Here is a 113,517-nt window from a genome sequence, read left to right on the forward strand (position 1 = left end):
GATTTCCGGACGGAACCCAACATGATCATCGATTGCCACGGTCACTTCACGACCGTTCCCGCTTCGTTCCGCGACTGGCGCGCGAAGCAGATCGCCGCCGCCAACGACCCGGCCAACGCGCCGCCGCTTTCGGGCGCGCACGTGAGCGACGACGAAATCCGCGAAGGCGTCGGCAACGGCCAGTTGCGCCTGCAAAAAGAGCGCGGCGGCGACCTCACGCTGTTCTCGCCGATCGCCGGCCTGATGAGCCATCACCTCGGCAACGAGCGCACCAGCCTCGAATGGGCCGAAGTGTCGAACAACCTCGTGCGCCGCGTCTGCGATATCTATCCGGACAACTTCGTGCCGGTCTGCCAGCTGCCGCAATCGCCGCTCGCGCCGCCGAAGAACTCCGTCGCCGAACTGCGCCGCTGCGTCGAGGAAATGGGTTTTGTCGGCTGCAATCTGAATCCGGATCCGAGCGGCGGTTACTGGACCGGCAAGCCGATGACGGACCGCGAATGGTATCCGCTTTACGAAGCGCTCTGCGATCTCGACGTGCCCGCCATGATTCACGTGGCCGCGTCGTGCAACGCCTGCCATCACGGCACCGGCGCGCATTATCTGAACGCCGATACCTCGGTCTTCATGCAACTGCTGCAAGGCAACGTATTCAAGGATTTCCCGACGCTGCGTCTCGTGATTCCGCACGGCGGCGGCGCGGTGCCGTATCACTGGGGTCGTTATCGCGGCATGTCGCTGGAAATGATGGATCGCCCGCTCGAAGGTCTGCTGAACAACATCTTCTTCGACACCTGCGTGTATCACCATCCGGGCGTTGAATTGCTCACCAAGGTCGTGCCGACGAGCAACGTGCTGTTCGGTTCGGAAATGATCGGCGCCGTGCGCGGCCGCGATCCGGATACCGGCGAGTATTTCGACGACACCAAGCGCTACGTCGACGCCTGCGACGCGCTGAGCGATGCCGACCGTCACGCGATTTTCGAAGGCAACGCGCGCCGTGTGTATCCGCGCCTCGATGCGCTTCTCAAGTCCCGCGGCCTGTAATCGCGCCCGCTGTTCGACGTCTAGCACGCACATCACGCACACCATGAACTACATCGATATTCATCCGCACATCATCTCCGACGATGAAAAGCGTTATCCGCCCGCGCCGCTGTTTGGCAAGCGCTCGGACTGGTCGCAGGAGCGTCCCAACACGGTCGAAGCGCTGATTCAGGCGATGGACGAAGCCGGCGTGGCGAAAGCCGCCGTCGTCCACTCGTCGACGACTTATGGCTTCGACAACAGCTATGTGGTCGACGGCTGCAACCAGTACAAGGACCGGCTCGTGGCCGTGGGTTCCGTCGACATGCTGGCCGACGACGTGCCCGCCGTCATCAAGGGTTGGGCCGATAAAGGCCTCGCCGGTCTGCGCATTTTCACGGGCGGCTCGACCAAGGATTTCGATCCGAGCGAACTCGATAATCCCAAGTCGTTCAAGGCGTGGGAAATGCTCGCGGAACTGAATCTGCCGATGTGCATCCAGACGGGCCCGATTGGCTTGCCCCAGGTGCGCATGCTGGCCGAAAAGTTTCCGACCGCGAAGATCATTCTCGACCATCTGGGCCGCCCCGACGTGCTCGACGGCGCACCGTACGCGAAAGCGGCGAGCCTCTTCGCCATCGCCGATCTGCCCAATATCTACATGAAGCTCACGCCGCGTATTTTCGGCGACGTGAAGAAGGAAAAGGCCAGCGCGGAGACGTTCTTCCCGCGCGTGGTCGAAGCGTTCGGCGCGCAGCGCATGGCGTGGGGTTCGAATTTCCCGACCTCGCCGGGCAAGCTCTCGGAGATTCTGGCGGATGCACAAGCCGGTCTCGCCTGCCTGAGCGACGACGATCGCGCCTGGATTTTCGGCAAGACGGCGCAAACGCTGTATCCGTCGCTCGCCTGAGCGCGGATTGCTCTGCACCCGGTACGCCGGACCAGTACAAAAGATCAGTATGCCAAACTAATTAGCAGGTGCGTGCGCCGTGACAGAAAGCGGCGCACGCGCAGCGAGACAGAGAGATTCCCATGTCCACGATTCGCCTGAACAGCATCATTCGCGCGCTCGAGTCGGGCAAGGCCGCGCACGCCGCCTTTTCCAAGCTCGACAAGCAGACCGCCATCGAGATGAGCGACGCGCCCTATGACGGCCTCGTCTTCGAAATGGAGCACAACCCGTACGACGTGAGCGCGCTGGGCGATGCATTCCAGTACCTGCTCAACCGCAAGCAGATTGCCGAGTCGGGCTCGGTGGCCACCAAGGTCACGCCGATCGCGCGCATTCCGGCGAATGGCGTCGAAATGAACCAGAGCTTCGCCAAGCAGGTGCTCGATCGCGGCGCCTATGGCGTGATCTGGCCGCACGTCGCGACCGTCGAGCAAGCTTATAACGCGGTGGCGTCGTGCCGCTATGCGCGTCCGAAGCATGCGCCGCTGTACGAGCCGAAGGGCGTGCGCGGCGACGGTCCGGCCAACGCGGCGCGCTACTGGGGTCTGTCGATGCAGGAATACTACGAGAAGGCCGACGTCTGGCCGCTCGCGCCGCACGGTGAAATTCTCGTCGGTCTGATGTGCGAAAGCACGCAGGCGATCGAGAATCTCGACGACATCCTCGCCAACGTGCCGGGCATCGGTTTCATTCTGATCGGCGAGGGCGATCTGTCCCAGGAGCTGGGCCTGCCGCGTCAGTATGAGCATCCTGAAGTGCTCGACGCGATGCGCCAGATCGTCGAGACCTGCAAGAAGCGCAACGTGATCGTTGGCCATCCGCACGTGACGGCGAAGAACCATCGCCGCCTCGCTGAAGAAGGTTATCGTTTCCTGATGTCCGCGCCGCAACGCACGTATGGCGTGGTCGGTCTCGCACGCGAGATGGCGGGCTACTGATGAACGGCGCCGAAAGTCTCGTCGCGACCCTGGTCGAGCAGGACGTCGACATCTGCTTCGCGAATCCCGGCACCTCGGAGATGCACTTTCTCGCGGCGCTGGGCGGCAACCCCGGCATGCGCAGCGTGCTGTGCCTGTTTGAAGGCGTCGCCACGGGCGCCGCCGACGGCTGGTATCGCATGAAGGACAAGCCGGCGTCGACGCTGCTGCATCTCGGACCGGGCCTCGCGAACGGTCTCGCGAACATTCACAACGCGAAGCGCGCGTCGTCGGGCATGGTCAACGTGGTGGGCGAGCATTCGGCGTCGCATCTGAAATACGATCCGCCGCTGACCTCCGATATCGAAGGTCTCGCGCGCCCGTTGAGCCATTGGGTTCGGCGCGCGGAGTCGGCGGACAGCATCGCGTGGGATACGGCTCAGGCGGTGGCGAAGGCCAGCGAGCATCCGGGCCAGATCGCCACGCTGATTTTGCCCGGCGATACGTCGTGGCAGCGCACCGAAGCCGAACGCGTGTTGCCGACGCCCGTCGTGAGCCGCCGCAAGACGCCGAACGCTGCGCGCGTCGAACACGTGGCGCGCGTGCTGCGCTCGGGCGAGCCGACGCTCATCATCCTCGCGAACAAGGCCACGCGCGGCGTGGCGCTCGAACGCGCGGGCCAGGTGGCCGCCGCGACCGGCGCGCTGCTCGGCTCGCAGTTCTTCACCGCGCGCATCGAACGCGGCGCGGGCCGTGTGCCCATCGCGCGCATTCCGTATGCGGTGCCGCTCGCACAGGCGTTCCTGAAAGACTTCAAGCACATCGTGACGGTGGAGACGAGCGAGCCGGTGGCGTTCTTTGCTTACCCGGACAAGCCGAGTCTCTTGAAAGCCGAAGGCACGCTGGTGCATCCGCTCGTCGAAGAAGACGAGGACAGCGAACTCGCTTTCGACATGCTGTTGCAGGCACTGGGCGCAACAGATACGGCGCCGCGTCTGCAGGCGCGTATCGAAACGCCGGTGCCGACCGGCGCGCTCAATCCGGTCAGCATTGCGCACGCGATGGCGGCAGCGCTGCCCGAGCATTGCATCGTCGTCGACGAGTCGCTCACGACGGGCCGCGAATCGATGAACCTGACGATGGGCGCGCGTCCGCACGACCTCATCAACAACATGGGCGGCTCGATCGGCTACTCGACACCGGTCGCCACGGGCGCGGCGCTCGCGTGCCCGGACCGGCGCGTGTTCTGCATGGTCGGCGACGGCAGCGCGATGTACACGATCCAGTCGCTGTGGACGCAGGCGCGCGAAGGGCTGAACGTCACGACCATCATCTTCGCCAATAACAGCTACGCGATCCTCAAGGCCGAGTACGCGAACATGGGCGCGGGCACGCCGGGCGAGCGCGCGCTGTCGATGATCGACATCGACAATCCGCGCATCGACTGGCTGGCGATGGCAAAGAGCATGGGCGTGCCGGGCGTCGCCGTGGAAACGGCGGAAGACTTCTACAAAGCGATGACCGATTCGACGCGCGAGCCGGGTCCGCGCCTCATCGAAGTCCGGCTGTAAATCGAATCCGGATATCAAGCGATACCAACACCAGGAGAGACATTCATGACAACGACGTTCACGGGCGTGCCGACGCTGCGCACCAATCTGTCCGAATACGCGGTGACGAAAGCGATGCGCGACGGACGCGTGCGCTCCGATCTCGTGACGCTGGATTTTTGCGGCCCCACGCCCGCGCACAACGGCTTCAAGGCGATGGTGCGTGAAAGCAAGTTCGACGCGGGCGAACTCGCCATCGTGACCTTCCTGCAGGCGAAGTCGTACGGCAAGCCGTACGTGCTGCTGCCCGCGCCGATCTCGGGCCGTTTCCAGCATCATTGCGCGGGCTATAACCTCGATTTCGGCCACCTCGATCCGAAAGATATCGAAGGCAAGAAGGTAGGCGTGCGCACCTACACGCAAACCACGGCGCTGTGGATTCGCGGTATTCTGCGTCACGAATATGGCGTCGATCTCGACAAGGTCACGTGGATGACGCTGGGCGACGGCCATCTCGCCGAGTACAGCGATCCGTCGAATTGCGAGCGCCTGCCTGCGGGTTCGTCGATTCCGGAAATGATGCTCAAGGGCGAACTGGCGGCCGCGCTGCTCGGCGAAGACATGCCGAAGGACGAGCGCGTGCGTACGCTGGTGCCGGACGCGCACGCGGCGGCGAAGGACTGGTTCGCACGCACGGGCGTGGTGCCGATCAATCACATGTTCGCGGTGCACACGGATCTGACGAAGGCGCGCCCCGATATCGTGCGCGAGATCTATCGCATGATTGCGGAAAGCCGTTCGCTCGCCGAAGGCGTACCGGCGATCTTCCCGCCGATCGGGCTGGAGGAAAACCGCAAGGGCCTGCAGCTCGCCATCGACTGGGCGCTCGATCAGAAGATCATTCCGCGCCGCCTCTCCGTCGACGAACTGTTCGACGACGTGACGGGCAGCCTGGGCTGAACGCACGCCGCCATGGCGTGACATGGCAAGCCAATAAAAAGCCGGAGACAGAAGGTGGAGATCACACAACGACAGCCATCGCGCGACGCGAACCGCTGGGGCATTCTGGTGCTGCTTGCAATCGGGCTGATGATCTCCTTCGTCGACCGCACGAGCATGTCCGCCGCGCTCGCCGACCGCCACTTCGTGCACGAGTTCGCGCTCACGCACATCGAGCGCGGTTGGCTCGGCTCGGCGATGTTCTGGTCCTATGGGCTCATGCAGATGCCGATGGGCTGGATTGTCGACCGCTATGGCGTGAAGTGGCCGTACAGCGTGTGCTTTCTGCTCTGGTGTCTCGCGGCGGCGGCGACCGGCGTCGTGGGTACGCTCTCGGCGCTGATTCTGGTGCGTTTGCTGATTGGCGTGGCCGAAGCGGTGGTGGTGCCCGCCACTTACCGCTATCTCGCCGATAATTTCGACGAAGCGCACAAAGGCACGGCGCTCGGCATTTATTCGATTGGCGGCAAGATGGGTCCGGCGCTCGGCGCGCCGATCGCAGCGTGGTTGATCGCCGCGAGTTCGTGGAAGACGATGTTCGTCGTGACCGGACTCGCGGGTTTGCTGTGGCTGGTGCCGTGGCAATGGCTGCTCAAAAGCGATTTCCCTTCGCGTGCGGAACTCGCGGCCGCGCGCCAGCGTGCGGCTTCCGTGCCGTTGCGCAATCTGCTGGCGAGCCCGGTGGTGTGGGGCGGGCTCATCACCAACTTCTGCTACAGCTATTTCGTGTTTTATTGCATGACGTGGATGCCCGCTTATCTCGTCGAGCAGCGCGGGCTTTCACTTCGGCAATCGGGCGTTTATACGTTTTTCAGCTTCGCGGGCATTGCCTTCGTGGCCGCGTTGGCGGGCTGGGCCGCAGACCGTTTGATCGCGCGCGGTCACGACGCCGTGGTCGTGCGCAAGTCGTTTATCGTCACGGGATTTATCAGCGGGACAACGGTGTTGATGGGCGCGTATGCACACACGGCGCAAGAAGCGTTGTTCTGGAATATCGCGTCGCTGTCGCTGTTGGGTCTCGTCACCGCGAATAATCTCGCGCTGGTGAAACTCACGCTCATTCCGAAACAGGCCGTGGGTTTGAATACCGGATTGCAACAGGTGGCGACCAGTCTCGCGGGCGGCGTGTCGGCGAGTCTTTCCGGCTGGCTGCTGCACGTGGGGCGCAGCTATACGTTGCCGATGTCGGCGATCTTCGTGTTTCTGCTGCTCGGCGCGACCAGCACCGTGGTGTTGCTGCGCAGAAAGTGGGCGCCGAAAGTCAACGAGGGCGAACCTGTCGCCGCTGAACGCGATGCGCATTCGTATCGCGCGGGGTCGTAATTGCTGTAATCGCCGCAATTGCGCGGCGTGATTTGAATTTCATCCCAGCCAACATTTCCAACATTCGCATCGTTATTTTCACCACGCAAGGCTGGATGCCGTCATGAGTCGATTAAAAGAACCCGCCGTGGCGGCGCTCGAAACGCGCCCCGGTTTGGCGCCCTTGTTGCGCCACGCGCCGCTCACGCGTTTTCTGAGCGCGCGCGTCGGCTCCATTGCGGCACAGCAGATGCTCATGCTGGCGATCAGCTGGCATATGTACGAGCTGACGTCGAGCGCCTGGTATCTCGGTCTGGTTGGCCTGTTCCAGTTTATTCCCGGGCTCGCCACGACGCTGCCCGCGGGACATTGTGCGGACCGTCTGCATCGCGGCCGGATCGTCGCCGTGTGTCTCGGCGTTCAGGCCGCCATCGCGGCGCTGCTCGCGGCCGCCACCATGACGAACGCGGTTTCGCGGGAGCTGCTGCTGGGCCTTTCGCTGGTGCTCGGCGCGATTCGTCCGTTTCAGATGTCGGGTCAACAGGCGCTGCTGCCGATGCTGGTGCCGCAAAGTCTGCTGGCGCGCTCGATGGCGCTCAGCACGTCCGTTCAGCAGGTGTGCGTGATCGCGGGCCCGGCGCTCGGCGGCTTGCTGTTTGCGACCGGCATCAACGCGCTGTATCTCACGTGCACCGTGTTGTTCTGCGTGAGTGCTGTGTTGTATGCGCTGATTCGCTACGACCACGTGCCGCCGCCGCGCGAACCGGTGACGGCGGAAACGGTGCTGGCCGGTTTGCGCTTTGTCTGGAGCAACCCGCTGTTGCTCGGCGGGATTTCGCTCGATCTGTTCGGCGTGTTGTTTGGCGGCGCGACGGCACTATTGCCTGTTTACGCGAAAGAGATTCTGCACGTCGGTCCCGAAGGGCTGGGGCTGCTGCGTTCGGCGCCCGCCGTCGGCGCGCTGTGCGTGGGATTGTGGTTGTCGCGACACGCGATCCGCAGCGGCGTGGGCAAGAAGCTGCTGATCGCGGTGGCCGTGTATGGCGCGGCGATTGTCGCGTTCGGCGTTTCGCGATCGTTTTTGCTCTCGCTGATGCTATTGGCGATTTCGGGCGGCGCGGACACGATCAGCGTGATCGTGCGCCAGACGCTGGTGCAGATCGAAACGCCGGACCGCATGCGTGGTCGCGTCTCGGCGGTGAATACGCTGTTTATCGGCGCAAGCAATCAACTCGGCGAATTCGAATCGGGCGTGACGGCCGCCGCGATGGGCGCAGTGGGCGCGGTCGTGCTGGGCGGTTTCGCAACGATACTCGTGAGCGCTGCGTGGAGTCAGTTGTTCAAACCGCTGGCACGGCGCGAAACGCTGCATTGATCAGATTCAGGCTTAACGTTCCGGTTAAGGCTGCAGCGTTTAACTTCAATAGACAGCGCGCGCGCGTGGACCGAAGATAAGCGCACCGTTTGCGTTTCCCGATCGGGAATCGCCGGATCGGGGCGTGGGTGTTGGCGCACGAAAGCATGGGCAGTAGAGCTTCATAAAGACGCCAACACGTTCGCGAAGCAGGGAGACGCTTATGAGCGGAGAGCGAAAGTCACTTCGCGCGCTCGTCAACGACTGGCTCGGTCATAGCGGACATTTTCGCGTGACGCGGCCTGGCCGCACGAAAAGGATGCCGTGGCGCGCGGTCAAAGTGGAAGTGGCCCGCGCGGCGGGCACGTTGGAGATTGTCTTCTTTCGTCATGACGACGGCTCGTGGTGCGTGTATCCGCCGCCGCCGTTGTTCGTGCGCCCCGCAGTGAACTGGCTTTGCCATCAGCCATGAACAGGACGTTTCAGGAAACCAATATGACTCTCAGTGGCGACATGCTGATCGGTTTCGCGTCGGTGCGCGGCACCGAAGGCGAGCAGCGCGCATTCAATCCCGCGAGCAATACGGAAATCGCGGAGCCGGTATTCGGCATGGGCGGCGGCGCCGAAGTGGATCGCGCGGCTTCGCTCGCATCCGAAGCCTTCGATGTGTATCGCAACGTATCGCTCGAAAAGCGCGCGGCGTTTCTCGAAGCCATCGCCGAGAATATTCTCGAACTCGGCGATGCATTGATCGAACGCGCGCACGCGGAAACCGGCTTGCCGATTGCGCGTCTGCAAGGCGAGCGCGGGCGCACGGTCGGGCAATTGCGTCTCTTTGCGAAAGTCGTGCGCGACGGTCATTTTCTCGGCGCGACGATCGACCGTGCGCAACCGGAGCGTCAGCCCTTGCCGCGTTCGGATCTGCGTCTCGCGAAAGTCCCCTTGGGACCGGTGGCGGTATTCGGCGCGAGCAATTTCCCGCTCGCCTTTTCGGTTGCCGGCGGCGATACGGCTTCGGCGCTGGCCGCCGGTGCGCCCGTTATCGTGAAGGCACATAGCGCGCATCTGGGCACGTCGGAGCTTGTCGGTCGCGCGATTCAGCAGGCCGTGAAAACGCAGGGCTTGCCCGAGGGCACGTTCTCGCTGCTGTTCGGCGCGGGCCGCAAGCTGGGCGAAGCGCTCGTCTCGCATCCGGTGATCAAGGCCGTGGGCTTCACGGGTTCGCGCCAGAGTGGTCTCGCGCTGGTGCGTCTCGCCAATGCGCGCCCCGAGCCGATTCCCGTCTATGCGGAAATGAGCAGCATTAATCCGGTGTTTCTGTTTCCGGCCGCACTGGCGAGTCGCGCTGAAATCATCGGCAAGGCTTTCGCCGATTCGCTGACGCTCGGCGCCGGTCAATTCTGCACGAATCCGGGGCTTGTGCTCGCTGTCGATGGGCCGGACCTCGAACGCTTCATCGCATCGGCGAGCGAAGCGTTGGCCAGCAAACCCGCGCAAACGATGCTGACGCCCGGCATCTTCGATGCGTATTGCTCGGGCACGCAAAGCGCGGGCGCGGTTCAGGGCGTGCAGAAGGTCGCCGAAGGCGAAGCGGCAGGCGAGCGCGCCAACGCCGCGCAGGCTGCGCTTTACGTGACGGATGCGGCGCGCCTGCTCGACTCGCCGGAACTGGAATCGGAAATGTTCGGTCCCGCTTCGGTGGTCGTGCGCGCGAGAGATTTTAACGAGTTGCTGGAAATCGCCGAGCATGTGGAAGGTCAATTGACCGTCACCTTGCAGATCGACGCCGCTGATTACCCCGCTGCGAAGCGTCTGCTGCCGGTGCTCGAACGCAAGGCGGGCCGCATTCTCGCGAATGGCTTCCCGACCGGTGTCGAGGTCTGTCACGCGATGGTGCACGGCGGTCCGCATCCTTCCACGTCGAACGCGATGTACACCTCGGTGGGCGCGACCGCCATCGATCGCTTCCTGCGTCCGGTTTGTTATCAGGATCTGCCGGAACTGTTGTTGCCGGAGGCGTTGCATGACGCCAATCCGCTGGGCGTGTGGCGTATTGTCGATGGGGAACCGGGCGCTTCGCTTTAAGCGCTGGTGCGAGCAGTTCAGTAAAACGAGGCGAAATTCCTGCGGGATTTTGCCTTGTTCGCATGCGTTGAAATGTCGAGTGTGTCGGTAAACTAAAATAATAATTTAGGTGTTTACCCTGATGTTCTGGTTTGCTAGACTGTGTTTGTTCGGAATGCTGATTAAACGGCAATACTCATAACACACGTAAGGCGGACCAAAATGAACATGCTCAATCGAGTCGTTGTCGCTGCATTGATTCTCGCTGCGCCGGTCGCGTCGTTCGCGCAGCAAAGCCAGCAACCGCTCACGCGCGCAGAAGTCCGCGCCAGTCTCATTCAGGCGGAGAAGGGCGGTTATGGTCCGCTCGACTGGACCGATTATCCGAACGGTGAAATGCAGGCGGCGCAAACGCCTGCGGTCGATACATCGGGTTACGGTACGGTGGCGCGTGGCTCGTCGCAATCGGGCGACGCAAGCCAATAAAATCGCGGCAAGCGTACCGGCTGCGTGATGCAGGCCGATACGCTTCACAGGTTTAGAACTTGTGCGTCAGCCCGATAATGATGCCTCTGGCCGTTGCACCCGGCGTCACCTCGATCCCTGAGTATTCGGTGCCGTTGAGCGTATAGGCTGCCTGATTCCGGTTATCGATCAAACCGGCAGCCATATAGATGAGCGAGGACTTCGAGAGGAAGTACTCGTACGACAGGCCAACTTGCTGCGCGTTGTTGCCGTTGCCGGTGCGGTCGTGCAAATAGCCGTACATCACGGCGATCTCGTTGGCTGGGCTGAAGAGATACGAAGCCGAGACGGAATAAGTCGCTTCATTCTGGCTGTGATCCGACTGCGTTTCCGTGTGGTAGACGAAGTAGAAACGCGCCGCGTCCACCTTGAGTGAAGTCGCCGCCGTAAAGACTTTCTGAACCGACGTGCCGGCCGCATTGTCCTGCTGGTCATAGCCGGCCGCAATATGCCACGGCCCGTGGATGTACTTCACTACGGCGTTATACGACTGCAGGCCATTCGAGGGCTTGGTGGTGGAGTCGCGCATCGACACGAGAATCTGCGCGGTTAATCCGTGCCAGTTTGGCGTGAAGTAAGAGATGGCGTTGCTGGCGCGCACGGACACATCGTCGAAATCGTTGAGCGGCGAGGCAATCGATTTCGCTGCCAGCGGATCGAGTTCGCCGTCGAGATAGAGATATTGCGGCTTCTTCTGGCGTCCAAATCTGAATTCGCCAAAGTCGCCCGACAAGCCGACCCACGCGAGACGATTAAAGGCATCGGCCGAATTCTGCGCCTCGCCATTGACGGCCGAGAAACCCTGCTCCAGCTGGAAATTGACGTGCATGCCGCCGCCAATATCTTCGTGGCCGTAGAGTCCGTAGACCGTGGCGAATAAACCGCCTGACGAAGCGCGAATCACATGATTCGCGCCACCGTTCTGATACTCGATGCCGTTATCGACTATGCCGTAGAGTGTGATGGAAGATTGCGCCTGAGCGGTTTGAACGGCGCACGACGAGATAAGCGCGGACGCTGCGAGAAGGGTCCTTTTCATTTGTCTCCAGATTTTCTGTTAATCGATCCGGGGAACGCGGTATGTAGGTTTTGGAATCGCGTTACCGAATGTTTTGACTGCTATCTGGATAGTAAAAAAATAAAAAGGACGCGTCCTTGTAGTAAATGCGCTTTCTCTGGCATTTTTCGATGCGATTGATGCATCGAGGAAAGGTGCAGAAAGTCAGCGTGCCGCGCTATTTCACAAAAGTAATGCTGGTAGGCGCGGGAATCGGGATCGATTGCTCGCTATCGGCCAGCGTGCCGGTTGTGCGATCGATGTGAAACAGGCTCACGTTGCCACTACGCTGATTCGCCACAAACAGCCATTTGCCCGATGGGTCGATGGCGAATCCCCACGGTTTGTCGCCGCCCGACGGCACGCGTTGCAGTTCGCTCAGCTGGCCGCTGGTGTTATCCACGCGATACACAACGAGGGCATTCTCGCCGCGGTCTTCGACATAAATAAAACGTCCGTCGCGGCTCATGGCCATTTCCGCGCCGCTCTTCACGCCATTGAATCCTGCCTGACTGATGGGCAGCGTTTGCACCGGCGTGAGTTGCGCGGTGGCGGCGTCCCAGCGCAATACCAGCAACTCCGCGCTGAGTTCGGTGAGCACGTAGGCGTACTGTCCGGTCGCCCCGAACACGACGCGGCGCGGTCCGCTTCCCGGCGGCAAGGCGAAGGCGCGCGGCGTGGCGGCGTCGAGTTGTGTCAGCGTGTGCGTGGCTCGATCGAAGCCGTAGATGAAGACGCGGTCGGCGCCCAGATCGGGCACGAGCGCATAGTGCCCCGAAGGATCGATGGTCACGCCATGCGCGTGCGCATCGGTCTGGCGTGGGCTCGGGCCGGAACCTTTCTCCGCAATCGTCGATTCGAGCGTGCCCACGCTGCCGTCGCGATTCACCGCGAGGCTCGATACGGAGCCGCTGTTGTAGTTCGCGCCGAGCAGCGTGGACGACGGCGCGTCGAATTGCAGGAAGGTGGTGCCACGACCGCCGGTGAGTACGTCGTTGATGCGCGTGAGCGATCCGTTGTCCTGGTTCACTGCGTACGCCGTCACGCTGCCTTCCTTGTCGCGGTCGTCGTTCACCGCGTAGAGCACGGGCAATTGCGGATGAGACGCCACCCACGTCGACTTCAATCCTTGTGCGACGGTGCCGACGTCGTTGATGTTGCCGGTGGACGTGTTGAAGTGCAGAGCGTTGATCTGCTGATGCAGCGTGCCCACGTAGACGAATTCCGTATCGGACTCCGCCGCCGCGCTGGCTACGGCGCAGACAGAGAGTGCAGCGAATGCGGTTGCGACGAGTGCGGCCACGGCTGTGCGCCGCATCCGTGTGGCGGGCGTGACGAGTTGCGCCATATTCGGTTGACCTGGTTGAAAAGGGGAGAATTGTTGAAGCGTATTCGCTGAGCAAGGACGGGTCCCTGCACAAAATCCGGATTCGCCAGCACTTTTCAATCGAACCAGGGAAGATACCGGGACGAGCATCGAAACGCCGCGCGCGTAGTCGGTAATGCTTGCGCGCGCACCGTTTCGATCGGTCAGTGCGGGAATCCGCGTGGGCCTTTTGCGTGGCCTTATCGCCGCGCTTCGCTGCGGAACTGGCTCGGCGCCTGGCCGACTTCTCGGCGAAAGAAGCGCGTAAAGTATGCGGCGTCGGCGAAACCCAGCATGAAAGCAATCTGTTCCACCGACATATCGCCGAAGATGAGTTCGCGTTTCGCTTCGGTAATAATGCGCGCGTGAATCATTTTGGTGGGGCTTTTCTCGGCGGCGGATGCGCAGGCGGCACGCAATTGCACGAGCGAGACGGCGAGCATCGACGCATATTGCTGCAACGGAAGATTGTCGCGATAGTGCTCGTCGATCAGTTTGCGAAAGCGCTCCACGAGACGCACGTCATTGCGCGGCACGGCTTCGCTGACGGCTTGATCGAGACGCGCTTCGCGCACCAATGTGAGGAGCAGCATCGTCAGCAGGGCTTCGGTGCCGGCGACCTGTCCCACTGAATCCGATTCCACCTCCTGTTTCAGGCGCTGAATCAGGCTGTAGATTTCGCCGGCGGCTTCGGCGTGATAGGCGAATGGCACCATGCGCGGCGCGGACCACAACGCCACGAATTCGCGCAGCCGCGCATTCACCTGCGTGAGGTAGGACACTTCGATCGTGACGACCCAGCGGTCCACATCGATTTCGTAGTCGAGACCGTGAATGCACTCGGTGGGCACCAGCAGCGCACACGGGCCTTCGAACGGCACGCTGCGTCCTTCGAGATTCATCACGCCGCGGCCGTTGCGCACGAAAATCAGTTGCCCGTAGGCCGGATGCGCGTGCGGCGCGGTGCGCCAGCGTCCGCGCTCGGTCACGTGGCCAACGTGCACGAACCAGTTTTCTTCCTCGGCGGGTTCGACGTAAAGCCGAACTTTGGGAACCGCGCTCAGGCGGTTTGTGCCGACGGGTCGGTTCGTGGGCTTGATGAGGGTTGCGCCGTGGGCCATGAAGTCTCCTGGACGACCGTTCGTGCGGCCGCCATTTCAATGGTGATGCGCCGGAACGCTGTACCGTCTGGGCGGGGTCCGCGTGCGACTTGCTCGATTTGCTCCCTGCAAAAAGGGACCGTGAAACTCGTCCTATTCTTTCACAGGCCGTCCTTGTCGGCCACTTGCGATATACCCCGAGACCGGCGCCAGGAACTTTCCGGCGCCGGCTCGATTCGTTCGTCAGAACGTGTGGACCATGCCGAGAATGACGCCGCGCGTATTCGAACCCGGCGCCACGGTCGGGCCGGCGTAAGCCGTGCCATTGAGCGTGAAGGCCGCCTGATTGCGGTTATTGATAAACGCGGCCGATGCATAGAGCGTCGTGCGTTTCGACAGATAGTGCTCGTACGTCATGCCGATCTGCTGCGCATTATTGCCCTTGCCGGTGCGATCGTGCAGATAACCGTACATCAGCGCGAGTTGATCGGCGGGGCCGAAACTCCACGAACCCGACCCTTCATAGACGTCGCGCTTGATGCTGTTGTCAGTTTGTTTTTCGGTGTGATACGCGAGATAGAAGCGCGCCGGACCGACGCCCACCGATGCGCCCGCGTTGAACACTTTCAGCGCGGATGTGCCGGTGGCGTTGTCCGCCTGCTCGTAGCCCGCCGCCACGCGGAACGGCCCGTTCTCATAACGCGCAGCGGCGTTGTAAAACTGCAGGCCGTTGCTCGGCTTGGTGGTGGAATCACGCATCGCGACCATGAATTGCGCGCTCAGTCCATAGACCGTTGGCGTGAAGTAGGAGATCGCATTGTTGACGCGAATGGTCAGCGAATTGAAGTTGAGCATCGGCGAGCCCATGCTCATCACGGCGACCGGATCGAGTTCGCGATTCAGGAAAATGTATTGCGGCGTGTTTTGCAGGCCGAATCGCACTTCACCGAACGCGCCCGACAGACCGACCCACGCCTGACGATTGAAGGCTTCCGCAGCATTGGCCGCCGCGCCGGTCATGGCCGAGAAGCCTTGTTCGAGCTGGAAGTTGACGTGCAGTCCGCCGCCAATATCCTCGGTGCCTTTCAGGCCGTAGCGGCTCGCGAACAGACCGCCCGAGGTGGCGCGCACGACCGAACCGTTGCCGCCATTCTGATACTCGATGCCATTGTCGATCACGCCATAAAGCGTGACGGAAGATTGCGCATGGGCCGTCTGAAACAGACAGGCCGACGCCAGGCCGGATGCCACGACTAGCATTCGCTTCATTCTTGTCTCCACGTTGATTTTATTTATTGCGCTGCAGGGCCCGAATGGCCGCTGATGATCTTCTCGATGAATTCCTGTTTCAGTAATTTGGATGACTAATTAATGGCGTTATGAAGGTCGCGCTGAATAGTGCGGCCCTCGACGGAGAACGAGTGGGAAAGGTGCTTCAGTAGCCGGCCATTTCGCGCGCGGCGCCCACGACGCCGTAGGTGCGCGAGGGCGCCGACATCAGGAAGCGATATCCTTCCTGAATGAGTCGCTGATGATTCTTCGCCGTAACGTGCGGGTGCCCGACCACGACGTTGTGCTTTTTGCAGGTCTCGACGATCTGGCGCATTGCGTCGAGCACTTCCGGATGTTCGTATTGACGCGGAAAACCCAGTTCCTGGCTCAAGTCGCCTTCGCCAATCAGAATCAGGCCGATGCCGGGCACGTTCGAGAGGATGTCGTCGAGGTTCTCGATCGCCTGCGTGCTTTCGCACATCAGGCCAACGAGAATTTCACCGTGCGGCGCGAGCGGCCAGACGTCGGCCTTCTCATAGTATTGCGGCATCGACAGGCCCCAATAACGCGAAGCATTGGCCGGTCCGTCGCCGCGCACGCCCTTCGGTTCATAGATCGGCGCATGCTTCGGACGCGCATAGCGGCACGACGCCACCGCGTTATACGCCTGTTCGACCGTGGCCACGTGCGGCCAGATCACGCCGTACGCGCCGCGATCGAGCACCTGCTTGGCGAAGCTCTGGTTCATCTCCGCGCCGTTCGCCGGAATGCGCGCGATGGGCGTCACGCGCGGCGCGACCGAGCCGGATTCGGCAATCTGCTTGCGGCTCAGCATGTATTGCAGCGCGTCGCCGAATGCCGAAACGTCGTACGGGTTGTGCTCCATTTCGAACACGACGCCGTCGTAGGGCGCATCGCTCATCTCGATGGCGCTCTGCTTGTCGAGCTTCGAGAATGCGGCGAACGCGGCCTTGCCGGATTCGAGCGTGCGGATAATGCCGTTGATGCGGGTATCGCTCATCGTGTTGCCTCTTTGCTGGCGAATGATGCGTTATTCTTCGGCTTTCCAATACATGAAGCCCATGCCTTCGCCGGTGCCGGCGGGCGTGCGCCAGCACGGGACGTAATCGACGAGCGTCATTTCCGCGCCGGTTTCTTCGAGCGCTTTCATCACGCTCACATAGAGCTTGATTTCCGAGGTGCCGGACTGATACGAGCGATCGTCCACGGCGGCGAGGCCTTCGTAGTCGTAATTCGCCAGCATCTTCATGATGCGATGATCGAACTCTTCGTCGTTGACGAAATGCGAGAGGCCGCCCGAGGCGAAGATGCCCACGCGCACATCGGCGGGCCACGCCGCGATCGCTTCGCGCAACACGCGGCCGAATTCGATGCAACGCGACATCGAGGGCTGCGTCGGCGGATAGAAGCAGTTCATGATGATCGGTACATGCGGCGGCGGATTGTCGTCCATGATCTGGTGATAGACGAAGCTGTACGCGTGCGGCGCAACCGGGTACTCGGGCAACGGCTTCATCCAGACGTTGTCGGGCCACGCGAACAGGTCGGTGAGATCGAAGCCTTCCGCCTGGAAGCGGTTGATCAGATACGTGGCCAGTTCCGGATGGCACGCGTGCGTGACATGCCGGTCGGGCGCGTAGACGGAGCGCTGCGGCGGGCCGTTGTGAACTTCCGCGCCGCTATAGATCGCGATGGAAGGGGAGAAGTCGGTGAAGATTTCCTTCTGGTCCTTGCCGAGAATAATCGCCACGTCGATCTTCGCTTCGCGATACGCAGCGGCCATCTTGTCGAGCGCCACGCGGCAGCGCGCCGCGCGCGCGGTGCGTTCTTCCAGCGTTAGGAACGGCGCGAATGCCGCTTCGCGATGGGCTTCCAGTTCGGGATAGGTCCACGTCCGGTTGCGGAACCACAGTTCCGGATTATTGCGGTCGCGCTCGCCGTTCTTGAGCCAGTCTTCCGGCGCCTGGCCAAGCATGCCGCTATGCGGTACGGCCATCCCGAATACGATTTTCGCCATATGAGTTGTTTCCAGTGTTCAATCAGTCGACACGGTCAGGGCCGTGGTCAAAACGTGGGAGGCAGCAAGTGCTGCGGTATTGATTCGGAGTCCGTTGCTTATGCTTCGCGTAATTCGGGTTGCGGCTCGTTCGCTTTCGGCGCCCAGTCGGGGCGATAGAGAATCGCAGTGGCGGCCGCGCCGACGAGCAGGAACACGAAGATCACCATCATCGGCAGGTCGTAGCTCTTGCTGATATGCAACAGCCAGCCGGAGAGACTCGCGGCCACGCCGCCCGCGAAACTCGTCGCGACCTGCTGCACGCCGGTCACGAGGCCGACCGTCTGCTTCGGAATCAACGTGAGGCGCGAGAGCACGAGGTTGTTGGCGGTCGTCAAACCGAGCAGCGAAAGCGAGAGCACGTTCCAGAACAGCGCGGCTTCGAGCGAGTGGGCATAGGCGCCCAGCAGCACCGTGCAGCCGCCGACGAAGCCCGCGATGATGAACGCCTTGCGCACCGCGATGGCATTGGCGCCGCGTGCGATGATGCGGTCGGCCGCCCAGCCTGCGATCGCCGCGACAATGGCAATGCCCGCGAAGCTGAAGAAGGTGAAGATGCCCGAGCGTCCAATCGACAGACCGCGTTGCTCGACGAGATACGCGGGCATCCACGTCATGCAGAAGAACGTGAAATAGCCGTAGCAGAAGTTGGTGATCATGCCGCCCCAGACCACCGGGCTCGACAGAATGCTCGCGAGGCTCACCGTGCGCGCGCTGCGGTCGGCCTTGCGCAAGGTTTCGCGCGAGGGCAGGTCGTTGCGCACCATCAGCAGCCAGGGCACGAGCCAGAGCAGGCCGACGAGACCCGTGGCAACGAACATCGCCTTCCACGAGTAGTTGACGATGAACCACGCGGCCACCGGCGCGCCGATCGCGGGGCCGAATTTATTGCCCATTGCGAGAATGCCGACGGCGAGACCGCTCTGGCTTTCGTGGAAGTTATTGCGGATCCAGCGATAGCTTGCCGGGATCACAATCGCTTCGGCGATACCGACGAGCAGGCGCATGACGACGAGGCCGGCCAGCGTGGTCACCGCGCCCATCAATGCGGTGGCGGCGCACCAGAGCGCGAAGCAGACCGCGTACGGCCATTTCACGCCGTAACGGTCGGCGACCCAGCCCATCGGCACCTGAAACAGGCCGTACGACCAGAAGAACGCGGAATTGATCCAGCCGCGGTCGACGTTGCTGAGCGCGAAGTGACGGATAAACGTGCTATCCGCCAACACGCTGGAAATACTGGTGCGATCGATAAACGACGTCAATACGCCGATCGCGAGCAGGGCGAGTACGGCCCAGTTGCCCACGATGCCCGATCGTTCGGTTTTGCTCGTCTCCATGTGCTTTCTTCTTGCCTCGGTTATTGCCAGGTTGATGCTGATTTATTGCTCGACGACTGCTCGATTGATGCGATTACTGATGCAACTACTGATGCGATTACGGATGATGCAATTACGCGGCTTTCGCACCGTGGCTGTGTAGCGCCGGATACAGCTTGAGCGCCGTCTTGCCGAAAATCCATGCGCGATCGGCGGCGTTCAGGCACTGCAGTCCGGATTGCGCGGTGGCGAGAATTTCTTGCAACGTGCCGCTCGAGGTCGGGAAATTCGATCCCCATGCCATGCGTTGCGCGCCAAATGCTTCCACCACGCGCGGGAAAAACGTTTCCGCGCTTGCTGCGTCTTTCCTGACGTCGCCGAAAATGCGTGGCGTGAGTTTCAGAAAGATGTTTTCGTATTCCGCGAGTTCAAACAGACTCTGCGATTTCGCGTAGGGCGGGCCGTCCGTGACGTCGGGGCGCGCGAGGTGATCGAGCACGATCGGCACACGCGGAAAACGTTGCGCCAGCGCGCGCACTTGCGGAATGCCGACCGGACCGGTCTGAATGCACATCGGCAGGCCGAGGTCCGCGCACAATTCCCACGCGGGAAACGCGCGTGGATCGTCGAGTTCGCTCGGGTCGAATTCTTTTGTGCTGCCGCCGGTGAAGAGGCGCAAACCTTCGAGACCCTGTTCCACCCATTCCTGAATGCGTTGCGGCGCATCCGGTTGCAGCACGTCGACGGAACCGACGGCGACGAGGCGGCCCGGATATCGCGCGCAACTCTCGGCCACATAGCGATTATCGAAGCCGTATGTCGTGGACGAATGCACCACGGCCGCTTTGCCGACACCTGCCGCATCCATTGCGGCGATCAGCGTTTCGACGGTCGTCGGGCGTTGCTTCGACCAGTCCGAGCGCTTGCCGAACAGCGGCGCGGGCGGATAACGACCTTCGTCATCGGAGATGATGTGCGGGTGAATGTCAACGATTGAGCCGGGCATGAGCGTCCTGGAATGTGTGCGCGTTATCGCTTCTTGTCGCTTCGTTCTTTGTCGCTTCTCTTCATTCAGTTTCGCGTTGCCTGCGGGTCCACGAAGAGATCGTCCAGTGCAAGCCGGCGCGGCGTGAGGCCTTGCCTGAATGCGGTGGCTTCGAGCGCCTCGATGGTCTTGCGATTCGCTTCGATGCCATAAGGCAGTGGATCGTCACCCACGATATTTCGGAGTTCCATGTATTTCTTGTCGCCCGCGCTGGTCGCTTCGCCCGCGTCGAGACGGGCGAGCCATTCGCGCTTGGCTTGCGCGAAGGCGTCGTCGAGCGAACGGGCGATCCACGGATGCTCGGCGAGAATCGCGTCCTTCACGACGATGGTGCCGTGCATCGGATAGATGCCCGTGCGCGCGTAATAGTCCTTTTCGCGCGCGGCGGCGTCCGGCAGCAGGTCGGGGTAATCGGCTTCGACTTCTTTCCAGCCGCCCGTGGGCGCGCCCGTGCGTCCGATGCCGGCCGCCGCTGCGAAGCCGCCGGCGAGTTCGCCGCTTGCCATCATGTCCGCGAGCGAGCTGCCGGCGGGCGCGTGCACGACGTTCGACGGCAGTTTCAGTTGCGTCACGTGCTCTTCGTCGTCGACGACCCAGGTGACTTTGGACGCATCGAGACCGAATTCGTCGATCAATACCTGACGCGTCCACACGCCCGTGGTGACGGAATACGCGCGCACGCCGACCTTGCGGCCTTCGAGGTCTTTCGGATGGCGAATGCCCGCTTCGGGGCGTACGAGCAGGCCGCCGTGGTGGAAGCGGCGCGTGACGAAAATCGGCAGGCCGACGAACGGCGCGCCGTACGCGCGGGCGATGATATAGGTCGTGGGCGCGAGTTCGCAGACGTCGAATTCGACGTCGCGCACCATGCGCCGGAATGCGCCGATCTGGGGCTGGACCGTGACGAATTCGGCGTCCACGCCTTCGATGGGAATGGAGCCGTTGCGAATGGCCGACGTATGCGGGTGTTCGCCAATTGCAATTTTGAGCCGCACCTTATTAGCCAACATTCGTCTCCTTGAATGGGTGTGCTGTGCTTTGATGGAGAGAGAATATTTGAGCGGCCCGCGCGCGTCCCTATACAAAAGGGAGATTCGATGGCACTTTTTTCATGATGATCGGCTCAGGCGGCCCAATTTGTCGTGGCCGTCGCGCGCCCGGCTTGTACGTTCTGCCTGGCGGGCTGTCGTGGCTCGCTGCCCGACTTGCGGTTGACGCGCCACCGCGCCGCAACTCACGTACCATCGCGTTCTTTGCAATGTGACCCTTTTCGATTCGCGCGGCCATGGACAATCTTGGAGATATTCGCCTCTTCGTCGAGGCGGCGGGGCAGGGCAGTCTGTCGGCGGCGGGCCGCAAGCTGGGGCTGTCGCCCGCGGCCGCGAGCGCGCGGCTGGTCAAGCTGGAGGGCGCGCTGCATACGCAGTTGTTCGAGCGCTCGACGCGCAAGCTGCGTCTGACCGACGAAGGCCGCCTGTATCTCGCGCACTGCCAGCACGCGCTGCAAACGCTCGACGATGCCCGCGCGGCGCTCCAGGCGGGCCGCGCTTCGGTGAGCGGCGCGCTGCGCGTGTCGGCGACATCGGATTTCGGCCGCACGGTGTTGCGCCGCTGGCTCGACGCGTTCAACGATCAGCATCCGAACGTGACGCTCACGCTGGTGCTCTCCGACTCGCTGTCGCATCTGCTGCAAGACGATATCGATCTCGCGATCCGCTTTGGCGTGCCCACGGACAGCTCGATGGTCGCCAAGCGGCTCGCCGACAACCGGCGCGTGCTCTGCGCGTCGCCCGCGTATCTGGAGGCGCATGGAGCGCCTTCGCATCCCGACGAACTCGGCGAACACGACTTTATTCTGCTGGCGTCATCGGCGGGCGTGGCCAATAGCTGGCGCTTCTCGCGCGGCGCGGAGACGGCGCTGTTCAGCGCGCCGCTCGACCGTTCGCGGCAGACGAACGACGGCTCGCTCGCGCGCGAGTGGGCCGTGGAAGGGCGCGGCGTGGTGATGAAGTCGATCTGGGACATCGGCGCCGATCTGCAGGCGGGCCGCCTGCGCGTGCTGCTGCCCGAGTGGCGCTGTCCGGACGTGCCCGTGCACGCGCTCTTTCAGCGCACGCTCTATATGGCGCCGCGCGTGCGGACCTTGCTCGACTTCCTCGAAGCGGAGTTCGCGCAGGCGGCCGGAACGCTCGCGCCGTATCTGGCATAGCGTCCCGGCACGCGCATTACGCTGCGATCACCGCCTTCGGTTCGAGAAACGCTTCGAGTCCGGCCACGCCATATTCGCGTCCGATGCCCGATTGCTTGAAGCCGCCGAACGGCGCCGCCGGTTCGTGCGCGAGCGTGTTGACGAGTACGCGCCCCGCCTCGATGCGCGCGGCCACCGCGTTCGCGCGCGCCGTATCGGCGGAACAGATATAGGCTTGCAGCCCGTACGGCGTGTCGTTGGCGATCTCGATGGCGTGCTCCGTATCGCGGTACGCGATGATCGCCAGCACCGGCCCGAAGATTTCCTCGCGCGCGATCGTCATGGCATTGGTCACGCCGCTGAATACGGTCGGGCGCACGAACCAGCCCGTGGCCGCGCCTTCGGGCCGCCCCTCGCCGCCCGCGAGCAGACGCGCGCCTTCGTCGATACCCACGCGGATATAACGTTGCACGCGCTCCCACTGCTTGCGGCTGACCATCGGGCCGATGCTCGTGCGCGGGTCGCGCGGATCGCCCGATTGAATCCCGGCGACGGCGTCGACGATCTTCGCCTCGAATTCCGCCAGACGCGCTTGCGGCACCAGAATGCGCGTGCCTGCGATGCAGGCCTGACCGCTGTTCATGAAGCCCGCCTGCAGCGCGAGCGGCACGGCGAGGTCGAAATCGGCGTCGTCGAGCACGATCATCGGAGACTTGCCGCCGAGTTCGAGCGTCACGCGCTTGAGCGTCTCGGCACCCGTGCGCAGGATCGATTTGCCGACCGCCGTCGAACCCGTGAACGAGAGCTTGGCGACGTCGGGATGCGCGCTGATCGTCGCGCCCACGGTATCGCCGCGCCCGGTGACGATGTTGAACACGCCCGGCGGCAGACCGGCTTCGTGCAGCGCCTCGGTCACGATGCGCGTTTGCATCGCGCTCATTTCGCTCGGCTTGACGACGGCCGTGCAGCCCGCCGCGAGCGCGGCCGCGAGTTTGCCGCAGATGAAGCCCGCGTTGCTGTTCCAGGGCGTGATGAGCCCGGCCACGCCGAGCGGCTGCATCGTCACCTCGGCCGTGCCGGCGCGGCGCGTGAACGCGTACTGTTCGAGCACGTCGGCGGCGTCGCGCAGCACGTTCGAGGCGTGCTGCGCCATCCAGCGCCCGCGCGAAACCGGCGCGCCGTATTCCTCGACGATCGCTTCGAACAGCGCGTCTTCGCGCGCCAGCACGGCCGCGTGCAGACGGCGCAGCATGGCGACGCGTTCGTGCTGCGGCGTGCGCGAAAAGGCCGCAAAGGCGCGCTTCGCGGCGGCGACGGCGGCGCGCGCGTCCTCGGCGTCGGCGAGGCGCACGTGGCCGATCACCTGCCCGGTGGCCGGGTTGAAGAGTTCGAACAGCTCGCTGCCGTGCGGCGTGACGAACGCGCCGTCGATATAGATGGTGTCGATGACCTGCATGGTGGCTCCGGAAAACGTGGCGACCAGCACACGATAGTGCGGCGCGATTGATCCGACTAGCCGTACAATCGAGGACGAGTCATTGAGCGATTTAGGATAATGAAGACATCGGGACTGGGCGAACTCGAAGCCGTGCTCGCGGTGGCGCGCCACCGCAGCTTTCGCGCGGCGGCCAACGAACTGGACGTGTCCACCTCGGCGCTGAGCCATGCCGTGGCGGCGCTGGAGGCGCGTATCGGCGTGCGGCTGTTCAATCGCACCACGCGCAGCGTGGCGCTGTCCGAAGCGGGCGCGCAGTTCGTGGACAGCGTCACGCCCGCGCTGTCCACCATCCGCGAGGCGATCGAGCAGGCGGGCAGCTTTCGCGACACGCCGTCGGGCACGCTGCGCATCAATACCTCGCTGGGCGCGGCGAAACAGGTGATGCCGGTGTTCGTCGAATTTTTGCGGCGCTATCCGGAGATGAAGCTCGACATCGTCACCGAAGGGCGGCTCGTCGATATCGTGGTGGACGGTTTCGACGCGGGCATTCGCCTCGCCGACACCGTGCCGCAGGATATGGTCGCGGTGCCGTTCGGCGATCGTCAGCGTTTTACGGTCGTCGGCAGCCCGGCGTATTTCGCGCGCAACCGCAAGCCGCGCGTGCCGATGGATTTGCGCGCGCATCGCTGCATTCGCGCGCGTATGCCGAGCGGCACGATTTATCAGTGGGAATTCGAGCGGCGCGGAGAAAGCGTGCGGATCGACAGCGAAGGCGCGATCACGCTCGACGACGCCGACCTGATCCTGCGTGCGGCGCGCGCCGGCTTGGGGCTCGCGTATCTGACCGAATGGAATGTGGCCGAGGATCTGGCGCAGGGCACGCTGGTGCGCGTGCTGGAGGGCTGGTTGCCGCCGCTCGACGGTCTGTGTCTGTACTATCCGAGCCGGCGGCATGCGCCCGCGGGATTGCGGGCGCTGGTGGAGACGATCCGCGAGTTTGCGGAGGTGGAGAGGAAAGCGTCGAAAGCAGGGAAAGCGGACGAACGCGCCCGCCAACCCCGCGCTTGATCCACTTTAATCGAGCACCTTGTTACCCGTCTCTTCGAACATCGACACGGCGATCAGCGAAATCGCCACGCAGCCGATCATGTACCACGCGGGCGCCATTTTGCTGCCCGTTTCGCGGATCAGCCAGCTCGCCACGAGTTGCGCCGTGCCGCCGAAGGCCGACACCGCAATCGCATACGCGCTCGACATATATCCGGCGCGCAGATGCTTCGGGAAATTCTCCGGCATCAGCGCATAGGCGGGCGCGCTGCCCATCGTGTAGCAGAGCATCAACACGATCAGCGCGGCGAGCACCACGGGCAGCGACGGATAGTGCGTCATGATCCAGAACGCCGGATAGAGCAGCACGATCAGCGCCACGCGTCCGATGATCGTGAGCGGCTTGCGGCGGCCCATGCGATCGGACCACGCGCCGTAGATCGGGCACATCACGAGCGAGATCGTGCTCGACGCCACGCCCGCGAGCATCGACATCTTGCTCGGCAAGCCAAGGTACTGGATGCAGTAGGTCGGCATGTAATACATCATCACGTACGTCGCCACCGACATGCCCATGATCGAGAAGATCGTGAGGAACCAGTTGCGCACGTAGAGGCCGCGTTTCGGGTCGTCGCGACTCGCCAGCGCTTTGGGCGCGGGCGGTTCTTCGCGAATATGGCGGCGCAGATAGATGCCGACCGGCGCGATCAGCGTGCCGACGAGAAACGGAATGCGCCAGCCCCAGCTATGCATCGTGTCGGCGGAGAGCAGAAAACCGAGGCTCGCCGCGAGACCCGAGCCGAGCAGCGCCGCCGCGCCCTGGCTCGCGAGCTGCCAGCTCGCGCGAAAGCCACGGCTGGCGTTGCCGCCCATTTCGAGCAGCGTCGCTGTGGCCGCGCCGAATTCGCCGCCTTGCGCGAAGCCCTGCAACAGACGCGCGGCCACGATCAGCACCGGCGCGGCCAGGCCGATCTGCGCGTACGTGGGCGCGAGACCGATCGACGCGGAACCGATCGCCATCAGCAAAATGGTGAGCGTGAGCGCCGGCTTGCGGCCCGCGCGGTCGGCGTAGCGGCCGAGCACGATGCCGCCGAGCGGACGCATCACGAAGCCCACCGCGAACACCGCGAACGCGAGCAGCGACGAGGTGATCGGATCGTCGGCGGGAAAGAACTGATGACCGATGGTGAGCGCGAAATAGCTGTAGACCGTGAAGTCGAAGAATTCGAGCAGATTGCCGATCACCGCCGCGAGCACGATCTTGCGTTGCTGGCCTGGCGTCATCGGCGGCGCGTCGGCCTCGTGCGGGGAAAGCGTGGAAGTGCTGGCGGTCATGCTGGGGCCTTGGCGAGGTAGCGTTCGACGAGCCGCGTCCAGAACGCGGCGCCGATCGTGAGGTTGTCGTCGTTGAAGTCGTAGCGCGGGTTGTGCAGCATCGGCTGGCCTTCGCCGTTGCCGAGCCGCACGAAACAGCCGGGGCGCTGTTGCAGGTAGTACGCGAAATCCTCGCTGCCCGCGATGGGCGGGAACGGCGCGATCACGCGTTCCGGACCGACCAGTTCCTCCGCGATTTCGCGCGCGAAAGCGGTTTCGGCTTCGCTGTTCACGAGCACCGGATAGCCGCGGATAAAGTCGATGTCGGCCGTCGCGCCATACGATTGCGCCTGCGCATTCACCACCGCGCGAATGCGCGCTTCGAGCGTTTCGCGCACGGTCGGCGAGAACGAACGCACGCTCATTTCGAGCACGGCGCTTTCGGGAATCACATTGGCCGCGTGGCCCGAATGGAACGAACCGACCGTGATGACGGCCGCTTCGTTCGGATCGACGTTGCGCGCGACCACCGATTGCAGCGCCATCACGATGCTGCTGCCGACCACCACGGGATCGACCGCGAGGTGCGGGCGCGCCGCGTGGCCGCCGCGTCCGTTCACGCGCACCTTGACCGTATCGCAGGCCGCCATCAGCGCGCCCGAGCGGAAGCCGAACGTGCCGACGGCCACGCCCGGATGATTGTGCAGACCGAAGATCGCATCGCAGGGAAAGCGCTCGAACAGGCCGTCGGCGAGCATGCGCACGGCGCCGCTGTCCGAACCGGCTTCCTCGGCGGGCTGGAAAATCAGGTGCACGGTGCCGTCGAAATTGCGCGTCTTCGCGAGTTGCTGCGCCGCGCCGAGCAGGACCGTGGTGTGGCCGTCGTGGCCGCACGCGTGCATCTTGCCGTCGTGGATGCTGGCGTAGTCGAGGCCGGTCTGTTCGTGGATCGGCAGCGCGTCCATGTCGGCGCGCACGCCCACGGTGCGCGTGCTCGTGCCCGACTTGAGCGCGGCCACCACGCCGTGGCCGCCCACGTTGCGCGTCACCTCGTAGCCCCACGATTGCAGCTTGTCGGCGACAAAGCGCGCCGTATCGGCCTCCTCGTACGACAGCTCGGGATGCTGGTGAATGTGATGACGAATCTCGTCGAGTTGCGCGCGGGCGTCGGCCAGGTCTTCGATCTGGCAGTAACGGCTGTCGCTCATGGTGCGGGGCTCCTCCTTGTTGTGCGGGATGCAGGCGGCGTCGATGCGGATGGCGCATCGCGCTTCGCCTTGCGAAAGGCTTGCTGCAAAGGACAAGCCCGAGTATTGCATCGACGAAAAACTCGACCGATGACTGAAACGCGTCGAAAATGTTGCTTTCAAGTCAACGATTCGCGCGGCGGCGGGTGTTCGGTGTGTTCGATACGCATCGAGCCGAAGCGAAAGCAAGACGAAAGGAATGCAACATGAGTCCCACGGAGAACGGCGCGGAGCCGCTGGCGGAACGCTGGATCGACGAAATCGGTGAAATCGGCGAGCGCACGCTGCGGTATCTGGCCGAAATCGCCGCGAGCGGCGGCGTGCGCATGGCCGCCGAAACGCTCGGCGTAAACCCGTCGGTCATCAGCCGGCAGGTGGCGGCGCTGGAGCGGCGGCTGCGTTTTCCGCTGATCGAGCGGCGCGGCCGCAACGTGGTGGTGACGGAGATCGGTCAGGTGCTGATCGACCACTACCGCGACAGCCAGCGGCGTCAGCGCGACCTCGCGGCGCGGCTGGAGGAGTACCGGCAATTACGGCGCGGACGCGTGGCGCTCGGCGTGGGCGAGGGGTTCGTCGGCAATCTGATTGCGCGCGCGTTGCAGCGTTTTTCGATGACGTATCCGGACATTCTTGTCGAGATCCGTTCGGGACCGACGCCGGTCGTGCTCTCGCTGGTGCGCGACGATGTGGTCGATATCGGCCTGTGCACCCGCACCGCGGACGATCCCGCGCTGCGCATTCACACCTTTGCGTCGAAGCCGCTGTGCGCCGTGGTCGCGCCCACGCACCGTTTTGCGAGCATGGCGAAGGTGGCGCCCGAAGCGCTCGCCGAAGAGCGGCTGATTTTCATGCGCGAGGCGTTTGGCGTGCAGCAGATCGTGCAGTCGCTATTCGACGAGGTCCGGCTCAATGTGATTCCGGCCTATCGCGTGGATCTGTTCCATACGGCGCAGACGCTCGCGGCAGGCGGACTCGGCGTGGCGTTCATGTCGTCGATTACCGCGCGGCGCGGCATCGAACTGGGCGAACTGGTGGCGGTGCCGATCGATCATCCGATCGCGGCGGGCTTCGGCAGCCAGATGATGGCGCGCGTGGGGCGGCGGTTGTCGCCCGCGGCCGATCATCTGTGGAAGCAACTGGCGCGCAGTTTCGTGCAGACGACGGGGAAATAGCGGGAAAGCGTTGCAGCTGGAAATGCTACTAACGGTCAGTCGCTCCTTCAGCCCTGGAACGAAATTTTCGCTCGCCGCACGATTTTCGACTCACGCGCTCGTTCGCTAATGACGAGCAAGTGAGCGGCGCGAAAAATAGCACGATTTTTTCTATCGGTGCTATTTGATTCGACATCCGAATGAACGGAAAAAGGCGGCGCGAGTCATGCGCCGCCTTTTCATTCGGTTATTCAAATATCGCTGCAATCAGGCAATCAATTCCGCGCAATCAATATCGCGAAAGCTGGCTGCCATTCATCTGCACATGATCGCCGGGGCGCAGATCGCCGGGCGTCGGCACATTGAACGAGCGCATCGAACCGTCGCTGACCTGCACGTCGATTTGATACGACGTGGGCTGTGCCCCCATCTGCTGACCGATCTGATTGCCCGCCACCGCACCGCCCAGTGCGCCGATGACGGTGGCCGCATCGCGGCCATGACCGCGCCCGAACTGATTGCCGATCACGCCGCCGAGCACCGCGCCCACCACGGTGCCTGCAACACCGGAAACCGGCGACGCGCTGCTGACCGGACGCACATTCGTGATCGTGCCGTATTGCGCGCCGTATTGGTTGCCGTACTGGCCGCCGTTCTGCGTGTCATAAGCCGGTGCGGGCGGCGGCGGTGCGTAAGCCGGCTGCTGCACGGTCGCCGGTTGCGCATAGACGGGTTGTGCGTACGCGGGTTGCTGCGCGTACTGCCCCGAATAAGTCGAGCCATAACCCGGACCATATCCGGGCGCCACGCAGGCGGTCAGGGAGAGCGTCGTGACGGCGGCAATCGTCGCAAGAAAGACGGATTTCGTAGTGAGCATCGGCATGGTGTGATTCCCGCATCGGCTTGCGAAATGCGCCGATGTCAATGTGGAGAGCGAATGCGCCGGAGTATAAGGAATGCGCGTTCGCCCGTCCGATGCCGCCCGGTAACAACGTGTAAAGTCTGTTGCCGGGTCAGCGGGGGGAAATCACAAAAGGGACGCCGTTTATTCGTCGTTGCCGCCTCGGCTCCTGTGTTGTGCCGCGAGTTTGTCCTGCTGCGCGGGCGGCACCGGATCGTAGTGACTCAATTGGATGCTGTAATTGCCGTTGCCGCCGGTCAGCGAATTCAGGCGCGACTGATAGTCGTTGAGTTCGGCGAGCGGCACTTTGCCCGCGATCACCATTGCATTGCCGCCCACGGTGCGCGTGCCGTGCAATTGCCCGCGACGCGACGAAAGATCGCCGATGATGTCGCCCATCGACGTCTCCGGCGTCATCACTTCGATATCGACAATAGGTTCGAGCACGATCGGCTGCGCTTTCAATATGGCGTCGATAAACGCTTTGCGTCCTGCCGTCACGAACGCCACTTCTTTTGAATCGACCGGATGGCTCTTGCCGTCGAAAACGGTCACGCGCAGGTCCTGCATCGGAAAGCCCGCGAGCGGGCCGCTCTCCATCACCTGCTGAATGCCTTTTTCCACGGCCGGAATGTATTGCGTGGGAATGGCGCCGCCTTTCACGGCATCGACGAATTCAAAACCCGCGCCGCGCGGCAGCGGCTCCACGCGCAGCATCACTTCGCCGAATTGCCCCGCTCCGCCCGTCTGCTTCTTGTGACGGCAATGGCCTTCCGCCTTGCCGCCGATGGTCTCGCGCCACGCAATCGTGGGCGGGCGCGTGATGACTTCGAGCTTGTGCTGTTCCGTGAGCCGTTCGAGCATGTAGCGCAGATGCAGTTCGCCGAGCCCGCGTACGACGGTTTCGTTCGTGCCGGCAGGGTGGCTGATCGACAGGCAGGGATCTTCGGCGGCGAGCTTTTGCAGCACTTCCCAAAGGCGCTGTTCGTTGCCGCGCCGCGCCGGTTCGATCGCGAGTCCGTAAATCGGATTCGGAAATTCGAGCGGCACGAGATGCACGTTGCCGTCTTCGGGCGCGTCGTGCAACACGGTGTCGAAGTCGATGCCGTCGGCCTTCGCCACCGCGCAAATATCGCCGGGACCGGCGCGCGGCACGTCGGTATGGTCCTTGCCTTGCAGCCGCCACAAATGCGCGACCTTGAACGGCTGGCGGCCATTACCGACATACAACTGGCTGTCACGCGCGACCGTGCCCTGATGAATGCGAAACACGGCCATTTTGCCGATATACGGATCCATCACGATCTTGAACACATGCGCGAGCACATGCCGCGTCGCGTCGGGTTCGGGCTGCACGATCTCGGTCTTGCCGTTATGGGTCTCACGATAATAGAGCGGCGGATTGCCTTCGGTCACATTCGGCAGCAGGCGCACGAATACGTCGAGCAATTGCTCGATGCCGGCGCCCGTGGCCGCCGACGCAAAACACACCGGCACGAGATGGCCTTCGCGCAGCGCGCGTTCGAAGGGTGCGTGCAATTGTTCGGGCGTGATGGCCTCACCCTGTTCGAGATACAGCTCCATCAGTTCGGGATCGAGTTCGATCACCTGATCGACGAGTGCATTGTGCGCCGTCTCCACGGCATAAAAATCGGCCTCGCCGGCCGGATTGAAAAAGCAGTCCACCACTTCACTGCCGCCTTTTGCGGGCAGATTGATCGGCAAACAGTTTTTGCCGAAACGCTCCTGAATATCGGCGAGCAGGCCGGGCAGATCGACTTTCTCGCCGTCGATGCCATTCACGACGATCATGCGGCAGAGCTTGCGCCGCTGCGCGTAATCCATCATGCGGGCCGTGGTCATTTCAATGCCGTTGCGCGCATTGATGACGATGGCCGCCGTTTCGACGGCGGGCAACGCGCCGATGGACAGTCCCGCAAAATCCGGATAACCCGGCGTATCGACGAGATAGACGCGCGTGTCCTGATGATGAAAATGCGCGACCGTGGAATTGAGCGAGTGATGATATTTGCGTTCGAGTGCGTCGTAATCGCAGAGCGCCGTGCCGCGACTCACGCTGCCTGGCGAGTGCAATGCGCCGCCGCGATGCAGGAGCGCTTCGGCAAGCGAAGTCTTGCCGCATCCGGCGTGGCCGACCAGTGCGATCGTGCGGATGGCTTCGGGACTGTAATCCATGATCGCCATCGTCCTGTAGAGGCGTGTTGGGGCATTATTGGCGAAATTTCTCGCGCTTGCCAGCGTTAGCGAAACGGCTGCGTGCGCTCGACCGGTTCGTTGCGGTGCAGTATTTCAGCACCTTTTTTCAGGGTTTTTTCGTGCAAAACGCTGGCGCGTGCGTTCGCCGGTTGCGCGTGTGCGATGCAATAAAATCGGCCACGCTCACTCTGTCTAACGTTCGCGCGTCGGCCCCAGCCGATCGAGCAACGCGGTCAGCAGATCGACCGGCAGCGGAAACACGATGGTCGAATTTTTGTCGGCGGCAATCGTGGTGAGCGTTTGCAGATAGCGCAACTGCATGGCCTGCGGTTGCTGCGCGAGCCGTTGCGCGGCCAGCAAGAGTTTCTCCGAAGCCTGCAATTCGCCTTCGGCGTGAATCACTTTCGCGCGGCGCTCGCGCTCGGCTTCGGCCTGACGCGCAATCGCGCGAATCATCGTTTCGTTGAGGTCGACGTGCTTGATTTCGACTGTCGACACCTTGATGCCCCACGCGTCCGTTTGCGAGTCGAGCGTCTTCTGGATATCGGCGTTCAGTTGCTCGCGCTCGGCCAGCAGCGCGTCGAGATCATGCTTGCCGAGCACCGCGCGCAATGTGGTTTGCGCCAGTTGACTCGTCGCTTCGACATAGCGCGCAACCTGAATCACGGCCTTTTCCGGATCGACGACGCGGAAATACACCACGGCATTCACTTTTACCGAGACGTTGTCGCGCGTAATCACGTCCTGCGAGGGCACGTCGAAGACCACGGTCCGCAGGTCGATGCGCACGGCCTGCTGCACCACGGGAATGATCAGCACGAGACCCGGCCCTTTGACCTTCCAGAAGCGGCCGAGCATGAACACCACGCCGCGCTCGTACTCGCGAAAAATGCGGATCGACGAGATGGCCAGCAAGACGACGAGCACGGCGAGCAGGCTCGAAAATCCAAACGTGTAGCCGATCATGTCGATTCTCCTTGCGATTGCGGCGGCCCGTTCGCGTCGTGTAGCGGCACGACGCTCAGCGTCAGGCCGCTGCGCGCAGTCACGCGGACCGGCGTGCCCGCCGCAAGCGGAAGCGCGCACGTCACGCGCCAGCGTTCGCCGTGCACGCGCGCCCAGCCGTCGGCCGTTGCGTGCGGGGTGGGGGATCGGTTGGCGGCGTCGACGTTCAGGCCGTCGTCGAGAATCACGCCGAGGCTGCCGACCAGCGCTTCCGCGCCCGTCACCACGGGCCGTTTGCGCGCGCGCAGCGCGACGCTCGACATGAGCGCGACCAGCGCCGCGCCGCCGAGTGCGAGACCGGCGATGAGCGGCAAGGGCACGCCGTAGCCGGGCACGTCGGTGTCGATCAGCATGAGCGCGCCGATCGCGAACGCCACGATGCCGCCGAAGCCGAGCACGCCGAAGGTCGGCAGGAACGCCTCGGCGACGAGGCACCCGAGGCCGAACAGGACGAGGCCCAGGCCGGCGTAGTTCACGGGCAGCATCTGCATGGCGAACAGCCCCACGAGCAGGCAGATGGCGCCTGCGACGCCGGGCAGCACGAAACCGGGATTCGCGAATTCGAAGAAGAGGCCGTAGACGCCGATTGTCAGCAGAATCAGCGCGACGTTGGGATCGGCAATGATCGAGAGGAAACGGTTGCGCCAGTCGGGTGCATAGTTGACGAGCGGTGCGTGCGCGGTCGCGATGCGCACCATGCCGGCGGCGGTCGCGACCACGCGTCCATCGGCTTCGCGCGCGAGATCGGCGGCGCTGGGCGCGATCAGGTCGATCACGTGTTGCGCGAGCGCTTCGCTGGCCGAGAGGCTCACGGCTTCGCGCACGGCGCGTTCGCCCCATTCGGCGTTGCGGCCGCGCAGTTGCGCGAGGCCGCGAATGTAGGCGGCGGCGTCCTGGGTGGCCTTGCGGGTTTCGGTGGAGGCCGTATCGGTGGGCAGCGCGCCTGCGTTGCCCGATGCCGGGCTGGCCGCGCCGGGCAATGCGGGCGCGCCTGCCGGACCCGGCGCGCCGCCGCCGATCTGCACCGGCGACGCCGCGCCGAGATTGGTGCCCGGCGCCATCGCCGCGAGGTGGCTCGCGTAGACGATATAGGTGCCCGCGCTGGCCGCACGTGCGCCGCCAGGCGCGACATACGCGGCGACCGGTACGGGCGAGGCGAGGATCGCCTTGATGATCTGGCGCATCGAGGTGTCGAGGCCGCCGGGCGTGTCGAGTTGCAGGATCGCGAGCGGGGCGCGCTGGCGCGCGGCGCGTTCGAGCGTGCGCACGACGAAATCGGCGCTCGCCGGCCCGATCGCGCCATTCACCACGATCACGACGACAGCCGCTTGTGGGCGCGCGGGCGTTTGCGCGATGGCGACGGCGGCGGCGCACAGCGTCATCAGCGCGAATAGCAGCGCGAGAAACGAGGGTACGAGTGGAAATAGCGGCGATGCGCGCCGCCCGCTCCGCCGCGCAAGCGGACGATGCTGGTGAAACGCGCGAGACCGCCACGCGATACGCGCGACGGCCTGCGATGGGCGATGAACACGCATCGGCTCGGCCGGACAGTGCGGATCGCGCGCCGCCGGCTCGCAGGAAGGGCTGGGCCCGATTCATCAAGCTTACGCCTTTGGCGCGCGGCGTGGGGGCGGATCGAATTGTTTCGACATCCGGATTGAATTGCGCGGCGGACTTTCGTGCAGATTCGACGCGCTTTTTCGTCGGATGGATGGCGTGCGGCGAGCGTGTCATCCGTCCGGGTGCCAGCTTGAGATATCAGACTAGATGATGACTGAAATACGAAATCGGAATTGGATTTATTTCAGCGCAACGCCGATCATGACGTCCATGCAGCGCGAACGACTTCCCGTCCGCGCGTTGTCATCCCGCATCGAATGGAGCACACACCATGGCCGAACGTATGAACGCCATCATCTGGCCCGAAGGTTATCTGCCGGGCACCACCGAAAATTTCGCCTCGAATGAAATGATCGTCGCCGGCATTTCGGCGGCCGACGTCTGGCCGCTGCTCGCCGTTGCGCCGCGCTGGCCCGAGTATTACGCGAACTCGTCGGATATCCGCTTCTACGATGGCAAAGGTCCGGAACTCGAAACCGGCGTGCGCTTTTTCTTCCGCACGTTTGGCTTTCCGGTCGAGGGCGAGGTCACGGAATATGTGCCGCCCGCGCACGGCGAACCGGGCCGCGTGGCGTGGCACGGCTGGGCGGGCGAGGGCGATACGCGTCTCGACGTGCATCACGCGTGGCTCGTCGAGGATCTCTCGGGCGGCCGCGTGCGCATCCTCACGCAGGAGACGCAGAAGGGCAAGCCCGCCGTCGAGCTGGCGAACGCGCGTCCCAATCCGATGATCAACGGTCATCAGGAATGGCTCGACGGTCTCGTGAGCGCCGCACGCAAGGCGAAGCAAGGTTGAGCATGCCCGCGCTGCCGCGCGCAAATTTCGCCTACTGTTGAACGCGAGTTGAACGCGATTTCCTTTTCCGGAGGCGTCGTATGTCTGCACTGTTCACCCCGTTCAAACTGAAGGACGTGACGCTACGCAACCGCATTTCGGTGCCGCCGATGTGCCAGTACAGCGCGATCGACGGCGTCACCAACGACTGGCACTGGACGCACTATCCGACGCTCGCGCGCGGCGGCGCGGGACTCGTGATCGTGGAGGCCACGGCGGTGTTGCCGGAAGGGCGCATCACGCCGGGCTGCACGGGCTTGTGGAACGACGCGCAGGCCGAAGGCCTGGCGCGCATCGCCGCGTCGATCAAGGCGGCGGGCGCGGTGCCCGGCATCCAGATCGCGCATGCGGGCCGCAAGGCGAGCGCGAATCGTCCGTGGGAAGGCGACGACCACATTCCCGCCGACGACCCGCGCGCGTGGCAGCCCATCGCGCCCTCGGCGATTGCGTTCGGCGCGAATCTGCCGCGCGTGCCGCGCGCCATGACGCTCGACGACATCGCGCGCGTGAAGCAGGCCTTCGTCGATGCGGCGCGGCGCGCGCGTGCCGCCGGTTTCGAATGGCTCGAACTGCATTTCGCGCACGGTTATCTCGCGCAAAGTTTCTTTTCGATTCACTCGAACCAGCGCACCGACGCCTACGGCGGCAGTCTCGAAGGGCGCAGCCGATTTCTCGTCGAAACGCTCGCGGCGGTTCGCCAGGTCTGGCCCGAGAATCTGCCGCTGACCGCGCGTTTCGGCGTGATCGAATACGACGGACGCGACGAGGAAACGCTCGCCGAGTCGATCGAACTCACGCGCAAATTGCGCGGCGAAGGGCTCGATCTACTTAACGTGAGCGTGGGTTTTTCGATTCCGGGTGCGAAGATTCCGTGGAGTCCGGCATTTCTCGCGCCGATCTCCGCGCGCGTGCGCCGCGAGGCGGGCGTGCCGGTGGCGTCGTCGTGGGGCGTGGATATTCCGCGCGTGGCGGAACGCGTGATCGCCGAGGAACAGATGGATCTCGCAATGATCGGCCGCGCGCATCTTGCCGATCCGCACTATCCGTACCGCGCAGCGCAGCACCTGAAGCTCGACCGGCCTTCGTGGGTGCTGCCCGCGCAATACGCGTACTGGCTCGAACGCTATCAGCCCGATCCGCAGGCGCGCGATTGCGGCGATTGAGCCGCGCCGCGCGAATCAGAGCGGGGGCGCGCGCATCGGCTTACTCCACCGCGACGAGCGCCTTGCCCGAGAACGCGCGATGACGCAGGGCGTCAAGATGCTCCGCGAGCGCGTCGAACGGCGCGATGTGCTGCGCTTCGGCCTGCAAGGCGCCGGTCGCGATGGCCGCGAGCATCGACTCGCCCGCTTGCGTGAGACGTTGCCAGGCGGCGTCGTCGCCATAGACGTGCAGCGCGCCGAGCGCGACTTCGTGCACGGACAGCGTGCGCCCGAACGGCGGACACGGCGCGGTGTCGAGCCGTCCCTGAATGCAGACCAGATGGCCGTTCGCTTCCAGCACCGGTGAGATGCGCGCGGCGTGCGGCGCGTCCACGCTGTCGATCGCCGCGTAGAAGCGGCCCGCGTTGTCGTCGGCCCAAGTGTTGCCGTCGGCAAGCGGCCCCGGCACGCAGGCGTGCGCGCCCAGGCCCGCGAGGCGTTCGGCGTGACGCGGATGACACATCGCCGTCACCTCGAAGCCACGCTGCGCCGCCAGCTGAACGAGATACTGGCCGACCGCGCCGCCCGCGCCGGAAATCAGCACGCGTGCACCCGCGCGCAGCGGCAGCTTCTCGATCGCCAGCCACGCGGTGAGCGCCGGACACGGAAAGCTCGCCGCCGTGGCGAAGTCGAGCGCGTCGGGCACGCGCAGCAGCGCGCGCGCCGCGAGCGGCGTGTAGTGCGCGAAGCTGCCCGGCTTGTGCAGGCTCTGGTGATACGCCACGCGGCGCCCGAGCCATTCCGGCGCGACGCCTTCGCCCAGCGCCACGACCGTACCCGCGCCATCGACGCCCGGCACCTTGCCGCGCTGCCAGTTCACGAGGTCGCCGCCCAGCACTTTCCAGTCGACCGGATTCAGCCCGATCACCGCATTGCGCACCAGCACGTCGCCGGGCGCGAGCGCCTCGCGCGGCACGCTGCCCAGCGCGAGGCCGAGCGCATCGGGCGAGCCGCGCCACGTCCACGCGGGCCAGGTCGGCGGCACGGGCGTCGTCACGTCGCTCATGCCTTGTTGCCCGGCGTGTTGCCTTGATAAGCGCCCGCCGAGTAGGTCAGCTCATAGCTGTGGCTGTAGATTTCGAGGATGTTGCCGAACGGGTCTTCCATGTAGACCATGCGATACGGCTTTTCGCCGGGGAAATACTCGCGTACCGGCATGCGCTGCTTGCCGCCCGCCGCGACGATCTTCGCCGCGAGACCTTCGACGTCCGGATCCTGCACGCAGAAGTGGAACACGCCGGTCTTCCAGTATTCGAAATTGTTTTCGGGCTTCTGCGCGTTGCGGAATTCGAAAATCTCCACGCCGATGCGGTCGCCGGTCGACAGATGCGCGATGCGGAACGAGCCCCAGCCCGCGCCGAACACATCCGTGCACATCACGCCGATGGCGCTCTCGTCCTCCTCGATGGTGGTGGGCGGCATGATCAGATACCAGCCCATGACCTCCGTGTAGAACTTCACGGCGGCGTCGAGATCGGTCACCGAAAGACCGATGTGGGAAAAACTGCGCGGATAAACGATGCTCATGCTGATTCCTCGAAAAACGCCCGGCTGGCGGGCACCCTTCGAATCTTAGGCAGCGTGGCTATAATCGCAACGACGCTATTCTTATCATTTCGATAAATCTTCCTTATGCTGAATCCGCAATGGCTGCGCACCTTCGAGATGCTGGCCGACGTCGGCAACTTCACGCGCGCCGCCGAACGGCTCGGCATCACGCAGGCGGCCGTGAGTCAGCATCTGCGCCACCTCGAAGACCGGCTCGGGCTGCTGGTGTTCCGCCGTCCGCGCGGCATCGAGATCACGCCCGCCGGGCGCGCGCTGCTCGACTATTGCGCCGAACTCGAAGTGTCCGACCGCAAGTTGCGCGACCGCCTGGCCGCGCCCGACGCCGATGCGGGCGAGATCGCGCTGATCAGTCCGGGCAGCATCGGTCTGGCGCTGTATCCGCTGCTGCTCGACTTGCAGGCGGCGCATCCGGGGCTGTCGATCCGGCACCGTTTCGCGCCCGATTCCGAGGTGCTGGCGGCCGTGCTCGCCAATCAGTACGAACTGGGCCTGCTTACGCTCAAGCCCGACGACGAGCGCCTGAAAGCCACGCGTTTCGCGGAGGAGCCGCTCGAAATGGTGATTCCGGCCGGAGAAACGGTGCGGACGTGGGAGGATCTGGAGCGCATCGGTTTTGTCGATCACCCCGACGGCCTCGCGATGGCCAACCGTCTGCTGAGCCGCCGCTTTCCGGGCAACACGGGGGCGCGCGCGTTGCCGCGCCGCGGCTTCAGCAATCAGATCGGCCTGATTCTCGAACCCGTCGCGCGCGGTTTCGGCTTCACGGTGCTGCCGCGCTATGCGCGCCGCGCGTTCGCGCGTCAGGAGGCGATCGAAGTCGTGGAATGCGATGTCGCCGTGGTCGATACGCTCTGGCTGATTCATCGCGCCGAATGGCCGCTGCCGCGCCGCGCGCAGCGCGTCGTCGAATTTCTTTGTGCGCAGATGGCGGCCGCGGGCGGCTGAGTTTTACCGCCTGCTTTAACGCCGCTTATTTCAATGCCGCATTGAGCGCCGCGCGGCCCGCGTTGGTGCGCAGCAGGCTGTTCGACGGCGCGTGAATGCGCGCGCACAGCACGTTGCGATGATGCCGCTCCAGCGGATTGCGCCGCGTGATGCCGTGATTGCCCGCGAGTTCGAGCGCGGTCTGCACGGCCTCGATCGCGTTGTCCACCACGTTGTGCTTGACGAGCGCCGAGAGCGTGGCGGGCGCGTTGTCCGCGTCGATGGCGTCGGCGTGCGAGCGCAGCAGCCAGTCGCTGGTGGCGAGCCGCATTTCGATGCGGCCCACGCTTTCCTGCACCGTCGCGAGACTCGCGAGCGGCGCGCCGCCGAGCGAGCCGGGCGTGCGCGTGTTGATGAAGTCGAGCAGCCAGTCGCGCGCGGCGCGCGCCGCCGCGTCGTAAATCGTGGCGACGAGGCTGAAGTACCACGCCGTCGCGTGCGGATCGCGCTGCACGCCTAGGCTCGCGGGTTTCAGGCCCACGGCGTCGTCGAGCGGGATCGCCACGTCCTTGAACAGCACGTCGTGACTCACGGTGGCGCGCATGCCGACCGGGTCCCAGTTTTCGTCGATACGCACGCCGGGCGCGTCGCGCGGCACCAGAAAATGGCCGAGGCGCGGCTCGGCTTCGTCGGTGCGCGCGAGCACGCTGATCCACGCGAGCAGCGGCGCGCCGGTCACGTAGCGCTTGTGCCCCGTGATGCGCCAGTGCGCGCCGTCGCGCCGCGCGATCGTATCGGGCAGGCCGCCGTGCGAGGGCGAGCCGAGCGCGGGCTCGACCTGCGCCGCGTTGATGAGCGCGCGGCCGTCGAGCGACGCGCGCGTGAGCCGCTGCGCGAGCGCCGGCGGCCAGTCGCGCACGCCCGCCACGCGTGCGTCGTGCACGATCATCGCGTGATGGCTGTAGTGCATCGCAAGGATCAGCGCAACCGATGGATCGCCATAGGCGATTTCGCCGAGGATCGCGCGCGTGACGGCGAGGCCCGCGCCGTATCCGCCGTCCGCGCGCGCGATGTTCGCGCGCAGCAGGCCCGCTTCGCGCAGCGCCTGGAATTGCTCCTGGGGCGGCGCGCCGCTGCGGTCGTAGTCGTCGGCGAGATTGGCGAACACGCGGCCGAGCAGCGCCGCGCGCTCGATCAGCGCGGCGTGGGTGGCGCGTGCGGCGTCGTCGGCGGCGGAATCGAGCGCGGCGGCCGGAGTGGGGGCGTTCATATGCTTAGCCATCCTTGGTGATGCTGAAGCGAACGATTATCGGCAGCGGCCGCGCGCACGGTCAAAGAACGATTCGTGCGAACGGTGCGTGGCGCGCGCTGATTTGCTTTTTCAGTTTTTGCTTTTCTTATTACGCCGATGTCGCCGCAGCACGCAAATCGGCGCACAAAGCAGAGATGCGCATAACAAAAGTCCAATTACGTGGTTCGTCGCGCGCGCCGCGCTTCTTATACTGATCCGCCCGATACCGCGCATCACAAGGAAGGCCGATGTCCGCACTTCAGTCGATTTCCCCCGAGTTTCCGCCGGAATTCGTTTCCGGCCATCACGATGCGCTCACGCTCGATGCAGCGCTGGCCGCGTTGCCCGAGCTTGCCGAGGCGATTGGCGTCGACGCCGCCGCGCGCGAGGCGCGTCGCGAATTGCCGTTCGCGGGCTTCGAGCAGTTCCGGCGTTCGGCGCTCGGACGGCTGCGCCTGCCGGTCGAATGGGGCGGCCTGGGCGGCACGCTGGTCGACGAATTCGACGTGATTGCCACGCTCGCCGCCGCGGACAGCCATCTCGCGCACGCGCTGCGTCTGCATTACGACCAGACCGAGGTGCTGCTGCTGTCGCCACGCACGCCGTTCAACGACGTGCAGATTCGCCGCGTGATCGACGGCGCGATTTTCGGCGGTGCATCGACGGAAGCCACGACCTCGCGTCCCGGCGAAATTCAGACCGCGCTGCGCCGCGAAGGCGAGCATTACCGGCTCGACGGCCGCAAGTATTATTCGACGGGCACGGCTTTCGCGGATTACGCGCGCCTGAATGTGCAGGACGACGAGGGCCGCGCCGTGATCGCCGTCGTGCCCGTGAAGCGCGACGGCTTCAGCGTGCTCGACGACTGGGACGGCATGGGCCAGCGCATGACCGCGAGCGGCAGCCTCGTATTCGACGACCTGATCGTCTACGCCGACGAAGTGGCCGCGCGCGATCTCACCACGCTGGTCGGGCGTCACACGGGCGCGCTGCGCCAGCTGCATCTGGTGGCGGTGGCTGCGGGCATCGTGCGCAACGTGGTGAGCGATGCGCGCCGCTATGTGCGCGATCACGGCCGCCCTGCGCTGCACAGCCCCGCGCCGAGTGCGCGCGAGGACGCGTTTATCCAGCAGATCGTCGGCACCTTGTCGGCGCACAGCCATGCGATCGACGCGCTTGTGCGCGAAAACGCGCGCGTGCTGGAGCGCTCGTCTCAAGCAATCCGGAATGGCGATGCCGACGCCGAATCGCTCGTGCTCGAAGGCGCGCTCGCGACCGCGCGCACGCAACTGGTGGTGAGCAAGCTCGCGCTCGAAGCGGGCGAGCGGATGTTCGAGGCGGGCGGTGCGTCGGCGACGTCGCGCGCGCACAACTTCGACCGCCACTGGCGCAATCTGCGCACGATCTTCAGCCACAATCCGCTGCTGCACAAGGCGCGCGTGCTCGGCGACTACGTGCTCAACGACGTCACCACGCATCTCACCGAAGGCCGCGTGTTCTGAATCCGCGCGCATATCTGTACGAGCGGCGCCTTAATGACTCGAACGGATATGCGTATGGGAATTGCTTGGTTGCCGCGCGGCACGTGCGCACGTAGATTGGTCTTCTCGATTCCAGACAGGCTTTACGCGTGACCATGACCGCTGCTTCGACTCCTGCTTCGACTACCGCTTCGACTCCTGCTTCGTTCGCCGCCCAGCCGCCCGTCGCGGCGCAACGCTTCGAGATTCGCGCCTTCGATGCGCCGCTGGGCGCGGAAATCATCGGCCTCGATCTCGGCGCGCCGCTCGCCGACGACGACTTCGCGCGCATTCACCGCGCGCATCTCGATCATCATGTGCTGGTGTTTCGCGATCAGCGCATCACGCCCGCGCAACATGTGGAGTTCAGCCGCCGCTTCGGGCCGCTTCAGCAACACGTGCTGCATCAGTTCGCGCTGGCTGAACATCCGGACGTGCTGATCGTGTCGAATGTCGTCGAAAACGGCAAGCCGATCGGGCTCGGCGACGCCGGCCATTTCTGGCATTCCGATCTCTCGTACAAGGAGAAGCCGAGTCTCGGCTCGCTGTTGCATGCGCAGGAATTGCCGTCCGAAGGCGGCGACACGCTGTTCGCCAACATGCATCTCGCGTGGGACAGCTTGCCCGCGCATTTGCGTACGGCCGTCGAAGGTCTGCGCGCGGAGCATACCTATCTCGCGCGCTATGCCGAGCTGCAGGCGCGCAGCCCGTGGCGGCCGAATCTTTCGGCGGAGCAGATCGCGCAGGTGAAGCCGGTCGTGCATCCGGTCGTGCGCACGCATCCGGAAACGGGCCGCAAGGCGCTGTTCGTGAGCGAGCACTTCACCACCCGCATCGTCGATCTCCCCGACGACGAAAGCCGCGCGCTGCTCGACGAATTGTTCGAGCATAGCGTGCGCGCCGAGCATGTGTATCGCCATGTGTGGCGCGAGCACGATCTGGTGTTCTGGGACAACCGCTCGCTCATGCATCTCGCGGCCGGCACGCCCGATCATCTGCGCCGCAAGCTTTATCGGACCACCATCGAGGGCGATGCGCCGTTCTGAGCAGGCGTTTTCACATTCGTTTCCGCATTACGCGTTTTCGCGCGTTTCCAGATAGCGCCCCGGCGTGGTGCCGGTGGCGCGCTGAAACATTTCGATGAACGCGCTCACATTGCCATAGCCCAGTTCCAGCGCCGTGGCCGTCACGCTGCGGCCTTCCGCGATGCGTTCGAGCGCGCGCAGCAGTCGCGCCTGGCGACGCCATTGCGCGAACGTCCAGCCGGTTTCGGCGACAAAACGTCGGCTCAGCGTGCGCGGCGCGAGCGCGCCCCAGGCGGCCCATTCTTCGAGGCTGCGTTCGTTTCCGGGATCGGCGGCGAGCGCATCGGTAATGCGCGCGAGCCGCGCGTCGACGGGACGCGGCAAGGCGAGCGGCTCGGCCGGCGCGGCGGCGATTTCATCGAGAATCATCTCGGCGATCCGCGTGCGCGCGGCGTCGAACGCAGCGTCGTCCCACGTCGCGGCGCGGCGCACGGCTTCGCGCAGCAGCGGCGTGGCGCGGATCGCGCGCGGCGCGTCGGGCAATCCGGCGCAGCGCGCTTCCGCCACGAACACGCTCCAGCCCGAAAACGGCCCGTGCGAACGCACCGAATGCAGATGATGCGGCGGAATCCAGATCGCATGCACGGCGGGCACGACCCATTGCGCCCCATCGATACCCACTGACACGAGCCCGTTCAGCGCGCCCATCAACTGGCCGCGCGCGTGATGATGCGGCGCACGCGTGCGCGCCGTGCGCTGCGTGAGTTCGCCCGCAGCAAGAAAGGGACCGTGCGTCGCCAGCACGCGGTCGGGCCGGACGATGGGCTCGTGGTTCAGTTGCTGTATGAGTCGCCGTTCGGCGGGTTGGCGCATGCTGTTTCTCCGCGGCGATGGCCGGAATTCCGTATCGATTGGCTGTTATACCGGAGACGGGCCGAATCCGCACGACTAGACTGCCTGTAAGCGATCGACAACGCGCGTGATGACGCAAGCGCCGATCCCTTTTCTCCAGCTATGTTCAAGGAATTCAGATGAAAGCAGCCGTCATTCGCGGTGCGGGCACGCTGCCTGATTACGCCGATTTCGACGCGCCCGCCGCGCTGGCGGGCCATCGCGTGATCGACGTGCGCGCCTGCGCGTTGAGCCGCGTCGCCTATGCGAAGGCTTCGGGCCAGCATTATTCTTCGACGCAGCGCTTTCCGTTCGTGGCGGGCCTCGACGGAGCGGGCCGTCTCGACGATGGCCAGCGCGTCTACTTCTGCATGCCGCGCGCGCCGTACGGCGCGTTGGCGCAGCAATGCCTCGTGGCGGAATCGCTCTACACGCCGATCCCCGATACGCTCGACGACGTCGCCGCCGCCGCGCTCGCCATTCCCGGCATGTCGTCGTGGGCCGCGCTGATCGAACGCGCGCGTTTCGTCGCCGGCGAGACGGTGCTCGTGAATGGCGCGACCGGCGTGTCCGGGCGGCTCGCGGTGCGTATCGCGAAGCATCTGGGCGCGGGCAAGATCATCGTGACGGGCCGCAATCCAGCGATGCTCGACGCGCTCTGCGAAGCGGGCGCCGATGTCGCGATTGCGTTGAATGGCGAGCCGGATGCACTCGCCGCGCAGATCGCGCCGCATTTCGCAGCGGGCGTGGATGTAGTGCTCGATTATCTGTGGGGAGCGAGCGCGCAGGCGCTGCTGGTGACGGCTGCGCGAACCGCGCCGGAAGGGCGCGCGTTGCGCTTCGTGCAGATCGGGTCGGCGAGCGGTGGGGAGATTGCGTTGCCCGGCGCGGCGTTGCGCGCGGCGCCGATCACGTTGCTCGGCAGCGGCATCGGCAGTGTGACGATGCCGCGTTTGCTGGAGTGCGTGCGCGCCGTGTTCGGCGCGGCGCAAGCGGCGGCACTGGCGGTCGAAACGCAGGCCGTGCCGCTCGCGCAGATCGCCCAACATTGGCGCGAGCCTGGCAGCGGCCCGCGCACGGTGTTCACGATCGAGGCCTGAAAAACAGGCTTATTTGCGATCCGCGAACAGCTGGTCGAAGGTGCCGCCATCGGCGAAATGCGTGGCCTGCGCCTTCTGCCAGCTACCGAACACCTGCTCGACCGTGAAGGTCTTGATCGGCTTGAACTCGTCGGCGTGTTTGGCGAGCACGGCCTTGTCGCGCGGACGCAGATGATGTTGCGCGATGATTTCCTGCGCGGCGGGCGAGTACAGATACTCCAGATACGCCGTCGCTTCCTTGCGCGTGCCGCGCTTGTCCACGACCTTGTCGACCACCGTCACAGGCGGTTCGGCCAGCAGACTCACCGACGGATAGACCGACTCGAAATCCTTCGCGCCCACGCCCGTATCGATCAACGAAACTTCATTTTCGAAGGTCACGAGCACGTCGCCGATACCGCGCTGCGTGAACGTGGTCGTCGCGCCGCGACCGCCTGCGTCGAGCACCGGCACGTTCTTGAGCAGCGCGCGTTCGAAGTCGAGCGCCTGCGCGTCGCTCGCGCCTTGCAGCTTGCGATAACCCCACGCGGCCAGATACGCATAGCGGCCATTGCCCGAGGTCTTCGGATTCGCGATCACGACCTGCACGCCGGGCTTCACGAGATCGTCCCAGTCCTTGATGTGCTTCGGATTGCCCTTGCGCACGAGAAACACCATCGTCGTGGTGTAAGGCGCGCTGGCATCGGGCAGACGCGTGCGCCAGTTCTTCGGCACGATCTGGCCGCGTTCGGCGAGCAGGTCGATGTCGTTGGGCTGATTCATCGTCACGACGTCGGCCTGCAGGCCTTGCAGCACGGAAAGCGCCTGCGCGCTCGATGCGCCGTGCGACTGCTTGATCGTGATGGTTTCGCCGGTCTTCTGCTTGTAGTCGGCGATAAAGCTCGCGTTGATGTCCTTGTAGAGTTCGCGCGTGACGTCGTACGAGACGTTGAGCAGCGACGTGTCTGCGTAGGCGAGCGTGGCGGCGAATGCCGAACTGGCGACGATGCCCGCGCCGAGCCAGCGCGCGGCGCGTTGGAGTGATGCCATGCGAATCCCCGAATGATTGTGATTGGGCGCGACGCCGGAAGCGATTCGTGTGCGAATGCCGCGTGAGCGCCGGGTGGCCAGCGTTCCATTCTATCGGCAGCTTGTAAGGTGCTTATATCGATCCATGCTTTGCTTTGCATCGAAACTGCTAAGCGCTTTTCAGCGCGATGCACGCGTTTAAACGAGTTCGGCATAACCGTCTGCGCGTGCTTCGTCGGCGAACTGCTCGATGACGGCGTAATCGGCGGGCGCGAGACGAGAAAAGCCCTGCAAACGCAGGGTTTTTGCACGCAGCGTATCGAGCGTGCAGGCGTGGTCGAGCGCGTCGCGTAGCAAGGCGGCATGCGCGACAGGCAGCGTGCGCGAGGCGATGAACGGCAGGCCAGGCGCCGCCGCCGTCATACCGATCTCGCGTAATGACTCGAGCATCTCGGGCCGTGCATCGCGCACGTAAGCGAGCGTGACGCAGTCGATGGACGCGACGTCCGCTTCGTCGGCGGCGAGCGCCCGCAGCGCATTCCAATGCGAGCCGACGAACGACACCGAGGCAAAGAAACGTTCGCTGCGCACGGACTTTGGAATGGTGGTCGCCACTGCATGACGGAACGCGTTCATGCCGCTATGCGAGTCGGCGCTATTACAGGCCGCGCGCAAACCGCGGCACGCGGCGAGCGACGTCGCGCCATTCGCATACGCTTGCGCCGACACGAGCAGCACACTGCGATACCACGCGCCTTCGCAACCGGGCGCGTTGAACACCGGCGTCGCGAGCAAATGCACCTGCCGATCGAGCCCGAGCAGGCGATACGGAAAGCCGCAGGTTTGCGACATCAGCAGGTCGGGGCTGCGCCATAGCGCGAACAGGTCGCCGAGCGGTTCATCGAGCAAGGCGATGCGCTCGCGCACGCCGGCGCGGCGCGCGAATTCGCCGAGCGCGTCGCGCAGGAAGGCGCGCCATAGCATGCCGTGCTGCGGCGTGACGTTGTACATCGGCAGGGCGGCGATCCCGTGCGTCATCGTGTCAATCCTGCGTCAATTCTGCAAATGCCACGAGCATATAACGATTCGCGAATCCGTTATTGGAACGCGGCGCGCGCGCTTTTTATACTCGCCTTTCATTCTGTATTCGCACCACACCACACGGGAAAAAACAATGAAGAAGAAATGGCTCGCCGCTGGACTCGTCGCATTCACGGCTCTGACTTCCGGTCTCGCACACGCAGATCGTCTCGACGACATCAAGAAGGCCGGCGTCCTGCGCGTGGCCACCTTCGACAGCAATCCGCCGTTCGGTTTCGTCGATCCGGCCACGAATCATATTGTGGGTCTCGACGTGGATTATGCGCGCGCCATCGCCGACAAACTGGGCGTCAAGCTCGAATTGCAGCCGACCAATCCCGCCAACCGCGTGCCGTTCCTCGTTTCGCACAAGGTCGATCTCGTGCTCGCGAACTTCACCATTACCGACGAGCGCGCGAAGCAGGTCGATTTCAGCATTCCGTATTTCTCGTCGGGCCAGCAGTTTCTTTCGAAGAAGGGCGTGCTGAAATCGCCGGATCAGATTTCGAGCCTGCGCATTGGCGTGGACAAGGGCACGACGAACGAAATCACGGTGCGCGAGAAGTATCCGCAAGCCACGCTCGTCGCGTATGACGATACGCCGTTCGCGTTTGCCGCGCTGCGTACCGGCAACGTGCAAGCTATCACGCAGGATGGCCCGAAGCTCGTCGGTCTGCTCGCCAACGTGCCCGATAAACAGAATTACGAAATCCCGCCGTTCACGATCTCGAACGACTATATGGGCGTGGGCATTCCGAAGGGCGAGCCGCGTCTGACGTCGTTCGTGAACGACACGCTGCGCGGTCTCGAAGCCAACGGCACGGCGCTGACGATTTATAACCGCTGGTTCGGCCCGACGACGAAAACGCCGCTCGCGCGCACCTTCAAGATCGGCGACAAGGTCTGATGGATTCGTATCTGGCGGCATTGCAGGCCGATCTCCCGCTCGCGCCGAAGTATCTGCTGTGGCTCTGGCAGGGCTTTGGCGTGACGCTGGGCGTGACGTTGTGCGCCGCGTTCGCATCGACCGCGCTCGGCGTGCTGATCGCGCTCGCGCGGCAGGCACGGCTCGCGGTGTTGCGTCGCGCGGGTCATGCTTATGTGACGGCCTTCCGCAATTCGCCGCTGCTCGTGCAATTGCTGTTCTGGTATTTCGGCGCGGCCACGTTGCTGCCGGATGCGTGGATGCAATGGCTCAATACGCCGCACGTATTGGCGACGCCGCTGGTCGCGCTGCGCTGGCCGTCGTTCGAATTCGTGGCGGCGTGGCTCGGGCTCACGTGCTATACGGCCGCGTTTATCGCGGGCGAAGTGGAGGCGGGCATTGCGGGCGTGGCGGTCGCACAGCGTCAGGCTGCAGCGGCGCTCGGCTTGACGCCGTGGCAATCGTTTCGTTATGTCGTGCTGCCCCAGGCGATTCGCATCGCGTTGCCGCCGCTTTTCGGGCAATACATGAATCTGGTGAAGAATTCCTCGCTGGCGATGGCGATTGGTCTCGCTGAATTGTCGTACGCGTCGCGCCAGGTGGAAACGGAAACGTTTCAAACCTTCGCGGCATTCGGCATTGCGACGCTGCTTTATATTGGCGCGATCGCGCTGCTCGAAGCGGTGTTGCATTGGCGGCAATATGCGCGCCCGGCCACGCGGGGAGCACGCTGATGATGCCGTGGCACGTTTTTACGGCGAATCTGCCGTACTTGCTCGTTGGCGCCTTTCCCGACGGCCCGCTCGGCGGCGCGGCGCTCACGCTCGTGCTGGCGATTACGTCCGCGCTGGCCTCGGCGTTGCTCGGCCTCGCGCTCGGCATTGCGCTGGCGCTCGCATCCGGCCCGCTGCGCGCGCTGCTGCTGCTCGTGATCGGCTTCTTCCGCGCGATTCCCGTGCTGATGCTGATTTTCTGGACGTTTTTCCTGCTGCCGGTGATTTTTCACGTCGACGTGCCGGGTCTCGCGGCCGTGGTCTGCGCGCTCTCGCTGATCGGCGGCGCGTATCTCGCGCATTCGGTGCATGCGGGCATCGTCGCGGTGGGCGACGCGCAATGGCAGGCGGGTCTGTCGCTCGGATTTTCGCGTTTCGCGGCGCTGCGTTACGTGGTGCTGCCCCAGGCTTTGCGCATCATGGCGCCTTCGTTCGTGAATCAATGGGTGTCGCTCGTAAAAGACACGTCGCTTGCCTATATCGTGGGCGTGGGCGAATTGTCGTTCGTCGCCACCCAGATAAATAATCGACTGATGATTTATCCGATTCCGATTTTCCTGTTTGTCGCCGCGTTGTATCTCGTGATGTGCACGGCGCTCGACCGCGCGGCGATGTCCTTGCTCGTCCGCACGCGGCGTGTGAAAGCACGTGCGTTCGAAACGGCGGCCGCCGCGCCCTGAGCGGCGTGGTTTGAAAATCTCTCTCGCCGATTTTTAAAATCCCGACATATCGCGCTACTATCCTTCAACCGTGTTTATTTTGGAGGATCGGTAAAAGTGAAGTACGAAAACGCCTTGCAGAGTGCGATTAAAGGGCGGCTTGAGCGCGCGATGGAACTGGCCGAGCTGTTCGGCCTGTTCATTATCGGCATTGGCACCGTGGCCGCCATGGTGCATCTGATCTGGCGGATGGTGAATTCCGATGGCGTCACCCTCACCGATCTGCTGCTGATGTTCCTGTACCTCGAGGTATTCGCGATGGTCGGGCAATATCTGAAGGCGGGGCAATTGCCGGTGCGTTTCCCGCTGTATATCGCCATGGTGTCGATTGCGCGAGACCTGATTCTGCGTGCGGGCGCGAATTCGGAAATCCATTTGCTGGCTTCCTCGGGCGCGATCGTGCTGATCGCCGTGGGGGTCTTGCTGATTCGCTTTGGTCAGGCGAAATACCCGAGCAGCACCGACGACAACAGCAAGAAGCACGAGTCGAAGAAAATCGAAAGCGCTTGATGCACTTTTATCGGTAGTGATGCGCCGGGCCGCAATCGCCCGGTGCGGCAATTTGGCGCGGTTCGGCGCCCGCGTAAAAGCAGTTTCCGAACGAATTTCGGGTTGCGGAGCACGCCTTCGAGCGAAGCTTCTTCAAGTCATTCACTCACTCCAGATGAGTCGTGCGAGCAATTCTCTGCTCCAGCTTTCCGGGTCGGATAGTAGCTGAAAGCCAGATTCTCACCGCGCTACTATCTCGTTTCCATCCGTTGTTCGCTTGGCTCCCGGCTTGGTGAGTCGCCAGGACCGTGCCACCGCGCACGCGTTTCGCATATCGCCGGCGACGCTTTCCTTCGCGCAATCCGTTCGTAGACCACGCCTGGGTGCGGTCCTATGATCCTCGCGGATGTCGTTCCGCCGCACCTCACGAGGCTCCATGGTCAATCCGATCCGCAGTGAAATCGATTTCGATGCTGAGGGACGCCACGTCGGCTACCTGCGTCTGCCGCATTCGGTGCATCGCTCCGCATATGGCTGGATTCCCATTCCCGCCGGATCGATCCGCCATGGTGACGGTCCGACCGTCGTGCTGATGGCGGGCAATCACGGCGACGAATACGAAGGCCAGATTCTGGTTTCGCAATTGCTGCGCGAAATCGAACCGCAATGGGTGAGCGGTCAATTGATCTTTCTGCCGATGGCGAATTTCCCCGCTGCGCAGGCCGGCTCGCGCACGTCGCCGCTCGATGGCGGTAATCTGAATCGCAGCTTCCCGGGCGATCCGCAAGGTTCACCGACGGCCATCATTGCCGACTATATCGAGCACACGCTGTTGGCGCGTGCGCAATATCTGATCGACTTTCACTCAGGTGGCAGTTCGCTGCTCTACGACGGCGCGAACATGCTCGCCATACAGCCCGACGACGCCGGGCAGACAACACGTTTGCGCGCATTACTCGGTGCATTCGGCTTGCCGCGTGCGTTCTTGCATGCGCCCAATCCGCTGCATTCGGCCACCGCAGCGTGGCGGCAAGGCGCGATCTCGATCGTGACAGAACTGGGTGGCGCGGGCACGGTGCAAAGCCGCTTGTTGCGCGAGGCGCGTCAGGGCGTGCTGCATCTGCTGGGGCACATTGGCGCGCTTGCCGGACCGCTGGTGCCGAAGGCCGCGCCCCACGAGACACGCTTCTATCGCGTGTCCGGCGCGTCTCACTATGTCTATGCCTATGAACACGGCGTTTTCGAGCCGCTCGTCGAACTCGGGCAGCGCGTGGAAGCGGGGCAGCCCGCCGCGCGAATTCATTTTCCTGAAACACCGTTGCGCGAGCCGGTAACGGTCGCGTTCGACGCCGCGGGCGAAGTCGTGTGTCAACGCGCGATGGCGGCGGCGCAGCGAGGCGATTGTCTGTTCCACCTGGCCGAGCCGGCGTGATGCGTTTGCGGGCTGTTTGCTGCGATGGCGGCAGCGGCCGCCGTTATTGCAGCGAATCGCTCATCTCGATCGGTTTCAAGTTTCAATTCGATCAATAGTTATCCATAACGTTATTCGAATTGCTTGGTTAATGGCTGCGCAGTCAACGGATAACCTTGTCTGCGTCAGACCGAACTTGAAAAGAACAGCGGCGTCATTCCCCGGACGATTCTTTATGAGCTACCGAATCATCGACACTACACCGCTCGACGCGCTGGCCAAGCCGTTGCTCGACGGTTTGCAACACGAGTACGCGACGCGATACCGCGAATTTCGCAGCGACAGCGAGGCATCGGCGGCGCAGGAACTGGCGCGCCATCCGGCCGCGTTGTTCGCGCCGCCGGATGGCGCGTTCATTCTCGTCGAACACGAGGGAGAAATTGTCGGCGGCGGCGCGTTCAAGCGCTATGACGCGCATACGGCCGAACTCAAACGCATCTGGACGCACGAAAGCCAGCGGCGAAAAGGCATTGCGCGCCGGGTCGTCGAAGAACTGGAAGCGCGCGCGGTACATCTCGGTTATCGCCGCATTTATTTGACGACGGGTTTCAGACAACCCGAAGCCTGGGGACTCTACTTCGACACACACTACGTGCCGCTTTTCGATCGCGCGATCGCGCCGGAGATTCATGTGCGGTTGCCGTTCGGCAAGGATTTGCGCAGACCGGGCGATGTCGATTCGCTCGACGATCTGCGCGCTCGCGAACCGCTTGGCGCACGCCAGTAAGCGGTCCATCGTCCACTTCATTCTTCCTTCGAACATGACATTCAAAAAGAAGCTTGCGCTGCTGGGCGGCGCGCTCACGCTCGGTCTCGGTGCGGTACTCGCGACCAGTACGTGGGCTGCCGAACAATTCGATCTGAGCCCCGAGCAGCACGGACGTCCTCGCGCCAGCGCCGACGCCGCAGCCATCAAGGCGGTGCCGCCGGGTTTTGCGTTCGCGGAGAAGGACACGCTCACGATCGGCATCGTACCCGCGCTGCCGCCGATCAGCGCCTATGCCACCGACGCACGCACCGTGGTCGGCTTCGATCCGGATCTCTCGCAGGTGGTCGCCGACGGTCTTGGACGCAAACTGCGGCTCGTGACGCTTGCGTGGCCCGATTGGCCGCTTGCGTTGCAGTCTGGAAAAGTCGATGCGGTGGTGTCGAACGTGACCGTGACGGAGGAGCGCAAGGAGAAGTTCGACTTCTCGACGTATCGCCGCGACGAACTGGGCTTTTATGTGCGCACCGGCAGCCCGATCAAGACGATTCGCGAGCCGAAGGATGTGGCGGGGTTGCGTGTGATTACCGATGCGGGCACGAATCAGGAAAAGGTCCTGCTCGAATGGAACAAGGAAAATATTGCACATGGTTTGAAGCCGCTCACCGTGCAGTATTACGACGACGATGCGGTGCGCACTGTCGCGCTGCAAGCCGGGCGCGCCGATGCGATATTCAGTGTGAACGCCGTGCTGGCGTGGCAGTCCGCGGTACAGGGGAAAACGCGGCTGGTGGGCACGGTTAGCGGCGGCTGGCCGCGCACGGCCGAGGTGGCCATCACCACACGCAAAGGAAGTGGTCTCGCTGTGCCGCTCACGCAGGTGCTGAACGACCTGATCCAGAGTGGCAAGTATGGACAGGTGCTTACGCGCTGGAATTTGCAGTCGGAAGGGATTGCTCATTCGGCGACAAATCCGCCAGGATTGCCGAAAACGTGAGTGAGCGTTTGCGCGCATGGCACAGGTGATTTAAGCAGCGCGCATCCTGAAGACTTCGCAGTAACGAACGGCGTGCCGTCATAGGCGCGCCGTTTGCTTTTTCAACGCCTTGATTCGCGCCCGAGCGGCGAACCGGGCATCGCACTTGAATTAGCGATTATGAATAGCGCTTACGCGGAATAACCATGCGTAAAATGATTGTTTAATTGATGTGCAGCATGACTGTTATCTTTTTCACGCACTGAAACAAACCGGCACGGACACATAGAATGCTGGCGTAATCTTAACGTAAGATTGATGAGTCATGCAGATCAAAATGAAAATAATGCGTCTTTTCAGGGAAGTCACGGTGTCGCGCACACTGCACGTCAATACGCATCTCCATTTCGTTTCGAGCACATAAGCCGATCGCCGTCACGGTATTCGCGCGCTTCAATCAATTTGATTAGTCATCCTTTTCTAATCGGACTCGTCCGGTCGAAGGCGAGGGTGCGCGCATGCCCGCCGGACTCCCGTAACCGTAACCCAACGCTCTTTGCCAACTGGATTACCGATGCATGCACTGACAAAAAGACAGGCCGCCCGATTCGGGACGGCTGCGCCCGGCTTGCGCATGAAGACCGTGGCTCTTGCCGCTTTTGCGCTGGCGTGCCACGGCACGGCATGGGCGCAAACCACGCCGGCCACGCCCGAGGGTGATACCGGCATCACGCAACCGGCGCAATCCACGCGGTCGGCTTCGCCTGCGCAGACGACCGCACGCGGCGGCGATACCGTGCAGCAAGACACCGTTGTCGTGACGGGCACGCGTACGGACACCAAGGCGAGCAAGAGCCTGACGCCCGTGGACGTGATTAGTGGCGCGCGTCTTCAGCAGACCGGTCAGAGCAATCTGCGCGACGCGCTGGTTCAACTCTCGCCCGCCATCGTGCGCGAGACCTACGCGGGCGACGCCGCCGTGCTCACCGACGCGCTGTCGCTGCACGGGCTGAGCCCCGATCACGTGCTGGTGCTCGTGAACGGAAAACGTCGGCACAGCACTGCGAATATCGCGCTGGACGGTGGCTTGAACGAAGGCTCGACCGGCGTCGATATCGACATGATTCCGGTAGCGCTGATCGATCACATCGAGATTCTGCGCGACGGGGCCGCCGCTCAATATGGTTCCGACGCTATCGCGGGCGTCATCAATATCATTCTTAAACGCAAGTCGCAGGGCGGCGAGGTGCAGAGCACGACCGGTCAGACCTATGCGGGCGATGGGTTGAAAAACACCGAGTCGGCGAATCTCGGCTTCAATCTCGGCGATCGAGGTTTCCTGGATCTCGCCGCCGAATACGCGCGCCAGAATCACACGGTGCGGACTGGTCCCGACGACTATTTCGGCACCTTCGCACCGGGGCACGGTTACTACAATCCCATCGAAGGCGATCCGTCGAGTACGCGTCAGTCGGTGGGTTTCAACGCGGGCTATTCGCTCAGCGACGATGTCGAACTCTATGGATTCGGTACCTATGCGCATCGCAACGCCAGCGCCTACCAGAACTATCGCCCGCCTTCGGTGCTGCCCGAAATTTATCCGAACGGCTTCACGCCGCAAGAGACAATCAGCGAGAACGATTTTTCGGTCACGGCAGGCGTGAAGGGCGAGAATCTGTTCGGCTGGTCGTGGGATCTGAGCACGACTTACGGCGGCGATCACGCGAACATCGGCATGGTCGATTCGGCCAATACCGGGCTCTACGACGCGATTGGCTACACGCCCACGAATTTCCATCTATCGACGGTGAGCAATACGCAGCTCACCAACAACATCGACTTTTCGCGGGCATTCCAGTTGCCGCTGCTGCCCGCGCCGGTGCAGGTGTCGTTCGGCTTCGAGCAGCGCCGCGAGACGTATTCGGTCGGGGCAGGCGATCCGTATTCCTACGCGTACGGTGGCTCACAGGCTCTGCCGGGTCTTTCGCCGGTCAGCGCGGCCGACGTGTCGCGCAACGTGATCGGCACGTATATCGACTTGTCGACGCATATCACGCCGAAGTGGCAGATCGATCTCGCGGGCCGCTACGAGCACTATAACGACGTGGGTGACACCACCAACGGCAAGATCTCCACGCGCTACGACTTCACGCCGCGCTTCGCGATTCGCGGCAGCGTCAGCTCGGGTTTCCGCGCGCCGTCGCTCGCCGAGGAGTATTACACCAATATCAATGAGTCGCCGGCGTCCGCGAGCGGTTTGCTCGCGGCGAATTCGGCGGCGGCGAAGCTTATTGGCGCGCAGCAGCTCAAGTCCGAACAGTCGACGAACTACAACGTCGGCTTCGTGCTCACACCCGTGGACAATCTGCATCTGACGCTCGATGCGTATCAGGTGGATATCCGCAATCGCATCGTGTTGGGTGGAACGGCGTCGGGCGCCGACGCAATTGCGGCGATGGAAGCGGCCGGATTGTCGGTGCCTTCTTCGGTGCCGGTGTCGGCGGTGTCGGCGAGCTATTTCACCAATGGCGCGAGCACGCGTACGCGCGGTATCGACCTCATGGGCGCGTGGCACACGGCATTCGGCCGCTGGGGGCAGGTGGACTGGGATCTCGGCGTCAATCTGAATACGACGTCGATCACGCACATGGCGACCAACGCGAACGGCGGCCCGGTGCTCAATGCGCAGCAGGTCGGCTGGCTCACGACGTCGACGCCGAAGAACAAGATCATTATCGGCGGCACATGGCATCGCGACAAATGGGCTGTGTCGATTCACGAAACGCGCTTTGGCACGACCTCGGGTGAAGAGACTTATATCGTCGGACCGAATGCATTTTCCACCACGCAGTTCATTCACTTCGAAAACGCGGCGCGTTACGTGACCGACGTGGAAGTGCGCTACGACGTGACGAAGAAATTCCAGATCGCGGTGGGCGCGAACAATCTCTTCGATGTCTATCCGTCGAAGCTGCCCTATGAAGCGCAACTAGAAGGCGCGCAGTACGACGCGTTCGCCTCCACGATCGGCGTGAATGGCGGTTTTTATTATCTGCGAGCGCGCTACCAGTTTTAAGCAATACGAAAATTATGCGCAATCCACGCACAGGCCGTTTCTGCAATGCATAGCAGAAATCAGTCGTACGCCTGATGACTCACGGTGGACATAATGTCCGGCGGGGTGTGAGTGCGTTTCCGCAATCTTTCATCCGCGTGCATGAGCGCGCGGGAAGGGAGTGACATGTCCTGGTCCCTTTCGATACTCGACAAGAGTCCGATCGCCGAAGGCGCGAATGCGCACGAGGCGCTGCAGTTCACGATTCGTCTTGCGCAACGCGCCGAAGCGCTGGGTTATCGGCGCTACTGGATCGCCGAACATCACGGCGCGCCGGGGCTTGCGAGTTCCGCGCCGGAAATCGTGGTCTCGCATCTGCTTGCGCATACTTCGCGGCTGCGTGTGGGCTCGGGCGGCGTGATGTTGCAGCATTACAGTCCTTTCAAAGTCGCTGAAACGTTTCGCGTGCTGGCCGCGCTCGCGCCGGGCCGCGTCGATCTCGGCGTGGGCAAGGCGCCGGGCGGTCTGCCGCTTACCACGCGCGCCTTGCAGTGGTTTCACGACAAGGCGAAAAAGCCCGACTTCCCGCATCAACTCGCCGAACTCGACGCGTTCCTGAATTGGGGCGTGGCCGAGGATCATCCGCTCGCGGGCGCGGTGGCCTTGCCCGTGCCGCCCGAACCGCCGCAGCGCATTTTGCTGGGTGGCAGCGTCGAAAGCGCGCGTCTGGCCGCCGAGCACGATTGGGCCTTCTGCTACGCGGGTCATTTCAACGGCGACGAAGCCAACATCGAACGTTCCATCGACGCTTACCGCGAAGCCACCGGCCGCGCGCCGCTGCTTGCGCTCTACGCGTTTGCTGCTGAAACAGCGAAACAGGCGCGCGAACAGGTGGGGGCGTTGCGCATCTTCAAGCTGCAACTCGCAACCGGCCAGAGCGTGAATTTGCCGAGTCCCGAGGCCGCCGCCGAATTCGCGCGGCAAACCGGCGTGTCCGAATATCGGCTCGACGAATTGCATCCGCATGTGGTTGCCGGAACCGCCGAGGACGTGCGAGACGATCTCGACGCATTGCATGCGCGCTTCGGTATCGAGGAATTCGTGATCGACACGCCCGTTGCGGACTATGCGTTGCGGCTCGCGTCATATGAACTGCTGGGCCACGCCGCGCTCGCCGCGCGCGTTTGAATTTGAGTTTGAATCTGAGCGCGCAGCAAGCGTCGATCGGATCTTCACTTCACATACTGTCGCTGGACGGAACTGAACATGACACAACGAAACCTCACATTCGGCATCATGCTGCACGGCGCGGGCGGTCACATGAACGCGTGGAAACACCCCGGCGGCCCGGCGGACGCCAGCGTCAATCTCGACTTCGTCACGGGCATCGCGCAAAAGGCGGAAGCCAATGGCGTGGCCTTCGCCTTCGTCGCGGACGGACTGTATATCAACGAAAAATCAATCCCGCATTTTCTCAACCGTTTCGAGCCGATTTCGATTCTCTCCGCGCTCGCGACGGCGACCACGAAAATCGGCTTGGCGGGCACGTTGTCGACGTCGTACAGCCATCCGTTCACGGTCGCGCGCCAGTTCGCTTCGCTCGATCTGATCAGCGGCGGCCGCGCGGGATGGAATGTGGTGACGTCGCCACTCGAAGGATCGGCGAAGAACTATGGCGGCGAACATCCCGATCACGAACTGCGCTACGAGATCGCCGATGAATATCTCGACGTCGTGCAAGGTCTGTGGGATAGCTGGGACGACGACGCGTTCGTGCGCAATCGCGCGAGCGGGCAATTCTTCGATCGCGACAAACTGCACACGCTCAATCACAAAGGCCGCTTCTTCGAAGTGGCGGGGCCGCTCAATATCCAGCGCTCGCCTCAAGGGCAGCCGGTGATCTTTCAGGCGGGCTCGTCGGAGTCGGGCATTGCGCTGGCCGGCAAATACGCCGATGCCGTATTCACGCATTCGCCCTCGCTCGAAGAGACGCGCGAGTTCGCCGAGCGCGTGCGTGCAAGCGCGGTCGAGCATGGACGCGATGCCGCCGACGTGAAGATTTTCCCGGGCATCGGTCCGATTGTGGGCACGACGCTCGAAGAAGCCGAAGCGAAGTACGCCGCGATTCGCGATCTGCTCGATATCGACGACGCGCTCGCCTATCTGGGCCGCTTCTTCGAGCACCACGACTTTTCGCAGTATCCGCTCGATGCGCCGTTCCCCGAACTGGGCGAGCTCGGCACCAACAGTTTCCGTTCGACCACCGATCGCATCAAGGCCGACGCGCGCCGCAGCGGCGCGACGCTGCGCGAAGTGGCGCTCGAAGTGGCCACGCCGAAAACGCAGTTTCTCGGCACGGGCGAGCAGATTGCCGACGAGTTGATCCGCTGGCTCGACGCGGGCGCTGCCGATGGTTTCATCCTCGGCTTTCCTGTGCAGGCCGAAGGGCTCGACGACTTCGTCAAGCACGTGATCCCCGTGCTGGAAGCGCGTGGCCGCTACGACCGCCGTCTCAAGGGCGAGACGCTGCGCGATCACCTGGGCTTGCCGCGCCGCGAAAGCCGCTACGCCGCCGCCGCGGTGTGATGACCGACTCCACGAGCAGGAACCGCAAACCATGAGCGATACCACTCATCTGGACGCCTCCGCGAACGCGGCCGGCACGCCCGACTATGCGCGCTATCGCGTCGTGCCGGCTCGCCATCGCGCGCGCACGGCGGGGACAGTGCTGGCCGTCGTGCTGATCGGCGTCGTGTTGCAATCGGTGCTCGGCAATCCGCGCTGGGAATGGTCGGTATTCGCGCAGTGGTTCTTCGCCGAACCGGTGCTCGAAGGACTTGGCCGCACGCTCGTGCTCACGGCGTTGGGCGCGGCGTTCGGCTTTGCGCTCGCGGTGCCGATCGCGCTCGCGCGGCTCTCCCGCTCGCCGTTGCTAGCGGCGCTCGCGTGGGCGTTCGTCTGGCTGTTCCGCTCGATTCCGCCGATCGTGCTGCTGCTTTTGCTCAACAACCTCGGCTATCTGTACGAGACCGTGTGGATCGGCGTGCCGTTCACGCATCTCACGCTGCTGCAAGCGCCCACGGCGGATCTGATCGGCCCGTTCTTCGCGGCCGTGCTCGGGCTCACGCTCAATCACGCTGCGTTCGCCGCCGAAGCGATTCGCGGCGGCATTCTCTCGGTCGATCAGGGGCAGCGCGAAGCGGCGGCCGCGCTCGGTCTGCCGCATGCGCGCCAGGCATGGCGTATCGTGCTGCCGCAAGCGATGCGCGCCGTGTTGCCGACCGCCTTCAACGACGTGATCGGACTCGCGAAAGGCACCTCGGTTGTCTATATTCTCGCGATGCCGGATCTGTTCTACACGGTACAGATCATCTATCACCGCAATCTTGAAGTGATCCCGCTGCTGATGGTCGCGACGATCTGGTATCTCGTGATACTCACCGTGCTCTCGGCGATTCAGGTGCATATCGAGCGTCACTATGCGCGCGGCGCGACGCGCGAGCAGCCCGCGCGGTCGCGATTCAACCGTTGGCTCGCCGTTGGCGTGGCATCTGTGGCGCGTACCGTTGGTGCAGCGCTTGGCAAGTTCCGTGGCGACACGCAGGAAGCGGCGCATGCGCTTGCGGCAGCGGGCGCGGAGTCCGGCTGGGCTCAGCAACGCGTGGGCGGGCGGGTCGGCATTCATAACGTGTCGCGGAGTTTTGGCGCGCTGAAAGTGCTCGACAACATCTCGCTCACGGTGCCGTCCGGCAGCGTGACGGTGATTCTCGGTCAGTCGGGCTCGGGCAAGTCGACGCTGCTGCGCACGATCAATCACCTCGAAAGCGTGGACGACGGCTTCATCGACATCGATGGCGAACTCGTCGGTTATCGACGCGAAGGCCGCACGCTTTACGAATTGAAGGAAGCGGAAATCCTCAAGCGCCGCGCCGAAGTCGGCATGGTGTTCCAGAGCTTCAATCTGTTTCCGCATCTGAGCGTGCTCGACAACGTGATCGAAGCGCCGCTCGCGGCGGGCGTGCCGCGCGAGATCGCGACTGCACAGGCGCGTGCGCTGCTCACGCGCGTCGGGCTCGCGGACAAGGCCGATGCGTGGCCGCGCCAGCTTTCCGGCGGCCAGCAGCAACGCGTGGCGATTGCGCGCGCGCTCGCGCTCAAGCCGAAGGTGCTGCTGTTCGACGAACCGACGTCCGCGCTCGATCCCGAACTCGTGAACGAAGTGCTCGACGTGATTCGTCAGTTGGCGCGCTCGGGAACGACGCTCGTGATCGTCACGCACGAGATCGGCTTCGCGCGCGAAGTGGCGGACACGGTCGTGTTCATGGATGGCGGTCGCGTGGTGGAATCGGGGCCGCCCGCGCAGGTGCTGAGTAATCCGTCGCATACGCGCACGCGCGAATTTCTCTCGAAGGTGCTGTGATGACGGATGGACGCACGCGCGTCGCGATGCGGCCGGGGCGACGCCGTTTCGTCACGGCATTGGCTGCGCTGGGCGCGTCGCCGTTCGCGGCGGCGGCGTCGTCCGGGGGCGATGCCTCAAGCGCCACGCGCTTCGACTTCAGTCCGCAACAGCGCGGCCGCCCGCGCGCCGCGAAAGACGCGCAGGCCGTCCAGGCGCTCGGCGGATATGCGCTCGCGAAGGCGGGCACGCTGACCGTGGCGGTCGCGCCATTCGCGCCGCCGATCGCCACTTACGCGACCGACGCGCGCACGATCGTGGGCGCGGACCCGGACTACGCGCAATTGCTCGCCGACGCGCTCGGCCTGTCGCTCGCGCTCGTCACGGTGGCGTGGCCGGACTGGCCGCTCGGCCTTGCGTCCGGCAAGTACGACGCGGTGATCTCGAACGTCGGCGTCACGGAAGCGCGCAAGCGCAAGTTCGACTTCACGAGTTACCGCCAGGGACTGCACGCGTTCTACGTGCGCCAGGACAGCGCCATTCGTGCGATCGGCGCGCCGGCCGACATCGCGGGCCTGCGCATCGTCACGGATTCGGGGACGATCCAGGAGCGCATCCTGATCGAATGGAACCGGCAGAACGCGGCGCGCGGCGTCAAGACGGCGTCGCTGCTGTATTTCGACGACCGCGCTTCCGCGCGGCTTGCGTTGCTGTCCGGACGCGCCGACGCGATCTTCGACCCCGATGCGCCGCTTGCTTTCGAAGCGGCCACGCAAGGCGGCATTCGCAAGGTCGGCGAGATCAACGCGGGCTGGCCCGCGCGTGCGGACGTGGGCGTGGCGACGCGCAAGGACAGCGGCCTGGCGCCGGTTCTCACGCTCGCCACCAATGGCGTGATCCGCGCGGGGCAGTACCGCAGCTCGCTTGCGCGCTGGGGGCTGCTGCCCGAGGCGCTGACGCAATCGCAAACCAATCCGCCCGGACTGCGCGATGCCTGAGCGCGCCGTTCGCGGCTTTCATGGAGACGGTATGGCCGCCATTCGCATCGACCATCTGGCTTTTCTCACGCCGGGCAACTATCGCGACGAATCGCCGTTCGAAGGCATCGAGCAATCGCTCGATCTGTTCGCCGTGGGCGAGACGCTCGGTTACGACAGCGCCTGGGTGCGCCAGCGGCATCTCGAACGCGCGGTGTCGTCGGCGGCGACGTTTCTCGCGGCGGCAAGCCAGCGCACCGCGCGCATCGGGCTTGGCGCGGCGGTGATCCAAATGGGCTACGAGAATCCGTTCAGGCTCGCCGAAGATCTCGCGAGCGTCGATGTGCTGTCGCGCGGGCGATTGAATGTGGGCTTGAGCGCCGGTGCGCCTGGACATGGCGCGTTGCTCGGCGAGCGTTTGTTCGATGCCGATCCGCAGCAGATCGACTTCTCGTATGCGCGCATCGCGCGGCTGCGCCAGAACCTCGCGGGCGATTGGCTCGGCGATGCCGACACCTTCGTCGAGTCGGCGGCGGGCCGGTTGCGTCCGCGCGTGACGCCGTATGCGGCCGGGCTCACCGAGCGTCTCTGGTACGGCGGCGGCTCGCTGCGCTCGGTGGAGTGGGCGGCGCGCAACGGCTTCAATCTGCTGATCGGCAACATCACGGCGGGCGAGGGCACCGACCATTTTCGCGAGGCGCAATTGCGGCAGATCGCGGCGTACCGCGGGAACTGGCACGATGCGCGGCCGCCGCGCATCGCGCTGGGGCGCGTGATCGTGCCGCTCGACAGCGCGAGCACCGCGACGCGCGAGTTCTATCGCGCGTATGCAGCGGGCCGTCATGCGCGCACGCTGATGCCGCACGGCGAACGCCGCACGCTGTTCGCGCCCGATCTGGTCGGCAGCGCGGAGGAGATCGTCGCTGCGCTTCAGGCCGATCCCGTGTTAGCCGAGGTGAGCGAGCTGCGCCTCGAATTGCCGTACGACCTGCCATTCGAGCACTATCGGCAAATTCTGGAGGACGTGGCTACGCGCGTTGCGCCACGGCTTGGATGGCGGGCGCGGGATGCACTAGCGGCGGCGAATGTTGCTATGCCGGATGTGGCGCGTGATCGGCGCGAAGTCGCTTGATCGCTCGCTCAATCGCTTAGTCACGGCGGGCATATCGTTCTCGCGAATGGCTGGTTGCGATACCCGTGCGCAAACATCAAAATCATTCATTATCCTGATCAATATAACGAGGAATTCAATTCAGTATGAGCCGTGACCTTCTGATTCTGCTCCAGCCCGGTTTCTCCGATCCGGCTCATCCCGGCGAACGTTTCATCTGCCCGCACGGTGCGCCAATCGAAGGGCTGCTCGCGAGCGATCCCGCGCGCGTGGCGCGACTCGACGTGAAGCGCGTGCCGTTCGCGCGACCGCGTGCCGCCGTCGTTGCGGTGCTCGACGAAGCACATCAAGGTCTGCCCGTGCTGGTGTTCGGCGATGAACAGCCGCCGCCCGCCGACGCCCAGACGCTCGGTGAGCGCCGCTTCGTCAACGACCCGCAGCGCATTCTCGCGTTGCTTGCCGAGCGCCACGGCTTTCCCAAAGTGCATTGAGTCTGCTCACGCATTCGCCCGCAGTCCGTCATCAGGAAATCGCGATGTCCAATTTCGTATCGTCCGGCGAGGCACTCGCTGCCGCGCCGAATGAACCTTCGCCCGCGGCGCTCGACTGGGTGCGTCGCCTCGTTTCAATCGACACCACGAGTCATCTGCCGAATCTCGGCCTGATCGAGATCGTGCGCGACGAACTCGCGCGCCACGGCATCGAAGCGACGCTGGTGCACGACCGGCGTGAGGGTTGGGCCAATCTCTTCGCGACGGTGCCCGCGCATGACGGCGCGCGCGACGGCGGCATCGTGCTCTCGGGACACACCGATGTTGTTCCGGTGGCGGGGCAGCAATGGGACAGCGATCCCTTCGCGCCCGAAGTGCGTGACGGGCGTCTGTTCGGTCGCGGCACCTGCGATATGAAGGGGTTTATCGGCACGGCGCTTGCGTTGCTGCCGCACATTCGCGAGACGCGCCTCGCGCAGCCGTTGCACTTCGCGCTCTCGTACGATGAAGAAATCGGATGCGTGGGCGCGCCGCATCTGATCGCCGATCTCAAGCGGCGCGGCGTGCGGCCCGCCGGTTGCATCGTCGGCGAGCCGACTGGCATGCGCACGGTGATCGCGCACAAGGGCATTCACACGTATCGCTGTTGCGTACGTGGCCACGCGGCGCATTCCTCGCTCACGCCGAAGGGGCTGAACGCGATCGAATATGCGGCGCGCCTGATTTGCCATATCCGCGATATTGCTGATCAGTTTCGCGAACAGGGACCCTTCGACGACCTCTTCGACGTGCCGTTTACGACCGCGCAAACGAGCCTGATCGAAGGCGGCAATGCGATCAACACGGTGCCCGCCGAATGTCGCTTCTCGTTCGAGTTCCGCAATCTGCCGAATGTGGCGCCGGAGACAGTGATCGGGCGCATCGAAGCGTGGGCGCGCGAAACGCTGTTGCCGCGGATGCGCGCCGAGCATCCGGCGGCGGCCATCGAGTTCGAGCGGCTTTCGTCGTCGCCGGGACTCGATGCCGCCGAGGAAGCGGCGATCACGCAACTCGTGCGCGCGTTGACCGGCGAGCGCGAGCGGCGCAAGGTCGCCTACGGCACTGAAGCGGGACTGTTTGCGCAGGCCGGTATCCCGACCGTGGTGTGCGGACCCGGCCATATCGAACAGGCGCATCGTGCCAACGAATACGTGTCGCTCGATCAGCTGGCGAGCGGCGAGCGTTTCCTGCGCCGCGTGATTCGCAGCCTCGAAGCGGACGATGGACTGGCCGCCGAGGCGGAACGCGCGGCGCTAGTCGTTTGAATGCGGGTGTCAGTGTGACGAGCATCCCAACAACATCCGGAGACGACGCCATCATGGGCAATCGCGAACGCATCGAGACATTCGCAGACATCGCTATTTCATCCGCGCTGGATGAGCGTTTCGAGCGCGTGTCGGTGCGCGATCCGCGCGCACGGCCGCTATTCGAAGAACTGGAGTACGAATATCGCAGCCGCTACGAGGATGTGATTTCGACGCAGGAACTGCGCAACGAAATGACGCGCTACGCCGATGATCTGTTTGCACCGCCCAAGGGCGCTTTCGTGCTGCTGCTTCGCGGCGAGACGGCGGTGGCGGGCGGCGCGTTCATGCCGCACGCCGATGCGGGCACGGCCGAGTTCAAACGCATCTGGGCGAGCCGCGCGCTGCGCCGCCAGGGGCTTGCGCGGCGCGTGCTCGGCGAGCTGGAAAACGAAGCCGCACGCCTCGGCTATACGCGCGTGTTTCTCGGCACGGGACCGCGTCAGCCAGAAGCCATTTCGCTCTATACGCATAGCGGTTATACGCTGCTCTCCGCGCACGATTTCGGTGAGGATGCGCCGCCTGGATATCACTTCGAAAAGCTGCTCGCGCGCGGTGCAGGTACGTGAATCATTGCGCCGAATTTACGGAGCGCGAACGCGTGGCGCAAGTGCATCGCTTCGATGGCGGCCCGAAGACGTCAAGCTTGTTTACCTCGTTTTTCGATCACAACGGATCGCGCCGTCCCGTCATGCGTCCGAGAATATCGATGTGCTGGACGAGCTGATGATAGAGCACGGCTAGCACATGGCCTGCTATCAGCAGATAGGACAGGTAGGCCAGCCAGTAATGGATCGTCGCCCCCAGATGCACCAGCAGCTTGTCCTGCGGAATGACGGAGGGAAGCGTGAAGAGCCAGAACCAGTTGACCAGATGACCGCCGCCATACGAAGTGAGATAGCCGCTGACCGGCATGGCGAAGAGGATCAGATACAGCAGCCCGTGACCGAGGCTCGCGAGCCGTTGCTCGAACGCGGGAATACGTTTGGGCAGCGGCGGCGCGGATCCTGACAAACGCGCAACGACGCGAATGAGCGTGAGCAGCAAGATGGTCAGGCCAATCGATTTGTGCAGATTGACCCAGCCGCCATGTGAGGGATCGTGACGGTCCATCGTCGTCATATACCAGGCAATGGGAATGACCACGAACATGCAGAGTGCCGTCAGCCAGTGAAGGACGCGCAGCGCGGTGCTGTAGACGAGGACGGTCGTGGGGCGCGTCGAGGGCGAAGTGCGGGACATGGCGGGAATTTTTCTAATGAGTGTGACGCAAGCCTGCCACAAAACATCGTGCGCGGACGCATCGCGTTCGACGGGGTTTTATTATCCGGCGTTACACGGCACGCGGCTGATAGCCAATCGTCAGGTTGGCGGGTGACGCTTCGATGATGATCGCGAGCGCGCGCGCAGCCCGGCTTCCCCGGCCACTGACGCGCCACCTGCGATGTGACCGTCCGTTCGCGACGATCGTGCGCGATATATGCAAAGACGAATAAGTCACTTCAATTGCAATGTGTCGGATTCCATACTGACTCTCGCGTATGCGCGGCGGGTGGCGAGATGCCGGATTCGCCGCCGCGTATTTGAATAGCAGCTTTTCTTGGTTGGAGGCGATGCAGTTTCCTCGCATAGTGGAATCCAGACGTCTATAGACGGCAGCGGCCGGGATGGCCGGCACGTTGCCGCTGTTCTCATGGAGGCACACATGACGGTGGAATTGCACGAAAAGCCGCTGCACGCGGATCTCGAAGCGGCGCGCGAAGCCGCGCAAACGGCGGGTTTGAGCTACGCGGGCAGCGTGACGCCGCAACAGGCGTGGGCGCTGCATCAAGCGGGTGACGCGGTGCTCGTCGACGTGCGCACGGCGGAAGAGCGCGCATTCGTCGGACAAGTGCCCGACACGCTGCATGTGCCCTGGGCGACGGGCACGAGCCTCACGCGCAATCCGCGCTTCGTGCGCGAGCTTGAGGCGAAAACGGGCAAATCCGCCGCGATCGTGCTGTTGTGCCGCAGCGGCAATCGCTCGGCGCAGGCGGCCGAGGCGGCGGCGAAAGCGGGCTTTGCACAGGTGTTTAATGTAAGCGAGGGCTTCGAGGGCGATCTCGACGAGACGCGCCGCCGAGGTCGGCAAAATGGCTGGCGTTTCCACGGCTTGCCGTGGGTGCAGGACTGACTCGATCCCGTACGCCGCATCCAGAACCACCACAACGAGGGACCCGGCGTGACCGCTTTTCATGTGACTGAAATCGTTGACGCGCTGCAGGCCGTCCGGCAGCAGTGGCGCGAGCGCCAGCGGCGCGCGCTCGAACCGGGCGGGCGCGATCTGCCCGCACGCGAGGCGCTCGCGCAGGTCGTCGAAACGCTCAAGGGCGTGCTGTTCCCGATGCGGCTCGGGCCGCCCGATCTGCGTCAGGAAAGCGAAAACTTCTACGTGGGCCATGCACTCGACGCGGCGCTGCACGGCTTGCTCGCGCAGGCGCGTCTTGAGTTGCGCTACAAGGCGCGGCGCGCCGATGCGGATTCCGGTTCGGACATCGATGCGCGCGCGGCGGCGGCAGTGCAGGCATTCGCGCGTCGGCTGCCGGAGATCCGCGCGCTGCTCGACAGCGACGTGCTCGCGGCCTACACGGGCGATCCGGCGGCGGGCAGCGTGGACGAGGTGCTGCTCTGCTATCCGGGCGTGCTCGCGATCATTCACCACCGCTTCGCGCACGAGTTGTACCGGCTCGGGCTGCCGCTGCTCGCGCGCATCATTTCGGAACTCGCGCACGCGGCGACCGGCATCGATATTCATCCTGGTGCGCAGATCGGCAGCGCGTTCTTCATCGACCACGGCACCGGCGTGGTGATCGGCGAAACGGCCGTGATCGGCGAGCGCGTGCGCGTGTATCAGGCGGTCACGCTCGGCGCGAAGCGCTTTCCGCGCGACGCGGCGGGCAACCTCGAAAAGGGCCTCGCGCGTCATCCGATCGTCGAGGACGACGTCGTGATCTACGCGGGCGCGACCATCCTCGGCCGCGTCACGCTTGGGCGCGGCGCGGTGATCGGCGGCAACGTCTGGCTCACCGAGAGCGTGCCGCCGTTCTCGCACATCACGCAGGCGATCACGCGTCACGAAACGCGCGCATCGGCGGCGCTCAGCGCGGGCGTGCCGTCATGAACGGCATCGTCCACGACTTCGGCGCGACGGTGCGGCGTTTGCGCGAGGCGCATGCGTGGTCGCAGGAGCGCCTCGCCGAACATGCGGGCCTGAACCGCACCTACATCGGCGAAATCGAGCGCGGGACCGCGATTGCGTCGATCGTCACTGTCGAGAAGCTCGCGCTCGCGTTCGGCGTGGGCGTGGCCGAACTGCTGGCCGGTTCGGCGCTGATCGTGTCGGGCGAACGCGCGCGCGCAGCAGGCGGCCTGCGCCCCTGAGCCGCTTCTTTTCTTCCACCTGCTTTTGATGCAACGCGTGCACCGCCGCGTGCGCGCTGCGTGTTGACGCCTATAGCCGGTTGAAGTGCGCACAGTGGCTTTTCATAATCGCCACTCGTCATAAGCAATGTGTTTTTTGTTCTAAGCAACCGGAGCCCCTTGTCCATGTCCACGACTTTGAGCAGTCAGACGGCGCTTGGCGATAATGCCGCGCGTCAGTTGGCGAACGCCACCAAGACCGTCCCGCAGCTTTCCACGATCACGCCGCGCTGGCTGACGCACCTGCTGCAATGGGTGCCGGTCGAAGCGGGTATTTATCGCCTGAATCGCGTCAAGGATCCCGAAGCCGTGCGCGCGGCCTGCACCGCGCGCGAAGACGAAGGCACCTTGCCGCGCACGTTCGTGCCGTACGAAGAGCAGCCGCGCGAATATTTCCTGAACGCGGTAAGCACGGTGCTCGACGTGCATACGCGTATTTCCGATCTCTATAGCAGCCCGCACGATCAGATCAAGGAGCAACTGCGCCTCACGATCGAGACCATCAAGGAGCTGCAGGAGAGCCAGCTGATCAACAATCCCGATTACGGTCTGCTGGCCAACGTCGAGGAAGATCAGCGCATTTTTCCGCTCACGGGCGCGCCCACGCCCGACGATCTCGACGAACTGCTCACCAAAGTGTGGAAGGAGCCTGCGTTCTTTCTCACGCATCCGCTCGCGATCGCCGCGTTCGGACGCGAATGCACGCGCCGTGGCGTGCCGCCGCCGACGGTCAGCCTGTTCGGCTCGCAGTTCCTCACGTGGCGCGGCATTCCGCTGATTCCCTCGGACAAGGTGCCGGTCGCCGACGGCAAGACCAAGATCCTGCTGCTGCGCGTGGGCGACAAGCGTCAGGGCGTGGTCGGTCTCTATCAGCCGGGTGTGGCGGGCGAGCAGGGGCCGGGGCTGTCGGTCCGCTTCATGGGCATCAACAACCAGGCGATCGCTTCGTATCTGATCTCGTTGTACTGCTCGCTCGCGGTGCATTCTCCGGATGCGCTGGCCGTCCTCGATGAAGTGGAGATCGCCAAGTACCATGACTATCCCGACACCTACCGTTAATCCCGCGGCCGTCGAGCATCCGCCGTTGCCGGGCGGCTTGCCGGACCCCGCGACGCTGGCGAGTCTCGCGAACGCGTTCTTCAGCGCGCTGCCGGGCGGTAAGAGCGGTGTGTCAGCGCCCGTTGTCGCGAGTCCCGATGTATCCGCGGGCAGCGGCGCGACGGGCGGCTTGCCGTCGGCGCTGCCGGCTGCGGCGCCGATCCTCGCGTCGGTCAGCAATCCCGCGCCGGCCGGTTCGCCGCTGGCGGGACCGGGCGGCACGGGCACGGGCGTGCCCGGCTTCGCGCCGCCGCAAGGCAAGGCGCCGGGGCTGAATCTCGCGCCGTCCGCGCCCACGCACGTGCTCTCGCTCGGCAATCGCGCACCCGCGCTCGCGCCGCATGCGGCCGCTGCAAACGGGCTGCCGGATTCCGCCGTGTCGATTGCGCCGGCGCTCGAACCGCGTGCGGCCGGAGCGCTGCTCGGCGTGCCGCCGGTGCAGGAGGCGGCGAGCCCGACGCACGCACCGCCCGCTACGCCTGCCGCCACGGGACCGTCGCCGTTCTATTTTCTGCACGGCGCGCAGAACGGCTGGCACGGGCGGGCGCAGGACATCGACGTGCCCGTTCATGGTCACGGCCAAGGACAGGCTTCGCCGCAAGCGTTCGGCCTGCCCGGCGGCGACGTGTTGCGCGATCTCGTCGTGTTCGAACCGCGCAGTGTGGGCGTACCCAGTGTGAGCGGAGTAAGCGGCGAAAGCGCGCGCTATTTCGTCGACGAGCGCGAGGCGGCCGTGCCGCACGGTCTGAAGTCGTCCGCGCATCCGCCGTTCGATGTGAACGCCGTGCGCCGCGATTTCCCGATCTTGCAGGAGCGCGTGAACGGCAAGCCGCTGATCTGGTTCGACAACGCGGCGACGACGCACAAGCCGCAAGCCGTGATCGACCGGCTCGCCTATTTCTACGCGCACGAGAACTCGAACATCCATCGCGCCGCGCATGCCCTCGCGGCACGCGCAACCGATGCCTACGAGCATGCGCGCAAGACCGTGCAGCGCTTCATCAACGCGTCGTCGCCGGATGAGATTGTGTTCGTGCGCGGCACCACCGAGGCGATCAACCTCGTGGCGAAAAGCTGGGGCGCGCAGAACGTGGGCGAGGGCGACGAGATCATCGTCTCGCACCTGGAGCATCACGCGAACATCGTGCCGTGGCAGCAACTGGCCGCGCAGAAGGGCGCGCGTCTGCGCGTGATTCCCGTCGACGATTCCGGCCAGGTGCTGCTCGACGACTACCGCAAGCTGCTCAGCGATCGTACGAAAATCGTGTCGGTCACGCAGGTGTCGAATGCGTTGGGGACGGTGGTGCCGGTGCGCGAGATCGTCGAGCTGGCGCATCGCGCGGGCGCGAAGGCGCTCGTGGACGGCGCCCAGTCGATCTCGCACATGCGCGTGGACGTGCAGGCGCTCGACGCGGACTTCTTCGTGTTCTCGGGCCACAAGATCTACGGCCCGACCGGCATCGGCGTGGTGTACGGCAAGCGCGAGGTGCTCGAAGCGATGCCGCCGTGGCAGGGCGGCGGCAACATGATCGAGGACGTGACCTTCGAGCGCACGGTGTTTCATGGGCCGCCCGCGCGCTTCGAGGCGGGCACCGGCAATATCGCCGATGCGGTGGGGCTGGGCGCGGCGCTCGACTACGTGAGCCGTGTCGGCATCGAGAATATCGCGCGCTACGAGCACGATCTGCTCGGCTACGCGACGAGCGTGCTCGCGCCCGTTGCCGGCGTGCGACTCGTAGGCACCGCGCGCGACAAGGCCAGTGTGCTGTCGTTCGTGCTGAAGGGCTACACGACGGCGGAAGTGGGGCAGGCGCTCAGCGAAGAAGGTATCGCGGTGCGCGCGGGCCATCATTGCGCGCAGCCGATCCTGCGGCGCTTCGGTCTCGAAGCGAGCGTGCGTCCGTCGCTCGCGTTCTACAACACCTGCGATGAAGTTGATGCGCTGGTGGCGGTCGTGAGGCGGCTCGCGTCGCGCGGTTAGAGATCGGGGGGCCGGTGTTGATTCGGCGCCGGCCCGCTGTTTTACCGATCCCGCGAATGGTGACGCCACGCTTGTGGCCGCGTTTTCGCCGATAACGATCAAACCCGCTTCGGGCTCGGCCGGCAATCAATATTTGCAGCGCTGTTAGCTACCAAAGGCATTGTCAGAATATCGGATGAGGTTTCAATTTCGTGCCATCCGTGATCCGGCTATAACGGAATGGACTCAAATCGATAGGAGGAGGATTGCCGAGTACCAGCGCAGCTATCGCACTTCCCGCGCCTGGACCGACGCCAAACCCGTGACCACTGAATCCGGATGCGACGACCAGCCCCGGCACGGAGTCAACCGCCGAAATCACGGGTACTGCATCGGGCATCGAGTCAATCACACCGCCCCACGTCTTTTCAATCGTAAGATGCGACAGCGTGGGATAGGCCCTTTTCACTTCATCGAGCGCGCTGTGAAGTAATGCGAGATCCGGAGCGGGATCCAGCACGCGCCGGGATTCAAACGGTGATATGCCCTTTGACATGTATGCGCGCTCCATCTTCCACTGCCTCCAGAGTTCTCCCGAAAGACGCAGCTTGACTGCTTTTCTTCTCAATAGATACGTCGGAAAGAATCTAAAGGCGTTGCGAATCATCGATGGCGTGATGTCGACCGTTCCTTGCCCGCTTTTCGCCACTGTGAGTCCGGAGTCCTCCCTGCTGCGTACCGAGACAGCAGGCATTGCAAGGCAGTTGTCGACGGAAACGGCTGTAGCCAGTGTTTTTGCAACCGATGCGTTCACGTAAGCCTGGGGGAATGCAACGCCCAACTTACGTAGAAAGAGGGCCGTCCATGCACCCGCAGCGACAACGACAGACGTACATCCAATGAAGCCTTTCTCAGTATGAACGCCGCTGATGCGGCCGTTCGTTCTTTCAACGTCGCGTACTGCACATGACTCGACCACGCTTGCGCCGAGTTCTCGCGCGGCCTGAGCCAAAAACGGCGCAACCCGGGAAGGCTCGGCACGACCGTCAGAGTCAGTGCTAAGGCCCGCGATCCATTTAATGGACGAGTTACCCGGCGCGACACGTTGAGCTTCTTCTGCGCTGAGCATTCTGCTGACGATTCCTTTCGGGCGCGCTTCCTTGATCCATTCGACCCATGTAGCGGCTTCGGCCTCGCTATCCGTGAGGAACGTTACGCCACACTGTTTGAATCCAATATCTCTTCGGAGCTTCTCCGAAAGACCGGGCCACATCTGCAAACTCAGACGAGCCAGTTCAAGTTCTTTGGGATCACGACCTTGTTGTCGGCACCAGCCCCAGTTTCTACTGGACTGTTCTGCGCCGATGAATCCTTTTTCCAGCAGCACGACCTTTACACCACGCGATGCGAGCTCCCAGGCTGCACTTGCGCCGACAATGCCAGCGCCAATTATGACGACGTCAGCTTTCACCGGGAGCGGGTCGTCGGCGTGGATTCGCTCGAGCGGTTGTCTGATTGTTGGCGTTGGTTCGGAGATCATGGAAAAAATCCTGGTTTAATAGATGCAGGCCGATGCGATGTATGAACTGCACGCTGCCTTTACTCCATCGCCGGCTTTCGGCAAGCAATGTCAGCACGCGAATTTAGTATCCGCGATCGCGATCGACGAATCCCAGCATGGGAATCTGATTGGCATGGCGAAATATGTTATCGAGAACGACTTCCACGGCACTGTCCGGATGCGTTGCACTGGCGATATGGGGTGTTATACGAACGCGGGGATGGGCCCACAGCGCGCTATCTGATGGAAGCGGTTCGGGATCGGTGACATCCAGGATAGCGTTCTTGAGTTGTCCGCTCGATAATGCTGTTACGAAGTCATCGACTACAAGCTGAGCGCCGCGTCCAACGTGCACAAGCGAGGCCCCGTTTGGCAGTTGCTGGAAAAGCTGGTGATTCAGAAAGCCGCGAGTTTGATCTGTTAGCGGCAGCAGGCAGACAAGTATTTCCGTGCGAGCAAGGAAGTCGGCAAGCGACTCGTTGCCTGCAAAACAAGTCACGCCTTCGAGACTGCGGGCCGTGCGACTCCATCCCGCACAATCAAATTCGAACAGCCGCAACCGCTCCAAAACGGCGATTCCGAGCATTCCGAGTCCAAGCACGCCAATCCGTCGCTTCGCAGTCGGGTACAAAGGCAATGGTCGCCACTCACGATTTCTCTGATGCTCTGCGTAATCAAACAGATTGCGATGAATAGCAAGCGCCGCTTCCGTGACGTACTCAATCATTCCCTGAACGATTCCCGGTTCGATCATCCGAACGAGCGGAATATGCGCTGGCAATAGCCGGAGATCAAACTGGTCGACACCGGCGCCGATGGAGAAAACCACCTTGAGTTGCGGTAGTCTCGACACGAGATCGTCTGGCTGGTACGCGATGAGGTACTGAATGCTTGAAGGATCGCCTATATCTGGCCACAAGCGAAAAGGCAAATGGGGAGCGCGCTCGGCAAAGAGCTGAGCCCATCGGGCGCCGCGGACAGGATCTGCTTTGTAGAGGACAGCCATTGAAGAACTTATCTTTGCTTCACTCAGGATTGGGCCTCGTAGCGCACAGAAGTGTTTTCAGCTTCGTCGATGCTTTGAAAGCCCATGTGCGAAGTCAGATGTACACGGTCGGCCGAACATCAGGCCGAAAAATTTGCGCGCTCCCGAGGTCTCGCACTCAGTCTTTGGTTACCCAGATTTTGCGGGTCGTCTCGATGACTCGCCATGTCCCCTCGAAGCCAGGCTTCATCACAAAGGTATCGCCCGCTTTCACAACTACGGGCGCCTGCCCGTCTTCGGTGATTTCCGAAACACCGGAAAGGATGACGCAGAGTTCCCACGTCGGCCCTTTGATAGAGCGATAGGCTCCCGGCGTGACTTCCCAGACGCCCGTGCGGACGTCGCCAGTATTCGTCTGGTCGATATCCCAGGTGGTGAATACTTGGGAGCCTTCGATTGCGCGTTCCGGAAGCGGAGCGCCGATGCGGGGAGTGCCGAGGTTTTCGAAGTCGAAGTGGAGGAGTGACGACATATATGTAGATCGGAAGGTGAACGATTGCAGGATTGCAATGCGGGAAGTTTACGGGCGTCAATTTTTCGGACGACTGCGAAAAAGGAGGTGCGATAGCTCGAAAACTGCGTTTTCGGAAATGTCGCGCAGCATTTCTGCTTGATATTGAAACTCCAGTGGGCGTTTCGCTCTCTCCGCTGCTGCTGTTCGGCATAGGGGTTGAACAGGGCAGAAAATATCGCGAGCTGATGTATGTGGCCCTTTTTAGGATTGCCGCAACGGAATGGGTCCAGAATTTTTTGTCTTTAGGTAATCGTTGAAAAGCATCAATTTTTACAACAAGTTCGCAGTAAAACTGCGCAGTGAGCTTATTCAACGTTTTTTTTCGAAGATATTGCGTGAATAAAATTTTCACCTCGAAACGAAAAGAGGTGAACCGTGGTTGCAAATCTTGCGTACGCAGCGCTCGACTGCACTGAAGTGCATCAGCTTTTTGCGTGCCCGAGCCTTGGAATTCAGTTGCTTCCTCCAGAAGCAGATGCCACGCACAGCGTGCATATGGATGACGCTGATCTGGTTCGGGACCCTGCTACTGGCGCATGTCTCGCGCGGGTCAAGGTCCGCGGGCAAGACGCGATGCGTGCCGCTATCGATGACGCGGAGCGTGCGTTTCCCGAGTGGCGTGACAGGCTCGCGGAGGAGCGTCGCAGGTTGTTGCGCGCATGGGCGGAAGCCATTCGTCGCGAGAGTCGGATACTGGCCCGGATCCTCAGCGCGGAGCAGGGAAAGCCATTAGCCGAGGCGGAAGGCGAAATTGCCTACGGCGTCTCGTTTATCGATTGGTTCGCCGATGAGGCGATACGGGTCTGCGGTCAATCGATGACCGCCCATAAGCCGTCGAGTCTTGGTTGGGTTTCGAAGCAGCCCGTCGGCATCACGGTTGCGATCACACCGTGGAATTTCCCGATGGCGATGATTGCGCGCAAGGCGGCAGCGGCATTGGCGGCCGGGTGCCCGGTCATCGTCAAGCCGGCACCGGAAACGCCGCTGTCTGCATTTGCGCTCTACGCGCTGGCCAAAGACTCCGGCATTCCAGAGCGTGTTTTTCAAGTTATCCACGGCGACGGTGAGCAATTCGCCGACGTCATCTCGGCGGACTGCCGCGTGCGCGCAGTGAGCTTCACCGGTTCAACTGCGATCGGAAAAAAGCTTTATGCGCAGTCCGGCGCAACAGTCAAAAAGATTTCGATGGAATTGGGCGGACATGCGCCGGCCATCGTTTTCGATGACGTCGATCTCGATGCCGCCGTCGATAACTGCATGTCAGCCAAATTTGCAACGTCGGGTCAGGACTGTCTCGCGGCAAATCGTATCTACGTACAACGCAACATCTACGATGCATTCTGCGACCGGTTCGCGAAGCGGGTCAGTGCATTAAAGGTAGGTGCGGGTTTATCTCCCGACACCGATATCGGCCCCATGACCAAACAGGCTGTCGCGGATAAGTGCCGGTCGCATATCGATGACGCCGTTCATCAAGGGGCGCGTGTTTTGGCAGGAGGCAGTTCGGGTGTTGACGGCAAGTTTGTCACACCCACTGCCTTGTGTGATGTCACCGACGAAATGCTGATTGCGCGCGAAGAGACGTTTGGACCCGTTGCGGCCATCCTGCCGTTCGACGACGAGGCGGAAGTTATCCGGCGCGCGAATGCGTCAGAAATGGGCCTCGCCGCCTATGTCTTTACTTCCGACCTGAACCGCGCGCTTCGTTGTTCGTCAGCGCTGGAGTACGGAATGGTGGCGGTGAATACGGCCTCGTTCACCGGGCCGCCCGTCCCCTTCGGTGGATGGAAAGAATCGGGCCTTGGCCGTGAAGGCTCGACGTTTGGGATCGATGAATTCCTCGAGCAGAAATACGTTTGCTTTGGTGATCTCGCGCGTGCCTGAAGTGCCGGCTGCGGACAGTCAAGCTTTGATAGACCCATTAAGAAAGGAATATTGTGGAAAATATCGATCAGATTGCTGAGATGGATCGACGCTCAGTGCTGCACCCGTTCACCTATCTCAAGGACTACGCGACGGGCACAAGCGATCCGGTTATTGTCGAAACAGGGAAGGGTGTACGCATCAAGGACGCAACGGGTCGCGAGTACATCGACGGCTTTGCTGGGCTTTACTGCGTCAACATCGGATATGGGCGAACCGAAGTGGCCGAAGCCATCGCCCGTCAGGCGTATAAGCTCGCGTACTACCACAGCTACGCGTCGCATACGACGGAGCAACTGGCGAAGCTTTCGGATCGTCTCGTGAAGATGGCTCCAGGGAAGATGTCGAAGGTGTTCTATGGGCTGTCGGGATCGGATGCCAACGAGACACAGGCAAAACTCGTGTGGTACTACAACAATCTCCGCGGCCTGCCGAAAAAGAAAAAAATTATCGCCCGTGAACGGGGATATCACGGTTGCTCAGTCGTGTCGGGATCAATGACCGGATTGAGTTTCTACCATGATCACATGGATCTTCCCACTTCGCGCATTCTTCATACGGGTGTTCCGCACCATTACTGGGGTGCTGAACAGCGAGAAAGCGAGGCGGCCTTCGTGGCACGCCGGGCCGCCGAACTGGAGGCGATGATTCTGCGAGAAGGCCCGGAAACGGTGGGCGCATTCATCGGCGAACCCGTGCTTGGTACAGGGGGCATCATACCGGCGCCCGAGGGTTATTGGACGGCTATTCAGGCAGTGCTAAAGAAGTACGACGTGCTCTTGATTGCAGACGAGGTCATCACCGGTTTTGGGCGAACCGGGAAAATGTTTGGCTCGACGCTCTATGACATCGAGCCTGATCTGATCACGGTGGCAAAAGGGCTAACTTCAGCCTATGCCCCGCTGTCCGCGAGCATTGTGAGCGAGAAGGTGTATGCCGTGATGGAAGATGCAACGCCGAGCGTGGGGAGCTTCTCGCATGGCTATACCTATTCGGGCCATCCAATCGGCGTCGCCGCCGCAAACGCTGTCCTCGACATCGTTGAGGCCGAAGACATCCCCGCGAAGGCTGCATCCAACGGTGCCTACATGCTCGATCGCTTCAAGGAGCGATTCGGCGACCTGCCTTTCGTGGGCGAAGTGCGAGGCGTCGGCATGCTTGCCGCTATCGAGTTCGTTTCCGATCGAGAAAAGAAACTGCGTTTCGATCCGGCCTTGAAAGTCGGTGCCCGTATTTCACAGGCAGCGCGAGATCGCGGACTGATTGCGCGCGCAATGCCTCACGGCGACATTCTCGGTTTTGCGCCGCCGCTCACAATGACCCGAAGCGAAATCGACGAGATGGTCGATATCGCCGGGAAGGCTATCGACCAGGTCGCGCGCGAGCTGAGTAAGTCGAGCTGACTTTGACAAGTCGCGGAGCCAGACTACAGATTCTACCGACCCACGATTCGCTCCCATCAAACTGACCTTTAACATGACAGCCACTCCCATTCTCGAGATCCTTGATCTGAAAAAGCGCTTCGCAGCAGATCTGGTTCTCAACGGTATCAATCTAAAGGTGAATCAGGGCGAAGTCATTTCTCTGATCGGATCGTCGGGGTCGGGTAAGAGCACACTGCTTCGCTGCATCAATTTTCTCGAGATGCCGACTTCAGGATCGATTAGTCTGCGCGGCCAGACCGTCAAGATGGAGACCGACCGTCGTGGCGTTTTCAGCTCGTTCAATTCAGGCGCGATTCCCGAGTTTAGAAAGCAGATCGGTATGGTCTTCCAGAGCTTCAATCTCTGGCCGCATCGAACCGTAATTCAGAACGTGACCGAAGCGCTGAGGTTTGTCAAAAAGATGGGGCGTGGCGAAGCGGACGCTATTGCCATGGAAATGTTGGCGAAGGTAGGGATGGCGGAAAAGCGCGACGCCTACCCATCCCAGTTGTCGGGCGGGCAACAGCAGCGCGTAGCGATTGCTCGATCGCTGGCAATGAAGCCGGGTGTCGTGCTCTTCGACGAACCCACTTCCGCTCTCGATCCGGAGCTCGTCGGCGAGGTCCTCAAGGTCATTCGCAATCTTGCGGATGAAGGTAATACGATTTTGCTGGTCACCCATGAAATGCGCTTTGCCCGCGAAGTCTCGTCCCGAGTGATTTTCTTGCATCAGGGCAAGATTGAGGAAGACGATTCGCCTGAGGTGATCTTCACCTCCGCCAGGTCCGCTCGGGTTCGCAATTTTTTGTCGCAACACTAGTCGCTAAACTTGCTTAGCCTGGTGACTCTTAAAACGTTGATCACTGTTTGGAGAAAACTGTATGAAATGGTCTTTTCTCTCGCTCGCTATGGGCGCCGCAGTATTGTTCTCGACTTATGCGCCTGCGCAGGCGGCAACCTTGTCAGTCGGGACGGAAGGCGACGCACCGCCCTTCAGCATGGCTGATGCAAGCGGTAACGTAACTGGCTATGACGCCGACGTCGCCACTGCGATCTGCACCGAACTGAAAATGCAGTGTAAATTCGTTGTTCAGTCATTCAATACGCTGATTCCCTCGCTTTCGGCGGGTGAATTCGACGTGGTCATCTCCGGTTTGGGAATAACGGAGACACGCAAGAAACAGATCGACTTTTCGATTCCCTATGCGGGCGTCACGAAGTACTTCGCGGTCAAAAAGGGTTCTCCTCTGCTGCAGGCCACGTCGCTCGATGCAATAGGTAAGGCACTCGACGGAAAATCGGTGGGCGTCGTCAATGGCACGACCTACGCGAAGTATGTGGCTAAACACTTCGCCAACGCCGACATCAAATCCTACGACTCGGTCAATCAGATGGTCAGTGACCTGCAAAGCGGCAGACTCTATGCCGCGTTCAGTGATTCCCCGACGTGGGCCGACGTGATCAAGACGCCGGGTGGCGCGTCGATTACGCGTGTCCCGGTTGCCGTCAGGCAGAAAGAAGATCCTGAAATTCTCGGCACCGGGATGGGTGTTGGAATCCGCAAAGGTAATGCAGAGTTGAAGAAGCGCGTGGACACGGCACTGTGCACGTTGATCAAGGACGGCACGATGAAGAAGATCAGCCTCAAGTGGTTTCAGGAAGATTACACGATCCCGTGTGCGTCTTGACGTTTAAAGCAAACCGGACTTGCAGGCGTGATCTATTGGTTCCGTCTGCATACGATCAATGATAGTTTGGAAGTGACCCGCCGCGATGCTTATCGAAACCCTGCAGTTGCTGACTCAACAAGGTTGGCTGACATCCATTCTCAAGGGAAGCGTTGTTACCATCCTTCTTGGATTGCTGGGCATGCTGATCGGCATCGCCGTAGCGGTGCCACTCGCCATTGCCCGATGGCGAAGGATTCCGATTCTGTCTCCCGGGGTCGATGTTTTCACCGGCGTGATTCGTAGCGTGCCAGGTCTACTGGTCATTTATCTACTGTTCTTCGGCTCGGTTGAAACAGTAGATCGAATTGGCGTCTTTTTTGGCTTTCGAGACGAATTGCGTTCAGCCTACAGTTTCGTCATGGGAACACTGTCGATTGCTACGATTTCGGCCGCCTATTCGATTGAAGTATTGCGAGGCGCGCTGCAGGCAATTGCGCCGGGGTCTATCGAGGCAGCGCGAGCGCTCGGCTTTTCCCGCCTTACTACTTATCGACGTGTGATCGCACCACTCATGTTCCGTTACGCACTGGGCGGCCTGAACAACGTTTGGCAAATGACCATAAAGGACACGTCGCTCGTTTCGGTTGTGGGGTTGCAGGAACTCATGCGGGTCTCGGCCATTGCAGCGGGCATTACGCACAGTCCGCTCTTGTTTTACATGATCGCCGGTTTTGTTTTTCTGTTCATTACCTGGACTAGCCAGCGAACGTTCGCTTTTCTCGAACGAAGCCTGAACCGCGGATTTGCAGGAGGTAGGTAATGGGTGAACTGATTGACATGTCCTTGCCCTTGTTGCTTCAGGGAGCAAAGGTCACCCTGCTGATTGGCCTGACCGGCGTCGTTGCCGGCTTTCCCCTCGGGGTGTTGCTGGCGCTTTTGCGGATCGGTCCTCGACGCATGCTTGCGACATTGGGCGACTCATACAGCGCATTCTTTCGCGGTACGCCGATGCTCGTCCAGATTTTCATCATTTACTATGGCTTCGGTCAGGTGCAGTTCGTGCAAGATACGCCCGTTTTGTGGTGGCTATTCGGTGACAGCCTGCACTGCGCGATGATGACGGTACTTCTTAATACCGTAGCTTATACATCGGAAATTTTTCGCGGCGCATTTCTCTCCGTGCCGAAGGGGGCAATGGAAGCCGCCCTCGCATCCGGCATGTCGCCTGGCACGATCTTGCGTCGGATTATGTATCCGCTTGCGCTACGCCAGGCGCTTCCGGCATACGGCAATGAGGTGGCCATTGTGATCAAGGAGTCCAGTCTGGCATCGACCATTACAGTACTGGAAATCACGGGGCAGGCGAAACGCCTGATGAGCGAAACCTTCGCCATTGTCGAAATCTTCGCGATAGCCTCGGCGTTGTACCTGCTGATTAATTTTTTCGCCCTGCTTGCGGTACGGCTTGTGGAGCGGCAGTTGTCACACAGCGATGCAACGGCGCACCGGCCAGTAATTTGAGCGTGCCGATCTCTGTTCTCGTTGATGGCGCGCTCATTATCGCGTCATGGAGGTCTGGCTCATCACGTGGCATCGGCCAGTGGAAAAATTTCGCGAGCGAAGCTGGCTAGCGATGCAGGGTGGGAGGCGCTCCAGTAATCAGGAGCGCCTTGGAGCGCTTTGCCGCTATTCGCCGATGATATCGGAGAAGTCGATCGGTACTGAGAAGCCGACCTTGACCCGATCCATGATCACCATGGTTTTGAATCCCTTGATATCGGGATTCTCATAGAAGAATTTGCGCGTGAACTGCTCATAGTCCTCCATGCTCCGCGCCGTGACGATCAGGAGAAAGTCGGAATCGCCAGTCACGTAAAATCCGTTCATGACCTCGGGGGTCTGCCGGATCGACTGCTTGAAGCGATCGACAATGTCTGCTCTTTCGCGCTCCAGCGTTACCATCACTACGATCGAAATGGGTCTGCCCACCGCTTTGGGTTGGACAATCGACACATCCGCTTCGATCACACCGTCAGCGCGCAGTTTCTTGAGGCGACGCTGCACGGCCGTCGGCGATAATCCGGCGGCCTTTCCGATTTCCTCGGACGTCAGGCGATTATTGTGCTGAAGGAGGGTGAGGATGTTGGCATCGATTCGGTCGATAGACATCTGTCTTGGCCTTCGGAGAGCGAGGATTCGACCGGGTCCGGTCATTTCGTCGAGTATGCAGCCATGCACCTCGGCAGCAAACCAATCAGGCGGGTTGTCTGATCAGCGTGTATCTTTACCGGGAATTATAGCCTGTGCATTTTTGCGCAAATTTTCGATGTGCTGCAATAAACGACGCTATCCCGGGCACATCGGACCGGACAAGACCGAAGATAGACAAACATCCGAGGCCGAGAGAGTATCCAGCATGCCGACGTGGCGCTTACTTGTAGGTAAGTCCAACACCGCGCTACTGTTGAGGAGGATAGTCGACAGTCGCCGGGACTTAATGGTCACTCGACGACGTTAGAGGGCAGGGGATTTGATTTACGATTCGTCGGCGACGAGTGCATTGAGGCGTGGCGCAATAGTGCGCCCCGCGGTCGCAATGTCCTCGGCGACGCAGCGGCGCAATGCAGCTGCATCGCGGGCTTCAATAGCCTCGATGATCTGCCGGTGTTGCTCGTTGCCGTCATAGTCGGGGTCGTCGAGCAGCCCGTAGAAAACCGGACCCACCTGGCCCCAGAGCGTACGGATCATTTCAAGAAGCTGCGGCGAATCGGCGCGCTCGTAGATCATGAAATGAAAGAGCTGATTCGCTTCACGATAAAGTGTCTTGTCGCCGCGCTTTATCGCCTTGTCCATAATGCCGATTTGCCGCTTCAAATGTGTGACGTCGACAGACTTCAGATGAGGAAGCGCCAGTTCCGCACTCAAGCCTTCCAGTTCGCCGCGAATCCGGTAGATCTCGGCGAACTCGTCTGATGAAAGCGTCGGCACGACGATGGAGCGGTTGGGTAGCATTACGAGCAGCCGTTCCGTCACCAGTCGTTGCAGCGCTTCGCGTACCGGTGTCGTCGAGATGCCGAGCCGCTCTGCCAGAGGACGGATGACGAATGGTTCGCCTGGCCGGAAGGTGCCGGCAATCAGTCCCGCTTTTAACCGCAAATAAGTGCGGTCGTTGAGGTTCTGATGGGATAGCTTGGCGTCGAAAATGTCATTCATGGCGGATCAGAGGTGCACTCAGGTCGCGGCGTATAAGGCGATCGGTGCGACATGATATACCAAAGAGGCTGATCTGCTCGAATGGCCGACTCGTCCGTTCTTGTGCTGCCGCCAATCGGCACGGATACCCGCCCGCATGTTGTTGTGCGGGATTCGTGAATCCGGCCGACGCCAGGCTCATCAACTAGCCGGCAATTTTTCTAGCGCGACGCATGCAATTGCTCATCGAGCGTATCATCCAGTGCGTTAAGGAAGATGTCGGCATGTTCACGACTAAACGGAAGGGGCGGTCGAACTTTGAGAACATGCCCGCGCGGCCCGGAGGCGCCGATCAGGATGCCGCGGTCGCAAAGCCCGTTGACGATGCGCGTCGCGAGATTGACGTCCGGATTGTGCGTGTCGCGATCGGTGACGAGATCGACGCCGATAAAAAGTCCCGCACCGCGTACTTCGCCAATCCGCTCATAGCGCGTCGCAAGCGACGTCAAACCTTCCTTCATATAGCGCCCGACCTTGTCGGCGTTCTCCATAAGTTGTTCGTCCTGAATCACGTTCAGGACCGCAAGCCCCGCCGCACAGGAAACCGGATTGCCGCCGAAGGTGTTGAAGTAGCGCGCTTTGGCCGCGAAATCCAGCAGCACCTCCTCCTTCGCGATCAGGCCCGCGATCGGCATGCCGGCCCCCATCGGTTTTCCGAGCACGACCAGATCGGGCAGGATGCCGTGCCGCTGGAATCCCCACATCGTTTCGCCGACGCGACCAAAGCCGGCCTGCACTTCATCGGCGATAAAGAGGCCGCCTGCCTCGTGAATGGCGTCGAGCGCGGGGCGCAGGAAGCCCGCGGGGTCAGTGTAGACGCCGTCGCTTGAGAAGACCGTATCGACGACGAGTGCCGCGACCTGAACGCCGTGACGGCGCAAATCGTCGGCCGCCGCGCGTACGTTCGCCGCAAATCGGGCCGCGACGTCAACCTCGCTGCCGTGCAGCGTGGCGGGTGCCGGGATGGTCCTCACGTCGCGTCCGATCGACACGAAGTCGCCTAGCGATGGCGAAATCTCCGCGACAGCCGTCGTGATGCCATGATAAGCCGTTTCGGTCACGATCACGCCCGTGCCACCAGTGGCGTTACGGGCGACTCGCAGCGCGAGGTCGTTGGTCTCGCTGCCGGTGCACGTGAACATCACGTTCGACAACTCGGGTGGAAAGGTGGCGACAAGCTGTTCGGCGTAGTCGAGGATCAGTTCATGCAGATATCGTGTGTGCGTATTGAGTTTCGACGCCTGTTCAGCGATGGCGGATACGACGCGCGGATGGCAATGACCGACTGCAGGCACATTGTTGTAGACGTCGAGATAGCGTTTGCCTTGCGGATCGAACATCCAGACGCCTTCGCCGCGCACGAGGTGCAATGGCTTTTCGTAAAAGAGGCGATACGACGGTCCGAGGATGTTGGCGCGCCGCGTGATCAGTTTCCTCAACGCGGGATCAAGTGTCTCTACGGTGCTCGGGTCGAAACCGTTCATCATCAATGGTTTGCTCACGACAGCTTCTCCAGATTGCACGCGTCGCGCAGGCGCTGTTGCGCGACTTCGCGTGGGAGGGTTAGAAAGTGGGACAGGCCGCGCCATGCGTTGGCGTAGTTTTTAAGGATGTACGCGCTGTTTTCCGGGTGACGTTGCGCACGCCAGCCAGTAATCAGCAAGGTCGCCACGCAGCGTGCAGCGATCAGGTCGTACATCAGATCCAGTTCGACGCCCTCAAGCGGTGTGATGGCGTGATAGGCCGCGATGAATGTCGTTGCGGCATCCCACGGATCGCCGGGCATGCTCAGGTGAAACGACGCACCGACCGCGATGTCGACGGCCAGGGGGGTGAAGACCATGTCGCCGAAATCAAGCACGCCGACGATACGATCGTGATCGTTCGGATCGACCAGTGCATTAAAAACGTTAAGGTCGTTATGGACGACTTGTGCGCGTAACTTCGATAGAACCGGTTTGACTTCGCGCTCGAAGTGGTCGAAAAAATGCTGGGCTACTTTTCGCTGTTCTTCGTCTGCGACGAATCGCAACAGTGCATGCAGGGTTCCGAGATTTTTGATATCCCACGCTATCGTGTGGCCCGCCGACGGGTGGAAATAGCCCCGCAACGCGAGTCCTAGTCGGGCTAACGTTCTCGCCATCGCTTCGGTCTGGGCGAGCGAGCGCGCAGTGGTGTTCATCGGCACGCCGTCGAGAAACGTCAGCATCCGGACCGCGCGTTCCCCGCCGTTCACGCGGAGAACGAGGTGGGTCTCGCCATCGACTGATGGACAAACCTTTGGAACGGGCAAGTCCGGATCGACCATCGCGATGTGAAGAAGCGCTCCGATCTGGAAGTCGTTCATTGCGGGATCTTCCGCCGGATTGCTGATTCGTAGTGCGTAGGACTGTGCGTTGCGGTCCACGATGCGGAAATTCTGATCCCGCTCACCAGTCAGGCGATGAGCCTCCCCAATGATGCCGTAGTGCTCGCGCGCAATACGTTCTGCCTCAACCAGCGATATCTCATCGGGTTCGGCGCTTAGCGTTCCGACGTCGATCGCGGCCTCTGCGAGGGGATCGGCAATTTGCAGTGCATTCAAGTTGTCCTCGCGTCTCAGGTTTGAAGCTGTGACATGATATATCGCTATGAAATTTTTCGTCTAGCTGGATTTTCAGGTTGTCGTCGAGATTGAGTTTCAATCATAAAATATTGATTTATAACGAATAAATTGCGTTACACGTTGTCCGTGTGAGAGCTCGACAAGATTTTATTTTTCCAGAAATTCTCGGTGTATGATGCATCGAATTGGATTGATGACGGTTGTATGAGGTGCCGATCCACCCGGTGTGCCTGCCCGACGTCAACACCGCTGACGCGGGGCAGGTCATCGCTTTCGCCATGCATGACTGGGATTTGCTGATAAAAAGGAGCGTCAAATGTCGGATCTGAAGAAACCCGTTAAAGGCCGCCGATCACTCCTCCTCGCGGGCGGCGCGGCGATCGCTGGCGCGCCGCTTGTTCTGGCGGGCAAGGCACGCGCGGCAACGCCAGACTTTGCCCCGGGGTATGAGGGCTTCTCGATGTCCAAATACGATGGCGACGATTCGCTGTTGCGAATCCAGAAAAAAGGCGAATTGGTGATTGGAACGTCCAATGACTGGCCGTATTCGTATCTCGATGCAAAGACAGGCGCTTTCTCAGGCATCGACGCGGACATCATTCATGTGCTCGCGAAGATGCTGAAGATTCCGAAAGTGACGGTTGCCACCGCGTCGTTCGACGGCCTGGTGCCGGGCGTACTATCGGGGCGATTCGATATGGTCGGAGATTCAATCCATTTCACGCCAGACCGCGCGAAAGTTGTGGATTTCAGCTTTCCCACCTATTTCTACGCGGAGACGATGGTCGTCAAGAAGGGCAGCGGAATCAGCGCGCGAGACATCTCAGAGTTGAAAGGCAAATCGGCGGGTAGCATTCTCGGTACCAACTATTCGGACTGGATCCAGAAGACGCCAGGCGTTGAGTATCGCGGATATAAAGACGCGCAGTCGGTAGTGCAGGATGTCGCCAGTGGGCGACTCGATGTCGGCATTTACGATCTTCCTGTCATGGCGGCAATCATCAAGCAGTATCCGCAATGGCCCGTCGAAATCGTCAAGGCGTATGTACCGCGCACGACTAAGGTGCCGGCCAACTTCAGCCGGTATATTTTCCGCCAGCAGGACCAGCAGTTGAACATTGCCATTTCTCGGGCGTTGGAATCGATGCAGTACACGGGCCAGATGCAGGCAATCATTGCGCGCCATGGTATTGGCGAAGGCTGATCTTTAGCGATCATCTGCGGTGCGGAGCCATACTGCTTTGCACTATTCCTCCATGTTGCGCGGAATTGCCATGTTCTCCTTTCACGATCTTGGTTCGCTGCTGCCCCCTTTGCTGCAAGGCGCGTGGGTGACTGTCACCGTGTCGCTGGTGTCGTATCTGATTGCGCTAGTTTCCGGTCTTGCAATCGGGCTCGCTCGTATCTCGAAGGTCTGGCCTGTCCGGATGGCTGCTGCGGCCTACGTCCAGTTCATACGTGGCACGCCTTTGTTGCTTCAGTTGTTCTTCATCTATTACGTGCTTCCTTATGCTGGCATCGTGTTTTCGCCATTTGAAGCGGGCGTAATTGGTTTGTCGATCAATTACAGCGCGTATATGGCCGAAGTGTTTCGCTCCGGCATCGCTGCGGTCCCGCGAGGCCAGTCGGAGGCTGGTATGTCGCTGGCACTCTCGCATTTTCAGATGATGCTGTTCGTGATCATCCCGCAGGCGTTGAGGATCGTCGTATTGCCTATCGGCAACTTCTTCGTTTCGATCTTCAAGGACTCGGCACTTGTGTCCGTGATTACGATGAAAGATTTGATGTTTTCAGGCGAAATGCTCGCGTCGTCGACTTTCCGCCACTTTGAGATATTTTCGATTCTTGCCGTCATCTATTTCCTGTTGAGTTACCCGGCCGCCAAGTTGGTGGAGTGGATTGAAAAGCGATTGAACGGAGAGCGCCGCTTTGTCGCGCGCAAGCCGGCGCGCGATCCCGCTCTGCTTTCTCAGGAAGCGGGGAATTCGTTCTAACCGTTGTTGCCATCCACGGCTCTGAATTTGTCGCGATCTTCTATGGGCTGCAAAGGAAACTGAGATGCTATCCATTGAACGAACTGAAGAAAGTGCCGCCGCGATTGCGCGGCCCGTTGCGATATCCATGCGCGGCATCGATAAATGGTACGGCGCCGTCCAGGTGCTGTCGTGCATAGATCTCGACGTTCACGCAGGTGAAACGGTGGTGATATGTGGGCCGTCGGGATCGGGGAAATCCACGCTGATCCGATGCATCAACGGACTCGAATCGCATCAGAAAGGGTTCATCACGGTTAATGGCCAACAGCAGGCTGACGATCTGAAAGTCAAGAATGCGATTCGCCGCGAAGCAGGGATGGTGTTCCAGCACTTCAATCTTTATCCGCACCTCACCGTGCTGCAGAATTGCACGCTTTCTCCGCAGAGAGTGCTGAAGATGCCGAAGAAGGAGGCTCAAGCGCTGGCTGAGCGGTATCTCCACCAGGTCAGATTGTCGGAGCATGTGCACAAATATCCCGAGCAGCTTTCAGGTGGCCAGCAGCAGCGGGTAGCCATAGCACGAGCGCTTTGCATGCGACCCAAGGTGATGTTGTTCGACGAGCCTACGTCGGCGCTGGATCCGGAATTGGTGCGGGAGGTCCTCGACACGATGCGTGAGTTGGCGCGGAACGGCATGACGATGGTGTGCGTGACGCACGAGATGGCGTTTGCGAAAGCCGTCGCCGACAAGGTTGTTTTTATGGACGCAGGACGGATCGTCATGGCCGCGCCTCCAGCCGAGTTCTTCGATCGCCCGAGTCACCCGCGGCTCCGTTCCTTTTTGAGCCAGGTCACCGAGCCTGCATTCGGGTCGAGCCTGGCAGCGCAGCATTGAATCTGCTTTCAGTGGTGTGCATATCTAATGCGTCAGATAGGTGGGCATGTCGCCACGATCTGACGTATTGGCGTTGGAGCCAAACGGCAAAGCCACGGGCGTATCTTTACCGTCCACAATCGCTACGCCATCTGAATGAGAGCAGGCATGTCGTTATCCGCGATATGCGCCACCGAATAACACCACGTGAACGCTTCATGCAGCGAGCCGCTGTTTCAGCCGCGGTGCCGCGAAGTCCAGAAACGCGCGCAACTTGCGTGGGACTTGACGTTGGCTGGGATATATCAAGTTGATGGGCGTGATGGGTAGTTCGTAATCGTCCAGCACTGTCACCAAAGCGCCAGACTTGAGGTGCTCTACGATCTGATACGACAGAACGCGGGCGATTCCTCCCCCTTCTTCCGCGGCCACTACCGCACCGTCGATTGAGTTGACCATCATCCGCCAGGTGACGTCAACGACATGTGACGCGCCATTGTGGTGGAACTCCCAGCTTGTGCCGACTACCAAACCTTCGTATCCCACGCAGTCGTGCGATTCGAGGTCTGCGGGCGTTTTCGGCACCCCTCGACTTGCAAGATAGGCCGGGCTCGCGCAGAGCACCTGGCGCACTCGCCCGATGTGCAGGGCGATCATGCTGCTGTCGGGCAATGCGCCGGTACGCAGCGCGACGTCGACACGCTCTTCCAGCAGGTTCACGCTTCGGTCGGCCAGTTGCGCCCGCACGCGGATGTCCGGATAGGCCCTTAGAAATTCAGCGATGATGGGCAGGGCATGAAGACGTCCCATCACAATAGGCGTAGCAATAACCAACTCGCCCCGCGGCGCGTGGTACTCACCCGTCGTCGTTCGTTCGACCTCTGCGATTTCTTCAATGATCCGCCGACATGAGGCGGCATAGGCCTCGCCAGCCTCGGTGAGCATCAGTCCGCGATTGCAACGCAAAACCAGCCTGATCCGCAGGTGTGTTTCGAGTTCTGCCACGCGGCGACTGACAGTCGCGAGCGGGACGCCGAGCTGACGGCTAGCTGCGGAAAAACTTCCACCGTCAACTGCGGCCAACAGTATGGTCATTGCTTCAAGTCGATCCAAGCCTCTCTCCCATGGAAGGGCGCCTCTCAAATTTACCGTCTATTCGATGAATTAAAAAGTAAATACATTTTCTCGCGCGCTCTGTCTCTTCCCGAATAGTTGAAAGCGCACGAGCGTTCGCTGAAATGCCCCTTTCTCTGACATGCGAAGGTGCCCTTATGGATTTCAAAACCCTAACAATCCAGCGCAAAGGCGCCGTACTGATTGCGAGCATCATGGCGCCGCCGATGAATCTTCTCGGACCCGAACTGGTGCACGACCTTGTTTCGTTTATCTCGCAAGCAGAGGATGACGAAACCGTAAGCGTCATCGTCTTCAAGAGTGCCGATCCGGATTTTTTTATTCCGCACGTCGACGTCACTCAAATCAAGGCTTATCGCGACGAAGCCGCGAGGTTGACCGGGGAAGCCTCCATCGCGGTGCTGTTTCGCTATCTGAGCGAGAGCCGTCTTGTGAGCATCGCGCAGGTCGAGGGGCGGGTACGAGGCGCGGGGAGCGAGTTCATCATGGGCTGCGATATGTGTTTTGCAGCGAAAGAATCGGCGATCTTCGCTCAGATGGAGCCGGCCTTCGGGGTGGTGCCGGGCGGCGGTGGCGCTCAGCACCTGGTGCGGTTAATGGGTCGCTCGCGCGCGCTCGAGGTCATGTTGAGCGCGAATGACTACGATGCAGAGTTGGCTGAACGCTACGGCTGGATCAATCGCGCCCTACCTGCTACCAATCTGGATGAGTTTGTCCAGTCGCTCGCGCAGCGGATCGCACAGTTTCCCGGTGGTGGCCATGTAGCCGTGAAGCGGCGAGTCAACGCCTTGGCACTGGCACCGATCGAGGACTTTCGCCGAGATTCTGATCTGTTTGGCGAAGGTGTTCGGGAGCCGGCGGCTCAGAAGCGCATCCAAGCTGCAATCAAGCGCGGATTTCAAACCCGGGATGCGGAAATGAATCTCGGGAAGTTACTCGGCGATCTGAACGACGATTGATTTGTACGAGGACATATCGAACTGCAGCAAAGAGGATAGTCGTTTTTCCATTGAGGGGGATGGGAAAACAGCGTCACACTGCGTTCAACCCGCTGGGCTCGCATGGATTCACCCGGCGAATAGTCGCGGGTATCGCCCACGCCGTTGCTGATGCTGGTTGCCGAGCAAGATCACACGGATGGTTTGAGACCGCTTCGTGCGCTGCGGTCGATTGGTTTAAAGCGCATCTGTGAGCTGGATGGAATTGAGCGCCGCCTTACCCTGGCTGCACCCAACTTGAATTTACTGGACTCTAACTATGAAAGCAGTATCCAAATATGGCTTTATGGCCGCGGCCATTGTTGCTTCGACTGCATTCTTCGGCACTGCGGCCGCGATTGCCGCGCCGGTCAAAAACATCGTTCTCGTCCATGGCTATTTTGCCGATGGATCGGGCTGGCAGAACGTCGCCAGAATCCTGACACACGACGGCTACAACGTCGCAGTCGTCCAGGAGCCCGAAACGTCTTTTGCGGATGATGTCAAAGCGACGACGCGCGTGGTCGATGCGCAGTCGGGCCCGTCGATCCTCGTGGGTCATAGCTATGGTGGCGCCGTGATCACGGAAGCGGGAAATGACGCAAAGGTAGCAGGTCTCGTGTACGTCGCGGCCTTTGAGCCGGACTCGGGTGAAAGCGCGATGGACCTCGCCAAAAAGATGCCGTCCGCCTCCACAGCAATCAAGGCGACGGCAGACGGCTTTCTGTACCTCGATCCGGCTCACTTCCACGCCGACTTTGCCGCTGACCTGCCGGCGGCCGAAGCTGAATTCATGGCCCGTTCACAAGTGATGCCTGCGGCTGCGTCATTCGGTACGCCGGTATCTGCGGCGGCGTGGAAAACGAAGCCAAGCTGGGCAGTCGTCGCGACTGCGGATCGTGCAATCAACCCCGACCTCGAGCGGTTCATGACGAAGCGCGCCGGAAGCACCACGATCGAACTCGATTCCAGCCATGTCGCCTATATGTCCCACCCCAAGGAAGTCGCGAAGCTCATCGAGCAGGCCGCGCAGAAATCTCCGCAATGAAGGTTTAAGGTTTGGATGAGGCTAGCCCCCGAAATAGAAGTCCCGTAGAACTGCGACTTCTTCTTTCGAGAATGGGAATTGTGTCGCTGTGGGATATGTCATTTCTAATCGAAACATGTAGAAAATCCGCGCGTTTCCCCGGGAACCGTTGCCCCGTCGTTGCGGCGGGGCTTCTTCTCGCAAACCATGAATGAGTCTTTTTTTGCCGGAATTTATCACGCATTGGATTGCATCAAACTGAATTTTTTCCCATACGACGGAAGGTGAAAAATGAGCGAGCTGGATAGGAACGCCATTTGGGATAGCACTCTAACGTTGCTAGCGGCAATGTCAAAGGATCTGCAGCGAGGCAGTGAAGAATCACTCATCCCCAGGCTAACCAGAAGAGGTCAAGAATCACTCGGCAAGCCTGTCACGCCTGGTGCAACAGCTCGAATCGAATTCATCGGATGTAACTCGACCAGATCGCTTACGATCGCATGCAGAGACTCGACTGCCGGCCACTATGGCGCCCAGACGTGGAAACTTAGTCGGGCACGGCAAAGTGGGCACTGCGTGCTAACTGGCGATCGCATACGGCGTGGCGATGATATCTACAAACCGTCGACGCGTGGCCATTTCCCCCATAACGCCGATTGGATGATGCTGGCGTCCAAGATTCCTCGGGATCTGAAGCAAACGCTCGGCGATTCATTCGACGCTCACGACTATCGTGTAGCGCAAAATCTTTATTTTTGCTCTTCCGCCGTGCATTCGCGATAAACCGAACCGCAAGCACGTGGCCGACTTAAACGCCGGACAACCAGAATCTTCAGACCGCCGGGCCGCGCGACCCGGCACTGCTCCAGAACGTATGGTGCCTGGCGAAGCTCGCGTACTTCGACCGGGAAGGTATTCCGGTGCGTCCTCGCTAGCCCATCATTTTTTTTGCTTCTGCACTCCGTCACCGCTCCGGCGACGAGTTGCGTATCTACCCCACACGTTTATCGCAGACACTCCAGGAGAGCGAACGATGACAATCGAAATTGACGGCGTCAAAATCCCGGATAGCGCACTTGCCAGGAAGGTAACCGAACTGGCGCGGGAAACCACCACCCCCTTGCTCTTCAATCACTCGAGCCGCGTTTTCTACTTTGGCGCCCTCGCGGGTTCGAGGCGGAATCTCAAGTTCGACCCGGAGCTGCTTTATTGCGGTTGCATGTTTCACGATTTCGGTCTTATGAAACAGTACAGCAGCGCGGACGAGAGGTTCGAAGTCGACGGAGCCAACGCCGCGCGTGATTTCCTCAAACAAGAGGACATATCGCAGAGCGATATTGAGACCGTCTGGACATCCATCGCGTTGCACACGACGCCAGGGATTCCGCAGCACATGCATCCCGTCGTCGCGCTAGTGACCGCGGGCGTGGAAATGGATGTTCTCGGTCGGAAATATGATCAGTACAGCGATACTGACCGTGACGCAGTCGTAAACGCACATCCGCGCGGAGACGGTTTCAAGGAAGCGATTATTTCCGCCTTCTACGAAGGAATCAAACACAAGCCTGAGACAACGTTCGGCAACGTCAAGTCAGATGTTATCGCAGATAAAGAGACCCATTTTCACGCTGGCAACTTCTGTTGCGTGATCCGTCAATCGATGTGGCCTTCGTGACTTCCATCTTTTGCTGCTGTTCTCGGATCGTGCTTGGCCTGTTCGATCTTTCTTCGCCGATCCGAGTCTTGGTTTCAAATGCGTTTCGCGTCTGTCCTGCGATTGCTAAAAGATCGCGGTCATCTACCTGGATCGTGGCGAGACGCGCGTCCGCGAGCTTCCTGATTTTTCCGGCGCCTGGTCCCAAGGCGGCATATCGCCGAATGCTGTCGCGAGGTAATCGACGAAGCGACGCACTTTAAGCGGTATGCTCCGCGCACTCGGATAGACAGCTTGAATGATCAACTCTGTGGTGCGATAGGTAGGCAAAACCTGAATAAGCCGACCGGCACGCAGATGCTCGCCGAAGACGAAGGTCGGACCGTACGCAATGCCAGCGCCGGCTAACGCGGCGGAAAGGAGCATTTGCGTATTGTTCGCCGCTAGCCTGCAAGGCCCGTCGATGACGTGCGCGCGGTCTTTCGAATCAAACACCGTCCAGTCGCCCGCAGATACGGCTTCACTGAAGCAAAGGCGCTGCGCCTTGCGTAGATCTTGCGGCGTGCGTGGGGCGCCATATCGATCCAGGTAGGCAGGTGAGGCGCACATCAGCATCCGGCATGGAGCAATCCTGCGTGTCACCACACCGGGATCGTCCAGTCGGCCGATACGGATCGCAACGTCGATGCCCGCATCGAGCAGGTCGACATAGCGGTCGCCGAGTAGCACCTCGATGTTCACCTGGGGATGATCCTCGAGGTATTGCGCCGTCACGCTGCCTAAATGCATTGCGCCGAACGTAACGGGTGCTGCAACACGCAGAACACCGCGCGCGGTGCGCTGAGTGTCGCTCGCCTCCCGATTGGCTTCGTCAAACGCTTCGAGAATCTGCTTGCTGCGTTCGTAGTAGGCCTGCCCCGTTTCGGTCAGACTCAGGCGCCGTGTGGTTCGTTGCAGCAGCCGCGCATTCAGTTGCGCCTCAATCGCAGTCACATGCTTGCCGGCCATCGCTGGCGACAGCCCGAAACGCCGGGCGGCTGCGGCAAAGCTGCCTTCTTCTACCGCGGCGACGAATACGCCGAGACTGGTTAGTCTGTCCATGGTGGCTCCATTCGATACCACCATTATCGACTGTCACCACAAAGTCGGCAATTATCACTTTCAGGGACGGGATTTACGATTGCCGTATTCAACAGAGACGGTGACAACATGGAAATCGAAACGAATGGCACGCGAATTCACGTGGTGCAGAAAGGCGAAGGGCAATTGACGCTGGTTTTTCTGCATTACTACGGAGGCTCGTCTCGCACGTGGGATCGCGTGGCAAATGCGTTGTCGGCCCGATATCGGATTGTTGCAACTGATCATCGAGGGTGGGGTGCTTCCGCCGCGCCTGCTGATGGATACGGGATTGCTGATCTCGCTGCGGATGCCGAGGGTGTTATTGGTGCCCTGGGTTTGCAGCGCTACATCCTCGTCGGTCATTCAATGGGGGGGAAGGTCGCACAGCTTGTTGCATCCCGTCGACCCGCCGGGCTGGAAGGTCTTATCCTGGTTGCGCCTTCTCCGCCATCGCCAATGCTGCTTTCCGCGGAGCAACGAGCGACGTTGACCGGCGCGTATCAATCGCGCGAGTCGGTCGAATTCGTTATCGATCACGTACTCACTGCGAAGAAACTCGACGCATCCTGTCGCGAGCAGATTATCGAAGACAGCCTCAAAGCTGCACCGCAGGCAAAAGCGGCGTGGCCGAACATCGCAATGCGCGAGGACTTTTCCGCCGAAGTCGATTCGATTGACGTGCCGACCCTTGTTCTCACGGGCGAATTGGACCAGGTGGATCGCTTCGCGACGTTACAGGCCGAACTGCTGCCTCATATTCCGCATGCGACGATTCACTTCCTCGCCGGCGCCGGGCACCTGTTACCGCTGGAAGCGCCGACTGAGGTCGCAACGATCATCGGAAAGTTCGCGCATGCAATTGAGGACCGTTCCGTCGTATGCAGCACGCCCGAACAGGTCGCGGTTTCATTTGATGCGGCCTTCAATGCCGGTGATCTCGACGCGTTGCTTGGCGTATTCAGCAATCAAGCCACGATGAGGCTGACGAACGGTGATGTGACGCAGGAGCATTTCGCTGACCTGCGAAACGCTTTCTCGCAGTTGCTGACGTCAAAGCCACACATAACCCATACGGTTCGTCGCGTGCTGCGCACTGGAGACACTGCGCTCGTGCTGCTCGACTGGACATTGGAAGCGATATCGGCGAACGGTGACACGCAAATTCAATCCGGGACTGCAACACAGGTCATGCAAAAGGGCCGGGACGGAGGTTGGCGACTCGTGATCTCGAACCCACTCGGGCTGAACTAACAGCGTGGTGCTCGCCCGCGTCTCGAGTATCGAACAGCGATCTCGCGAGAGGCGGTTTCGATAGCTCGCGAGTATCAGGCGGCAAAGCGCTTGCAACGATTGCGAACCCTGCGTCGGTCCTGTCTCGCACCCTGAAAACGAAGGGGCGTACGGACATCCGCGACGTCGTGTCGATCAGTGAACGACTCGCGACAGCGGAGTGTCGCGCAATGCCGGTGCACTGGAAAAGTGATTTGCTTGATGGCAACGCAACGAGCCGGATTGCGACGCGCGTCGGAGGTCAAAGTCGGTTCGCGATGCGGGTAACGTCGCCATAAAAAACCGCTGCCATACCATGACTTCTTCGGATAGCCGCCGCAACCGCGGCGCTATCCGATGTCTGAAGGGTTCGCTATGCCGCTGAGTCTTGCTCGGCCGGCTTTCGTACCACCTGAAAATTCCCTGACGCCTGCGATGTCGGCATCATCTCGATCGCATTGATATTGACGTTGGGCGGCAATGAAAGCAACCAGGAGATCGTGCTGGCGATATCGTCCGCGGTAAGCGGCGAGGTGTCGTCATAGAGCGCTTTTGCGCGGTCGCGGTCGCCTTGAAAGCGGGTGATCGAGAATTCGGTGCCGCCGCACAGCCCCGGCTCGATTGTCGTGACGCGCACGTTCTTGCCCGCCAGATCGGCTCTCAGGTTCAGGCTGAACTGATGGACGAATGCCTTCGTCGCGCCGTACACGTTGCTGCCCGGATACGGGTAGGTGCCGGCAATCGACCCGAGGTTGAAGATCCAGCCGCGATCGCGTCCGACCATGCCGGGGAGGGCCGCGTGGGTGCAATACATGAGACCCTTCACGTTCGTATCGACCATGGCTTCCCAGTTTTCCAGCGACGCGCAATACGCCGGTTCAATGCCGAGCGCCAGGCCGGCATTGTTGACGAGTACGTCGATGCCACCATATTGACGCTCGATATCGGCGAAGAACTGCTTGACTGCTGTGGCGTCGCGCACGTCGAGTGTGCTGGCGACGAGCCGTTCGCCGCAGCGCCGGGCGAGGGCCTCAAGCCGGTCTGCGCGCCGCGCGGTTGCGAAGACACGATGACCTTCGTTGCACAGGCGGGCACTGATCGCCTCGCCAAAACCGGCGCTCGCGCCCGTTACGACAATATTCATAGTGGAGACAATTCTCGATGACGATGAGGGAAACTGGACGCCCGCCGTCAGCTGACGAGCGCAAGGCATCCCGAGAGCAGCAACAAGCCGCTGACGATTCGATCGAACGCGACGCGCGACATGCGCGCTCCGCTGCGCTCGCCCAGCAGCACGCCGAGGGCGAACGCCGGCGCGAGGCCGACGCCGGTGATTGCGTGAGACACGGTGATGCGATGGCTGATCGCGAACAGCAGCGCCGTGCCGCAGAACAGCGCTGCAAAATAGCCGAGCAGGTTGGCGCGCAGCGCCGGTCCCTGATCGATGCCCGCGAAGTAGTAGACCGCGGGCGGGCCACCGAGCCCGGCGAGCGCGGTGAGCATGCCGCTCACGACGCCGGCTGCGACGAGCGGCATGCCGCTGCCGTGGTGCCGCCAGCGCCAGCCGCGCATATGGAGCACGGTGATCGCGAGTACGGCGATCGCGGTCGCGTGCCTCAACCTGCGCGCATCGGCGCCCGCCATCCAGTGCGACGCGAGCGCCGCGCTGACGAGCGCGACGGCCGCGAGCGGGAGTATCGAGCGCCAGCGTGCGACGCGGCCCCATTGCCGGATGCCCTGCAACGACGTCACGCAGTGGACGAACACGATCATGGCGGCCGTGTCCGCCGGGCCGAGCAGCAGGCCGAACAGCGGCGCCATCACGAGCGCGCCGCCGAACCCCGTCAAGCCTTTTGCGACACCGGCGAGCAGGCTGATCGACGCGAGCCAGGCGAGCGTGGCCGGTGTGCCGGCCAGCGTCACGCGCCGAACGACAGCAGGGTGTTGCGCAGGACGTCGACAGTCTGGTCGATGTGTTCGCGATCGAAAACGAACTGGGGCGCGACGATCGCGCAGTCGCCGGTTGTCTTCAGGTGCAGGCCCGCGTCGTAGAGCTTGCGTTGCAGCAGATGGCCGCGTCGTCCGGGCTTGCCGTCCGACTGCACGTCGATTCCCGCGAGCATCCCGTAGCCGCGTATATCGGTGACGATGGGCAGTTCGGCCAGCGTTGCGATCTGTTCGAGGAAATAGCCGGAAAGCGATTGCGCGCGTTCGAACAGGCGCTCGTCGCGATAAATGTCGAGCGCGGCGAGTGCGGCGGCGCTCGCGACCGGATGCGCGGACCAGGTATAGCCGTGGAAGAACTCGATCGCGCCGTCCGGGGCGCTGTTCACAATCGCGTCGTGGACGTGATCCGCCACAGCGACGGCCGCCATCGGCACGGCGCCGTTGGTGATCGCCTTGGCCATGGTGATGAGATCGGGCGTCACGCCGAAACTTTGCGACGCGAACGCTTCGCCGGTGCGCCCGAAGCCGCAGATCACCTCGTCGAATACCAGCAGAATGCCGTGCGCCGTGCAGATTTCGCGCAGCCGTTCGAGATAGCCTTTGGGCGGAACCAGCACGCCGGTCGATCCCGCAATCGGTTCGACGACACAGGCTGCGATGTTTTCCGCGCCGTGGAGAAGGATGAGGCGCAGCAGGTCGTCCGCGAGTTCGCGGCCGTGTTCGGGCTGGCCCGTGACGTAACGGTTTTCCTCGAGCCAGGTATCGCGCATGTGCACGACGCCGTGCACGATATTGCTGAAGGCCCGGCGGTTGTTGACCATGCCGGACAGTGCGACACCGCCGAAATTCACGCCGTGATAGGCGCGCTCGCGCGACACAAACATCGTGCGGCCGGCCGCACCGACTGCGCGTTGATAAGCGAGGCAGATTTTCATCGCGGTATCGACCGCCTCGGAACCCGAACTGACGAAGAACAGCTTCCCGATGCCCTGCGGCAGCAGTTGCGCAATGCGAGTCGAGAGTTCGAACGACTTTGGATGGGCGCGCAGGAAGCTCGGCGAAAAGTCGAGCGACAGCAATTGCGCATGCACGGCTTCGGCGATTTCGGCGCGGCAATGTCCGGCGGGCGTCGTGAACAGGCCCGACCCGGCGTCGAGAACCGGCCGCCCGTCCAGGTCGTAGAAGTATTGATCCTTCGCGCTCCCGAACATCTGCGGGGCGGATTTGAATTCGCGGTTCGGCGTGAACGGCAGCCATTGGTGCTGCAAGGAGGCCGATCCGGTGGTGAGCGGGGAAAGTGGGGCGTGCGGGGCGTTCATGATGACGGCTCCTGATGAGATGGTGCCATGATCAATTCTTTTTTGTCGTCCGCATAATGCCAGCGAAGGGTTTCGATGGTGCCAGCCGGGAGGGCGGATGCAGTGTGACGAACATGAACTGATGTGGCGGCAACTGCTGTCGAGCCCGGCGCAGGGCGGCACGCTGCTTCAGGCGCGGCTGCGCACCGCGCTCGTCGGTGCGATCCTCGACGGGCGCCTTCCGCCTGGCTTGAAGCTGCCGTCGGGGCGCGATCTGGCCGTTCTTGCCGGCGTGTCGCGCAACACGGTCGTGCTCGTCTACGAGCGCCTCGTGTCGGATGGCTATCTCGAAGCGCGTGCGCGCGATGGGTTCTATGTGTGTAGCGCGATCGATCGCGCGGACGTCGCGCACGTCGGTGGTGCCCAGGCCAGCGGCCGACCGGACTGGCAGGCGCGTACCGCCCGCCTGCAGGAATCGTTCCGCTGGCTCGACCGTCCGTCGGGTTGGGAGAAGTTCCGCTATCCGTTCGTCTATGGCCAGTTCGACCCGAGCCTTTTCCCGCTCGCGCACTGGCGCGAATGCAGCCGGCGCGCGCTTGAAGTCGCCGCGGTCGAACACTGGGCGCAGGACAGCACGGGCGGCGACGCGGCGGCACTCGTCGACCAGTTGATCCGCCGCGTACTGCCCCGGCGCGGCATTGCCGCGACGCCGGACCAGATCCTGCTCACGCTCGGCACGCAGCATGGGCTGTATCTGCTGGCCGATCTGTTCGCGCGAGAGGGCACGAGGATCGGCGTCGAGGACCCCGGCTACATGGACGCGCGCAATATCTTCGCGCATCGGCGGGCGCAGATCGTGCCGCTGCCCGTGGACGCGCAGGGCGTGGCATGCACGCCGGCGCTCGCCGAATGCGATTATGTCTACTGCACGCCGAGTCATCAATGCCCGACCGGCGTGACGATGAGCACCGAGCGGCGGCTCGCGCTGCTCGATCACGCGACGCGTCACGACCAGATCATCATCGAGGACGACTACGATCCCGAGACGCAGTACCTCGGCCAGCCGCTGCCGGCGCTGAAGGCCATCGACAAGAGCGATCGCGTGATCTATCTGAGCAGCCTGTCGAAGCTGCTGTCGCCGGGATTGCGGATCGGTTACATCGTTGCTCCCGCATCCGTCATTGAGCGTCTGCGCGTGATTCGCCGGCTCATGGTGCGTCAGGTGCCGGGCAACAACCAGATCGCCGCGGCGCTCTTTATCGAGCACGGCCATTACGACCGACTGCTGACGCAGACGCGCCAGACGCTCGGCGCGCGCGCCGGCGCGGTCGGCGACGCGTTGCGCCGCCATCTTCCCGATGCGTGCTTCGAGCCGCCGCGCGGCGGCTCCGCACTGTGGCTGCGCCTGCCGGGACACCCCGACCTGGCCGCGCTGCGCGCCGCCGCCATCGCGGAAAAGCTGATCTACGATCCCGGCGAGCCGTTCTTTCATGGCGCGATGACGCAGCCGCATCTGCGACTCGGATTTTCGTCGATCCCGCTTGAGCGCATCGAGCCCGGTGTTCAGACGCTGGCGCGGCTTGTCCGCCAGTGCATGCGTCGCGCCGGTGCGCGCGCCACGATGCAGACGTGAGCGTCGACCCGGCATCGTGCCACGCGCACAACGAACGCACGGCCGCTGCACCAGAACGGTACTTGCACGAGACGGCGCGCGCGCTACCTTGCCGATGATGCGGCGCTCACGCCGCGCGCCGCACGAGCGATAACACGGCTGGCCCTGTTGAAAGTCGTCGCTGGCACCATCCATTGGCCTGGATTCTGCGTCGCTGGATGGGGCGCGATATGCACGTGAAGCATGTCGCCGATCGACATCCCATCAATCAAAGGACGACTGCATGAAGACGCTTGCCCGACGTTTTGGTTCGACCCGCACGCAGGTTTCCCGCATCGCGCGTACGCTCCTCGTGCTCTGCGCGGCAGGGGCGGCCTGCACGGCAACCCGCGCGTTCGCCGCCGACAAGGAAGTCACGATCGCCTATCAGGACATGATGGTGCCGTGGCGCTACGCGCAACAACTCGACGAAGCCGGCAAGGCAACCGGATACAAGGTCAGCTATCGCAAGTTCGGCGGCGGCGGCGATGTGATTCGCGCCATGGCGTCGGGCAACGTGCAGCTCGGCGAGGCGGGATCGAGCCCGGTTGCCGCCGGCCTGAGTCAGGGATTGCCGATCCAGCTCTTCTGGATTCTCGACAATATCAACAACGCGGAAGCGCTCGTCGCGCGCAAAGGCAGCGGCGTGACCACGATCGCGCAACTCAAGGGCAAACGTCTGGGCGTGCCGTTCGTCTCGACGAGCCATTTCCATGCGCTGCTTGCGCTCAAGCGGGCCGGGCTCCAGCCGGGCGACGTGAAGGTGCTGAACATGAGGCCGGCGGAAATCGCGGCCGCCTGGGAGCGCGGCGACATCGACGCGGCCTACGTCTGGAACCCGGTGCTCGGCAAGATCGAACAGAACGGAGCGGTCGTCACGACATCGGGGAAGATCGCGGCGGAAACGGGCCTCGCGACCTTCGACGGCTTCGTGGTGAACCGCGACTGGGCGAAAGCCAATCAGCCCTTCATGGCCGCGTTCGTGCAGATTCTCGCGAAGGGCGATGCGGACTATCGCGCGCATCCCGACCAGTGGACCGGCGCGACGCCGAAGGGCCAGGCGGTGGCGGCGGTGTCGGGCGGCGCGCCTGACGAAGTGCAGGCGGCGCTCGCGCTCTACGCGTTCCCCACGCCGCAGGAGCAGGCATCGGACAAGTGGCTCGGCGGCAGCAGTGCGTCCGGCGCGGCGAAATCGCTGGCGGCGACGGCGGCCTTCCTCAAGGAGCAGAAGACCTTGCAGAGCACGCTGCCGGACTATTCCGTGGGCGTCACCGACGAATACGTGAAAGCGGCCGCTGGCATCAAGTGACGCGCACGTAGCGCAAGGAGAGCGATATGCTCGAAATCAGGGATCTTTCGATCGAATATCCGGTTCCCAAAGGGCAGCCGAATCTCGCGCTCGACAACGTGTCGATGTCGATCGAGGCGGGGGAATTCGTGGTCGCGCTCGGCGCGTCCGGATGCGGCAAGACCACGCTGCTCAACGCGATCGCCGGTTTCATCGCGCCGACGCGCGGCGATATTCTGCTCGACGGGGCGTCGGTCGACGGACCGGGCTCGGAACGCGGCGTCGTCTTCCAGAAACATGCGCTGATGCCGTGGATGAACGTCGTCGAAAATGTCGAGTTCGGTCTTCGCCTGCGCCGCATGCCGCTGCACGAGCGACGCCGTATCGGCATGGAATGCTTGCGCCGCGTCGGGCTGTCCGAGGTCGCGCACCGGCCGGTTTACGAGCTGTCGGGCGGCATGCAGCAACGCGTGGGCGTCGCGCGGGCCATTGCGTCGTCGCCGCGGGTGATGTTGCTGGACGAGCCGCTCGGCGCACTCGACGCGTTCACCCGCGAATCGATCCAGACGTTGCTGCTCGACCTCTGGCACGACGCGAACGGCGTGTTCTTCTTCATCACGCACGATGTCGAGGAAGCGCTCTTTCTCGCCACGCGCCTCATCATCATGGCGCCGAAGCCGGGGCGCATCGTGCGCGAGATGAAGCTGCCGTTCGCACGGCAATACCTCGAAACGGGCGACGCCCGCGCAGTGAAGTCGAGCGCGGCGTTCATCGAGATGCGCGAACAGGTGCTCTCGCTCGTTCATGCCGCCACCTCAGGAGGGCTCAACTGATGACGGGTACGACGCCGATCAAACTGGCCGAGCACGCGAACCCGGCCGTCCCGCCTGCCGTGCCACGACAGGCGCGCCGCCGTCGTGCGAGCCGCTATGGTGCGCCGGGGCAAGGCAATACGGGGATGATCAGCGCGGCGACGACCGTCGCGTTGATCGTCCTGTGGTGGGCCGCGACGCATTTTGGCTGGATCAAACCCCTGTTCCTGCCGTCGCCGGGTGCGACATTCGACGCCTTCATCGGGGCGATCAAGGGCGATACGCAAGGCGGCACGCCGCTCGTCGAGCACGTCTCGATCAGTGTCGTGCGCGTGATCAGCGCGTTCGCGCTCGCGGTCGTCACGGCGGTTCCCGTGGGCATCGCGATGGGCACGTCGCGGATCGCTCGCGGGATCTTCGATCCGGTGATCGAGTTCTATCGTCCGTTGCCGCCGCTGGCCTATCTGCCGTTGATCGTGATCTGGCTCGGCATCGACGAAACCGCCAAGATCACACTGATCTACCTCGCCTGTTTCGCGCCGCTCGCGATGGCATCGAAAGCGGGCGTGCGCTCGGTCGCGATCGAGCAGATCAATGCGGCGCGCTCCCTCGGCGCGACGCGGTGGCAGGTGATCCGGCTCGTCGTGCTGCCCGCCGCCATGCCGGAGATTCTGACCGGCATGCGTATCGCCATCGGCTTTGGCTGGACGACGCTGGTCGCGGCGGAGATGGTGGCGGCCACCGCGGGCCTGGGCCAGATGGTGCTCAATGCGTCGAACTTTCTGCGCACCGACGTCGTCATCATGGGGATCGTGCTGATCGGCGTACTGGCCTATTGCTTCGATCTGCTGATGCGTCAGGTCGAACGGGCGCTGACGCCGTGGAAGGGCCGCATGTGAGGGGCGCCTGACGGCGCGAGCGGGCATCATGTCCCGCTTGCGCTGGCCGCGTTGACGGCCGCCAGCGGCAGGCTGCGGTCGAGCCACGGTTTCAGGAACTGTTGCAGGCGCGGCGTGCGCGTATTGCCGAACAATTGCGCCGGCGGTCCGGCCTCGATAATTCGCCCCGCTTCCATGAATACCACCTTGTCGGAGATCTTGGCCGCGAAGCTCATTTCGTGCGTCACCATCACCATCGTGATGCCGTCCTGCGCGAGTGAACGGATCACGCTCAGCACTTCCTCGACGAGTTCCGGGTCGAGCGCGGAAGTCGGTTCGTCGAGCAGCATCACTTCGGGCTCGATGGCCAGCGCCCGCGCGATGCCCACGCGTTGCTGCTGGCCGCCGCTCAAGCTGGCGGGGTGCGCGTCCGCCTTGTGCGCGAGGCCGACCCGGTCGAGCGCGGCGAGCGCCTGGCGCCGCGCCTGCTGCTTGTCGATCTTCTTGGCGAGGACGAGCGGCGCGGCGACGTTGGCGAGCACGGACAGATGCGGCCACAGATTGAATTGCTGGAACACCATGGCGAGCGGGCGGCGCACTTCGGCGATGCTCGACTCGCTGTCACGATCGCGCGGCGTGCGGCCGGTCGACTGGTAGCCGAGCAGTTGTCCCTTGATCCACACTTCGCCCTCGTCGTAAGCCTCGAGGAAATTCATGCAGCGCAGCGCCGTGGTCTTGCCCGAACCGGACGGCCCGATCAGCGTGACGATTTCGCCGCGCATCACGTCGAGATCGATGCCCTTGAGCACGCGGTTGGCGCCATAGGACTTGCCGACGGCGCGTAGCTGGACGATGGGCAAGGCAGTCATGAGGTCTTCCTGGAAAGGGCAAACAGCCGGGCCGCGCGTTGCGCGAGCGCGGCGACGGACTGGGTCAGCAGCCAGTAGCACAGAATCAGGAGCGCATACGGGCCGATGTAGGTGTAGGTCGATGCAACGATGTCGCTGGTGGTCATGGTCAATTCGGGCACGGTGATGATCGACGCCACCGCGCTTTCCTTGATGACGAGAATCACCTGATTGGTGAGCAGCGGAAGGGCGAAGGCCATGGCCTGCGGCAACTCGATCGTGCGGAACGCGGCCCAGCGCCCGATGCCGAACGCGCGTACGGCTTCTAGCTGGCCGCGCGCGATGCTCGCCCAGCCCGCGCGGAAAATCTCCGCAAAATAGGCGGCCGAATAGAGCGCCAGCGAGGCGACCGTCGCCTGCACGGCGGTCATCGTGACGCCGAGCGCGGGCAGGCCGAAATAGAGGATGAGCAGTTGCGACAGATACGGCGTGCCGCGCACGAGCCAGACATAGAGGCGATACGGCCAGGCCAGCGTGCGCGCAAAGCGCAGCCGCAGCGCATTGAGCAGAAAGCCGCCGGCCATGCCGAATAGCGCACCCGTCAAGCTGACTTCGAGCGTGACGAGCATCGCGGCTGCAAAGCGCGGGATGAGCGGGATAAATGTGTTCATGTGTCGAGCGCCATGACCTGTTACGCAGGCCGTTGCCGATGCCGTTCATGGCAACGGGCGGCGACAGCGAGCAGCGAGGTCATCGCCAGATAGAAACACGCTGCGAACGTATAGACTTCGAGCGGCCGGTAACTGGACGACGAAAGCTGTTGCGCCGCACGCATCAGATCGGTGACGGCGATCACCGACACGACCGCCGACGCCTTGACGATGTCGATCATCTCCGAGACGAGCGCGGGCAGCGTCATGGCGACCACCTGAGGCACTTCGATATGCCACAGGGTCTGCCGGCGCGAGAGATTGAAGGTGCTGGCGGCCTCGATTTGTCCGCGAGGAATCGCCCGGAATCCGGTGCCGAGGATCTGCGATTGATACGCGGCCGTGTTCAGCGCCAGACCGGCTGCCGCCGCGGCGGTCCCCGGAATATCGAGGCCGAGCGCGGAGGGCAGGTAGTAGAGCAGCAGCAGTTGCGTGAGCACCGGCGTGCCGCGGATTGCGCTCACGTACACGCGGGCCGCGCGGCGCAGCAACGCGCTCCGGTCAATGGACATCATATGGAGGGCGACGCCTCCGACGAATCCGCCGAGCGTCGCCACCACGGACAAGCCAAGCGTGGTGAGCGCGCCATCCATCAATTGCGGCAGGTAGGTCGAGAGGCGGCCGAACAGGGCGGGGACGGACATGTTTTCGCGGTGAAGGCGCTTACATCGACGGAACGGGCAGCGCGTCGGCCGGAACGTCCATGGTCGTGCCGAACCATTTCAATTGCAGCTTCTTCATGGTGCCGTCGCGGTTCGCCTCGGCGATGCCGTCGCTGATCACACGCAGTAGCGCGCCGCTGTCGCTGTCCTTGCGCATGACCCACGCAAAGTAGCTCTTGGGCCCGATGGTCTGCGGCATCACGGCAAACACGCCCGGACGCGATTTCATCAACGGTCCGATGTTTGCCAGCGATTGCGCAACCACATCGATCCGTCCGGCAGCCAGATCGCCATAGGCTTCGTCGTAGGACACGTATTGCTTGATCTGCTTGAGCCCTTCGCCGCCCGAGGATTTCAGCGTTTTATCGAGGGCGGTCAGCGCCTGGGTTTGTACCGACCCGATCTGCGCGCCGGCGATTTTCCCGTTGAGATCGCCGGTCGATTTAACCGAACCGGCTTCGTTCGCACGGAGCAGCACGCCAATCGTGGCGTCGGCAACCGGCAGCGTGAATGCGAAGTGGTCGGCGCGATCCTTGTTGACCGTCACCGCCGCGAGAATCATGTCGAACCGGCGGGCGTCGAGTCCCGGCAGCAGGCCCTGGAAGGGCAGATCGCTCACCTTGAGTTTCACGCCCGGCAGCGCCTTGCCGAGAACGTGGTTCATGAGGTCGATGTCGTAGCCGACGATCTTGCCGGCGTCGACATATTCGAAAGGCGCATAGCGGGCTTCAGTCGCGACCGTCAGCTGTTTTGCGTCCTTGATTCGAGCGAGGAGATCGCCTTGCTGGGCCCACGAGCAGGCTGGGGCCAGCAGCGCGACGGAGGCGACGATGGGAATGATCGACCGCGAAAGGAAGGTGTACATAGAGGTTCCGTCGAATGCGTGGTGGTGATGGGAAAGGCGGAGCGAAGCGCAGCCGGCCCCCGACGAATCGGGCGCCGGTATCAAGCCGACACGAGGGCGCGTGTCGCGTCGCGCTTGCGTTTGGCGATGCTCTGCGCGAGGACGCAAAGGATTTCGTACAGCAGGGTTGCGCCGACGAACGCGGTATTGCCGGTTTGATCGAACGGCGGCGAGACCTCGACGAGATCGCCGCCGACGAGATTCAGGCCGCACAATCCGCGAACGAGCTGTTGTGCTTCGTAAGTCGTCAGGCCGCCGATCTCCGGCGTGCCGGTCCCGGGCGCATAGACGGGATCGAGTGCGTCCACATCGAACGACACATACGTGGGCAGGTCGCCGACCACCCGGCGCGCTTCGGCCAGCACGCCCGGCACGCCCAGCGCGTGGAACTCGTCGATATCGATCACGCGGATACCTTGGCGCTCGCCCCAATCGTTCTCGCTGTCGTTGTATTGCGCCCCGCGAATGCCGATCTGTACGATGCGTTTGGGATCGAGCAGGTTCTCCTCGATCGCTCGCCGGAAAGGGGTGCCGTGCGTATAGAGACTGTCGCCGAAATAGCGGTCCCAGGTGTCCGTATGCGCGTCGAAATGCACCATGCCGATCGGACCGTTTTTCGCGAGCGCGCGCAGGACAGGCAACGAGACGAGGTGGTCGCCGCCGACCGACAAGGGCGCAATGCCGGCGTCATGAAGCGTCGTGTAGAAGTCCGTGATCAGCGCGAGTGTCGCCATCAGGTCGACCGGATTGACCGGCGTATCGCCGAGATCGGCACAGTTGCACAGTGCAAACGGATTGATGCCCGACGCGCGGTTCACGTTGCGCGTCATGGTCGAGGCGTCGCGCACGTGTCGGGGACCGTGCCGCGCACCGGCACGGTTCGTGGTCCCGCCGTCCCAGGGAATGCCGACCAGCCCGATATCGACCTCGGCATGAAGCGGGTCTTGCGGCGTGACGTAGGGTAGACGCATGAACGTGGCAATGCCTGCAAAACGCGGAAGCACGGTCGCGGTGACCGGGCTGAAACGATTTTTTTCCATCTGTTCTCCTGCTTACAATCGATGAGGTGGTTCGCACCGGTGAAGCGGATCTTTTCATGACAAATTGAAACGATGAACAGCAATGTCCAAAACCTTACTTTCGAAAATCAGGAGGTATGACGCGTGCGCCGCTGGGGCTAAGACGGGTGACGCGCGGTGCGTGCGGGCGCGCTGCGGGGGCGGATTTTCGTTTCGGGTGTTTGACTGCGCATGTGCTGCGCCATGCTGAAAATCTCGGATTTTGATCTTCGCCAACTGCGCGTGTTCAAGGCCGTCGCCGATTGCGGAGGGTTCTCCGCAGCGGAAGCGTCGTTAAACATGACGCTCTCGGCGATCAGCCTTCAGATGGCCGAATTAGAGGGCCGGGTTGGCCTGAGGTTGTGCGAGCGTGGCCGAGGCGGATTCCGGCTGACTGACGCTGGCCGCAGACTCTATGATTCCGTCGAGAAGCTCATCGCTTCGGTGGAGGATTTCCATGTGGATATCGGCGCCATTCACGGCCGGATTAGCGGCCGGCTGTCGATCGGCACAGTCGATAACACGATCAGCAATCCTGGTGGCCGGCTGGCTGCGGCACTTCGCGCAGTCAGAGAGCGTGACAGCGACCTCAGTATTACGCTGGAGATCGGGTCGGCAAGTCAGATCGAGGATGCCGTGCAAAGCGGGCGGCTGGATGTCGGGATCGGACCGTTTAGAGGCGCTGTGGCGAGCTTGTCGTATGAGCACCTCTACACGGAATCGCTCCAGTTGTATTGCGGCCGGGGCCATGCGTTCTTCGATGGCCCACCGTCCACGTTCGATCCCTCCGCAGTGACGGGAATCGACTATGTCACGCGCGGCTACTTTCGCGAACTGAAGGAGCTGCCCGAGCTGGAGAACTTTCGGCTAGCCGCTGTCGCCAACAACATGGAGGGCGTCGCGATGCTGGTGCTCTCCGGCAAGCTGGTTGGCTTTCTGCCGCGGCACTACGCGGCTTACTGGATCGAGCGTGATTTGATGCGGGTGTTGTTCGAGCAGTCACTGGAACACCGCGTTGAATTCAATGTGATCAGCCGACGCGACCAGAAAGTGACTGAGCGCCTGCGGCTGTTTCTGCGTGCTTTGCGTGAACCTGGCGCGCGGAACTGACACTCGTACTGTTGGCAAAGGGTAGCGCCCTTGCGGGACGAGGGCGAGATTCGTGCGCTCACGGCAACCCTGACGCCCACGCTATTCACCGCGTCGCCCATCAAGCCGTGGCAGGATAGTACGGATGTAGCGGGCGTGGATCCGGAGAATGGACTCACGCTCGCCGCGCATATCGACCGTTGGCTCGGCCGGCATCGCTCATGCTCCCGGCAGAATCGAGCCGATTTTGTAATCAACGGTAATAGTCAGTGGGAGACGAAGCCCCTCGCGAGAACTCAGTTCCTTGACGCTCGGGGCACGCTTCACGTAGGGTGAAAGACGAATTTCACTTCGCGCATCGGTCGAAGTTACCGTTCAAAGTTTCAGCTTCGAAACGCCGATAACCCGGTAAACGCCCGGAACTCGCCGATGGCCCCTTCGCAATCAATCAGCATGCGCGCCGATCAAGCATCTTTGTAAGGTGAAATCTTGTCTGACCGTTTCAAAGAACAGCACCCAGCCATGGACACCCATGCCCCATGCGTCGCCCTGATCGGACTCGACGACAGCAGGCATCTCGTCGTCACCGCGTGCAATGACCGGTTCTTCGAGCTGTTGGGCGGAACGGCAGTCGATACGCAAATTTTTCCGATCCGTTTTGACGCACTGGTTGCGGATTCCACACAGCGCGAGTTGCGCGAGAAATTGCTCGCATGTTTCTCAGCCGGCTCGCCTGCTCGGCCCGAGCACACCCACGACGTTCGCAACGGCGGCTCGTGGTGGCGCCTTTCACTCAAACCGATCAAACGTCAAAACGGCGACGCATGCGCAGATGAGGTGCTCGTGACCGGGTTCGACATGGTCGCGCAAAGCCAGCCGGCTCAAGCGCCGGAAGCCGATGCATCGCGTTATCGCGCGCTGGTCGACCTCGCCTATGACGCGATCGTGACCATGGACGAGCAGCACAACATCACATTGTTCAATCGTGCAGCGGAGAATCTCTTTGGTTATTCGTCGGCCGAGATACTCGGCCAGCCCATCGTGACCCTGTTGCCCGAGCGATTCCGCGCCGGCCATCCGCACAAGGTGAAGCAGTTCGCGGACGCCTATCAGCCGACGCTTCGGCAGGCAACTCCGCCGCGTATGGACGAAACCAACAGTGTGTACGGACAGCATCGCGACGGCTCGATCGTGCCGGTTGAAATTGCGGTCTCCAAGATCAGCTTTAATGGCGGCGTCGAATTCATGGCGGTCGTTCGCGACATTACCGATCGCGCGAGACTAATGGAACTGCTCAAGAAGCAGGCCGTCACCGATGCGCTCACAGGTTTGCCGAATCGCCGGGCGTTTCTGGAGTTCGTACAAAAATTGTTCGGGACCGCCGATCTGTTTTCGGTGTTCATCCTCGACATTGACTTCTTCAAGAAGATCAATGACCAGTATGGCCACGACGTTGGCGATGAAGTGTTGCGCGCGCTCGCGAAGATCGGCGAATCGATCACGACACGGCCGTGCCTGTTTGCTCGCTGGGGCGGTGAGGAGTTCGTCGCTGCGCTGCCGGGCGCCGATGTCGGTCTTGCGCAGAGCATCGCGAACACACTGCGGCAGCGCATCGAACGGCGGGACTTCGAGCACGTGTGGCGCGTAAAGCCGGTTGCATTCACCGTGAGTATCGGTGTGGTCACGCGTGAAGCCGACGAGATCGATGTCGACACGTTGATGAGGCGCGCAGACCAGGCGCTTTATCGGGCCAAGAAGTCTGGCCGCAATCGTGTCGAGACTGGATAGGTTTTCCGTTTGACGAGACAGCAGCGCGTGTCGACCCGATATCGTGCGCTGCCGCGTGATGTGCAACGGATCGATCAGAAACGGTGCCGCAATCCCAGCGCGGTGACGAGCTGGTTTGCGCCGGATGCGCGCGAGAAGTTTGAAATCTGCGCACCCTGAATACCCGTTCCTGCCAATTGATTGGCGCGCTGATAAATGGCTTCCGCGTAAACGTCCGTGCGGGGCGTCAGGAAGTAGGTGTTGACGATGCCGACCTGATGCCACTTCGGATAACGCACGCCCGTCGCCGTAGCGAAACGGCCAAGCGTAAACGTATAGCCTGCCGAAATGTCCCACCGCGGATTCACCGCGTAGCGCACGTTGATTTCGACGTTGTCGAAGCGCACGTCTTCGCCGGGTAGTTTGATGGCGGTATCGGCCACGTTGTTGATCGACGTAGCCTTGTCGAGGCGCGTCTCACTGAATATGAGTCCGACGGCGGTCTGATTGACGTGATAAAGGCCGCCTGCGGCCCAGGTGCGCTGCCGCTGCGCATTGAACGGCGCGCCGGCCGGTTCGGCGCCATTCGTGTTGGCCGTCGCGAGATTCGATGCGTTATTGAACTGGAGGTAGCCAGCCCCGAGGTCCAGGTTGTTGGACTGATAGCCCGCGCCGAAACTGTATGCGCGGTTATCCGCAAAGCCGCCTGCCTCATTCGAAAAACCATATAGCGCGCCGAGCTTCACGCCGCCCAGCAGCACAGGGCTTGTGTATTTCACGGAGTTATTCGTGCGCGTGTAGTTGTCGAGGTTGTCGTTGTCGAAAACGTGGGCGAAAGCTGTGCCGCCGTATCGTGTTCCTCCTAGCGCAAACGGTTCGACAAACTGAACGACCTCGTCGAACTGACGACCGAAGGTGAGCGTGCCTGTCGACTGCGAAGCAAGTCCCATCCACGACTGAAAACCAAACAGTCGGCCCTGCTGCGCGGCCGAGCCGTTCATGACGCTGAACCCGTTAGTCAGCGTAAAGATCGCGCTGAGATCGTTGCTGATCTGTTCATTGCCGGAGAGCGCCCAGCGGCTGATGTTGATGTCCCCGTTCTTTGCCTGCCACGCGCTTTGATGACCATTGGCATTGCCTGCGTCGCTGACGTAGGCAATGCCCGCGTCCACCGATCCCGACAGATGCACCGAGCTTTGCGCATGCAACACCGGGCTGACAAAAGCAAGCAGAACGCTGGTCGCCCGGATGTCCATCCTGATCTTTCTTCTATTCATAGAATCATATTTGTATTTGCGAGTTGTCTCTGTGTATTCCGATATAACTTTCGGGAATTTATTAATATGATTATCCATTTTATGGATCTGCCTTCCTCTTTTAAAAGGCTATTGCGGGCTGGCGTTTGAACTGGCTGCGGGTGTGGCTGCCGTCGTGGACTGGTATGAGAATTGAACCCGTCTCGGCTCGCGGCGCGACGGGTGATCGATATAATCGATGCAGGAACCGAAGCCGATAAAGTCGGCTTTCAGGAACAGACTGTTATGAATTGCTCAACATTGAGTTGAGTGCCGAACGCAGGACAGCGCCCGAGTCATTGGATGAATCGGCATGTCCAAATGCGTTTTTATTGGTTGATTTTTCTGTTCGGCGAGGTGCGTGCGCGCGAATGAATCGACCCGAGGCGGAACTTCGCGAGATAAGGCGGGATCTCGATGACGTTTCCATCACGCAATCTGAATCCAGCTCTATGCGAGCGCGTCAATCTCCGTGAAGCATCCCGGCAGATCGTAAATGGGTTCGACCAGACCGGCGGCACCGGTAATCTCGCTCCGTTACGCGCCGAGCGTCGTCAGTCGGCGTAGTTTGGGAATCGGGATGCGATAGTCGAGCGCAACGGCGGTCCACGGGCCATTCGAGTGTCGCCAGCGAAACACGCCCTGTTCTGCCGTCCCTTCCGCGATCTCCGGCTCGCCCGCGACCGGCGTCGGCCCGATGGCCTTGAGGGAGACACCGAACGCCTCCGTCCAGAAGTACTGCTGGAAGGCCAGTTCCGGCGCATCCGGTCTGAGCAGCGCGGCGGCGGCCACCTTTGCCTGATCGATGGCGCTTGTCCACAGCGGCACACGCGCGACGCGCCCCGCGTGCGGAAACGCGGCGACATCGCCCGCGGCCGCGATATTCGGACGAACGAGGCCGCGCGTGTCCACTACGAGCGCGCCGCCGGTGAGCAGTCCGCTCGTGGTCAGCCATTCGACATTCGGAACGTCGCCGATGGCCGAAACAATCACCTCCGCCTCGATGACTGTGCCGTCGCCGAGGGTGACGACGGACGACCCGTCACGCGTCACGACTTCCGCGCAGCCCGTCGTCATGATGGCGAGGCCCTGCGCGAGCGCCGCATGATGGAGCCGCGCGGCGAGCCACGCGCCGAGTTGGGAAGCGAGCGGCATGCCTTGCGAAACGAGTGTGGTCGCGCATCCCGCCGCCACCGCGCCGGATGCGATCTCCATGCCGAGCGGACCACCGCCCACGACCACGACCGAAGGTCTCGACGCGAGCCGCGCACGCAGCGCCAGCGCGTCGGCGAGCGTGCGAACGGTGTATCCCTCGCCGGGATCGCTAGGATTGCCGCGAACGAGGCGTCTGGCGCGCGTGCCGGTGGCGATCACCAGCGCGTCATACGGCACCGCGTCGCCATCCGCGAGCCGCACGCATTGCCTGGCCACATCGACACCGACGGCAGCCATGCCGCGCCGCTCGGTCGCGCCGTGGGTCGCCTCCGGCAGCAGGTGCGAGGTGAGGTCATCGCCGTCGCGCAACAAGGCCTTGGACAAGGCAGGGCGGCTGTAAGGCGCGACCGGTTCGTCCCCGATGATCGTGATGGAGCCGTCGAATCCTTCGGCGCGCAGCGTGTCGCACGCGGTCAAGCCCGCGATGCCGTTGCCCACCACCACGATGCGTCGCGGGGTATCCGAAAGCGTGTTCATCAGGGCGCCTCGTCCTCGATGAGCCTGAGCGCGGCCACCGGGCAGACACGCGCCGCGGCTTGCGCCGCCGCGAGGTTCGCCGCGCTGATCTCGTTCACGTCGATGGCGGCATAGCCCTCATCGTCGATATGAAGCAGTTGCGCGGCCACTTCTTCGCACAGGCCATGACCTTCGCAACGCGGGCGATCCAGTATCAGCTTGATCATGCGACCTCCAGCCCGATGACAGGAACGGTGTCGAAGGACACGGTGACATTGCTCGGCGCGCGGGCCACCTCGCCGATGCGGAACGACTTGATCTGCGTAGCCAGCGCCTCGATGATCGCCGCGCCCTCCATGCGCGCAAGACCCTGACCGGCGCAACCGTGCGGGCCATAGCCGAAGGAGAGATGGTCGATCGGGTTGCGCGTCACGTCGAAGATGTCGGGGTTCGCGTAATGACGCGGATCGCGGTTGCCGGCGCCCAGCATGACCGCAATGCGCGAGCCGCCCGGGATCGTCACACCGCCGACTTCCACGTCCTGCGTCGTCACGCGGCTCCAGACATGGACGGGCGAGTAGTAGCGCAGCACTTCGTTGAACGCCGACGGAACGAGCGAGAGATCGGCTCGCACCTTGGCGAACGCTTCGGGAAAACGCCCGAACAGCGCGACGGTGTTGCCGATCGCGGCAAGCGTCGTGTCGAGCCCGGCGCCGAGATACTGGTGGATGATGTGACGCGCGGCGCCGGCGGGAATCATCCCGTTGTTCTCCGCCTCGAAGACGCCCCAGCCGACCGAGCCAGGGGTGAGGGCGTCCTGGGTGATCTGCGAGCAGTAGCCGTAAAGCTCGCCCGCGATGGGGAAGTTCTCCACCGTGCGCTGGTTCATCGGCCCGATGACTTCCATCGCGGCCTGTCCCCAGCGCAGCATGTTCGCCCTGGCCTCGCCCTGAAAGCCGACGAGGTCGGCGACAACGCCGATCGGAAAGCGCCGGGCGATTTCGTCGATCGCGTCGAAGGACGGCTGCTTGACGAGGCGGGCCACCAGCGCCTGCGCATTCGCCTTGATCTGCTCGCCCAGTCCGCGCAGAGCCCGCGGCGTGAGGTTTTCGGAAAGCGCGGCGCGCAATTGGGTATGGGTCGGCGGGTCGGAGGCCAGCGA

105 protein-coding genes (1 of these 105 only partly in view) are annotated in these 113,517 nt (G+C 62.4%); 61 read left to right on the forward strand and 44 right to left on the reverse strand.

Annotated features, from left to right (window positions below):
• Positions 1-21: 21 nt before the first annotated feature.
• The 9 genes from BMY06_RS25500 (at position 22) to BMY06_RS25545 (ending at position 10,650) form a co-directional block, all read left to right on the forward strand.
• Positions 22-1,047, forward strand: coding sequence for an amidohydrolase family protein (locus tag BMY06_RS25500; protein WP_074986271.1), 1,026 nt, complete (start codon positions 22-24; stop codon positions 1,045-1,047).
• Between the two features lie 43 nt (positions 1,048-1,090).
• Positions 1,091-1,936: an amidohydrolase family protein gene (locus BMY06_RS25505; protein ID WP_065060445.1), complete on the forward strand. Its 846-nt coding sequence runs from the start codon at positions 1,091-1,093 to the stop codon at positions 1,934-1,936.
• A 122-nt stretch (positions 1,937-2,058) separates the two neighbouring features.
• Positions 2,059-2,916 carry an HpcH/HpaI aldolase family protein gene (locus BMY06_RS25510; RefSeq protein WP_065060446.1) on the forward strand — a complete coding sequence of 286 codons (858 nt, stop codon included), beginning with the start codon at positions 2,059-2,061 and terminating at the stop codon, positions 2,914-2,916.
• Positions 2,916-4,466, forward strand: a complete 1,551-nt coding sequence (locus tag BMY06_RS25515; protein WP_065060447.1) for an acetolactate synthase large subunit — start codon at positions 2,916-2,918, stop codon at positions 4,464-4,466. The genes BMY06_RS25510 and BMY06_RS25515 overlap by 1 nt, the downstream gene beginning before the upstream one ends.
• Positions 4,467-4,511: 45 nt before the next feature.
• The gene (locus BMY06_RS25520; protein ID WP_065060448.1) at positions 4,512-5,405 is read left to right on the forward strand and encodes a type 2 periplasmic-binding domain-containing protein; all 894 of its coding nucleotides are present in this window, start codon (positions 4,512-4,514) and stop codon (positions 5,403-5,405) included.
• A 54-nt stretch (positions 5,406-5,459) separates the two neighbouring features.
• Positions 5,460-6,767, forward strand: coding sequence for an MFS transporter (locus tag BMY06_RS25525; RefSeq protein ID WP_074986044.1), 1,308 nt, complete (start codon positions 5,460-5,462; stop codon positions 6,765-6,767).
• 103 nt (positions 6,768-6,870) lie between these two features.
• Positions 6,871-8,121, forward strand: coding sequence for an MFS transporter (locus tag BMY06_RS25530; protein ID WP_080180373.1), 1,251 nt, complete (start codon positions 6,871-6,873; stop codon positions 8,119-8,121).
• A 474-nt stretch (positions 8,122-8,595) separates the two neighbouring features.
• Positions 8,596-10,185, forward strand: coding sequence for an aldehyde dehydrogenase (NADP(+)) (locus BMY06_RS25540; RefSeq protein WP_074986050.1), 1,590 nt, complete (start codon positions 8,596-8,598; stop codon positions 10,183-10,185).
• Between the two features lie 201 nt (positions 10,186-10,386).
• The gene (locus BMY06_RS25545; protein WP_074986052.1) at positions 10,387-10,650 is read left to right on the forward strand and encodes a DUF4148 domain-containing protein; all 264 of its coding nucleotides are present in this window, start codon (positions 10,387-10,389) and stop codon (positions 10,648-10,650) included.
• A 52-nt stretch (positions 10,651-10,702) separates the two neighbouring features.
• Here the strand turns inward: BMY06_RS25545 and BMY06_RS25550 are convergent, their stop codons facing one another.
• The 9 genes from BMY06_RS25550 to BMY06_RS25590 form a co-directional block, all read right to left on the reverse strand.
• Complete coding sequence (locus BMY06_RS25550) at positions 10,703-11,728, reverse strand: porin (protein WP_074986053.1); 1,026 nt, start codon at positions 11,726-11,728, stop codon at positions 10,703-10,705.
• Positions 11,729-11,924: 196 nt separating this feature from the next.
• Entirely contained in the window at positions 11,925-13,049 is a 1,125-nt protein-coding gene (locus BMY06_RS25555; RefSeq protein ID WP_237181542.1) for a lactonase family protein, read from the reverse strand.
• 263 nt (positions 13,050-13,312) lie between these two features.
• Positions 13,313-14,233, reverse strand: a complete 921-nt coding sequence (locus BMY06_RS25560; RefSeq protein ID WP_065060454.1) for a helix-turn-helix domain-containing protein — start codon at positions 14,231-14,233, stop codon at positions 13,313-13,315.
• Positions 14,234-14,455: 222 nt separating this feature from the next.
• A complete protein-coding gene (locus BMY06_RS25565; protein WP_074986054.1) occupies positions 14,456-15,481 on the reverse strand; it encodes a porin in 1,026 nt (341 codons plus the stop codon).
• Positions 15,482-15,647: 166 nt separating this feature from the next.
• Complete coding sequence (locus tag BMY06_RS25570; RefSeq protein WP_074986055.1) at positions 15,648-16,505, reverse strand: HpcH/HpaI aldolase family protein; 858 nt, start codon at positions 16,503-16,505, stop codon at positions 15,648-15,650.
• Between the two features lie 30 nt (positions 16,506-16,535).
• Entirely contained in the window at positions 16,536-17,522 is a 987-nt protein-coding gene (locus BMY06_RS25575) for a DODA-type extradiol aromatic ring-opening family dioxygenase (RefSeq protein ID WP_065060457.1), read from the reverse strand.
• 98 nt (positions 17,523-17,620) lie between these two features.
• Complete coding sequence (locus tag BMY06_RS25580; protein ID WP_065060458.1) at positions 17,621-18,901, reverse strand: MFS transporter; 1,281 nt, start codon at positions 18,899-18,901, stop codon at positions 17,621-17,623.
• A gap of 112 nt (positions 18,902-19,013) precedes the next feature.
• Entirely contained in the window at positions 19,014-19,886 is an 873-nt protein-coding gene (locus tag BMY06_RS25585; protein ID WP_074986056.1) for an amidohydrolase family protein, read from the reverse strand.
• A 65-nt stretch (positions 19,887-19,951) separates the two neighbouring features.
• Positions 19,952-20,935, reverse strand: coding sequence for an ABC transporter substrate-binding protein (locus BMY06_RS25590; RefSeq protein ID WP_074986057.1), 984 nt, complete (start codon positions 20,933-20,935; stop codon positions 19,952-19,954).
• 275 nt (positions 20,936-21,210) lie between these two features.
• Between BMY06_RS25590 and BMY06_RS25595 the strand changes: the two genes are divergently transcribed.
• Positions 21,211-22,134: a LysR family transcriptional regulator gene (locus BMY06_RS25595; RefSeq protein WP_065060461.1), complete on the forward strand. Its 924-nt coding sequence runs from the start codon at positions 21,211-21,213 to the stop codon at positions 22,132-22,134.
• A 16-nt stretch (positions 22,135-22,150) separates the two neighbouring features.
• Here the strand turns inward: BMY06_RS25595 and BMY06_RS25600 are convergent, their stop codons facing one another.
• A complete protein-coding gene (locus tag BMY06_RS25600) occupies positions 22,151-23,569 on the reverse strand; it encodes an aldehyde dehydrogenase family protein (RefSeq protein ID WP_074986059.1) in 1,419 nt (472 codons plus the stop codon).
• A 99-nt stretch (positions 23,570-23,668) separates the two neighbouring features.
• On the opposite strand from BMY06_RS25600, the gene BMY06_RS25605 reads away from it, so the two are divergent.
• Positions 23,669-24,619, forward strand: coding sequence for a LysR family transcriptional regulator (locus BMY06_RS25605; RefSeq protein WP_065060463.1), 951 nt, complete (start codon positions 23,669-23,671; stop codon positions 24,617-24,619).
• A gap of 6 nt (positions 24,620-24,625) precedes the next feature.
• Here the strand turns inward: BMY06_RS25605 and BMY06_RS25610 are convergent, their stop codons facing one another.
• Together BMY06_RS25610 and BMY06_RS25615 are read right to left on the reverse strand one after the other, a co-directional pair.
• A complete protein-coding gene (locus tag BMY06_RS25610) occupies positions 24,626-25,933 on the reverse strand; it encodes an MFS transporter (RefSeq protein WP_080180375.1) in 1,308 nt (435 codons plus the stop codon).
• On the reverse strand, positions 25,930-27,120 hold the full coding sequence (locus BMY06_RS25615) for a M20 aminoacylase family protein (protein ID WP_065060591.1): 1,191 nt from the start codon (positions 27,118-27,120) through the stop codon (positions 25,930-25,932). The genes BMY06_RS25610 and BMY06_RS25615 overlap by 4 nt, the downstream gene beginning before the upstream one ends.
• 245 nt (positions 27,121-27,365) lie before the next feature.
• Here BMY06_RS25615 and BMY06_RS25620 point away from each other — a divergent pair, with 245 nt between their 5' ends.
• The gene (locus BMY06_RS25620) at positions 27,366-28,331 is read left to right on the forward strand and encodes a LysR family transcriptional regulator (RefSeq protein WP_065060464.1); all 966 of its coding nucleotides are present in this window, start codon (positions 27,366-27,368) and stop codon (positions 28,329-28,331) included.
• 268 nt (positions 28,332-28,599) lie between these two features.
• On the opposite strand, the gene BMY06_RS25625 is transcribed toward BMY06_RS25620, so the two are convergent.
• The 4 genes from BMY06_RS25625 to BMY06_RS25640 all read right to left on the reverse strand — a co-directional run bounded on the left by BMY06_RS25625 (position 28,600) and on the right by BMY06_RS25640 (position 33,968).
• The gene (locus BMY06_RS25625) at positions 28,600-29,193 is read right to left on the reverse strand and encodes an outer membrane lipoprotein (RefSeq protein ID WP_074986061.1); all 594 of its coding nucleotides are present in this window, start codon (positions 29,191-29,193) and stop codon (positions 28,600-28,602) included.
• Between the two features lie 162 nt (positions 29,194-29,355).
• Positions 29,356-31,407 (reverse strand): elongation factor G, encoded by a 2,052-nt coding sequence (gene fusA / locus BMY06_RS25630; RefSeq protein ID WP_065060592.1) that lies wholly within the window; start codon positions 31,405-31,407, stop codon positions 29,356-29,358.
• A gap of 213 nt (positions 31,408-31,620) precedes the next feature.
• Positions 31,621-32,394, reverse strand: coding sequence for a slipin family protein (locus BMY06_RS25635; RefSeq protein ID WP_074986062.1), 774 nt, complete (start codon positions 32,392-32,394; stop codon positions 31,621-31,623).
• On the reverse strand, positions 32,391-33,968 hold the full coding sequence (locus BMY06_RS25640; protein ID WP_074986063.1) for an NfeD family protein: 1,578 nt from the start codon (positions 33,966-33,968) through the stop codon (positions 32,391-32,393). Before BMY06_RS25640 ends, BMY06_RS25635 begins: the two co-directional genes overlap by 4 nt.
• Positions 33,969-34,324: 356 nt before the next feature.
• Here BMY06_RS25640 and BMY06_RS25645 point away from each other — a divergent pair, with 356 nt between their 5' ends.
• The gene (locus BMY06_RS25645) at positions 34,325-34,849 is read left to right on the forward strand and encodes an SRPBCC family protein (protein WP_197520333.1); all 525 of its coding nucleotides are present in this window, start codon (positions 34,325-34,327) and stop codon (positions 34,847-34,849) included.
• 80 nt (positions 34,850-34,929) lie between these two features.
• Complete coding sequence (locus tag BMY06_RS25650; RefSeq protein ID WP_074986064.1) at positions 34,930-36,051, forward strand: NADH:flavin oxidoreductase/NADH oxidase; 1,122 nt, start codon at positions 34,930-34,932, stop codon at positions 36,049-36,051.
• A gap of 40 nt (positions 36,052-36,091) precedes the next feature.
• Here BMY06_RS25650 and BMY06_RS25655 read toward each other — a convergent pair whose 3' ends face one another.
• Entirely contained in the window at positions 36,092-37,096 is a 1,005-nt protein-coding gene (locus BMY06_RS25655; RefSeq protein WP_074986065.1) for a zinc-binding dehydrogenase, read from the reverse strand.
• Positions 37,093-37,617: a lactoylglutathione lyase family protein gene (locus BMY06_RS25660; protein ID WP_065060470.1), complete on the reverse strand. Its 525-nt coding sequence runs from the start codon at positions 37,615-37,617 to the stop codon at positions 37,093-37,095. The genes BMY06_RS25655 and BMY06_RS25660 overlap by 4 nt, the downstream gene beginning before the upstream one ends.
• A 105-nt stretch (positions 37,618-37,722) precedes the next feature.
• Between BMY06_RS25660 and BMY06_RS25665 the strand changes: the two genes are divergently transcribed.
• On the forward strand, positions 37,723-38,604 hold the full coding sequence (locus BMY06_RS25665) for a LysR family transcriptional regulator (RefSeq protein ID WP_065060471.1): 882 nt from the start codon (positions 37,723-37,725) through the stop codon (positions 38,602-38,604).
• Positions 38,605-38,629: 25 nt separating this feature from the next.
• Here the strand turns inward: BMY06_RS25665 and BMY06_RS25670 are convergent, their stop codons facing one another.
• Positions 38,630-39,853 carry an acyl-CoA dehydrogenase family protein gene (locus tag BMY06_RS25670; RefSeq protein ID WP_244144411.1) on the reverse strand — a complete coding sequence of 408 codons (1,224 nt, stop codon included), beginning with the start codon at positions 39,851-39,853 and terminating at the stop codon, positions 38,630-38,632.
• Positions 39,854-39,873: 20 nt separating this feature from the next.
• Between BMY06_RS25670 and BMY06_RS39965 the strand changes: the two genes are divergently transcribed.
• The 3 genes from BMY06_RS39965 to BMY06_RS25680 all read left to right on the forward strand — a co-directional run bounded on the left by BMY06_RS39965 (position 39,874) and on the right by BMY06_RS25680 (position 42,440).
• The gene (locus BMY06_RS39965) at positions 39,874-40,089 is read left to right on the forward strand and encodes a hypothetical protein (RefSeq protein ID WP_143064438.1); all 216 of its coding nucleotides are present in this window, start codon (positions 39,874-39,876) and stop codon (positions 40,087-40,089) included.
• Positions 40,090-40,122: 33 nt separating this feature from the next.
• Complete coding sequence (locus BMY06_RS25675; protein ID WP_080180377.1) at positions 40,123-41,376, forward strand: acyl-CoA dehydrogenase family protein; 1,254 nt, start codon at positions 40,123-40,125, stop codon at positions 41,374-41,376.
• 134 nt (positions 41,377-41,510) lie between these two features.
• A complete protein-coding gene (locus BMY06_RS25680) occupies positions 41,511-42,440 on the forward strand; it encodes a TauD/TfdA dioxygenase family protein (protein ID WP_074986066.1) in 930 nt (309 codons plus the stop codon).
• A 27-nt stretch (positions 42,441-42,467) separates the two neighbouring features.
• On the opposite strand, the gene BMY06_RS25685 is transcribed toward BMY06_RS25680, so the two are convergent.
• On the reverse strand, positions 42,468-43,292 hold the full coding sequence (locus BMY06_RS25685) for an AraC family transcriptional regulator (protein WP_074986067.1): 825 nt from the start codon (positions 43,290-43,292) through the stop codon (positions 42,468-42,470).
• Positions 43,293-43,450: 158 nt separating this feature from the next.
• On the opposite strand from BMY06_RS25685, the gene BMY06_RS25690 reads away from it, so the two are divergent.
• On the forward strand, positions 43,451-44,410 hold the full coding sequence (locus BMY06_RS25690) for a quinone oxidoreductase family protein (RefSeq protein WP_074986069.1): 960 nt from the start codon (positions 43,451-43,453) through the stop codon (positions 44,408-44,410).
• A gap of 9 nt (positions 44,411-44,419) precedes the next feature.
• On the opposite strand, the gene BMY06_RS25695 is transcribed toward BMY06_RS25690, so the two are convergent.
• The gene (locus BMY06_RS25695) at positions 44,420-45,439 is read right to left on the reverse strand and encodes a sulfate ABC transporter substrate-binding protein (RefSeq protein WP_074986071.1); all 1,020 of its coding nucleotides are present in this window, start codon (positions 45,437-45,439) and stop codon (positions 44,420-44,422) included.
• A 177-nt stretch (positions 45,440-45,616) separates the two neighbouring features.
• Entirely contained in the window at positions 45,617-46,456 is an 840-nt protein-coding gene (locus BMY06_RS25700) for a phosphate/phosphite/phosphonate ABC transporter substrate-binding protein (protein ID WP_074986073.1), read from the reverse strand.
• A gap of 136 nt (positions 46,457-46,592) precedes the next feature.
• Between BMY06_RS25700 and BMY06_RS25705 the strand changes: the two genes are divergently transcribed.
• The 16 genes from BMY06_RS25705 to BMY06_RS25780 all read left to right on the forward strand — a co-directional run bounded on the left by BMY06_RS25705 (position 46,593) and on the right by BMY06_RS25780 (position 64,502).
• Entirely contained in the window at positions 46,593-47,405 is an 813-nt protein-coding gene (locus BMY06_RS25705) for an ABC transporter substrate-binding protein (protein WP_074986075.1), read from the forward strand.
• On the forward strand, positions 47,405-48,157 hold the full coding sequence (locus BMY06_RS25710) for an amino acid ABC transporter permease (protein ID WP_074986077.1): 753 nt from the start codon (positions 47,405-47,407) through the stop codon (positions 48,155-48,157). The genes BMY06_RS25705 and BMY06_RS25710 overlap by 1 nt, the downstream gene beginning before the upstream one ends.
• Before the next feature lie 2 nt (positions 48,158-48,159).
• Positions 48,160-48,876 carry an amino acid ABC transporter permease gene (locus BMY06_RS25715; RefSeq protein ID WP_065060596.1) on the forward strand — a complete coding sequence of 239 codons (717 nt, stop codon included), beginning with the start codon at positions 48,160-48,162 and terminating at the stop codon, positions 48,874-48,876.
• A gap of 96 nt (positions 48,877-48,972) precedes the next feature.
• Positions 48,973-49,425 (forward strand): phosphate-starvation-inducible protein PsiE, encoded by a 453-nt coding sequence (locus BMY06_RS25720; protein WP_080180378.1) that lies wholly within the window; start codon positions 48,973-48,975, stop codon positions 49,423-49,425.
• Positions 49,426-49,840: 415 nt separating this feature from the next.
• A complete protein-coding gene (locus tag BMY06_RS25725) occupies positions 49,841-50,836 on the forward strand; it encodes a succinylglutamate desuccinylase/aspartoacylase family protein (RefSeq protein ID WP_074986079.1) in 996 nt (331 codons plus the stop codon).
• Between the two features lie 214 nt (positions 50,837-51,050).
• Entirely contained in the window at positions 51,051-51,602 is a 552-nt protein-coding gene (locus BMY06_RS25730; protein ID WP_074986081.1) for a GNAT family N-acetyltransferase, read from the forward strand.
• 34 nt (positions 51,603-51,636) lie between these two features.
• Entirely contained in the window at positions 51,637-52,578 is a 942-nt protein-coding gene (locus BMY06_RS25735) for an ABC transporter substrate-binding protein (protein ID WP_080180391.1), read from the forward strand.
• Positions 52,579-53,191: 613 nt separating this feature from the next.
• Positions 53,192-55,633 carry a TonB-dependent receptor plug domain-containing protein gene (locus tag BMY06_RS25740; protein WP_074986083.1) on the forward strand — a complete coding sequence of 814 codons (2,442 nt, stop codon included), beginning with the start codon at positions 53,192-53,194 and terminating at the stop codon, positions 55,631-55,633.
• A 165-nt stretch (positions 55,634-55,798) separates the two neighbouring features.
• Positions 55,799-56,800, forward strand: coding sequence for an LLM class flavin-dependent oxidoreductase (locus tag BMY06_RS25745; protein ID WP_074986084.1), 1,002 nt, complete (start codon positions 55,799-55,801; stop codon positions 56,798-56,800).
• 78 nt (positions 56,801-56,878) lie between these two features.
• Entirely contained in the window at positions 56,879-58,198 is a 1,320-nt protein-coding gene (locus BMY06_RS25750) for an LLM class flavin-dependent oxidoreductase (RefSeq protein WP_065060599.1), read from the forward strand.
• A gap of 31 nt (positions 58,199-58,229) precedes the next feature.
• Complete coding sequence (locus BMY06_RS40505; protein ID WP_074986086.1) at positions 58,230-60,032, forward strand: amino acid ABC transporter permease/ATP-binding protein; 1,803 nt, start codon at positions 58,230-58,232, stop codon at positions 60,030-60,032.
• Positions 60,032-61,009, forward strand: a complete 978-nt coding sequence (locus tag BMY06_RS25760; protein WP_373681695.1) for an ABC transporter substrate-binding protein — start codon at positions 60,032-60,034, stop codon at positions 61,007-61,009. Before BMY06_RS40505 ends, BMY06_RS25760 begins: the two co-directional genes overlap by 1 nt.
• A gap of 31 nt (positions 61,010-61,040) precedes the next feature.
• Positions 61,041-62,120 (forward strand): LLM class flavin-dependent oxidoreductase, encoded by a 1,080-nt coding sequence (locus tag BMY06_RS25765; protein WP_074986087.1) that lies wholly within the window; start codon positions 61,041-61,043, stop codon positions 62,118-62,120.
• Between the two features lie 125 nt (positions 62,121-62,245).
• Positions 62,246-62,590 (forward strand): DUF3088 domain-containing protein, encoded by a 345-nt coding sequence (locus tag BMY06_RS25770; RefSeq protein WP_065060485.1) that lies wholly within the window; start codon positions 62,246-62,248, stop codon positions 62,588-62,590.
• A gap of 44 nt (positions 62,591-62,634) precedes the next feature.
• Positions 62,635-63,894, forward strand: coding sequence for an acetylornithine deacetylase (argE, locus tag BMY06_RS25775; RefSeq protein ID WP_074986278.1), 1,260 nt, complete (start codon positions 62,635-62,637; stop codon positions 63,892-63,894).
• 53 nt (positions 63,895-63,947) lie between these two features.
• Positions 63,948-64,502 carry a GNAT family N-acetyltransferase gene (locus BMY06_RS25780; RefSeq protein WP_074986089.1) on the forward strand — a complete coding sequence of 185 codons (555 nt, stop codon included), beginning with the start codon at positions 63,948-63,950 and terminating at the stop codon, positions 64,500-64,502.
• Positions 64,503-64,599: 97 nt separating this feature from the next.
• On the opposite strand, the gene BMY06_RS25785 is transcribed toward BMY06_RS25780, so the two are convergent.
• Complete coding sequence (locus BMY06_RS25785) at positions 64,600-65,175, reverse strand: cytochrome b (protein ID WP_074986093.1); 576 nt, start codon at positions 65,173-65,175, stop codon at positions 64,600-64,602.
• Between the two features lie 463 nt (positions 65,176-65,638).
• Here BMY06_RS25785 and BMY06_RS25790 point away from each other — a divergent pair, with 463 nt between their 5' ends.
• The 5 genes from BMY06_RS25790 (at position 65,639) to BMY06_RS25810 (ending at position 70,471) form a co-directional block, all read left to right on the forward strand.
• Complete coding sequence (locus BMY06_RS25790) at positions 65,639-66,106, forward strand: rhodanese-like domain-containing protein (RefSeq protein WP_065060488.1); 468 nt, start codon at positions 65,639-65,641, stop codon at positions 66,104-66,106.
• 48 nt (positions 66,107-66,154) lie between these two features.
• A complete protein-coding gene (gene epsC, locus BMY06_RS25795; RefSeq protein WP_065060489.1) occupies positions 66,155-67,093 on the forward strand; it encodes a serine O-acetyltransferase EpsC in 939 nt (312 codons plus the stop codon).
• Positions 67,090-67,353 (forward strand): helix-turn-helix domain-containing protein, encoded by a 264-nt coding sequence (locus BMY06_RS25800; RefSeq protein ID WP_074986095.1) that lies wholly within the window; start codon positions 67,090-67,092, stop codon positions 67,351-67,353. The genes epsC and BMY06_RS25800 overlap by 4 nt, the downstream gene beginning before the upstream one ends.
• 165 nt (positions 67,354-67,518) lie before the next feature.
• Positions 67,519-68,451: a family 2A encapsulin nanocompartment shell protein gene (locus tag BMY06_RS25805; RefSeq protein ID WP_065060491.1), complete on the forward strand. Its 933-nt coding sequence runs from the start codon at positions 67,519-67,521 to the stop codon at positions 68,449-68,451.
• Entirely contained in the window at positions 68,426-70,471 is a 2,046-nt protein-coding gene (locus tag BMY06_RS25810) for a family 2A encapsulin nanocompartment cargo protein cysteine desulfurase (protein WP_074986097.1), read from the forward strand. Before BMY06_RS25805 ends, BMY06_RS25810 begins: the two co-directional genes overlap by 26 nt.
• A gap of 163 nt (positions 70,472-70,634) precedes the next feature.
• On the opposite strand, the gene BMY06_RS25815 is transcribed toward BMY06_RS25810, so the two are convergent.
• The 3 genes from BMY06_RS25815 to BMY06_RS25825 form a co-directional block, all read right to left on the reverse strand.
• A complete protein-coding gene (locus BMY06_RS25815; protein WP_074986099.1) occupies positions 70,635-71,990 on the reverse strand; it encodes an NAD(P)/FAD-dependent oxidoreductase in 1,356 nt (451 codons plus the stop codon).
• A 103-nt stretch (positions 71,991-72,093) separates the two neighbouring features.
• Complete coding sequence (locus BMY06_RS25820; RefSeq protein WP_074986101.1) at positions 72,094-73,017, reverse strand: 2-hydroxyacid dehydrogenase; 924 nt, start codon at positions 73,015-73,017, stop codon at positions 72,094-72,096.
• A 157-nt stretch (positions 73,018-73,174) separates the two neighbouring features.
• On the reverse strand, positions 73,175-73,528 hold the full coding sequence (locus tag BMY06_RS25825) for a cupin domain-containing protein (protein WP_074986103.1): 354 nt from the start codon (positions 73,526-73,528) through the stop codon (positions 73,175-73,177).
• A 32-nt stretch (positions 73,529-73,560) separates the two neighbouring features.
• On the opposite strand from BMY06_RS25825, the gene BMY06_RS38945 reads away from it, so the two are divergent.
• The 7 genes from BMY06_RS38945 (at position 73,561) to BMY06_RS25855 (ending at position 80,108) form a co-directional block, all read left to right on the forward strand.
• Positions 73,561-73,827, forward strand: coding sequence for a hypothetical protein (locus BMY06_RS38945; RefSeq protein ID WP_124263170.1), 267 nt, complete (start codon positions 73,561-73,563; stop codon positions 73,825-73,827).
• A 118-nt stretch (positions 73,828-73,945) separates the two neighbouring features.
• Entirely contained in the window at positions 73,946-75,454 is a 1,509-nt protein-coding gene (locus BMY06_RS25830; RefSeq protein WP_208490372.1) for an NAD-dependent succinate-semialdehyde dehydrogenase, read from the forward strand.
• A 53-nt stretch (positions 75,455-75,507) separates the two neighbouring features.
• Positions 75,508-76,896 (forward strand): aminotransferase, encoded by a 1,389-nt coding sequence (locus tag BMY06_RS25835; RefSeq protein WP_074986106.1) that lies wholly within the window; start codon positions 75,508-75,510, stop codon positions 76,894-76,896.
• Positions 76,897-76,969: 73 nt separating this feature from the next.
• Positions 76,970-77,737: an amino acid ABC transporter ATP-binding protein gene (locus BMY06_RS25840; protein WP_074986108.1), complete on the forward strand. Its 768-nt coding sequence runs from the start codon at positions 76,970-76,972 to the stop codon at positions 77,735-77,737.
• Positions 77,738-77,798: 61 nt separating this feature from the next.
• The gene (locus BMY06_RS25845; protein WP_074986110.1) at positions 77,799-78,605 is read left to right on the forward strand and encodes a transporter substrate-binding domain-containing protein; all 807 of its coding nucleotides are present in this window, start codon (positions 77,799-77,801) and stop codon (positions 78,603-78,605) included.
• 85 nt (positions 78,606-78,690) lie between these two features.
• The gene (locus BMY06_RS25850) at positions 78,691-79,407 is read left to right on the forward strand and encodes an ABC transporter permease subunit (protein WP_074986112.1); all 717 of its coding nucleotides are present in this window, start codon (positions 78,691-78,693) and stop codon (positions 79,405-79,407) included.
• Complete coding sequence (locus tag BMY06_RS25855; protein WP_074986114.1) at positions 79,407-80,108, forward strand: ABC transporter permease; 702 nt, start codon at positions 79,407-79,409, stop codon at positions 80,106-80,108. Before BMY06_RS25850 ends, BMY06_RS25855 begins: the two co-directional genes overlap by 1 nt.
• Before the next feature lie 165 nt (positions 80,109-80,273).
• On the opposite strand, the gene BMY06_RS25860 is transcribed toward BMY06_RS25855, so the two are convergent.
• The 4 genes from BMY06_RS25860 to BMY06_RS25875 all read right to left on the reverse strand — a co-directional run bounded on the left by BMY06_RS25860 (position 80,274) and on the right by BMY06_RS25875 (position 84,423).
• Entirely contained in the window at positions 80,274-80,756 is a 483-nt protein-coding gene (locus tag BMY06_RS25860) for an Lrp/AsnC family transcriptional regulator (protein WP_074986116.1), read from the reverse strand.
• Positions 80,757-81,122: 366 nt separating this feature from the next.
• Complete coding sequence (locus BMY06_RS25865) at positions 81,123-81,800, reverse strand: GntR family transcriptional regulator (RefSeq protein ID WP_074986117.1); 678 nt, start codon at positions 81,798-81,800, stop codon at positions 81,123-81,125.
• 200 nt (positions 81,801-82,000) lie between these two features.
• Complete coding sequence (locus BMY06_RS25870; protein WP_074986118.1) at positions 82,001-83,326, reverse strand: aspartate aminotransferase family protein; 1,326 nt, start codon at positions 83,324-83,326, stop codon at positions 82,001-82,003.
• Between the two features lie 11 nt (positions 83,327-83,337).
• Positions 83,338-84,423: a phosphotransferase gene (locus BMY06_RS25875; RefSeq protein ID WP_161495553.1), complete on the reverse strand. Its 1,086-nt coding sequence runs from the start codon at positions 84,421-84,423 to the stop codon at positions 83,338-83,340.
• 337 nt (positions 84,424-84,760) lie between these two features.
• Here BMY06_RS25875 and BMY06_RS25880 point away from each other — a divergent pair, with 337 nt between their 5' ends.
• The 3 genes from BMY06_RS25880 (at position 84,761) to BMY06_RS25890 (ending at position 87,315) form a co-directional block, all read left to right on the forward strand.
• On the forward strand, positions 84,761-85,648 hold the full coding sequence (locus tag BMY06_RS25880; protein ID WP_074986120.1) for a substrate-binding periplasmic protein: 888 nt from the start codon (positions 84,761-84,763) through the stop codon (positions 85,646-85,648).
• A gap of 70 nt (positions 85,649-85,718) precedes the next feature.
• Positions 85,719-86,438, forward strand: coding sequence for an amino acid ABC transporter permease (locus BMY06_RS25885; RefSeq protein ID WP_074986122.1), 720 nt, complete (start codon positions 85,719-85,721; stop codon positions 86,436-86,438).
• A 64-nt stretch (positions 86,439-86,502) separates the two neighbouring features.
• Positions 86,503-87,315 carry an amino acid ABC transporter ATP-binding protein gene (locus BMY06_RS25890; RefSeq protein WP_074986124.1) on the forward strand — a complete coding sequence of 271 codons (813 nt, stop codon included), beginning with the start codon at positions 86,503-86,505 and terminating at the stop codon, positions 87,313-87,315.
• Positions 87,316-87,510: 195 nt separating this feature from the next.
• Here the strand turns inward: BMY06_RS25890 and BMY06_RS25895 are convergent, their stop codons facing one another.
• Complete coding sequence (locus BMY06_RS25895; protein ID WP_208490373.1) at positions 87,511-88,389, reverse strand: LysR family transcriptional regulator; 879 nt, start codon at positions 88,387-88,389, stop codon at positions 87,511-87,513.
• Positions 88,390-88,565: 176 nt separating this feature from the next.
• Between BMY06_RS25895 and BMY06_RS25900 the strand changes: the two genes are divergently transcribed.
• From BMY06_RS25900 to BMY06_RS25915, 4 genes are all read left to right on the forward strand, one after another.
• Positions 88,566-89,387: an enoyl-CoA hydratase/isomerase family protein gene (locus BMY06_RS25900; protein ID WP_074986283.1), complete on the forward strand. Its 822-nt coding sequence runs from the start codon at positions 88,566-88,568 to the stop codon at positions 89,385-89,387.
• Between the two features lie 298 nt (positions 89,388-89,685).
• Positions 89,686-90,453: an alpha/beta hydrolase gene (locus tag BMY06_RS25905; RefSeq protein ID WP_080180383.1), complete on the forward strand. Its 768-nt coding sequence runs from the start codon at positions 89,686-89,688 to the stop codon at positions 90,451-90,453.
• Positions 90,454-90,780: 327 nt separating this feature from the next.
• The gene (locus BMY06_RS40665; RefSeq protein WP_408592210.1) at positions 90,781-91,215 is read left to right on the forward strand and encodes a DUF3331 domain-containing protein; all 435 of its coding nucleotides are present in this window, start codon (positions 90,781-90,783) and stop codon (positions 91,213-91,215) included.
• Between the two features lie 250 nt (positions 91,216-91,465).
• A complete protein-coding gene (locus BMY06_RS25915; RefSeq protein WP_074986129.1) occupies positions 91,466-92,107 on the forward strand; it encodes an HD domain-containing protein in 642 nt (213 codons plus the stop codon).
• 123 nt (positions 92,108-92,230) lie between these two features.
• Here BMY06_RS25915 and BMY06_RS25920 read toward each other — a convergent pair whose 3' ends face one another.
• The gene (locus BMY06_RS25920) at positions 92,231-93,187 is read right to left on the reverse strand and encodes a LysR family transcriptional regulator (RefSeq protein WP_074986130.1); all 957 of its coding nucleotides are present in this window, start codon (positions 93,185-93,187) and stop codon (positions 92,231-92,233) included.
• 108 nt (positions 93,188-93,295) lie between these two features.
• Here BMY06_RS25920 and BMY06_RS25925 point away from each other — a divergent pair, with 108 nt between their 5' ends.
• Positions 93,296-94,459, forward strand: coding sequence for an alpha/beta fold hydrolase (locus BMY06_RS25925; protein ID WP_074986132.1), 1,164 nt, complete (start codon positions 93,296-93,298; stop codon positions 94,457-94,459).
• A gap of 391 nt (positions 94,460-94,850) precedes the next feature.
• On the opposite strand, the gene BMY06_RS25930 is transcribed toward BMY06_RS25925, so the two are convergent.
• From BMY06_RS25930 to aptA, 3 genes are read right to left on the reverse strand one after another with little or no spacing between them, the layout of a single operon-like run.
• Positions 94,851-95,621: an SDR family NAD(P)-dependent oxidoreductase gene (locus BMY06_RS25930; RefSeq protein WP_074986133.1), complete on the reverse strand. Its 771-nt coding sequence runs from the start codon at positions 95,619-95,621 to the stop codon at positions 94,851-94,853.
• A gap of 47 nt (positions 95,622-95,668) precedes the next feature.
• Entirely contained in the window at positions 95,669-96,400 is a 732-nt protein-coding gene (locus BMY06_RS25935) for a sulfite exporter TauE/SafE family protein (RefSeq protein ID WP_065060507.1), read from the reverse strand.
• The gene (gene aptA / locus BMY06_RS25940) at positions 96,397-97,743 is read right to left on the reverse strand and encodes an omega-aminotransferase AptA (RefSeq protein WP_074986135.1); all 1,347 of its coding nucleotides are present in this window, start codon (positions 97,741-97,743) and stop codon (positions 96,397-96,399) included. The genes BMY06_RS25935 and aptA overlap by 4 nt, the downstream gene beginning before the upstream one ends.
• 97 nt (positions 97,744-97,840) lie before the next feature.
• On the opposite strand from aptA, the gene pdxR reads away from it, so the two are divergent.
• The 4 genes from pdxR (at position 97,841) to BMY06_RS25960 (ending at position 102,372) form a co-directional block, all read left to right on the forward strand.
• Complete coding sequence (gene pdxR, locus BMY06_RS25945) at positions 97,841-99,355, forward strand: MocR-like pyridoxine biosynthesis transcription factor PdxR (protein WP_074986137.1); 1,515 nt, start codon at positions 97,841-97,843, stop codon at positions 99,353-99,355.
• Positions 99,356-99,617: 262 nt separating this feature from the next.
• Positions 99,618-100,682 carry a taurine ABC transporter substrate-binding protein gene (tauA, locus tag BMY06_RS25950; protein ID WP_074986139.1) on the forward strand — a complete coding sequence of 355 codons (1,065 nt, stop codon included), beginning with the start codon at positions 99,618-99,620 and terminating at the stop codon, positions 100,680-100,682.
• A gap of 26 nt (positions 100,683-100,708) precedes the next feature.
• Positions 100,709-101,494, forward strand: a complete 786-nt coding sequence (locus BMY06_RS25955) for a taurine ABC transporter ATP-binding protein (RefSeq protein ID WP_065060511.1) — start codon at positions 100,709-100,711, stop codon at positions 101,492-101,494.
• Positions 101,494-102,372, forward strand: a complete 879-nt coding sequence (locus BMY06_RS25960; RefSeq protein WP_065060512.1) for an ABC transporter permease subunit — start codon at positions 101,494-101,496, stop codon at positions 102,370-102,372. The genes BMY06_RS25955 and BMY06_RS25960 overlap by 1 nt, the downstream gene beginning before the upstream one ends.
• Before the next feature lie 26 nt (positions 102,373-102,398).
• On the opposite strand, the gene BMY06_RS25965 is transcribed toward BMY06_RS25960, so the two are convergent.
• The 5 genes from BMY06_RS25965 to speB all read right to left on the reverse strand — a co-directional run bounded on the left by BMY06_RS25965 (position 102,399) and on the right by speB (position 106,515).
• Positions 102,399-103,220: an amino acid ABC transporter ATP-binding protein gene (locus BMY06_RS25965; protein ID WP_074986140.1), complete on the reverse strand. Its 822-nt coding sequence runs from the start codon at positions 103,218-103,220 to the stop codon at positions 102,399-102,401.
• Positions 103,217-103,870, reverse strand: a complete 654-nt coding sequence (locus BMY06_RS25970) for an amino acid ABC transporter permease (protein ID WP_074986143.1) — start codon at positions 103,868-103,870, stop codon at positions 103,217-103,219. Before BMY06_RS25970 ends, BMY06_RS25965 begins: the two co-directional genes overlap by 4 nt.
• A 20-nt stretch (positions 103,871-103,890) precedes the next feature.
• Positions 103,891-104,553, reverse strand: coding sequence for an amino acid ABC transporter permease (locus tag BMY06_RS25975; protein ID WP_074986146.1), 663 nt, complete (start codon positions 104,551-104,553; stop codon positions 103,891-103,893).
• A gap of 19 nt (positions 104,554-104,572) precedes the next feature.
• Entirely contained in the window at positions 104,573-105,436 is an 864-nt protein-coding gene (locus BMY06_RS25980) for a transporter substrate-binding domain-containing protein (protein ID WP_065060516.1), read from the reverse strand.
• Between the two features lie 80 nt (positions 105,437-105,516).
• Entirely contained in the window at positions 105,517-106,515 is a 999-nt protein-coding gene (gene speB / locus BMY06_RS25985; protein ID WP_065060517.1) for an agmatinase, read from the reverse strand.
• A 222-nt stretch (positions 106,516-106,737) separates the two neighbouring features.
• Between speB and BMY06_RS25990 the strand changes: the two genes are divergently transcribed.
• Together BMY06_RS25990 and BMY06_RS25995 are read left to right on the forward strand one after the other, a co-directional pair.
• Positions 106,738-107,643, forward strand: a complete 906-nt coding sequence (locus BMY06_RS25990; protein WP_065060518.1) for a LysR family transcriptional regulator — start codon at positions 106,738-106,740, stop codon at positions 107,641-107,643.
• 501 nt (positions 107,644-108,144) lie between these two features.
• Positions 108,145-109,410 (forward strand): sensor domain-containing diguanylate cyclase, encoded by a 1,266-nt coding sequence (locus BMY06_RS25995; protein WP_074986148.1) that lies wholly within the window; start codon positions 108,145-108,147, stop codon positions 109,408-109,410.
• 74 nt (positions 109,411-109,484) lie between these two features.
• Here BMY06_RS25995 and BMY06_RS26000 read toward each other — a convergent pair whose 3' ends face one another.
• The 4 genes from BMY06_RS26000 to BMY06_RS26015 form a co-directional block, all read right to left on the reverse strand.
• The gene (locus tag BMY06_RS26000; RefSeq protein WP_231957571.1) at positions 109,485-110,645 is read right to left on the reverse strand and encodes a porin; all 1,161 of its coding nucleotides are present in this window, start codon (positions 110,643-110,645) and stop codon (positions 109,485-109,487) included.
• Between the two features lie 576 nt (positions 110,646-111,221).
• Positions 111,222-112,337 (reverse strand): NAD(P)/FAD-dependent oxidoreductase, encoded by a 1,116-nt coding sequence (locus BMY06_RS26005; RefSeq protein ID WP_244144412.1) that lies wholly within the window; start codon positions 112,335-112,337, stop codon positions 111,222-111,224.
• A gap of 38 nt (positions 112,338-112,375) precedes the next feature.
• The gene (locus BMY06_RS26010) at positions 112,376-112,582 is read right to left on the reverse strand and encodes a ferredoxin (RefSeq protein WP_074986150.1); all 207 of its coding nucleotides are present in this window, start codon (positions 112,580-112,582) and stop codon (positions 112,376-112,378) included.
• A protein-coding gene (locus BMY06_RS26015; protein WP_244144413.1) for a cytochrome P450 crosses the window boundary here: on the reverse strand, positions 112,579-113,517 show its 3' portion. Its footprint extends 192 nt past the window's final position; the window shows 939 of its 1,131 coding nt (coding positions 193-1,131); its start codon lies off the right edge, out of view; it ends in the stop codon at positions 112,579-112,581. Before BMY06_RS26015 ends, BMY06_RS26010 begins: the two co-directional genes overlap by 4 nt.

It is taken from the genome of Paraburkholderia tropica (genome assembly GCF_900109265.1).
Classification (GTDB): Bacteria; Pseudomonadota; Gammaproteobacteria; order Burkholderiales; family Burkholderiaceae; genus Paraburkholderia; species Paraburkholderia tropica.

What these genes read in the sequence shown, in the direction of transcription:
- BMY06_RS25595 (WP_065060461.1), top strand. Translation starts at nt 21,211, where the DNA reads ATGGACAATCTTGGAGATATTCGCCTCTTCGTCGAGGCGGCGGGGCAG.
- BMY06_RS25520 (WP_065060448.1), top strand. Translation starts at nt 4,512, where the DNA reads ATGACAACGACGTTCACGGGCGTGCCGACGCTGCGCACCAATCTGTCC.
- BMY06_RS25965 (WP_074986140.1), bottom strand. Translation starts at nt 103,220, where the DNA reads ATGACTGCCTTGCCCATCGTCCAGCTACGCGCCGTCGGCAAGTCCTAT.
- argE (WP_074986278.1), top strand. Translation starts at nt 62,635, where the DNA reads ATGTCCAATTTCGTATCGTCCGGCGAGGCACTCGCTGCCGCGCCGAAT.
- BMY06_RS25585 (WP_074986056.1), bottom strand. Translation starts at nt 19,886, where the DNA reads ATGCCCGGCTCAATCGTTGACATTCACCCGCACATCATCTCCGATGAC.
- BMY06_RS25560 (WP_065060454.1), bottom strand. Translation starts at nt 14,233, where the DNA reads ATGGCCCACGGCGCAACCCTCATCAAGCCCACGAACCGACCCGTCGGC.
- BMY06_RS25995 (WP_074986148.1), top strand. Translation starts at nt 108,145, where the DNA reads ATGGACACCCATGCCCCATGCGTCGCCCTGATCGGACTCGACGACAGC.
- BMY06_RS25745 (WP_074986084.1), top strand. Translation starts at nt 55,799, where the DNA reads ATGTCCTGGTCCCTTTCGATACTCGACAAGAGTCCGATCGCCGAAGGC.
- BMY06_RS25625 (WP_074986061.1), bottom strand. Translation starts at nt 29,193, where the DNA reads ATGCCGATGCTCACTACGAAATCCGTCTTTCTTGCGACGATTGCCGCC.
- BMY06_RS25690 (WP_074986069.1), top strand. Translation starts at nt 43,451, where the DNA reads ATGAAAGCAGCCGTCATTCGCGGTGCGGGCACGCTGCCTGATTACGCC.
- BMY06_RS25810 (WP_074986097.1), top strand. Translation starts at nt 68,426, where the DNA reads ATGACTATCCCGACACCTACCGTTAATCCCGCGGCCGTCGAGCATCCG.
- BMY06_RS25920 (WP_074986130.1), bottom strand. Translation starts at nt 93,187, where the DNA reads ATGGACAGACTAACCAGTCTCGGCGTATTCGTCGCCGCGGTAGAAGAA.
- BMY06_RS25645 (WP_197520333.1), top strand. Translation starts at nt 34,325, where the DNA reads ATGGCCGAACGTATGAACGCCATCATCTGGCCCGAAGGTTATCTGCCG.
- BMY06_RS25510 (WP_065060446.1), top strand. Translation starts at nt 2,059, where the DNA reads ATGTCCACGATTCGCCTGAACAGCATCATTCGCGCGCTCGAGTCGGGC.
- BMY06_RS25765 (WP_074986087.1), top strand. Translation starts at nt 61,041, where the DNA reads ATGGCCGCCATTCGCATCGACCATCTGGCTTTTCTCACGCCGGGCAAC.
- BMY06_RS25715 (WP_065060596.1), top strand. Translation starts at nt 48,160, where the DNA reads ATGCCGTGGCACGTTTTTACGGCGAATCTGCCGTACTTGCTCGTTGGC.
- BMY06_RS25500 (WP_074986271.1), top strand. Translation starts at nt 22, where the DNA reads ATGATCATCGATTGCCACGGTCACTTCACGACCGTTCCCGCTTCGTTC.
- BMY06_RS25640 (WP_074986063.1), bottom strand. Translation starts at nt 33,968, where the DNA reads ATGCGTGTTCATCGCCCATCGCAGGCCGTCGCGCGTATCGCGTGGCGG.
- BMY06_RS25590 (WP_074986057.1), bottom strand. Translation starts at nt 20,935, where the DNA reads ATGTTGGCTAATAAGGTGCGGCTCAAAATTGCAATTGGCGAACACCCG.
- BMY06_RS25900 (WP_074986283.1), top strand. Translation starts at nt 88,566, where the DNA reads ATGGATTTCAAAACCCTAACAATCCAGCGCAAAGGCGCCGTACTGATT.
- BMY06_RS25660 (WP_065060470.1), bottom strand. Translation starts at nt 37,617, where the DNA reads ATGAGCATCGTTTATCCGCGCAGTTTTTCCCACATCGGTCTTTCGGTG.
- BMY06_RS25770 (WP_065060485.1), top strand. Translation starts at nt 62,246, where the DNA reads ATGAGCCGTGACCTTCTGATTCTGCTCCAGCCCGGTTTCTCCGATCCG.
- BMY06_RS25650 (WP_074986064.1), top strand. Translation starts at nt 34,930, where the DNA reads ATGTCTGCACTGTTCACCCCGTTCAAACTGAAGGACGTGACGCTACGC.
- BMY06_RS25895 (WP_208490373.1), bottom strand. Translation starts at nt 88,389, where the DNA reads ATGACCATACTGTTGGCCGCAGTTGACGGTGGAAGTTTTTCCGCAGCT.
- BMY06_RS25700 (WP_074986073.1), bottom strand. Translation starts at nt 46,456, where the DNA reads ATGACGCACGGGATCGCCGCCCTGCCGATGTACAACGTCACGCCGCAG.
- BMY06_RS25725 (WP_074986079.1), top strand. Translation starts at nt 49,841, where the DNA reads ATGGTCAATCCGATCCGCAGTGAAATCGATTTCGATGCTGAGGGACGC.
- BMY06_RS25890 (WP_074986124.1), top strand. Translation starts at nt 86,503, where the DNA reads ATGCTATCCATTGAACGAACTGAAGAAAGTGCCGCCGCGATTGCGCGG.
- BMY06_RS40505 (WP_074986086.1), top strand. Translation starts at nt 58,230, where the DNA reads ATGAGCGATACCACTCATCTGGACGCCTCCGCGAACGCGGCCGGCACG.
- speB (WP_065060517.1), bottom strand. Translation starts at nt 106,515, where the DNA reads ATGGAAAAAAATCGTTTCAGCCCGGTCACCGCGACCGTGCTTCCGCGT.
- BMY06_RS25695 (WP_074986071.1), bottom strand. Translation starts at nt 45,439, where the DNA reads ATGGCATCACTCCAACGCGCCGCGCGCTGGCTCGGCGCGGGCATCGTC.
- BMY06_RS25515 (WP_065060447.1), top strand. Translation starts at nt 2,916, where the DNA reads ATGAACGGCGCCGAAAGTCTCGTCGCGACCCTGGTCGAGCAGGACGTC.
- BMY06_RS25800 (WP_074986095.1), top strand. Translation starts at nt 67,090, where the DNA reads ATGAACGGCATCGTCCACGACTTCGGCGCGACGGTGCGGCGTTTGCGC.
- BMY06_RS25665 (WP_065060471.1), top strand. Translation starts at nt 37,723, where the DNA reads ATGCTGAATCCGCAATGGCTGCGCACCTTCGAGATGCTGGCCGACGTC.
- BMY06_RS25730 (WP_074986081.1), top strand. Translation starts at nt 51,051, where the DNA reads ATGAGCTACCGAATCATCGACACTACACCGCTCGACGCGCTGGCCAAG.
- BMY06_RS25960 (WP_065060512.1), top strand. Translation starts at nt 101,494, where the DNA reads ATGACGGGTACGACGCCGATCAAACTGGCCGAGCACGCGAACCCGGCC.
- BMY06_RS25980 (WP_065060516.1), bottom strand. Translation starts at nt 105,436, where the DNA reads ATGTACACCTTCCTTTCGCGGTCGATCATTCCCATCGTCGCCTCCGTC.
- BMY06_RS25565 (WP_074986054.1), bottom strand. Translation starts at nt 15,481, where the DNA reads ATGAAGCGAATGCTAGTCGTGGCATCCGGCCTGGCGTCGGCCTGTCTG.
- BMY06_RS25740 (WP_074986083.1), top strand. Translation starts at nt 53,192, where the DNA reads ATGAAGACCGTGGCTCTTGCCGCTTTTGCGCTGGCGTGCCACGGCACG.
- BMY06_RS26000 (WP_231957571.1), bottom strand. Translation starts at nt 110,645, where the DNA reads ATGGACATCCGGGCGACCAGCGTTCTGCTTGCTTTTGTCAGCCCGGTG.
- tauA (WP_074986139.1), top strand. Translation starts at nt 99,618, where the DNA reads ATGAAGACGCTTGCCCGACGTTTTGGTTCGACCCGCACGCAGGTTTCC.
- BMY06_RS25685 (WP_074986067.1), bottom strand. Translation starts at nt 43,292, where the DNA reads ATGCGCCAACCCGCCGAACGGCGACTCATACAGCAACTGAACCACGAG.
- BMY06_RS25620 (WP_065060464.1), top strand. Translation starts at nt 27,366, where the DNA reads ATGAGTCCCACGGAGAACGGCGCGGAGCCGCTGGCGGAACGCTGGATC.
- BMY06_RS25845 (WP_074986110.1), top strand. Translation starts at nt 77,799, where the DNA reads ATGAAATGGTCTTTTCTCTCGCTCGCTATGGGCGCCGCAGTATTGTTC.
- BMY06_RS25990 (WP_065060518.1), top strand. Translation starts at nt 106,738, where the DNA reads ATGCTGAAAATCTCGGATTTTGATCTTCGCCAACTGCGCGTGTTCAAG.
- BMY06_RS25915 (WP_074986129.1), top strand. Translation starts at nt 91,466, where the DNA reads ATGACAATCGAAATTGACGGCGTCAAAATCCCGGATAGCGCACTTGCC.
- BMY06_RS25600 (WP_074986059.1), bottom strand. Translation starts at nt 23,569, where the DNA reads ATGCAGGTCATCGACACCATCTATATCGACGGCGCGTTCGTCACGCCG.
- BMY06_RS25570 (WP_074986055.1), bottom strand. Translation starts at nt 16,505, where the DNA reads ATGAGCGATACCCGCATCAACGGCATTATCCGCACGCTCGAATCCGGC.
- BMY06_RS25710 (WP_074986077.1), top strand. Translation starts at nt 47,405, where the DNA reads ATGGATTCGTATCTGGCGGCATTGCAGGCCGATCTCCCGCTCGCGCCG.
- BMY06_RS25880 (WP_074986120.1), top strand. Translation starts at nt 84,761, where the DNA reads ATGTCGGATCTGAAGAAACCCGTTAAAGGCCGCCGATCACTCCTCCTC.
- BMY06_RS25735 (WP_080180391.1), top strand. Translation starts at nt 51,637, where the DNA reads ATGACATTCAAAAAGAAGCTTGCGCTGCTGGGCGGCGCGCTCACGCTC.
- BMY06_RS25855 (WP_074986114.1), top strand. Translation starts at nt 79,407, where the DNA reads ATGGGTGAACTGATTGACATGTCCTTGCCCTTGTTGCTTCAGGGAGCA.
- BMY06_RS39965 (WP_143064438.1), top strand. Translation starts at nt 39,874, where the DNA reads ATGCTGAAGCGAACGATTATCGGCAGCGGCCGCGCGCACGGTCAAAGA.
- BMY06_RS25655 (WP_074986065.1), bottom strand. Translation starts at nt 37,096, where the DNA reads ATGAGCGACGTGACGACGCCCGTGCCGCCGACCTGGCCCGCGTGGACG.
- pdxR (WP_074986137.1), top strand. Translation starts at nt 97,841, where the DNA reads ATGCAGTGTGACGAACATGAACTGATGTGGCGGCAACTGCTGTCGAGC.
- BMY06_RS25930 (WP_074986133.1), bottom strand. Translation starts at nt 95,621, where the DNA reads ATGAATATTGTCGTAACGGGCGCGAGCGCCGGTTTTGGCGAGGCGATC.
- BMY06_RS25970 (WP_074986143.1), bottom strand. Translation starts at nt 103,870, where the DNA reads ATGAACACATTTATCCCGCTCATCCCGCGCTTTGCAGCCGCGATGCTC.
- BMY06_RS25805 (WP_065060491.1), top strand. Translation starts at nt 67,519, where the DNA reads ATGTCCACGACTTTGAGCAGTCAGACGGCGCTTGGCGATAATGCCGCG.
- BMY06_RS25545 (WP_074986052.1), top strand. Translation starts at nt 10,387, where the DNA reads ATGAACATGCTCAATCGAGTCGTTGTCGCTGCATTGATTCTCGCTGCG.
- fusA (WP_065060592.1), bottom strand. Translation starts at nt 31,407, where the DNA reads ATGGATTACAGTCCCGAAGCCATCCGCACGATCGCACTGGTCGGCCAC.
- BMY06_RS25780 (WP_074986089.1), top strand. Translation starts at nt 63,948, where the DNA reads ATGGGCAATCGCGAACGCATCGAGACATTCGCAGACATCGCTATTTCA.
- BMY06_RS25975 (WP_074986146.1), bottom strand. Translation starts at nt 104,553, where the DNA reads ATGTCCGTCCCCGCCCTGTTCGGCCGCCTCTCGACCTACCTGCCGCAA.
- BMY06_RS25825 (WP_074986103.1), bottom strand. Translation starts at nt 73,528, where the DNA reads ATGTCGTCACTCCTCCACTTCGACTTCGAAAACCTCGGCACTCCCCGC.
- BMY06_RS25840 (WP_074986108.1), top strand. Translation starts at nt 76,970, where the DNA reads ATGACAGCCACTCCCATTCTCGAGATCCTTGATCTGAAAAAGCGCTTC.
- BMY06_RS40665 (WP_408592210.1), top strand. Translation starts at nt 90,781, where the DNA reads ATGTCAAAGGATCTGCAGCGAGGCAGTGAAGAATCACTCATCCCCAGG.
- BMY06_RS25615 (WP_065060591.1), bottom strand. Translation starts at nt 27,120, where the DNA reads ATGAGCGACAGCCGTTACTGCCAGATCGAAGACCTGGCCGACGCCCGC.
- BMY06_RS25505 (WP_065060445.1), top strand. Translation starts at nt 1,091, where the DNA reads ATGAACTACATCGATATTCATCCGCACATCATCTCCGACGATGAAAAG.
- BMY06_RS25785 (WP_074986093.1), bottom strand. Translation starts at nt 65,175, where the DNA reads ATGTCCCGCACTTCGCCCTCGACGCGCCCCACGACCGTCCTCGTCTAC.
- BMY06_RS25865 (WP_074986117.1), bottom strand. Translation starts at nt 81,800, where the DNA reads ATGAATGACATTTTCGACGCCAAGCTATCCCATCAGAACCTCAACGAC.
- BMY06_RS25540 (WP_074986050.1), top strand. Translation starts at nt 8,596, where the DNA reads ATGACTCTCAGTGGCGACATGCTGATCGGTTTCGCGTCGGTGCGCGGC.
- BMY06_RS25670 (WP_244144411.1), bottom strand. Translation starts at nt 39,853, where the DNA reads ATGAACGCCCCCACTCCGGCCGCCGCGCTCGATTCCGCCGCCGACGAC.
- BMY06_RS25635 (WP_074986062.1), bottom strand. Translation starts at nt 32,394, where the DNA reads ATGATCGGCTACACGTTTGGATTTTCGAGCCTGCTCGCCGTGCTCGTC.
- BMY06_RS25530 (WP_080180373.1), top strand. Translation starts at nt 6,871, where the DNA reads ATGAGTCGATTAAAAGAACCCGCCGTGGCGGCGCTCGAAACGCGCCCC.
- BMY06_RS25610 (WP_080180375.1), bottom strand. Translation starts at nt 25,933, where the DNA reads ATGACCGCCAGCACTTCCACGCTTTCCCCGCACGAGGCCGACGCGCCG.
- BMY06_RS25605 (WP_065060463.1), top strand. Translation starts at nt 23,669, where the DNA reads ATGAAGACATCGGGACTGGGCGAACTCGAAGCCGTGCTCGCGGTGGCG.
- BMY06_RS25870 (WP_074986118.1), bottom strand. Translation starts at nt 83,326, where the DNA reads ATGATGAACGGTTTCGACCCGAGCACCGTAGAGACACTTGATCCCGCG.
- BMY06_RS25750 (WP_065060599.1), top strand. Translation starts at nt 56,879, where the DNA reads ATGACACAACGAAACCTCACATTCGGCATCATGCTGCACGGCGCGGGC.
- BMY06_RS25925 (WP_074986132.1), top strand. Translation starts at nt 93,296, where the DNA reads ATGGAAATCGAAACGAATGGCACGCGAATTCACGTGGTGCAGAAAGGC.
- BMY06_RS25850 (WP_074986112.1), top strand. Translation starts at nt 78,691, where the DNA reads ATGCTTATCGAAACCCTGCAGTTGCTGACTCAACAAGGTTGGCTGACA.
- BMY06_RS25790 (WP_065060488.1), top strand. Translation starts at nt 65,639, where the DNA reads ATGACGGTGGAATTGCACGAAAAGCCGCTGCACGCGGATCTCGAAGCG.
- BMY06_RS25760 (WP_373681695.1), top strand. Translation starts at nt 60,032, where the DNA reads ATGACGGATGGACGCACGCGCGTCGCGATGCGGCCGGGGCGACGCCGT.
- BMY06_RS25675 (WP_080180377.1), top strand. Translation starts at nt 40,123, where the DNA reads ATGTCCGCACTTCAGTCGATTTCCCCCGAGTTTCCGCCGGAATTCGTT.
- BMY06_RS25815 (WP_074986099.1), bottom strand. Translation starts at nt 71,990, where the DNA reads ATGATCTCCGAACCAACGCCAACAATCAGACAACCGCTCGAGCGAATC.
- BMY06_RS25860 (WP_074986116.1), bottom strand. Translation starts at nt 80,756, where the DNA reads ATGTCTATCGACCGAATCGATGCCAACATCCTCACCCTCCTTCAGCAC.
- BMY06_RS25820 (WP_074986101.1), bottom strand. Translation starts at nt 73,017, where the DNA reads ATGGCTGTCCTCTACAAAGCAGATCCTGTCCGCGGCGCCCGATGGGCT.
- BMY06_RS26010 (WP_074986150.1), bottom strand. Translation starts at nt 112,582, where the DNA reads ATGATCAAGCTGATACTGGATCGCCCGCGTTGCGAAGGTCATGGCCTG.
- BMY06_RS25550 (WP_074986053.1), bottom strand. Translation starts at nt 11,728, where the DNA reads ATGAAAAGGACCCTTCTCGCAGCGTCCGCGCTTATCTCGTCGTGCGCC.
- BMY06_RS25705 (WP_074986075.1), top strand. Translation starts at nt 46,593, where the DNA reads ATGAAGAAGAAATGGCTCGCCGCTGGACTCGTCGCATTCACGGCTCTG.
- BMY06_RS25580 (WP_065060458.1), bottom strand. Translation starts at nt 18,901, where the DNA reads ATGGAGACGAGCAAAACCGAACGATCGGGCATCGTGGGCAACTGGGCC.
- BMY06_RS25905 (WP_080180383.1), top strand. Translation starts at nt 89,686, where the DNA reads ATGAAAGCAGTATCCAAATATGGCTTTATGGCCGCGGCCATTGTTGCT.
- BMY06_RS25575 (WP_065060457.1), bottom strand. Translation starts at nt 17,522, where the DNA reads ATGGCGAAAATCGTATTCGGGATGGCCGTACCGCATAGCGGCATGCTT.
- BMY06_RS25680 (WP_074986066.1), top strand. Translation starts at nt 41,511, where the DNA reads ATGACCGCTGCTTCGACTCCTGCTTCGACTACCGCTTCGACTCCTGCT.
- BMY06_RS25885 (WP_074986122.1), top strand. Translation starts at nt 85,719, where the DNA reads ATGTTCTCCTTTCACGATCTTGGTTCGCTGCTGCCCCCTTTGCTGCAA.
- BMY06_RS25955 (WP_065060511.1), top strand. Translation starts at nt 100,709, where the DNA reads ATGCTCGAAATCAGGGATCTTTCGATCGAATATCCGGTTCCCAAAGGG.
- aptA (WP_074986135.1), bottom strand. Translation starts at nt 97,743, where the DNA reads ATGAACGCCCCGCACGCCCCACTTTCCCCGCTCACCACCGGATCGGCC.